General features: G+C 64.3%; 104 protein-coding genes, 1 tRNA gene and 2 pseudogenes (1 of these 107 running past the window's edge). 51 read left to right on the top strand and 56 right to left on the bottom strand.

Annotated features, from left to right (window positions below; translation table 11 throughout):
* Window positions 1-2,388: the 5' portion of an alpha/beta hydrolase gene (locus OWC48_RS06090; protein WP_282519149.1), read on the bottom strand. It extends 120 nt beyond the left edge of the window; only the first 2,388 of its 2,508 coding nucleotides appear in the window; the start codon lies at window positions 2,386-2,388; its stop codon lies off the left edge, out of view.
* A gap of 132 nt (window positions 2,389-2,520) precedes the next feature.
* On the opposite strand from OWC48_RS06090, the gene OWC48_RS06085 reads away from it, so the two are divergent.
* From OWC48_RS06085 to OWC48_RS06065, 5 genes are all read left to right on the top strand, one after another.
* Window positions 2,521-3,447, top strand: coding sequence for an alpha/beta fold hydrolase (locus OWC48_RS06085; protein ID WP_282519148.1), 927 nt, complete (start codon window positions 2,521-2,523; stop codon window positions 3,445-3,447).
* Entirely contained in the window at window positions 3,444-4,040 is a 597-nt protein-coding gene (locus tag OWC48_RS06080; RefSeq protein WP_282519147.1) for a hypothetical protein, read from the top strand. The genes OWC48_RS06085 and OWC48_RS06080 overlap by 4 nt, the downstream gene beginning before the upstream one ends.
* 93 nt (window positions 4,041-4,133) lie before the next feature.
* On the top strand, window positions 4,134-4,781 hold the full coding sequence (locus OWC48_RS06075; RefSeq protein WP_282519146.1) for a CoA transferase subunit A: 648 nt from the start codon (window positions 4,134-4,136) through the stop codon (window positions 4,779-4,781).
* 4 nt (window positions 4,782-4,785) lie between these two features.
* A complete protein-coding gene (locus OWC48_RS06070) occupies window positions 4,786-5,436 on the top strand; it encodes a 3-oxoacid CoA-transferase subunit B (RefSeq protein WP_282519145.1) in 651 nt (216 codons plus the stop codon).
* A 13-nt stretch (window positions 5,437-5,449) separates the two neighbouring features.
* Window positions 5,450-5,908, top strand: a complete 459-nt coding sequence (locus OWC48_RS06065) for a MaoC family dehydratase (RefSeq protein WP_282519144.1) — start codon at window positions 5,450-5,452, stop codon at window positions 5,906-5,908.
* 6 nt (window positions 5,909-5,914) lie between these two features.
* Here the strand turns inward: OWC48_RS06065 and fabI are convergent, their stop codons facing one another.
* The 4 genes from fabI to OWC48_RS06045 are packed head-to-tail and all read right to left on the bottom strand — an operon-like array spanning window position 5,915 to window position 11,134.
* Window positions 5,915-6,703, bottom strand: a complete 789-nt coding sequence (gene fabI, locus OWC48_RS06060; RefSeq protein ID WP_282519143.1) for an enoyl-ACP reductase FabI — start codon at window positions 6,701-6,703, stop codon at window positions 5,915-5,917.
* The gene (locus tag OWC48_RS06055) at window positions 6,700-7,914 is read right to left on the bottom strand and encodes an acetate/propionate family kinase (RefSeq protein ID WP_282519142.1); all 1,215 of its coding nucleotides are present in this window, start codon (window positions 7,912-7,914) and stop codon (window positions 6,700-6,702) included. Before OWC48_RS06055 ends, fabI begins: the two co-directional genes overlap by 4 nt.
* 5 nt (window positions 7,915-7,919) lie before the next feature.
* Window positions 7,920-8,882: a phosphate acetyltransferase gene (locus OWC48_RS06050; protein WP_282519141.1), complete on the bottom strand. Its 963-nt coding sequence runs from the start codon at window positions 8,880-8,882 to the stop codon at window positions 7,920-7,922.
* Window positions 8,883-8,911: 29 nt separating this feature from the next.
* Window positions 8,912-11,134, bottom strand: coding sequence for a DUF3141 domain-containing protein (locus OWC48_RS06045; RefSeq protein ID WP_282519580.1), 2,223 nt, complete (start codon window positions 11,132-11,134; stop codon window positions 8,912-8,914).
* Between the two features lie 172 nt (window positions 11,135-11,306).
* On the opposite strand from OWC48_RS06045, the gene OWC48_RS06040 reads away from it, so the two are divergent.
* Window positions 11,307-11,828 carry a GNAT family N-acetyltransferase gene (locus OWC48_RS06040; RefSeq protein ID WP_282519140.1) on the top strand — a complete coding sequence of 174 codons (522 nt, stop codon included), beginning with the start codon at window positions 11,307-11,309 and terminating at the stop codon, window positions 11,826-11,828.
* A 351-nt stretch (window positions 11,829-12,179) separates the two neighbouring features.
* On the opposite strand, the gene OWC48_RS06035 is transcribed toward OWC48_RS06040, so the two are convergent.
* From OWC48_RS06035 to OWC48_RS06025, 3 genes are all read right to left on the bottom strand, one after another.
* Window positions 12,180-12,503 carry a hypothetical protein gene (locus tag OWC48_RS06035; protein WP_014495230.1) on the bottom strand — a complete coding sequence of 108 codons (324 nt, stop codon included), beginning with the start codon at window positions 12,501-12,503 and terminating at the stop codon, window positions 12,180-12,182.
* Between the two features lie 221 nt (window positions 12,504-12,724).
* Window positions 12,725-14,575 carry a dihydroxy-acid dehydratase gene (gene ilvD, locus OWC48_RS06030; RefSeq protein WP_282519139.1) on the bottom strand — a complete coding sequence of 617 codons (1,851 nt, stop codon included), beginning with the start codon at window positions 14,573-14,575 and terminating at the stop codon, window positions 12,725-12,727.
* Between the two features lie 201 nt (window positions 14,576-14,776).
* On the bottom strand, window positions 14,777-15,646 hold the full coding sequence (locus tag OWC48_RS06025; RefSeq protein ID WP_282519138.1) for a VOC family protein: 870 nt from the start codon (window positions 15,644-15,646) through the stop codon (window positions 14,777-14,779).
* A gap of 889 nt (window positions 15,647-16,535) precedes the next feature.
* Between OWC48_RS06025 and OWC48_RS06020 the strand changes: the two genes are divergently transcribed.
* Together OWC48_RS06020 and OWC48_RS06015 are read left to right on the top strand one after the other, a co-directional pair.
* Window positions 16,536-18,782 carry a TOMM precursor leader peptide-binding protein gene (locus OWC48_RS06020; RefSeq protein WP_282519137.1) on the top strand — a complete coding sequence of 749 codons (2,247 nt, stop codon included), beginning with the start codon at window positions 16,536-16,538 and terminating at the stop codon, window positions 18,780-18,782.
* Between the two features lie 14 nt (window positions 18,783-18,796).
* On the top strand, window positions 18,797-20,254 hold the full coding sequence (locus tag OWC48_RS06015) for a SagB family peptide dehydrogenase (protein ID WP_282519136.1): 1,458 nt from the start codon (window positions 18,797-18,799) through the stop codon (window positions 20,252-20,254).
* A 46-nt stretch (window positions 20,255-20,300) separates the two neighbouring features.
* Here OWC48_RS06015 and OWC48_RS06010 read toward each other — a convergent pair whose 3' ends face one another.
* The 9 genes and pseudogenes from OWC48_RS06010 to pncA all read right to left on the bottom strand — a co-directional run bounded on the left by OWC48_RS06010 (window position 20,301) and on the right by pncA (window position 30,967).
* Window positions 20,301-21,161, bottom strand: a complete 861-nt coding sequence (locus tag OWC48_RS06010) for an ABC transporter permease (RefSeq protein WP_282519135.1) — start codon at window positions 21,159-21,161, stop codon at window positions 20,301-20,303.
* Complete coding sequence (locus OWC48_RS06005; RefSeq protein WP_282519134.1) at window positions 21,158-22,087, bottom strand: ABC transporter permease; 930 nt, start codon at window positions 22,085-22,087, stop codon at window positions 21,158-21,160. The genes OWC48_RS06010 and OWC48_RS06005 overlap by 4 nt, the downstream gene beginning before the upstream one ends.
* Complete coding sequence (locus OWC48_RS06000; protein ID WP_282519133.1) at window positions 22,087-23,079, bottom strand: ABC transporter ATP-binding protein; 993 nt, start codon at window positions 23,077-23,079, stop codon at window positions 22,087-22,089. The genes OWC48_RS06005 and OWC48_RS06000 overlap by 1 nt, the downstream gene beginning before the upstream one ends.
* Window positions 23,076-24,062, bottom strand: coding sequence for an ABC transporter ATP-binding protein (locus OWC48_RS05995; protein ID WP_282519132.1), 987 nt, complete (start codon window positions 24,060-24,062; stop codon window positions 23,076-23,078). Before OWC48_RS05995 ends, OWC48_RS06000 begins: the two co-directional genes overlap by 4 nt.
* Window positions 24,063-25,701, bottom strand: a pseudogene (locus OWC48_RS05990) (ABC transporter substrate-binding protein).
* A 30-nt stretch (window positions 25,702-25,731) separates the two neighbouring features.
* Window positions 25,732-26,547, bottom strand: a complete 816-nt coding sequence (locus OWC48_RS05985) for a sugar phosphate isomerase/epimerase (RefSeq protein ID WP_282519131.1) — start codon at window positions 26,545-26,547, stop codon at window positions 25,732-25,734.
* A 476-nt stretch (window positions 26,548-27,023) separates the two neighbouring features.
* On the bottom strand, window positions 27,024-29,057 hold the full coding sequence (locus tag OWC48_RS05980) for an NAD(+) synthase (protein ID WP_282519130.1): 2,034 nt from the start codon (window positions 29,055-29,057) through the stop codon (window positions 27,024-27,026).
* A 151-nt stretch (window positions 29,058-29,208) separates the two neighbouring features.
* Window positions 29,209-30,324: an alpha/beta fold hydrolase gene (locus OWC48_RS05975; protein WP_282519129.1), complete on the bottom strand. Its 1,116-nt coding sequence runs from the start codon at window positions 30,322-30,324 to the stop codon at window positions 29,209-29,211.
* A gap of 16 nt (window positions 30,325-30,340) precedes the next feature.
* The gene (gene pncA, locus OWC48_RS05970) at window positions 30,341-30,967 is read right to left on the bottom strand and encodes a bifunctional nicotinamidase/pyrazinamidase (protein ID WP_282519579.1); all 627 of its coding nucleotides are present in this window, start codon (window positions 30,965-30,967) and stop codon (window positions 30,341-30,343) included.
* Window positions 30,968-31,224: 257 nt separating this feature from the next.
* Here pncA and glk point away from each other — a divergent pair, with 257 nt between their 5' ends.
* From glk to OWC48_RS05955, 3 genes are all read left to right on the top strand, one after another.
* A complete protein-coding gene (glk, locus tag OWC48_RS05965; protein ID WP_282519128.1) occupies window positions 31,225-32,211 on the top strand; it encodes a glucokinase in 987 nt (328 codons plus the stop codon).
* Window positions 32,212-32,363: 152 nt separating this feature from the next.
* Window positions 32,364-32,567, top strand: a complete 204-nt coding sequence (locus tag OWC48_RS05960) for a hypothetical protein (RefSeq protein ID WP_254119546.1) — start codon at window positions 32,364-32,366, stop codon at window positions 32,565-32,567.
* A gap of 146 nt (window positions 32,568-32,713) precedes the next feature.
* Complete coding sequence (locus OWC48_RS05955) at window positions 32,714-32,869, top strand: hypothetical protein (protein WP_282519127.1); 156 nt, start codon at window positions 32,714-32,716, stop codon at window positions 32,867-32,869.
* A 111-nt stretch (window positions 32,870-32,980) separates the two neighbouring features.
* Here the strand turns inward: OWC48_RS05955 and OWC48_RS05950 are convergent, their stop codons facing one another.
* Together OWC48_RS05950 and OWC48_RS05945 are read right to left on the bottom strand one after the other, a co-directional pair.
* Window positions 32,981-33,358, bottom strand: coding sequence for a response regulator (locus OWC48_RS05950; protein ID WP_014495213.1), 378 nt, complete (start codon window positions 33,356-33,358; stop codon window positions 32,981-32,983).
* Between the two features lie 111 nt (window positions 33,359-33,469).
* Window positions 33,470-34,276: a Spy/CpxP family protein refolding chaperone gene (locus tag OWC48_RS05945; protein WP_282519126.1), complete on the bottom strand. Its 807-nt coding sequence runs from the start codon at window positions 34,274-34,276 to the stop codon at window positions 33,470-33,472.
* A gap of 484 nt (window positions 34,277-34,760) precedes the next feature.
* Between OWC48_RS05945 and OWC48_RS05940 the strand changes: the two genes are divergently transcribed.
* The 6 genes from OWC48_RS05940 to OWC48_RS05915 all read left to right on the top strand — a co-directional run bounded on the left by OWC48_RS05940 (window position 34,761) and on the right by OWC48_RS05915 (window position 40,891).
* Complete coding sequence (locus OWC48_RS05940) at window positions 34,761-36,101, top strand: ABC transporter substrate-binding protein (protein WP_282519125.1); 1,341 nt, start codon at window positions 34,761-34,763, stop codon at window positions 36,099-36,101.
* 149 nt (window positions 36,102-36,250) lie between these two features.
* Window positions 36,251-37,189 (top strand): carbohydrate ABC transporter permease, encoded by a 939-nt coding sequence (locus tag OWC48_RS05935; RefSeq protein ID WP_282519124.1) that lies wholly within the window; start codon window positions 36,251-36,253, stop codon window positions 37,187-37,189.
* Window positions 37,189-38,100 carry a carbohydrate ABC transporter permease gene (locus tag OWC48_RS05930; protein ID WP_282519123.1) on the top strand — a complete coding sequence of 304 codons (912 nt, stop codon included), beginning with the start codon at window positions 37,189-37,191 and terminating at the stop codon, window positions 38,098-38,100. The genes OWC48_RS05935 and OWC48_RS05930 overlap by 1 nt, the downstream gene beginning before the upstream one ends.
* Window positions 38,101-38,120: 20 nt before the next feature.
* Complete coding sequence (locus OWC48_RS05925; protein WP_282519122.1) at window positions 38,121-39,221, top strand: ABC transporter ATP-binding protein; 1,101 nt, start codon at window positions 38,121-38,123, stop codon at window positions 39,219-39,221.
* A gap of 34 nt (window positions 39,222-39,255) precedes the next feature.
* Window positions 39,256-40,245, top strand: a complete 990-nt coding sequence (locus OWC48_RS05920) for a hydroxyacid dehydrogenase (protein ID WP_282519121.1) — start codon at window positions 39,256-39,258, stop codon at window positions 40,243-40,245.
* A 169-nt stretch (window positions 40,246-40,414) separates the two neighbouring features.
* Complete coding sequence (locus OWC48_RS05915) at window positions 40,415-40,891, top strand: hypothetical protein (RefSeq protein WP_282519120.1); 477 nt, start codon at window positions 40,415-40,417, stop codon at window positions 40,889-40,891.
* Here the strand turns inward: OWC48_RS05915 and OWC48_RS05910 are convergent.
* Complete coding sequence (locus tag OWC48_RS05910; protein WP_282519578.1) at window positions 40,888-41,391, bottom strand: DUF1993 family protein; 504 nt, start codon at window positions 41,389-41,391, stop codon at window positions 40,888-40,890. The genes OWC48_RS05915 and OWC48_RS05910 overlap by 4 nt on opposite strands.
* Window positions 41,392-41,504: 113 nt before the next feature.
* Here OWC48_RS05910 and OWC48_RS05905 point away from each other — a divergent pair, with 113 nt between their 5' ends.
* The 3 genes and pseudogenes from OWC48_RS05905 to OWC48_RS05895 form a co-directional block, all read left to right on the top strand.
* Window positions 41,505-42,287 (top strand): transporter substrate-binding domain-containing protein, encoded by a 783-nt coding sequence (locus tag OWC48_RS05905; protein WP_282519119.1) that lies wholly within the window; start codon window positions 41,505-41,507, stop codon window positions 42,285-42,287.
* A 264-nt stretch (window positions 42,288-42,551) separates the two neighbouring features.
* Window positions 42,552-43,445 carry a DUF2147 domain-containing protein gene (locus tag OWC48_RS05900; protein WP_282519118.1) on the top strand — a complete coding sequence of 298 codons (894 nt, stop codon included), beginning with the start codon at window positions 42,552-42,554 and terminating at the stop codon, window positions 43,443-43,445.
* 109 nt (window positions 43,446-43,554) lie between these two features.
* Window positions 43,555-43,737: pseudogene (locus OWC48_RS05895) on the top strand (hypothetical protein); the annotation flags it as partial.
* A 142-nt stretch (window positions 43,738-43,879) separates the two neighbouring features.
* On the opposite strand, the gene OWC48_RS05890 reads toward OWC48_RS05895, so the two are convergent.
* Window positions 43,880-44,284: a cupin domain-containing protein gene (locus OWC48_RS05890; protein ID WP_282519116.1), complete on the bottom strand. Its 405-nt coding sequence runs from the start codon at window positions 44,282-44,284 to the stop codon at window positions 43,880-43,882.
* A gap of 18 nt (window positions 44,285-44,302) precedes the next feature.
* Window positions 44,303-45,001, bottom strand: a complete 699-nt coding sequence (locus tag OWC48_RS05885; protein ID WP_282519115.1) for a ribonuclease activity regulator RraA — start codon at window positions 44,999-45,001, stop codon at window positions 44,303-44,305.
* Between the two features lie 258 nt (window positions 45,002-45,259).
* On the opposite strand from OWC48_RS05885, the gene pxpB reads away from it, so the two are divergent.
* Genes pxpB through OWC48_RS05870 form a run of 3 tightly spaced genes read left to right on the top strand, consistent with a single transcriptional unit; the run spans window position 45,260 to window position 47,827 of the window.
* Window positions 45,260-45,991, top strand: coding sequence for a 5-oxoprolinase subunit PxpB (pxpB, locus tag OWC48_RS05880; protein ID WP_282519114.1), 732 nt, complete (start codon window positions 45,260-45,262; stop codon window positions 45,989-45,991).
* The gene (locus OWC48_RS05875) at window positions 45,988-47,025 is read left to right on the top strand and encodes a biotin-dependent carboxyltransferase family protein (RefSeq protein ID WP_282519113.1); all 1,038 of its coding nucleotides are present in this window, start codon (window positions 45,988-45,990) and stop codon (window positions 47,023-47,025) included. Before pxpB ends, OWC48_RS05875 begins: the two co-directional genes overlap by 4 nt.
* A 31-nt stretch (window positions 47,026-47,056) precedes the next feature.
* Window positions 47,057-47,827: a LamB/YcsF family protein gene (locus OWC48_RS05870; protein WP_282519112.1), complete on the top strand. Its 771-nt coding sequence runs from the start codon at window positions 47,057-47,059 to the stop codon at window positions 47,825-47,827.
* Here OWC48_RS05870 and OWC48_RS05865 read toward each other — a convergent pair whose 3' ends face one another.
* The 6 genes from OWC48_RS05865 to OWC48_RS05840 form a co-directional block, all read right to left on the bottom strand.
* On the bottom strand, window positions 47,828-47,980 hold the full coding sequence (locus tag OWC48_RS05865) for a hypothetical protein (RefSeq protein WP_014495196.1): 153 nt from the start codon (window positions 47,978-47,980) through the stop codon (window positions 47,828-47,830).
* A gap of 331 nt (window positions 47,981-48,311) precedes the next feature.
* Window positions 48,312-49,931 (bottom strand): sulfite reductase subunit alpha, encoded by a 1,620-nt coding sequence (locus OWC48_RS05860; RefSeq protein WP_282519111.1) that lies wholly within the window; start codon window positions 49,929-49,931, stop codon window positions 48,312-48,314.
* Window positions 49,928-51,709 carry a NirA family protein gene (locus OWC48_RS05855; RefSeq protein ID WP_282519110.1) on the bottom strand — a complete coding sequence of 594 codons (1,782 nt, stop codon included), beginning with the start codon at window positions 51,707-51,709 and terminating at the stop codon, window positions 49,928-49,930. Before OWC48_RS05855 ends, OWC48_RS05860 begins: the two co-directional genes overlap by 4 nt.
* Window positions 51,710-52,043: 334 nt before the next feature.
* Window positions 52,044-53,207 carry a CmpA/NrtA family ABC transporter substrate-binding protein gene (locus OWC48_RS05850; protein ID WP_282519109.1) on the bottom strand — a complete coding sequence of 388 codons (1,164 nt, stop codon included), beginning with the start codon at window positions 53,205-53,207 and terminating at the stop codon, window positions 52,044-52,046.
* Window positions 53,204-53,794 (bottom strand): ANTAR domain-containing response regulator, encoded by a 591-nt coding sequence (locus OWC48_RS05845; protein ID WP_027559205.1) that lies wholly within the window; start codon window positions 53,792-53,794, stop codon window positions 53,204-53,206. The genes OWC48_RS05850 and OWC48_RS05845 overlap by 4 nt, the downstream gene beginning before the upstream one ends.
* Before the next feature lie 628 nt (window positions 53,795-54,422).
* Window positions 54,423-54,767 carry a hypothetical protein gene (locus OWC48_RS05840; RefSeq protein WP_282519108.1) on the bottom strand — a complete coding sequence of 115 codons (345 nt, stop codon included), beginning with the start codon at window positions 54,765-54,767 and terminating at the stop codon, window positions 54,423-54,425.
* A 1,073-nt stretch (window positions 54,768-55,840) separates the two neighbouring features.
* On the opposite strand from OWC48_RS05840, the gene rimO reads away from it, so the two are divergent.
* Complete coding sequence (rimO, locus tag OWC48_RS05835) at window positions 55,841-57,160, top strand: 30S ribosomal protein S12 methylthiotransferase RimO (RefSeq protein WP_282519107.1); 1,320 nt, start codon at window positions 55,841-55,843, stop codon at window positions 57,158-57,160.
* Window positions 57,161-57,486: 326 nt separating this feature from the next.
* On the opposite strand, the gene OWC48_RS05830 is transcribed toward rimO, so the two are convergent.
* From OWC48_RS05830 to OWC48_RS05820, 3 genes are all read right to left on the bottom strand, one after another.
* A complete protein-coding gene (locus OWC48_RS05830) occupies window positions 57,487-57,885 on the bottom strand; it encodes a carboxymuconolactone decarboxylase family protein (RefSeq protein WP_282519106.1) in 399 nt (132 codons plus the stop codon).
* On the bottom strand, window positions 57,818-58,249 hold the full coding sequence (locus tag OWC48_RS05825; RefSeq protein ID WP_282519105.1) for a MerR family transcriptional regulator: 432 nt from the start codon (window positions 58,247-58,249) through the stop codon (window positions 57,818-57,820). The genes OWC48_RS05830 and OWC48_RS05825 overlap by 68 nt, the downstream gene beginning before the upstream one ends.
* Window positions 58,250-58,542: 293 nt before the next feature.
* A complete protein-coding gene (locus OWC48_RS05820) occupies window positions 58,543-59,484 on the bottom strand; it encodes a hypothetical protein (protein ID WP_282519104.1) in 942 nt (313 codons plus the stop codon).
* A 355-nt stretch (window positions 59,485-59,839) separates the two neighbouring features.
* On the opposite strand from OWC48_RS05820, the gene OWC48_RS05815 reads away from it, so the two are divergent.
* The 4 genes from OWC48_RS05815 (at window position 59,840) to OWC48_RS05800 (ending at window position 63,602) form a co-directional block, all read left to right on the top strand.
* Complete coding sequence (locus OWC48_RS05815; RefSeq protein WP_248877631.1) at window positions 59,840-60,004, top strand: hypothetical protein; 165 nt, start codon at window positions 59,840-59,842, stop codon at window positions 60,002-60,004.
* A 1-nt stretch (window position 60,005) separates the two neighbouring features.
* Window positions 60,006-61,061 (top strand): hypothetical protein, encoded by a 1,056-nt coding sequence (locus tag OWC48_RS05810; protein ID WP_282519103.1) that lies wholly within the window; start codon window positions 60,006-60,008, stop codon window positions 61,059-61,061.
* Entirely contained in the window at window positions 61,058-62,161 is a 1,104-nt protein-coding gene (locus OWC48_RS05805; RefSeq protein ID WP_282519102.1) for an acyltransferase, read from the top strand. Before OWC48_RS05810 ends, OWC48_RS05805 begins: the two co-directional genes overlap by 4 nt.
* A 250-nt stretch (window positions 62,162-62,411) precedes the next feature.
* Window positions 62,412-63,602 carry an acetylornithine transaminase gene (locus tag OWC48_RS05800; RefSeq protein WP_282519101.1) on the top strand — a complete coding sequence of 397 codons (1,191 nt, stop codon included), beginning with the start codon at window positions 62,412-62,414 and terminating at the stop codon, window positions 63,600-63,602.
* A gap of 121 nt (window positions 63,603-63,723) precedes the next feature.
* Here OWC48_RS05800 and OWC48_RS05795 read toward each other — a convergent pair whose 3' ends face one another.
* From OWC48_RS05795 to pcsA, 3 genes are all read right to left on the bottom strand, one after another.
* On the bottom strand, window positions 63,724-64,698 hold the full coding sequence (locus OWC48_RS05795; protein WP_282519100.1) for a quinone oxidoreductase: 975 nt from the start codon (window positions 64,696-64,698) through the stop codon (window positions 63,724-63,726).
* Window positions 64,699-64,779: 81 nt separating this feature from the next.
* Window positions 64,780-65,514: a TerC family protein gene (locus OWC48_RS05790; protein ID WP_282519099.1), complete on the bottom strand. Its 735-nt coding sequence runs from the start codon at window positions 65,512-65,514 to the stop codon at window positions 64,780-64,782.
* A complete protein-coding gene (gene pcsA / locus OWC48_RS05785; RefSeq protein WP_282519098.1) occupies window positions 65,511-66,278 on the bottom strand; it encodes a phosphatidylcholine synthase in 768 nt (255 codons plus the stop codon). The genes OWC48_RS05790 and pcsA overlap by 4 nt, the downstream gene beginning before the upstream one ends.
* Before the next feature lie 87 nt (window positions 66,279-66,365).
* Between pcsA and OWC48_RS05780 the strand changes: the two genes are divergently transcribed.
* Complete coding sequence (locus tag OWC48_RS05780; RefSeq protein WP_282519097.1) at window positions 66,366-67,550, top strand: UbiH/UbiF family hydroxylase; 1,185 nt, start codon at window positions 66,366-66,368, stop codon at window positions 67,548-67,550.
* A 6-nt stretch (window positions 67,551-67,556) separates the two neighbouring features.
* On the opposite strand, the gene OWC48_RS05775 is transcribed toward OWC48_RS05780, so the two are convergent.
* Window positions 67,557-68,510 carry an AEC family transporter gene (locus OWC48_RS05775; protein ID WP_282519096.1) on the bottom strand — a complete coding sequence of 318 codons (954 nt, stop codon included), beginning with the start codon at window positions 68,508-68,510 and terminating at the stop codon, window positions 67,557-67,559.
* Window positions 68,511-68,616: 106 nt separating this feature from the next.
* Here OWC48_RS05775 and hspQ point away from each other — a divergent pair, with 106 nt between their 5' ends.
* Window positions 68,617-68,949, top strand: a complete 333-nt coding sequence (hspQ, locus tag OWC48_RS05770) for a heat shock protein HspQ (RefSeq protein WP_014495177.1) — start codon at window positions 68,617-68,619, stop codon at window positions 68,947-68,949.
* A 97-nt stretch (window positions 68,950-69,046) separates the two neighbouring features.
* Here hspQ and OWC48_RS05765 read toward each other — a convergent pair whose 3' ends face one another.
* Window positions 69,047-69,880: an invasion associated locus B family protein gene (locus OWC48_RS05765; protein ID WP_282519095.1), complete on the bottom strand. Its 834-nt coding sequence runs from the start codon at window positions 69,878-69,880 to the stop codon at window positions 69,047-69,049.
* A gap of 270 nt (window positions 69,881-70,150) precedes the next feature.
* On the opposite strand from OWC48_RS05765, the gene OWC48_RS05760 reads away from it, so the two are divergent.
* The 3 genes from OWC48_RS05760 (at window position 70,151) to OWC48_RS05750 (ending at window position 74,813) form a co-directional block, all read left to right on the top strand.
* The gene (locus OWC48_RS05760) at window positions 70,151-71,998 is read left to right on the top strand and encodes an extracellular solute-binding protein (RefSeq protein WP_282519094.1); all 1,848 of its coding nucleotides are present in this window, start codon (window positions 70,151-70,153) and stop codon (window positions 71,996-71,998) included.
* 4 nt (window positions 71,999-72,002) lie between these two features.
* Complete coding sequence (locus OWC48_RS05755; protein ID WP_282519093.1) at window positions 72,003-73,505, top strand: class I adenylate-forming enzyme family protein; 1,503 nt, start codon at window positions 72,003-72,005, stop codon at window positions 73,503-73,505.
* An 84-nt stretch (window positions 73,506-73,589) separates the two neighbouring features.
* Entirely contained in the window at window positions 73,590-74,813 is a 1,224-nt protein-coding gene (locus tag OWC48_RS05750; RefSeq protein WP_282519092.1) for a GGDEF domain-containing protein, read from the top strand.
* A gap of 145 nt (window positions 74,814-74,958) precedes the next feature.
* Here OWC48_RS05750 and OWC48_RS05745 read toward each other — a convergent pair whose 3' ends face one another.
* From OWC48_RS05745 to OWC48_RS05735, 3 genes are all read right to left on the bottom strand, one after another.
* Window positions 74,959-76,095, bottom strand: a complete 1,137-nt coding sequence (locus OWC48_RS05745; protein ID WP_282519577.1) for an acyl-CoA desaturase — start codon at window positions 76,093-76,095, stop codon at window positions 74,959-74,961.
* Between the two features lie 296 nt (window positions 76,096-76,391).
* Window positions 76,392-79,910, bottom strand: coding sequence for a transcription-repair coupling factor (mfd, locus tag OWC48_RS05740; RefSeq protein WP_282519091.1), 3,519 nt, complete (start codon window positions 79,908-79,910; stop codon window positions 76,392-76,394).
* The gene (locus tag OWC48_RS05735; RefSeq protein ID WP_248877644.1) at window positions 79,907-80,197 is read right to left on the bottom strand and encodes a succinate dehydrogenase assembly factor 2; all 291 of its coding nucleotides are present in this window, start codon (window positions 80,195-80,197) and stop codon (window positions 79,907-79,909) included. The genes mfd and OWC48_RS05735 overlap by 4 nt, the downstream gene beginning before the upstream one ends.
* A 186-nt stretch (window positions 80,198-80,383) precedes the next feature.
* Between OWC48_RS05735 and recG the strand changes: the two genes are divergently transcribed.
* Window positions 80,384-82,492 carry an ATP-dependent DNA helicase RecG gene (recG, locus tag OWC48_RS05730; RefSeq protein WP_282519090.1) on the top strand — a complete coding sequence of 703 codons (2,109 nt, stop codon included), beginning with the start codon at window positions 80,384-80,386 and terminating at the stop codon, window positions 82,490-82,492.
* Here recG and panE read toward each other — a convergent pair.
* The 3 genes from panE to OWC48_RS05715 form a co-directional block, all read right to left on the bottom strand.
* Entirely contained in the window at window positions 82,489-83,418 is a 930-nt protein-coding gene (gene panE, locus OWC48_RS05725) for a 2-dehydropantoate 2-reductase (protein ID WP_282519089.1), read from the bottom strand. The genes recG and panE overlap by 4 nt on opposite strands.
* Window positions 83,419-83,618: 200 nt before the next feature.
* A complete protein-coding gene (locus tag OWC48_RS05720) occupies window positions 83,619-84,449 on the bottom strand; it encodes a helix-turn-helix domain-containing protein (RefSeq protein ID WP_282519088.1) in 831 nt (276 codons plus the stop codon).
* A 96-nt stretch (window positions 84,450-84,545) separates the two neighbouring features.
* Complete coding sequence (locus tag OWC48_RS05715) at window positions 84,546-84,935, bottom strand: nuclear transport factor 2 family protein (RefSeq protein WP_282519087.1); 390 nt, start codon at window positions 84,933-84,935, stop codon at window positions 84,546-84,548.
* Window positions 84,936-85,109: 174 nt separating this feature from the next.
* Here OWC48_RS05715 and OWC48_RS05710 point away from each other — a divergent pair, with 174 nt between their 5' ends.
* Window positions 85,110-85,631: an AAA family ATPase gene (locus OWC48_RS05710; protein WP_282519086.1), complete on the top strand. Its 522-nt coding sequence runs from the start codon at window positions 85,110-85,112 to the stop codon at window positions 85,629-85,631.
* A 28-nt stretch (window positions 85,632-85,659) separates the two neighbouring features.
* Here OWC48_RS05710 and OWC48_RS05705 read toward each other — a convergent pair whose 3' ends face one another.
* The 3 genes from OWC48_RS05705 to glmS form a co-directional block, all read right to left on the bottom strand.
* On the bottom strand, window positions 85,660-86,517 hold the full coding sequence (locus OWC48_RS05705) for an NAD(P)-dependent oxidoreductase (protein WP_282519085.1): 858 nt from the start codon (window positions 86,515-86,517) through the stop codon (window positions 85,660-85,662).
* 105 nt (window positions 86,518-86,622) lie between these two features.
* Window positions 86,623-87,393: a DUF502 domain-containing protein gene (locus OWC48_RS05700; RefSeq protein ID WP_282519084.1), complete on the bottom strand. Its 771-nt coding sequence runs from the start codon at window positions 87,391-87,393 to the stop codon at window positions 86,623-86,625.
* An 89-nt stretch (window positions 87,394-87,482) separates the two neighbouring features.
* Window positions 87,483-89,309 carry a glutamine--fructose-6-phosphate transaminase (isomerizing) gene (glmS, locus tag OWC48_RS05695; protein WP_248877650.1) on the bottom strand — a complete coding sequence of 609 codons (1,827 nt, stop codon included), beginning with the start codon at window positions 89,307-89,309 and terminating at the stop codon, window positions 87,483-87,485.
* Between the two features lie 219 nt (window positions 89,310-89,528).
* Here glmS and OWC48_RS05690 point away from each other — a divergent pair, with 219 nt between their 5' ends.
* The gene (locus tag OWC48_RS05690; RefSeq protein WP_282519083.1) at window positions 89,529-89,747 is read left to right on the top strand and encodes a hypothetical protein; all 219 of its coding nucleotides are present in this window, start codon (window positions 89,529-89,531) and stop codon (window positions 89,745-89,747) included.
* A gap of 9 nt (window positions 89,748-89,756) precedes the next feature.
* Here the strand turns inward: OWC48_RS05690 and OWC48_RS05685 are convergent, their stop codons facing one another.
* The gene (locus OWC48_RS05685; RefSeq protein ID WP_282519082.1) at window positions 89,757-89,942 is read right to left on the bottom strand and encodes a hypothetical protein; all 186 of its coding nucleotides are present in this window, start codon (window positions 89,940-89,942) and stop codon (window positions 89,757-89,759) included.
* Between the two features lie 12 nt (window positions 89,943-89,954).
* Entirely contained in the window at window positions 89,955-91,322 is a 1,368-nt protein-coding gene (gene glmU, locus OWC48_RS05680) for a bifunctional UDP-N-acetylglucosamine diphosphorylase/glucosamine-1-phosphate N-acetyltransferase GlmU (RefSeq protein ID WP_282519081.1), read from the bottom strand.
* A gap of 171 nt (window positions 91,323-91,493) precedes the next feature.
* Here glmU and OWC48_RS05675 point away from each other — a divergent pair, with 171 nt between their 5' ends.
* Together OWC48_RS05675 and OWC48_RS05670 are read left to right on the top strand one after the other, a co-directional pair.
* Window positions 91,494-92,864, top strand: a complete 1,371-nt coding sequence (locus OWC48_RS05675) for a hypothetical protein (RefSeq protein ID WP_282519080.1) — start codon at window positions 91,494-91,496, stop codon at window positions 92,862-92,864.
* 198 nt (window positions 92,865-93,062) lie between these two features.
* On the top strand, window positions 93,063-93,443 hold the full coding sequence (locus tag OWC48_RS05670) for a hypothetical protein (RefSeq protein ID WP_282519079.1): 381 nt from the start codon (window positions 93,063-93,065) through the stop codon (window positions 93,441-93,443).
* On the opposite strand, the gene OWC48_RS05665 is transcribed toward OWC48_RS05670, so the two are convergent.
* Window positions 93,403-95,067, bottom strand: coding sequence for a beta-(1-6) glucans synthase (locus OWC48_RS05665; RefSeq protein ID WP_282519078.1), 1,665 nt, complete (start codon window positions 95,065-95,067; stop codon window positions 93,403-93,405). The genes OWC48_RS05670 and OWC48_RS05665 overlap by 41 nt on opposite strands.
* A 222-nt stretch (window positions 95,068-95,289) precedes the next feature.
* Between OWC48_RS05665 and OWC48_RS05660 the strand changes: the two genes are divergently transcribed.
* From OWC48_RS05660 to OWC48_RS05650, 3 genes are all read left to right on the top strand, one after another.
* Window positions 95,290-95,886 carry a beta-1-3, beta-1-6-glucan biosynthesis protein gene (locus OWC48_RS05660; protein WP_282519077.1) on the top strand — a complete coding sequence of 199 codons (597 nt, stop codon included), beginning with the start codon at window positions 95,290-95,292 and terminating at the stop codon, window positions 95,884-95,886.
* A 214-nt stretch (window positions 95,887-96,100) separates the two neighbouring features.
* On the top strand, window positions 96,101-98,770 hold the full coding sequence (locus OWC48_RS05655) for a glycosyltransferase (protein WP_282519076.1): 2,670 nt from the start codon (window positions 96,101-96,103) through the stop codon (window positions 98,768-98,770).
* A gap of 329 nt (window positions 98,771-99,099) precedes the next feature.
* Window positions 99,100-99,175: transfer RNA gene (locus tag OWC48_RS05650), tRNA-Lys, on the top strand.
* Between the two features lie 160 nt (window positions 99,176-99,335).
* Here the strand turns inward: OWC48_RS05650 and OWC48_RS05645 are convergent.
* Window positions 99,336-99,572, bottom strand: a complete 237-nt coding sequence (locus OWC48_RS05645; protein WP_404979721.1) for a hypothetical protein — start codon at window positions 99,570-99,572, stop codon at window positions 99,336-99,338.
* A 435-nt stretch (window positions 99,573-100,007) separates the two neighbouring features.
* On the opposite strand from OWC48_RS05645, the gene OWC48_RS05640 reads away from it, so the two are divergent.
* Complete coding sequence (locus OWC48_RS05640; RefSeq protein ID WP_282519074.1) at window positions 100,008-100,280, top strand: hypothetical protein; 273 nt, start codon at window positions 100,008-100,010, stop codon at window positions 100,278-100,280.
* Between the two features lie 185 nt (window positions 100,281-100,465).
* A complete protein-coding gene (locus OWC48_RS05635) occupies window positions 100,466-100,753 on the top strand; it encodes a hypothetical protein (RefSeq protein ID WP_282519073.1) in 288 nt (95 codons plus the stop codon).
* A gap of 352 nt (window positions 100,754-101,105) precedes the next feature.
* Here the strand turns inward: OWC48_RS05635 and OWC48_RS05630 are convergent, their stop codons facing one another.
* Together OWC48_RS05630 and OWC48_RS05625 are read right to left on the bottom strand one after the other, a co-directional pair.
* Entirely contained in the window at window positions 101,106-101,291 is a 186-nt protein-coding gene (locus OWC48_RS05630) for a hypothetical protein (protein WP_282519072.1), read from the bottom strand.
* A 464-nt stretch (window positions 101,292-101,755) separates the two neighbouring features.
* The gene (locus OWC48_RS05625; RefSeq protein WP_282519071.1) at window positions 101,756-102,424 is read right to left on the bottom strand and encodes a hypothetical protein; all 669 of its coding nucleotides are present in this window, start codon (window positions 102,422-102,424) and stop codon (window positions 101,756-101,758) included.
* Between the two features lie 274 nt (window positions 102,425-102,698).
* Here OWC48_RS05625 and OWC48_RS05620 point away from each other — a divergent pair, with 274 nt between their 5' ends.
* On the top strand, window positions 102,699-102,869 hold the full coding sequence (locus OWC48_RS05620) for a hypothetical protein (RefSeq protein ID WP_166096634.1): 171 nt from the start codon (window positions 102,699-102,701) through the stop codon (window positions 102,867-102,869).
* A gap of 87 nt (window positions 102,870-102,956) precedes the next feature.
* On the opposite strand, the gene OWC48_RS05615 is transcribed toward OWC48_RS05620, so the two are convergent.
* Window positions 102,957-103,325: a hypothetical protein gene (locus OWC48_RS05615; RefSeq protein ID WP_282519070.1), complete on the bottom strand. Its 369-nt coding sequence runs from the start codon at window positions 103,323-103,325 to the stop codon at window positions 102,957-102,959.
* Between the two features lie 218 nt (window positions 103,326-103,543).
* On the opposite strand from OWC48_RS05615, the gene OWC48_RS05610 reads away from it, so the two are divergent.
* From OWC48_RS05610 to OWC48_RS05600, 3 genes are all read left to right on the top strand, one after another.
* Window positions 103,544-103,714, top strand: coding sequence for a hypothetical protein (locus OWC48_RS05610; protein WP_167541702.1), 171 nt, complete (start codon window positions 103,544-103,546; stop codon window positions 103,712-103,714).
* A gap of 672 nt (window positions 103,715-104,386) precedes the next feature.
* The gene (locus OWC48_RS05605) at window positions 104,387-104,629 is read left to right on the top strand and encodes a hypothetical protein (RefSeq protein ID WP_028152129.1); all 243 of its coding nucleotides are present in this window, start codon (window positions 104,387-104,389) and stop codon (window positions 104,627-104,629) included.
* Between the two features lie 166 nt (window positions 104,630-104,795).
* Window positions 104,796-105,038, top strand: coding sequence for a hypothetical protein (locus tag OWC48_RS05600; RefSeq protein ID WP_282519069.1), 243 nt, complete (start codon window positions 104,796-104,798; stop codon window positions 105,036-105,038).
* Window positions 105,039-105,178: 140 nt separating this feature from the next.
* On the opposite strand, the gene OWC48_RS05595 is transcribed toward OWC48_RS05600, so the two are convergent.
* The gene (locus OWC48_RS05595) at window positions 105,179-105,571 is read right to left on the bottom strand and encodes an NUDIX hydrolase (RefSeq protein WP_028152127.1); all 393 of its coding nucleotides are present in this window, start codon (window positions 105,569-105,571) and stop codon (window positions 105,179-105,181) included.
* A 97-nt stretch (window positions 105,572-105,668) separates the two neighbouring features.
* A complete protein-coding gene (locus OWC48_RS05590) occupies window positions 105,669-106,754 on the bottom strand; it encodes an AI-2E family transporter (protein WP_085404720.1) in 1,086 nt (361 codons plus the stop codon).
* A 393-nt stretch (window positions 106,755-107,147) separates the two neighbouring features.
* Here OWC48_RS05590 and OWC48_RS05585 point away from each other — a divergent pair, with 393 nt between their 5' ends.
* The 3 genes from OWC48_RS05585 to OWC48_RS05575 all read left to right on the top strand — a co-directional run bounded on the left by OWC48_RS05585 (window position 107,148) and on the right by OWC48_RS05575 (window position 110,562).
* Window positions 107,148-107,375: a hypothetical protein gene (locus OWC48_RS05585; protein ID WP_282519068.1), complete on the top strand. Its 228-nt coding sequence runs from the start codon at window positions 107,148-107,150 to the stop codon at window positions 107,373-107,375.
* Window positions 107,376-107,788: 413 nt separating this feature from the next.
* Entirely contained in the window at window positions 107,789-109,834 is a 2,046-nt protein-coding gene (locus tag OWC48_RS05580; RefSeq protein ID WP_282519067.1) for an acetoacetate--CoA ligase, read from the top strand.
* A gap of 425 nt (window positions 109,835-110,259) precedes the next feature.
* Window positions 110,260-110,562, top strand: a complete 303-nt coding sequence (locus tag OWC48_RS05575; RefSeq protein WP_282519066.1) for a hypothetical protein — start codon at window positions 110,260-110,262, stop codon at window positions 110,560-110,562.
* Here OWC48_RS05575 and OWC48_RS05570 read toward each other — a convergent pair.
* Both OWC48_RS05570 and OWC48_RS05565 read right to left on the bottom strand, forming a co-directional pair.
* A complete protein-coding gene (locus tag OWC48_RS05570) occupies window positions 110,537-110,800 on the bottom strand; it encodes a hypothetical protein (RefSeq protein ID WP_282519065.1) in 264 nt (87 codons plus the stop codon). The genes OWC48_RS05575 and OWC48_RS05570 overlap by 26 nt on opposite strands.
* Window positions 110,801-111,135: 335 nt before the next feature.
* Window positions 111,136-111,420 (bottom strand): hypothetical protein, encoded by a 285-nt coding sequence (locus OWC48_RS05565; RefSeq protein ID WP_282519064.1) that lies wholly within the window; start codon window positions 111,418-111,420, stop codon window positions 111,136-111,138.
* Window positions 111,421-111,609: 189 nt separating this feature from the next.
* Here OWC48_RS05565 and OWC48_RS05560 point away from each other — a divergent pair, with 189 nt between their 5' ends.
* Window positions 111,610-112,197, top strand: coding sequence for a formyltransferase family protein (locus OWC48_RS05560; RefSeq protein WP_282519063.1), 588 nt, complete (start codon window positions 111,610-111,612; stop codon window positions 112,195-112,197).
* The last annotated feature ends 41 nt before the right edge of the window (window positions 112,198-112,238 follow it).

The following is a 112,238-nucleotide window of genomic DNA, read 5'->3' as shown; positions in this document are numbered from 1 at the left end:
TCCCTTGGTCACGAAGTCGACGACGTCTGCTGAATATTCCACCGGATTATCGGTATGGATGAAGTGCCCGGTCTCCGGATAGATTTTCAGCATCGGCCGGTTGCCCGCATTGGTCATGCGCGTCATGAACGGCGTGATGACGTCGCGTCCGAGATCGGTCAGCCCGTTGAAAGCGGGCGTCGGGATGAACGGCTCCTTGTCACCGAAAGCGAGGAAGATCGGCGCCTTGATCTGGGCGACCCGCTCGTAAAGGTTCTTCGGATCATCCTGCTGGAGCTCGGCCCCGATCGTGTAGATGTCGAAGATGAAGACGTTGCACCACTGTTCGAGCTCCTTGGGGTTGCCCTTGGTAAGCCCGACCCGCTGCTCGGTATGGAAGCGCGCATATTCGCTGTCGCTGAAGAAGTAGCCGCTCTTCGCCGCCGACACCACGCCGGTGTCGGGGTCGCGCTTCCTGAAGTAGAAGAAGTCACGAATGCTCTGCTCGTCGCGGGCCTTCTCCGCCGCCAGGATGCCGGTCTGGTCCCAGATCTGCTTCCACTTGTCGAAGTCGCGACCGAGTCCCGGTTGGAACAGAGGTGCCTTCTTGTCTTTCGCGATCGTAATGTCGCGCGGGTATTCCTCGAGTCCGGATGGTGCTTCGAGCGCAAGGCCCTGCACCGCATCCGGCCAGGTCAGGGCATACCCCGTGACGAACTGACCGCCCAGCGAGTGGCCGAGATAATAGGCTTTCTTGACGCCAAGCTGATTTACGACGAGGTCGTAGATGACCTCGCGCATATCCTGCATGGTGCGCGCCGGGCTCCTATCGAGATTACCGGGCCCGGACATGCCGTAGTTCGGCAAGTCCGGCACGATCACACGCAAGCCGCTCCGCAGCGCATATTGCATGATGTTGCCGTAGTGCCCGCCGAATGCGCCCTTGCCGTGGATGATGACGAGGACCTTGGGATCCTTGTCGGTGCCGGCATACTCATCCATGTAACCAATCTGCCAGGTGTTGCCGATCTTGTCCTTGGTGTTGGCGTATTTGACCGGATAGGGATAGGTCACGAAGTCCTTCCAGAAGGACTTTCCCGGATCGATGTTTTCGGCGACGCCCGGTACGCGATAATTCTTGTCGACGAACATCCCCGCGCGATCGAGAGCCGCGACGTCATCCATGAAAGCGACGAACTTCGGATCGTTCTTTCGCTGGTTGATGATCGGGAACACGCCGTAATGGGCGACCGGGCTCTCTTGCGCGATCAGGTCCGCGCCTGGCACGCGATCGACGGCCTTCTGGGCCAGCTTGAAGTTCAGCCAGAGATCGTTGGTGATGTGCATCACCAGTGTGCGCGCCTGGATGCGGCCGAGATAGGGATTGACGTTATGGGTCTCGCCGACCCGGTTGCGCCAGACGAGGTCGACTGCGTCATAGAGCTTGGCACGGTTGGTGACGCTCAGACCGGCCTTCTCGTTCGGCGGATCCCAGTAGAATATCTCGGGCTGGACCGCGGCCCAGTTCTGGGTCGTGCGGAAGCCGAAGTCGTAGCCCGTCATGCCCAGGATCGACCAGCCGAACGCCACACCCGGCATAGGGTGCTTCTCCTTGGGCAGATTGTAGTAGTCACCCTTGGTCGCCTGCCAAACCGGATCGCCCTCGATCGCGGCCGTCATCATCTGGAAGGTCCAGTTGCCGACGGGGTCTTCACCGTCCGACTGCGTGGTGCCGCCGATCGGCATCAGGGCGCCGATATATTCGGGATGCATGACCCCCCACACGTAGGTCTGGGTGCCGCCCATGGAGACGCCCGTGACAAGCGCGACGCGCGCCACCTTCAACTCGTCGCGCAGCAGGCGGTAGTTCGCCTGCACCATGTCGTAGTAGCTGTACTGCGGAAACTTGATGCCGAGGCCGTCGGACGGTTTGCTTGCGCCCCACGTGCCCAGCGGGTCGACCATGATGACGTAGTAGCGGTCGGTGTCGATCGGCCGTCCGGGGCCGATGATCGGGACGCCGCCCGACAGGGCCGCGCCCTTGACCCACTGTTCGTACATATCGGTGGAATCGCCGGAATAATAGGAATTGATCACGACCGCGTTGGTGATCTCACCGACGGCATTGCGCCGCGCGTTGCCGACCGCGATGTATCCGGTACGCAGCTTGCCTGCCCCGAGCGATTCCAGCGTCACGCCGCCCTCGCCGCCATTCTCCCATTTGGAGGGATTGGCCAGGTCGTACTTGCCGCCAAGCCGGAAGTTCGCGATCTCATAGGTCTTTTTGAGCCCGTCATGCTGCATCTGCGACGAGCGTCGCGTGAACGGCTGGGCGACCGCGAGCGCGGTGCCGACCAGCAACAGGATCAGGCTGACGAAGCAACGCTTGAGTGCGCTTCTCCCGTTCATGACGAACTCCCTCCTGGCGGTATTTTGCGCGAACGCTAGGCTGGACCTCCTCCTGAGGTTTGATTTAGCTCAATGGAATCCTCAGGCCTGCGTTGAGGATCGTAGTCATCGTCACGCTGGCCGGTCCCCGCAATGCCTTTCCTCAGTCATGGCTCATATCGTATCCGCTATGAGCTCGACGGACCGGCGAATGCGCCTGCCTATGTGCTCGTCAACGGTCTCACGCAGTATTCCGAGCTTTGGGGCACGTATCGCGACACGCTGATCGCACGTCGGTTCCGGGTCGCTACGTTCGACCTGCTCGGCCAGGGCGTCTCCGATAAGCCCGCGCTGTTCATCGATCAGGACGACCACATCGCGGTGCTGCATCGCCTGATCGGCGAACTTGGAGACGGTCCGGTCTTCCTCAGTGGCATCAGTTTCGGTGGCTTGATCGCGCTGCGCTATGCCATCGAGCATGGCGCGCGGCTGTCGGGCCTTGTGCCGATGAGCTGCTTTTCCGAGCTTTCGCCACAACTGCTATTGATCGGCAACGCCTTGCGCACCGGCCTCATTCTGGGTGGCACCGGCTATCTCCAGGATCTGTTGCTGCCGATGAACTTGTCCGACCAGTGGCTGAAGCCGCTGCTGGACAAACTCGACAGCGTCAAGCGGCAGGGTTGGCTGGTCAACGACGTCTACGCCCTTCAGAACCTGATGGAGTCCTTCCTCGACTTCAAGCCGCTGACGCCGCAGCTCTCCTCGATATCCGTCCCGACCATGATCCTGAACGGCGAGTTCGACTTCCTCACGCCGCGGGCGCTGCACGAGACGTTGCGTGTGGAAATTCCCGACAGTGCGCTCGTCATCATCCCGAGGGCCTATCACGCCTTCACGCTCGAAAAGGCTGCATTAACAGCCGACCTGCTGGCGCGCTTCGCCGAGGACGTGTTGGCTGGCCGCTGGCAGGGCAACAAGCAGGTCCTGATCGCGCCGGAAGATGCTGGCGGAGACTTTTCGCCGTTTCCCGCCGGCTATGACCATCTGCGCGCGATCCCGGTGCAGAGGCCAGCAACATGAGCGCGTTCTTCGGACCGCTGCAAGCCGACGGGCGCGTGCCGCCGCGCCAGCAGACGCGGGTCGCCGCGTTCCTGGTTTCTGCGCATGGTGCGCTGGCACGGCAATTCGCGGTCGCCCTGCCCGCGAGATTCGATGCCGCCTGGCAGACCGAATTGAACGCGCAGTTCTATCGCGAGAGCGAGATCGTCTCGCTTCTCGTGCGCGCGACCGCCTGGGTCCCGGACCTCGCGCTGGGCCCCATGGCGGCATCCTGGGAGATGGCCTGGCTCCCCGCCCCGATCGAAGGCATCGCGGATCACGCCCGCGCGCAGACCATTCACCTCGCGACGCTCGCGCATGCAGTTCATGCCGGGATCCGGCCGGCGGCCCTGCTGCCGACGGAAGCGAACGCGAACGATCCCTTCGTGATGGCGCTGCGCCGCATCGAGTTCGAAAGCGGCCGGCTGTTGCAGGCGCAGATCCTGTTCCTGAAGGGCCCGGACCTCTTACCTTTCCGGGATGCCATCAGCGCGACGCTCGAACGGCGGCACGCCGAGGTACGCAGGCTCTGGCACGAGACCCTTGCAGGCGTCGGCGTTGGCCTGCGCGAATGACCCGGCAACCTTGACGCAGATCAAAGCCGAGAGTCTGCCCGCCCCCAACATCGATCCAGTATTCACCTGCGCCTGCCGACCGGAGTTCCGCCCATGAAGGCCGTTTCCGTCGAAGAAGCCGTTGCGATGATCCCGGCCGGTGCGAGCGTCATGGTCGGCGGCTTCATGGGCGTCGGATCCCCGGAGCGCCTGCTTGACGAACTCGTGCGGCAGAACAAGACCGGCCTGTCTCTGATCTGCAATGACGCAGCCACCCCCGGCAAAGGCGTCGGCAAGCTGTTCGACGCAACGCTGGTCTCAAGGCTGACGGCAACGCATATCGGCCTCAATCCGAAAGCGCAGCAGCAGATGCTCGCGAACCAGATCGCCGTCGATCTCGTGCCGCAAGGCACCTTCGTCGAACGCATCCGCGCAGGCGGATGCGGCCTCGGCGGCGTGCTGACGCCGACGGGCGTCGGAACGCTGGTTGCCGAGGGCAAGCGTCAGATCGAGGTGGATGGCAAGCCGTTCCTGCTGGAGACGGCATTGCGGGCGCAGTACGCGCTGGTTCACGCGTTTCTCGCCGACTATTTCGGCAATCTCGCTTACGCACTGACCTCCCGCAACTTCAACCCGGTCATGGCGATGGCCGCCGACACGGTCATCGTCACTGCAGAGAACATCGTGCCCGTTGGTGTCATCGCGCCCGATCACGTCGTGACCCCGGCGCCGCTCGTCGATTACCTCATTACCAACGGGTGAGATCATGGACCCGCAGATCATCATCGCCCGACGCGTCGCCAGGGAGTTGAAGAGCGGAAACCTCGTCAATCTCGGCATCGGCATTCCAACCTTGGTCGCGAATTACGTTCCGGCCGATTTGAAAGTCTTCTTTCAGTCGGAGAACGGACTGATCGGCACCGGGCCGATTCCCGAACAAGGCCTGGCGCATCCGACACTGACAGACGCCGGCGGCCGCCCTATCAGCGCGCTGCCGGGGGCGGCGACCTTCGACAGCGCGATGTCGTTCGGACTGATCCGCGGCGGCCATGTCGACGTCACCGTGCTCGGCGGCCTCCAGGTCGATGCGCATGGGCTTCTCGCCAACTGGATGATCCCGGGCAAGATGGTCCCCGGCATGGGCGGAGCGATGGACCTCGTCAGCGGCGCCAAACGGGTCATCGTCGCCATGCAACATGCCGCGAAGGGCAAGTCGAAGATCGTCAAGACATGCAACTTGCCTCTGACCTCGGCGCGCCCGGTACATCTGGTCGTGACCGACATGGCGGTTATCGGTTTTGCGGACGGCAAGGCGACGCTGCTCGAGACCGCTCCAGGTGTCAGCGTTGGCGAGGTTATGGCGGTGACAGAGGCCGAATTGGACGTTCCTGACAACATCCCTGAAATGGCGATCTGACGAGGTCACGACCATGTGGATATTCAGTGACTTCAACGAGATCAAATCCGCGGTCGGCACCGAGATCGGCGCGAGCGACTGGATCGAAGTGACCCAGGATCGGATCAATAAATTCGCCGAAGCAACCTGTGACGAGCAATGGATCCATGTCGACCAGGACCGCGCCAGGAAGGAAGCGCCCGGCGGCACCACCATCGCTCACGGCCTGCTGTCGCTCTCGCTTGCTCCACTGTTCATTCGATCGGTGATGGGCTTGAAAGGGCTGCGCAACACGCTGAATTATGGCGCGGATCGCATCCGGTATCTGGCGCCGGTGCCGGCGGGCTCAAAGCTCCGCGGTAGGGTCACGGTCGCTGAGACCGAGGACGTGCCGCCAGACGGCTTGCGCGTCAACTATCATCTCGTGATCGAGATCGAGGGCGGCAAGAAGCCCGCTTGCGTCGCCGAGCTGATCGCCCTGCACTATCGCTGAGTGCGCTCAGTCGATGATGTGATACCCGCCATCGATATAGAGAACGCCCCCGGTGATCAGCTTGGCGCCATCGAGCGCCAGGAACGCGGTGGCATTGCCGACGTCGTCGATGCTGACCAGGCTGCGCGCCGGCGCTTTTGACTGCGCCTTGTCCATGAGCTCGTCGAACTCCGGGATACCCGACGCCGCGCGCGTGGCGAGCGGGCCGGGCGAGATCGCGTGCACGCGGATCCCCCTTGGGCCAAGTTCGGCGGCCGCGTAGCGGACGGCCGCTTCAAGCGCCGCTTTCGCCACGCCCATGATATTGTAGTTCTCCACCACCATCTGGCTTCCATAATAGGTCATGGTGAACATCGTGCCGCCGTTCTTCATCAGCGGCTCGGCGAGATGCGCCATGCGCAGGAATGACCAGCAAGAGACGTCCATCGTCTTGAGGAAGCCATCGCGGCCGACGTCTACCACGCGGCCATGGAGCGCCTCCTTCGGCGAGAAGGCGATCGAATGCAGCAGGAAATCGAGCTGTCCCCATTCCTTCGTAATCCGCTCGAACACCGCCTCGGTCTGCCCCTCCGTCATCACGTCCAGCGGCATGAAGATCGGCGCTTCCAGCGCCTGCGCGAGCGGCTCGACGTGTTTCTTGGCGCGATCGTTGAGGTAGGTGACGGCCAGATCGGCCCCAAGCGCACGAAATGCCCTCGCGCACCCCCAGGCGATGGACTGGTCGTTCGCGATGCCGACGACGAGGCCCTTCTTGCCCTTCAGGGCAACCTTTGCATCCGGGAACACGGGGATCATGACACCCTCTCTTGCCTTGGATTAGTCGATTGTCCGTTCATCAACAGCGACAGCGTATGCTGTGCGATCATCAGTTCTTCGTCGGTTGGCACGACGTAGACGGGGATGCGGCTGTCGGAACGCGAGATCAGCCTGGAATTGCGCGCGTTCTCGACGGGATCGAGCGTGCCGCCGAGCCATCCGAGCTGCTCGACCACGCGCGCGCGAATGTTCGCCGAATTCTCGCCGATCCCGGCCGTGAAGACGAAGGCGTCGAGGCCCTGCAAGGCGGCCGCGAGCATGCCGGCGCTGAGACCGATCCGGTAGACGAAATAGTCGACCGCGAGCTTCGCCTTGGGGTCGGCGCTTGCCTCCAACTCGCGCATGTCATTGCTGACGCCGGAGAGCCCCTTCAATCCGCAGTCGCGATAAAGGAAGTTCTGCACATTTGAGGCCGACATCCCTTTCTCGGAGATAAGGTAGATCACGACCCCGGGATCAATCTGCCCTGGACGCGTTCCCATCGGCAGACCATCGAGCGCTGTGAAACCCATGGTGCTCTCGACGCTGCGCCCGTCCTTGAGCGCGCACATCGACGCGCCGCTGCCGAGATGGGCAACGATCACCCGCCGCTTCGCGATATCGGGCGCCAGGCGCGGCAGCGTCCGGGCGATATATTCGTAGGACAGCCCATGAAAGCCATAGCGCCTGACACCCTCGGCATGAAGTTGATGCGGAATAGCATAGTGGTCGGCAACGGCATCATGCGTGCGGTGAAATGCGGTGTCGAAGCAGGCAACCTGTGGCAGCGTCGGGAAGTTCGCCAGCAGCGAACGGATCGGCGCCAGATTGTGGGGCTGGTGCAACGGCGCCAGGGTCACAAATCGTTCGAGACGGGACACGACGCCGTGGTCGATCAGTACCGGCCGCGAATAGTCCGGCCCACCATGCACGACCCGGTGACCGACCGCGATCGGGGTGACGCGAAGTTCGTCCCGCAGCCAGTCGCCGGCAACGGCCATCGCCGCCGGAACATCAGGCACAGCCTCGATCGGATAGGCCCGATCGGCCATCGGATCGCCGCTCGGGCCACTTGCCCGCAGACGCGGTCGGCTGCCGATACCGTCCATCTGTCCCTTGATCTGACGACGAAGCGCACCGTCGCCTTCGATCGCATAGACCTGAAACTTCACACTGGACGAGCCGGCATTGACGACGAGGATCGTATCCATGGCGATCACGCGGCAACCGTCGGCGCCTTCTGGCGCCGGGCATGAGCATAGAGCGCGGCGACCGCACAGGACGCCATCCGCGAACGTGGCGAATCCGCGCGCGAGGTCAGCACGACGGGCACGCGCGCACCGAGCACGATGCCGGCGCCATCGGCCTTGGCGAAATAGGCGAGGTTCTTGGCGAGCATGTTGCCGGACTCGAGGTCCGGAACCATTAGGATCTGGGCGCGGCCGGCGACCTCGGATGTGATGCCCTTGATCCGCGCAGCTTCCAGATCGATGGCATTGTCGAAAGCCAGCGGGCCGTCGAGGATGCCGCCGGTGATCTGGCCGCGATCGGCCATCTTGCATAGGGCCGCGGCTTCGATGGTCGAGGGGATTTTCGAGGTCACGGTCTCGACGGCAGACAGAATCGCCACCCGCGGCTTCTTGCCGAACCCTGCCTGGTTGTAGAGGTCGATCGCGTTCTGAATGATGTCGCGTTTGGCGTCGAGATCGGGGAAGATGTTGATCGCCGCATCCGTCACGAAGATGGTCTCTGCATAGGCAGGCACATCCATCACGAAGACATGGCTGATACGTCGGTCGGTGCGTAAGCCACCGGTCTTGGCCGTGACGGCGCGCATCAATTCGTCGGTGTGCAGACTGCCCTTCATCAACAGCTCGCCTTTGGCGGCATGGATGAGCTCGACGCCCTTGGCCGCAGATTCGTCGCTGTGCGCGGCATCAACGATCTCGAAACCGGACACATCGAGATCGCACCGGGCGGCAGTATCCCTGATCTTCCGCTCGGGCCCGACGAGCACTGGCCGGATAATGCCAGCGCTTGCGCTATCGACGGCGCCGCGCAGCGAGGTCTCGTCGCAAGGATGCACCACGATGGTCGGCGTTGGCGGCGCACCCTTCGCCGCCGCGATTAAGCGGTCGTACTTGCTACCGGGCTGGGTTTGCGTCGTGTCGGCCGACATGATGTCACTCCCGATCCTGCCAATCCGCGTTACGACGCCCGTGCCTTGGGATCGAATGGGGCGACGTTCGATGTCAACTCCCCCTCTCCGTCCAGACCAAAAAGCGCGGCGACGCGCTTCAGGCGATTGGCCCGCTCGCCGGTGATGTCCGCACTCGCCGACAGCACCTCGCACATCGCCGAGAAGGCCGCACGCCGCTGGTTGGTGTCGTCGGGCAACAATTTCGGGATCGCGGCGAGAGCACCTTCGCGATCAAGAAGCAGTATGAAGAACTGCTCACGCACCAGCTTCTTGAATTCCGACAGCGTCATGCGGGCGCCGGTATGGTCACGCCGAACCTGCCGCAACGCCTCGATGCTGCGCTCATCCACCATGCCGCGTGCGGAGCCAACATAGAGCAGCGCGCGGAGGGCCGCTTCGCGGAGCCCGCCCTCACCGATGTGCGATTTAAGCTCGGCGATCCGCGCCGCGAGCATGGCGCGATGCTCCGGCGACATCTCCCGGCGGCGCGAGGGCACCGAATTGGGGTCGACGCCGACCGCGGCCTGGAGCAACGGCGAGCCGTAGAGGTTGAGGAAGACGATCTCGCTCACCGCCTCCTGCGTGTCGCGCCAGCTATCCAGCGCGTGGACGATCTGCTTCGACATCTGTTCCTGAAATGCCAGGAATGGATTGTCCTTTGAAACCGGCTTGCGGTTCGTCTCGACACGATCGGCCGCCGACTTGACCGTGGACATCCAAGGGTTCTGGCTGCTGAACGCCTCGTATTGCAGCCGCAGCGGATGCATGTTGCGGGCCCATTCCGCGAGTTGGGGCGTCACCATGCCCTTCACCCACGGCCGCATGAATTTCCGATAAGCAGCGAGATTGAGCTCCGAGACACGCTTGGCCGCAGCAAAGCGCCGCTCGTCCTCGGGCGAATTTCCGCCCATCGCGCGGATATCATCCAGCGTGCGGGCCTCGCACCGCATCACCCACTGGCCTGCCGCAAGATCCGCATTGAGCGTTTCGTTGCCACGGGCCTCGAACGTGGCCTCGTAGAGTCCTGGCGGCAGCACGTCGATCAGGTCGATGTTGCTGGAGAACTCAGCATGCTCCTTCTTCGCCACACCCCCGGATACGAAGATGCCGAGATGACCGATACTCTCGTGAACGGTATAGACAATGGTCTGGCCATAGGCTCTGATCTCGTCGACGTCGGCGTAGCAGTCGAGGATCCAGTCCAACGCCTGCTGCGGCGGGGTGACATTGTCGCCCTTGGAGCAGAACACCACGATCGGCGAGCGAATGTTGCGCAAGTCGACCTTGCCGCCGTCGGACATCTCGATCTTGCCGGCTGCGAGATTGTTGCCGATGAAGAGCTCGTCGACGATGAACTGGATTTCCTCGGCATTGAGATTGACGTGTCCGCCCCACCAGCGCTCGAAATCGAGATAGCGTTCCGCCTCGCTATCGACCTTGGAGTAGACGTTGTACTGCTTGGTCCAGAGCGTATTCGACGGGTTCTGGTTCTCGAAATTCTGCACCAGCCAGGCGCCGTCGAACTTGCCGGCGCCGAGATCGCTCGTGAGCGCCGTGAGCCAGCTTCCGCCCAGCAGACCGCCGGAATAACGCATTGGGTATTTGCCATGCACGCCTGCCCAGTAGGCCAGCGGCGCACCGGCGATGATCAGCGGCCCGAATAATTCCGGCCGCAGCGACGCCAGGATCATGACGGCCCAACCGGCCTGACAATTGCCGATCACGCAGGGCTTTCCGTCGGCGTCCGGATGACGGCTGATGACTGTCTCGATAAAGATGGCTTCCGCGCGCGCAATGCGTTCGATGGTCTGCCCGGGCATCGGCTCCGGAAGGAAGCCGATGAAGTAGCAGGGATGCCCCGCCTTCATGGCGACGCCGATCTCGCTATCGGCCTTGAAGCCGCCGATGCCGGGTCCATGGCCGGCGCGCGGATCGACCACGACGAACGGACGCCGGCTCATGTCGATCTCAACATCCTTCGGCGGAATGATGCGCACCAGCGCGTAGTTGACGGGCTCGTCCAGCTTCCGGCCGTCCGTGATTAATTCAGCGGCATATTGCAGGACATGCGGAGCGGTCTGGGCGACGTGCTCGCGATACTGGTCGCCGCGCTGGCGCATGATGTCGAGGAACAGGACGCTGCGCTGTCCCGCATCGACCATGTATTCCACGGCCGAGGCGACCAGCCCCGACATCGGGCCATCAGGCAGCTTTAAGTCTTTGATCGCCATGTTCAAGTCTTTGATCGCCATGTTCGACCTCGTCATCGCGCGAGGTCATTCAAAATGGTCGGCGGTGGCTGACGTTGATTTAGGTCAACGGTTAGCAACGGTGTTCGCGTCAATCGGGATCGACCAACTGCCCCGCTGGGGCGCGCCGCAATCGGGCCGCGGGAGAACTTAAGTGCCGGATGCCGCAAATTATAGCCGCCAGGAGAGACTACGCGACGGACGATTGGTCGATATCCGGGCGCTTCGTCCCGAGGACGAGTCCGACATGCTCGCCGCGCTCGAGGAGACAAGCGCTCAATCGCTCCAACGCCGGTTCTTTGTGCCGAAACGCCACTTTTCCGAACGGGAGCGCGCTTTCTTCATGGAACCCGATTTTAGGAACCATGTGGCGCTCGTCGCGTGTACGAAAGACGAAGGCCGCAGCACGATCATCGGCGGTGGCCGCTATATCATGTTCGAGCCTGGACGGGCCGAGACGGCTTTCGTCGTGATCGATGCCTGGCAGGGACGTGGCGTTGGCGGGCTGCTCACGCGCCATCTGATCGCTATCGCCCGTGAGGCCGGATTGACGGAGCTGATCGCCGAAGTACTACCGGAGAACGCAGCGATGCTCCGCGTCTTCAACAAGTTCGGCTTCAAGCCCACAACGATCCGCGAACCCGGTGTAGTTCACATGGCATTGAATCTGACCTAATACGCGGCCGGCACGAGAGCTCCAGCATCGAGAGAAATGGCGGCGGCGCGTCGCGCCACCGTCCGTTGGTACAGGCACCTGCAGGCGCTCGCCCTCAGCCCAGGCCTGAATTTTCCGCCGCACGCGATCTGTCAGGCGAGCGTCAGCCTGTTCCTCTAGCTTCGCAACATGTCGGCTGCCGACACACGCAGCCTTCTCAGCAATCCCGGACACTGGCGACACCTCCCAGGGCGTCGCTGGTTGCGAGGCCCGGTTGGATTCGCCTCCATTTCCGGGCCTCGTTTGCTGCCACAAAAGAAAACGGCGCCCCCAAAGGGAGCGCCGCGCGAGACTCTTTGTAGCTGCGTTGGCTCAGTAGCCGCAGGACGCGCAGCCCATCTGCACTGGCGCGTAATAGGAATACCCGGGCGAAACCATCTCGACGCGCTGGCGCGTGGCGTATTGCGGCGGGATGCGTTCGTACTGGACGCTCGGCGGCGCAACCATCACGGTCTGCGGCACCATCACGGTGCGGTACTGCGCCGGCGTGCGGTGCGCGACGGTCGCGCCGGGAGAAACCATCACGGTCTCGTCGACGGTGCGGTATTGCGGCTGCACGTATTGCTGCTGGTAGCAGGTCTGGCACGGCGGCGGCGCGTAGCAATTGTAGCAGCCGGCGGAGGCCGCGCTCGTCATGGAAATCGCGGCGACGACCGTTGAGAAAACGACAGCGAGAGTACGAGACATTGTGGTGGAGCCCCAGTTGCCCAAAATGGATTTGCGAAGGTCGCGAGCAATATACGCTGCAACATGCCGAGCTGCCGAACTTCGTCGAGCATCCTTAATGCGAACGGCCGGCTTTCGCCGGCCGTTCAGAGCTTGTTGACCATGCGCGCGAGGCGCGGACGGTGCCGCGCTTACTTCGAGCGACGCTTCACCTCACGCACCGCGCCGCGCGCGGCGCTGGTGGTGAGCGCAGCGTAAGCTTGCAACGCGGTCGAGACGTTGCGCTTGCGGCCCGTCGCCTGCCAGGCGGCGTCGCCCTTCGCCTCTTCCGCGGCACGACGCTTGGCGAGCTCCTCGTCGGAGACCTCCAGCGTGATGCTGCGGTTCGGGATGTCGATGGCGATGCGGTCGCCGGTTCGCACGAGCCCGATGTTGCCGCCTTCGGCCGCTTCCGGCGACAAATGGCCGATCGACAGGCCAGACGAGCCGCCGGAGAAGCGGCCGTCAGTGACGAGCGCGCAGGCTTTGCCGAGGCCCATCGATTTCAGATAGCTCGTCGGATACAGCATCTCCTGCATGCCGGGGCCGCCGCGCGGACCTTCGTAGATGATGACCACGATCTCGCCGGCGACGACCTTGCCGCCCAGGATGCCTTCCACTGCGGCGTCCTGGCTCTCGAACACGCGCGCGGGGCCGGAGAACTTCAGGATCGAGGCATCGACGCCGGCGGTCTTCACGATGCAGCCGTCCTGCGCGAGGTTGCCGTAGAGCACGGCGAGACCGCCATCCTTGCTGAAGGCATGCTCGAGGCTGCGGACCACACCCTTCTCGCGATCGCTATCGAGCTCGTCGTAACGGCGCTCCTGGCTGAAGGCGACCTGGGTCGGAATGCCGCCGGGCGAAGCGCGGAAGAACGTGCGGACAGACTCGCTCTTGGAGCGCTTGATGTCCCAGCGCTCCAGCGCGTCGTTCATGGTCGGCGCATGCACGGTCGACACCGAGGTGTCGATCAGGCCGGCGCGATCGAGCTCACCCAGAATGCCCATGATGCCGCCGGCGCGATGCACGTCCTCGACATGGACGTCGGCGACCGACGGCGCGACCTTGCAGAGCACGGGCACGCGGCGCGACAGCCGGTCAATGTCCTGCATGGTGAACTCGACCTGCCCTTCATGGGCCGCCGCCAGCAGATGCAGCACGGTGTTGGTCGAGCCGCCCATGGCGATGTCCAGCGTCATCGCGTTCTCGAACGCCTTGAAGTTGGCGACGTTGCGCGGCAGCACGGAGGCATCGTCCTGCTCGTAATAGCGGCGGACGAGATCGACGATGGTGTGGCCGGCCTCGACGAACAGGCGCTTGCGGTCGGCATGGGTGGCGACCACGGTGCCGTTGCCGGGCAGCGCGAGGCCGAGCGCCTCGGTGAGGCAGTTCATCGAGTTCGCGGTAAACATGCCCGAGCAGGAGCCGCAGGTCGGGCACGCCGAGCGCTCGATCACCTTGACGTCTTCGTCGCTGACCTTGGAGTCGGCCGCGGCCACCATGGCGTCGATGAGGTCGATGGCCTTGGTCTTGCCCTGGAGCTTGACCTTGCCGGCCTCCATCGGTCCGCCCGAGACGAACACGGCGGGGATGTTGAGCCGCAGCGCGGCCATCAGCATCCCGGGCGTGATCTTGTCGCAATTGGAGATGCAGACGAGACCGTCGGCGCAATGGGCGTTGGCCATGTACTCGACGCTGTCGGCGATCAGCTCGCGCGACGGCAGGCTGTAGAGCATGCCGTCATGGCCCATGGCGATGCCGTCATCGACCGCGATGGTGTTGAATTCCTTGGCGACGCCGCCGGCCTGCTCGATCTCGCGGGCGACGAGCTGGCCGAGGTCCTTGAGGTGGACGTGGCCGGGCACGAACTGGGTGAAGGAGTTGACGACCGCGATGATCGGCTTGCCGAAATCGGCATCCTTCATGCCCGTCGCGCGCCAGAGGCCGCGGGCGCCCGCCATGTTGCGGCCGTGGGTGGTGGTGCGGGAGCGATAGGCTGGCATGGCGGTTTCCGTCCTCGGTTGGGTCAGCCGGGCGGAAAAATGGAAGCCGCCTCAGGCCTTTCCGGCCGGATAGCGCACGGGCTGGGCGCGCGCAACGGGAACTTGCCCCGAAACGGCCCGGATCGGCCCCGCGCAGGCCTCCCCTGCTCCCGGCGCGGGTTATTGCAGGGTCGCGCCAGCGCCGGAGGGACGCTGCAGTCGCTAGCGCTTCGGCTTGGGCAGCACAATTCTCCCCTGGGAGGCAATGCCGCCCCACTTGGCGGACCACCCGACTTCCGAGGCCGAGGATGGCTCGATGCCTGCATGACCCCGGGCACCCTGCAGTGCAAACAGGGCGCCTTGGGGATCCACACATCGTGCGATCCAGCAGCCATCAGGCAATTCGATCGGACCCTGGAGGATCCGGCCTCCACCCGCATTCACATGCTTCGTCGCAGCGCCGATGTCGTCGACATTGAAGTAATGCAGCCAACATGGCTGCGCTACGCTCGAGAATTTCGTCAGCATGCCGCCGACCGTTTGCCCCCCCGCCGAAAACAATTGATACCAGTCCGCTGGATCGGTTTGAGCGTCGGCCTTCTGCCAACCAAATAGTTCTCTGTAGAAATCGAAGATCACGGTCCGGTCGGCAGCCAATAGCTCATGCCAGCCTACGCGCCCCGGCTCGTCCAGCCGGCCCGGTTTCCATCGGCCATATGTCGGTTTCTCGATCAGCCCGAACGTCGCTTTCTGCGGATCGGCAGCGACTGCTATTCGGCCAATATTGGTGTCGGTCGGCGGCACAAAGATCGTGCCTTCGAGACGCCTGATCTGCGCGGCAGTCCCGTCCAGGTCGTCGACAGCGACGTAACCCATCCATCTCGGCGTTGCGCCTGATCTCCGCCCCTCTTCCGGGATATCCATAAGGCCGCCCAGCGGGGTGCCGCGGCTACGAAGCACCGTGTAAGGCAGTTCCGGAGTCGATTCATCCTTCACGCCCCAGCCGACGACCTTGCGATAGAATGCGCCCGCCGCCGCGACGTCCGTGGTCAGCAATTCGTACCAAGCGAAACGTCCGAGTTGATCCGCCATGCCGATCTCTCCGTTCAAACCTGGATGCGATTGCGGCACTGCACCAAGTCGCACTCGCTGCGCGCAAGGTCGGTGGATTGCCGATGCCCTGTGTCAACGGGGTGTGCCGATTCCGTTCATGAAGATGACTACATCCTGAACGTGCGCCATCATGTTTTTTGTGCGCGTCATTCTTGCTTGCCCAATTTCCCGGGCGTAGAATTACCGCGGCTGGGATACTTCTTGCAATGCTCGGAGGTTTGACCATGCGGCAGGCGAAGCAATCTTCTAAAAGGAAGAAGCGAGTTACCAAAGTCGCCGTACCGGCATTCGGAGCCGCAGGGTTGACGTTCTCGCTGGCGGGCGGCGCAGCGGCATCGGCCGTTCCGACACCCGACGTACAACACATGCCGAACTTTGTACCGGGTGACGCAATCACGCTCGGTGAAGAGGAAATGGCCGACGTCAGCCTCGCCACGTTCCATCTCTTCGACAAGGAAGATGCGGCTGGCCGTGTGCAGGTGGCCTGGCGCGGATGCGGCGGTTGCCGCGGATGCGGAGGCTGTCGGGGATGCCGAGGCTGCCGGTGTGGCGTCGGTTGCCGATGTGCGGGTTGTGCCGTTGGTGTTGTGGGATGCGCCGTATCATGCGCGGGTTGCTGCGCATCGTGGGGCCGCTGCCGCTGGTGCTAGCGTTCCGAATGGCGTGTCCACGAGCCGATATATCATTGGCCGGCTCTGAGAAGGGGGCCGGCCAAATGCTTGGTTTCGCTACGACGCGTGCATCGATGGCTTGCCGGCGACGGGCGAGTTTGTTCCAACTCTCTGGGAAAATACCAGCGTGCGGGCACGACGATCCGTCTTGCGCCGGCGATCTGACGTGACGGCAACAGGATCAGCGTGCTGACTCAATGAATGCCAATCGCAAGACCCGCGTTGCGCGGCAGACCCGCAAAAACCTCCTCCGATTCGCACCGAACTTCACCGCCTACGTACTGCCTCCCGATGCGGTTTGCCTCTATTCCGAGGATCGCAAGTTCTTCCTGCACGGCGAACTCTACTGCGCCCTCGCCACCGCGATCGGGCAACACGGCAAGGCCAGGCCGGAAATCATTCGCCAGCTTTCGAAGCGCTTCCCGGCCGACAAGATCGAGGAAGCAATCAAGCGGCTGCTTGATCGCCGATATGTCGTTGCGCGGACCCCGCCAGCATTCGACGAGGCCGTCGGCGGCTTTTGGGCAAGCCTCGGCTTGTCTCCAGAGGTCGCGGAACAAAATCTTCGCAATTGCCCCGTTCAGGTCGAGTCGATTGACGTCAAAGGCGCCAAGGAGCTGACCGCGGCCTTGAGTAAGCTCGGCGTTCAAATCGCCAAGCGCTCGCCGAAGCTCACGATCACGCTGGTGAACGATTATCTTGACCGGCGGCTCGCCGAACTGAACCAGGAACGCGTGGCCGGCCAGACGCCCTGGCTGCTGGTGCAGCCCTCCGGCGCCTTTCCGCTGGTCGGGCCCGTGTTCAAGCCGGGCGAGAGCGCCTGCTGGACCTGCCTGTTCGATCGCATGATCCGCAACCGGGAGATCAAGGGATTTCTTGACCGGGGACCGGCGCGCGCGGTCGCCGTATCGCCGCTCGTCGACGATCCCGTCGGAGAGACCGCAATCCATTTCACAGCCGTCGAGATCGCCAAGGCGATCGCCTCGGGCTTTCGCACCGATCTGCGCGATCACATCGCAAGCTTCGACCTGGCCGGCGCCGTCATCGCCAAGCACTACGTCGCGCGACGCCCGCAATGCCCAACCTGCGGCAGCAAGAAGCTGCACAATCCGCGCCGATCTCCGGCCCTGGTCGAGATCGCCGAAGGCAAGAAGCTCGTCATGACCAGCGGTGGATATCGCACTGTGACGTCGCGGTCGACGGTGTCGCGCTTCCGCAAGCATGTGAGCCCGCTGACCGGCGTGGTCTCCCGGCTTGAGCGGATCGACGTTGATCTGCCGATGAACACCAATTACTTCGCCCAGCACAATTTCTCCGCGCCGGCCCACAGCATCGACCAGCTCAGGTCCGGATTGAGTGGGGGCAGCTTTGGCAAGGGCTCGACGGCTGAACAGGGCGAGGCAAGCGCGCTGATGGAGTCGATCGAACGCTATTCGGGCATTTTCCAAGGCGATGAGATCAGGACGACGCGCCGCTTTGTCGATTTCGCGCCTGGCGACGCGCTTCTTCCCAACGACGTCCAGCTCTTCAGCGAAACGCAGTTCAAGAACAGGTTTCTGCAGCAGCCGGACGATCCCCATCCGGTGCCCGAGCCGTTCGATCCCTCGACGAGGACCGAGTGGTCGCCGGTCTCGTCGTTGCGCGACAAACGCTTCAAATATCTGCCGACCGGCCTCCTGTACTTCTTCTATGGCGGGTTTCATACGGATTCCAACGGCTGCGCGGCCGGCAACACACGCGACGAAGCCATCGTTCAGGGCTTCCTCGAACTGATCGAGCGCGATGCCTACGCGATCTGGTGGTATAACCGGCTGCAGCGCGCCGAGGTCGATCTCGGGCAATTCGACGATTTCTATGTCCGGGATCTCCAGGCTCAATTTGCGGAAGCCGGTCGCAAGCTATGGGTGCTCGACATCACCACGGACCTCGGCATTCCGACTTACGTGGCGATCATGCACTGGATGCAGAATGGACACGAGAATATCGAGTTCGGTTCCGGCGCGCATTTCGACCGCCATATAGCGCTGCTGCGATCCCTCACCGAACTGACCCAATTTATGTCCGTCGGCATGATGGGCGGCGCAAGCGGCGAGAAGCCGACCCTCGACGGTGTCACGCCGCTGCGCCTGGAAGACTACCCGTTCCTGGCACCGAGCGACCACCCGATCGTGCCTCCAGCGCCGAGCCTCAAGCTTCACGACAATACGCGTGACCAGGTCATTGCCTGCGTCGAGATCGCCGCCCGTGCAGGCTACGATTTCCTCGTCCTCGACCAGACACGCCCCGACGTCGAGGTTCCGGTCGTCAGAGTGCTCGTTCCCGGCCTGCGTCATTTCTATCGCCGTTTCGCACCGGGTCGCCTTTACGATGTGCCGGTGAAGCTCGGATTGTTGGACCGGCCGCGACCGGAAAGCGATCTGACTTCATTCCTTCCACACACCTGAAGGGCTGCTCTTTCGTGCGCGCTCCCCGGAAAAAGCCGACCAGGAAGATCGCGCCAGACATTGCCGCCCGGCTGGGCCATCATTTCTCCCTCCAGATCCAGCCGGACGGAAACATCGCCGCCATTCTGGGCGACTATTCCGTCAACCTCGGACAATTCAGCGCGGCCGCGATGGACTGCGCGCGACATCTGAGCACCGGCCTTCCGCTCGCGTCGTTTGCAGGCAAGAGCGCCCTCGCGAGAGACGTCGACGCCCTGGTGCATCGCTTGGCCCGGCAGGGGCTTCTGGAATACCGCCTCTCCTCTTCGCGTAATACGCAGGACTTCGTGGTCATCGAGCCGCAAGTCCCAGAATACTGGCCGCGGCGCGCGAAGCTGGGCAGTCGTGACACCATTGTGCTATCGCGCTTTGCCTTTCTGCGCCGACGCGGCAACGAGTTGGTGCTGGAATCGCCACGCGCTGGCGCGTTGTTCCGGATTGGCGATCCCGCCATCGCCGCCACCCTCGCTGCGCTGTCGCAGCCTCGGACGATCGGCAAGCTCGACCAGAAGACAGCTTCCTCCACCCTCCATCTGCTCGAACTGTTGCTGGACAGCCAGATCCTGCTCAAGCTCGATGCGAAAGACGGACAAGGCCTGCGGGTGAACGAGGGCGACGGCAACCTCGTACTCTGGGATTTCCACGATCTGGTGTTTCACACGCGGAGCACGGAGGGCCGGCAAGCCAATCCGGTCGGCGCCGCCTTCACCTATGCCGGCGTCGTTCCGCCGTCGCCGGCGGTGCGTCCGCCCTGGGCCGGCAGCAAGATCGACCTGCGCAAATTCTCCTCCCCGGAGCCGAACTCCGGCTTCCCGAAGCTGTTGCGCGAGCGCCATTCAACACGGGATTTCGACGACAAGAATCCGGTCACGCTCGGCGAACTCGCGCAGTTTCTCGACACCAGCGCGCGCGTGTTGTCCGAATGGAAGAGCGAGCCGTATTTCGAAGGCGGTCCCGACGTCACCTACAGCACAAGGCCTTATCCGTCGGCGGGCAGCGCGTACGAGCTGGAATTGTACCTTACCGTCGCGAACTGCGACGGGCTTGCGCGCGGGCTCTACCACTACGATGCAGGGAGCCACGCGCTCGTCGCGATCAACGCCTCCCCCCAGCAACTCCAGGCGCATTTGGCGGCTGCCCAGTTCGCCATGGACGCGCCGGGGCAGCCGCAAATCCTCATCACGATCGCGGCGCGTTTTGGGCGGGTCTCCTGGAAATACAGCTCAATCGCATATTCGCTGATCCTGAAGGATGTCGGCAGCCTGATTCAGACGCTTTACCTGTCGGCGACCGATATGGGCCTCGGCGGCTGCGCCATTGGCAGCACCAACATCGATCTGTTCGCGAAAATGACGGAGTTGGAATTCCATATCGAGGGCCCGGTCGGTCAATTCGCGCTCGGGCGCGGCAGGACGCCGGAGGTCCAAGGCTAGAAGCGGGCGTCCGACCGCAAATCGGCGCACGCGTCGGGCCGTCGCCCTATTGCAGGGTCGGATCGAGCCGGTCGCGCAGCCAGTCGCCGATCACGGAGACGGCCAGTGTGGTGATCACGATGGTGGTCGCCGGCGCCAGCATGATCCAGGGCGCCCGGGTCAGGTACTCGCGGCCATAGCCGACCATGTTGCCGAGGCTGGTCATCGGCGGCTGTACGCCCAGCCCAAGGAAGGACAGGCCGGATTCCATCAGGATCACCTCAGGGAAGACCAACGTGGTCGAGACGATCAGGGTCGAGGCGATGTTGGGCAGAATATGCCGAAGGTAAATTCGCGACGGCGTCGCACCGAGCTGGCGGACGGCCGCGGCATAGCCTTGCGCATTGGCGGAGATGGCGAGGCCGCGGGCGATACGGGCGTAGCGCTCCCAGCCGAACAGACCCATCAGGCCGATCAGCAGCGGCAGCGAATTGCCGAAGAAGGCGAGCACCGCGAGCGCCATGATCAGGAACGGCATGCTGGCCTGGAAGTCGGTCAGCATCAGCACGAACTGCTCGACGGCTCCGCGAAAGTGCGCGGCGAGAAAGCCGAGCGTTGTGCCGACGATCGCCGAGATCGCGGTCGCGCCGAAGGCGATCAACAGCGAGATACGGATCGAGACGAGGAGCCGCGACAGCACGTCGCGGCCGAGCTCGTCGGTGCCGAGCCAGTGCGCGACATTGCCGGGCGCAGCCAGCCGGTTGCGCAGGTCGAGCTGGGTGAAGCCGTAGGGCGCGATTTTCTCGGCAAACGCCGCGATCACCAGCATGGCGACGATCCAGCTGATCGCGAGCGCGACCGAGACCGGGATCGCGGGAAGGCTGATGCGGCGGCGGACAGCCGTGTCCTTCAACGTCGCATCGGTCATGCGTGCGCTCCCTTGGCGCGGAGGCGCGGATCGAGGAAGCCGTAGAGGAAGTCGACGATCAGATTGGACGTGACCATGGTCAGCGCGACCAGCAAGAGAATGCATTGCACGACAGCGAGGTCGCGATTGGCGACGGCGACGACCAGCAGGCGCCCTACTCCGGGCCAGGCAAATACGCTCTCGACCACGACCGCGCCCGCGATCAGCGTGCCCACCATGAAGCCGAGAATGGTGACGGTCGGGATCGCCGCGTTCGGCAGCGCATGCGACGTCACCACCTTGCGCCACGGCACGCCCTTGGCCGAGGCGGTGCGGATATAGGGCTGGCCCAGCACCTCCAGCATGGCGCTGCGGGTGAAGCGCGCCAGCACGGCGGCACCGCCGAGGCTGAGTGTCACGATTGGCAGGATGGCGTGACGCCAGCTGTCCTGCCCGCCCGACGGCAGCCAGCCGAGCTGCACGGCGAACACGAGCACGAGCAGCAGCGCAAGGACGAAACTCGGCACAGTGAAGCCCGCGACCGCCGTCATCATCACGGCGCGATCGATTCCCGAACCGCGGTGCAGCGCCGCGTAGATGCCGGCGGGAATGCCGAGGGCCACCTTGAAGAAGAAGGCCGGCAGCGTCAGTGCCAGCGTTGCCGGAATCCGCTCCAGCACGAGCTCGATTGCCGGTCGCCCGTCGCGCATGGAGCGGCCGAGCTCGCCCTTGGCGATGGCGCCGAAATAGTCGAGGTACTGGAACCAGATGGGATCATCGAGCCCCCAGGCCTTGCGGAACGCAGCTAGCACTTCCGGCGGCGCCTCCGGTCCCAGGATCATCAGCGCGGGATCGCCGGAGAGCCGCAGCACCACGAAGGCGAAGGTGACCACGAGCACGATCGTCAGCGCCGCGCGTCCGATCCGAATGGCAAGATAGCGTCCCATCAGGCCGCGTCCCGCGTCTCGGCCTGCGGCCCCGTCACGAGATGGCAGGCGACTTGCCTGTTGCCGCCGACGGCCGACAGCGCCGGCACCTCGCTCGCGCAGCGCGCGATAGCGCGCGGGCAGCGCGGATGGAAGGCACAGCCTTGCGGCCGCGCCGCCGGGTTCGGCGGATCTCCCGCCAGCACGATGCGGCCAGCGCTGCCGCGGCCCGGTGCCGGCGAGGCCGAGACCAGCGCCTGCGTATAGGGGTGTTCGGGACGCGCGAAGAGATCGTCGGCGCTGCCGATCTCGACGATGCGGCCGAGATACATCACGGCGACGACATTGCTGATCTGCCTGACGACGCGCAGATCGTGGCTGATGAACAGCAGCGTCAGCCCAAGCTGGGCCTGAAGATCGCAGAGCAGATTCACCACCTGCGCCTGGATCGAGACGTCGAGCGCGCTGACCGGCTCGTCGCAGACGAGGAAATCGGGCTTTGTCACCAGTGCCCGCGCCAGCACGATACGTTGACGCTGGCCGCCGGAGAGCGCGCCCGGATAGCGCGCGCCATGTGCCGGTGTCAGCTCGACGGCGCGCAGCAATTCGCGGACGCGTTCATCGCGTTCAGTCGGCGTGCCGAGACCGTGAATGTCCAGCGGCTCGCGGATTTGGGTCGCGACCGGCAACCGCCGGTCCAGCGCCCCCAGCGGATCCTGGAAGATCATCTGCATGCGCGCCCGCTGCGCGCGCCACGCCTTCGTCCCCGGCACGGCCATCGGCTTGCCGTCGAACCGCACCTCGCCACGATCCGGCGGCTCGAGACCGAGCACGATGCGACCGGTGGTCGACTTGCCCGAGCCGGACTCGCCGACGAGGCCGAGCGTCTCGCCCTTGCGGATCGCAAGTGACAAGCCGTCGACCGCGTGAACCGCCGTGCTGCGACCGAACATCCCGGATCGCATCGCGTAGCTGCGCGAGATCGAGGACACCTCGACGAGCGGCGCGCTCATTCGGCGGCGATCCCGAGCAACGCGCGGCGCGAAGCTTCAGCGCGGATGCAGGCAACCATGCGATCGTTTGCGATCGGCGCCAGGCTCGGCACGGCAAGTCCGCATGGCTCGGCCGCCACCGCGCAGCGCGGCGCGAAGGCACAGCCGCTTGGCATGTGCGCGGGATCGGGAACGGTCCCCGGAATGGCCGTGAGACGCCGACGCGGTCCGTCGAGCGGCGGCAGTGCGCCGATCAGGCCTTGCGCGTAGGGATGCACCGGATCGGCAAAGAGCTGGTTGGCGAGCGCCTGCTCGACGATGCGGCCGGCATACATCACGGCAACGCGGTCGCAGTTTTCCGCGACGACGCCAAGATCATGGCTGATCAGCACCATCGCCATGTTCATCTCGCGGCGGATGGTCGAGAGCAGCTCCAAAATCTGCGCCTGGATGGTGGCGTCGAGCGCCGTGGTCGGCTCGTCCGCGACGAGGAGATCGGGATTTCCGGCCAGCGCCATCGCGATCATGATGCGCTGGACCTGGCCGCCCGAGAATTCGTGCGGATAGGCTTCGAGCCGCCGCGCCGCATCGGGAATGCCGACGAGATCGAGCAGCCGCCGCGCTTCGGCCTTCACCGCCTCGCCTGAGAGATCGCGATGCAGTGCCAAAGTCTCGCAGAGCTGCTTGCGAATGGTCAGCACCGGATTGAGCGCGCTTGCGGGGTCCTGAAAAATCATGGCGACCCGTCCGCCCCGCACCCGGTCGAGCTCACCCGCGGGCGCGCCGAGGATTTCGCGTCCGTCGAGCCGCACGGAGCCGGAGACTCTTGCATGCCGCGGCAAGAGGCCGAGCGCCGCAAGCCACGTCACCGACTTGCCGGAGCCGGACTCGCCGACGAGGCCGAGGGCCTCGCCCTTCTGCAAAGCGAGATCGACGCCGCGCAGGACCGCTACACCGTTGAAGGCGACGCTGAGGCTCTGGATGCTGACCAGCGGCGTCGCCATTTACGCCTCGAAATTGCCGGCGCGGAAATCCATCGCGAATGCCGGCGACGCCTTCCACTTGATCGACTTCGGCTTCGCGGTGAAGGTCGCGTTCTGGTGCAGCACCGTATAGGCGGGATCCTCGCGCTCGGCGATTTCGAGCATGCGGTGGAACGCCTTCTTGCGGGCGGCCCGGTCGGTCGAGGTCTCCAGGAACTCCGAAAGCTTGTTCAGTTCGGCGTTGGTCCATTCGCCGATCTGCTGCTGCTGACCGTTCGGCCCGTGCTGGGCGACCAGCGACGAGACGGGATCGTTGAAGGCCGCCGAGTTCGACCAGTCGCGTACCGCGCGCGTCGGCGCGCGTTCCATGATCTGCGACCAGTTCTCCTTGGTCTCGATCTGGACGTTGAGGCCGACCGATTTCCACATCTCGACTAGCACCTGCGCGGTCGCGACCTGGTTGGTGTAGTAGTTGTTGAGCAGGCGATAGGGAATCGGGTCGCCCTTGTAGTTGGCCTGCTTCAACAGATCCTGCGCGAGCTTGGGATCATAGGCCGGCACGCTCCAGTCGGCGTTGAACATATCGCCATAGAATTCCCACTGCAGGCCCTTCGGCACGCGGGTACGGCCCGCCCACAGGCTGTCGACGATCGCCTGGCGGTCGATCGCGTGGGTGAAGGCGCGCCGCACCAGCGGATTGGCGAGCACGGCGTTGTTCTTGTCGAACACGGTCAGGCGATGATTGAGGATGGTGCCGCCCTGCACTTCGAACGCTGAGTTCTTCTCGATGCCGGCAATCTGGTCCGGCGGGATGTCGCAGGCGAACTGGTATTCGCCCGACAGCAGCCCGTTGATACGGCTCGCGACCTCGGGCACTTCGAGGAAACGGATACGCTTGAGCGGCGGCCGGCCGCCCCAATATTCGTCGTGGGCTTCCAGCGTCAGCGACACGTCGGGCTTGAGCTCGACGACCTTGTACGGGCCGGTCGTAACAGGCTTGCGCGCCCAGTCGAGATAGCTCGCGGACTGCTCCCAGGCGCGGCGGTTCATGATGTCGGAGCCGTAGCGCGACAGCCGGCCCTCGATCGTGACGTCGGGCGTCGCGTTGTAGAAGCGCACCGTGTACTTGTCGACGGCATCGACGCGCACGAGGTCCGGCCAGATGCGACGGGCGACGGCGGGCACATCCGGCGGCAGCTCCTTGCCCGGCCGCGGAGTCGGGATCTTCTCGAAGGCCTGGATGGTGGAGCGGCTCTTGGCCTCGGTCTCGCCGAACATGCGCTCGCGGCTGAAGGTGAAGACGACGGTCTTCAGCCGTCAGCTCGTCGCCATTGTGGAACTTCACGCCCTGGCGCAGCTTCACCTCGACGGTCTGGTCGTCGATGCGGCGCCACTCGGTGGCAAGACCCGGCACGGCCTCCAGGCTGCCGCGCCAATTCTTGGAGATCAGGCCCTCCCAGATCGAGGAGAAGAACACGCGCTCGCCGACGTTCGATTGCTCGCGCAGCACGTCGAGCACGTTCGAATTCGTCACCTTCTGCACGGCGATCGTCACCGACGGGCGGTTGTCGGCCTGCCCGATCGCGAAGCGCGGCAGGAGAAGCGTGCCCGCGGCAGCGCCGCCGGACTTCAGGATGGTGCGACGGGTGAGTTTGCTCATGACGAAAAGCCCTGCCCTTTGTGATGCCGGTTATTCAGCGAGACCGAGCGCGGCCAGATGGGCTGCGCCGGCGCGAACGTCGTCGTGATTGCGGAGTTCGAGGATCAGCCGCGGGTTGGAGGTCAGCCGGCCCAGCGCGCGGAACACGGCCACCCACGGGATGTTGCCTTCGCCCGGCGCCCAGTGCCGGTCGGCAAAGCCGTCGGTGTCCTGTAGGTGAACATGCGTCAGCATGTCGCCGGCGGTCTCGACGTAGTAATCGACCGGCGGTGCGCCCGTGGAGATGTGGGCATAGTTGGCGTGGCCGGTGTCGAGGGAGACGCGGACCTTGTTGCTTTCGAGCGCCTTGGCGAGACGGACGCGGTCGCGCGGGTCCTTGTCCTCGATATTCTCGATGACGATCTCGCAGCCGATCGTCTCGGCGCGCGCTATCACCTCGGCCAGCGTCGCCTTGACGCGCTCGACGATGTTGGCGCGGTTGTCAGGATAGAGATCGAGATTGTTGTGGTCCCAGGTCGTGAACGGTGAATGGATCACCATCTGCGTCGCGCCGAGGAATTCCGCGGCATCGAGGCCCTGAAGCAGGCGCTTCGTCACCGCCTTGCGGATCAGGGGATCATGACTGTCGATCTTGAAGCCCCAGAACGGGCCGTGAATGCCGAGCCGGCCGGTGTGGCCCGAGAGCATCTGCTTGATCTCGCTGGCCGCACTCCGCCAATCGCCGTCGAGCAAATCCGCGCGGAAAAAATCCTGGATCTCGAGATCGCGCTGCTGTTCCAGAAGCCAATCGCGGTGGGCGGGGATCGATTTGAGGGATAGTGCGGCGCCCAACACCGGCTTCGACATGGCTTGCTCCTTGACCGTCGGCGATGACGGGAGCAGCGCTAGACCAGTTAAGTGACAGGCCCGTGAAATGCAGGTGCCGCGGCGATGCGCCGATGTGGACATCCCCGCCGATCGCCTGCATCGAATTCAGGCAGCAGTGACCGCAGCAGATGCGGACGAATGCATCAGTGTGCCGCATCAAGCGCGTTCGTGTCCGTAGTGACACGGAATGGAATCCTAACCGTACTTCGCGTACATCGCGCACATCGATCGGCGGCCTTCCAGGGGCATCACCCTCTGATCGCGCACCACGGGGTTGGGGGACCACATGGGGCGGGGGGATCAAAGGCTGGGGCAAGGTGACGAGGTCCGGACTCCTAGGCACTCCGGACCTCGGAACTTTCTAGATTGAACGCAATTTCGCGCCGCCGGCCTTATGAGCCGCGCGGCGCGAAGTCGTTCTGGAGCGACCCTGCCCGATCAGCAGTCTTGCTCAATCACTTCGGAACGTTCCGCTCGAGATCCTCGAGCCATGCCGCCGCGCTTGAATCCGACGGCGCGCGCCAGTCGCCACGCGGCGACAACGAGCCGCCGGCCGAAACCTTCGGCCCGTTCGGCATCGCCGAGCGCTTGAACTGGCTGAAGGCGAAGAAGCGGCGCAGGAACACTTCCAGCCAGCGCCGGATCTCCGGCAGATCATAGGCCTTGCGCTTATCGGTCGGGAACGCCGGCGGCCATTCGCCCTTGGCGACATCATTCCAGGCGTGATGCGCCATGAACGCGATCTTGGACGGCCGCATGCCGAACCGCAGCGTGTAGAACAGGTTGAAATCCTGCAGCTCGTAGGGCCCGACGGAAGCTTCCGTGCTCTGCGGCTTCTCGCCGGGCTTGACCGGAACCAGCTCGGGCGAGATCTCGGCCGACAGGATCGACGCCAGCGTCCGGTTGACGTCGTCGCTGAACTGCTTTGAGGCGATCACCCAGCGGATCAGGTGCTGGATCAGAGTCTTCGGCACCCCGGCGTTGACATTATAGTGCGCCATCTGGTCGCCGACGCCGTAGGTGCACCAGCCGAGCGCGAGCTCGGAGAGATCGCCGGTTCCGATGACGATGCCACCATGATGGTTGGCGAGCCGGAACAAATAGTCCGTGCGCAGGCCCGCCTGCACGTTCTCGAACGTGATGTCGTAGACCTTCTCGCCCTTGCCGAAGGGATGGCCGATGTCTTTCAGCATTTGCGTCGCCGTGGGACGGATGTCGAGCTCCTGCCACTCCGTCTGCAACGCCTTCATCAGCGCCAGTGCATTGGTCTTGCTCTCGCTGCCGGTGGCAAAGCCCGGCATGGTGTAGGCCAGGATATTGCTGCGCGGCAGTCCGAGCAGGTCGACCGCCTTGGCGGCGACGATCAGGGCGTGGGTGGAATCGAGCCCACCCGAGACGCCGATCACCACGCGCTTGGTTCCGGTCGCGCGCATGCGCTGCACGAGGCCGGCGACCTGGATGTTGTAGGCCTCGTAGCAATCCTGCTCGAGCAGGGCTTCGTCGCTCGGCACGAACGGGAAGCGCTCGATCTTGCGCAGGAAGCCGATGTCGGTGGCCGGCGCCTTCAGGGCGAAGGTGATCCTGCGGAAAAAGGCCTCGCGTTGCCGGCGATTATCGTCGAACGTGCCCATCAGTGCGCGTTCCTGCCTGAGCAGATCGAGATCGACGTCGGCCAGCGTGATCTGGCCGTCCTGACGGAACCGCTCGCCCTCGGCCAGCAGCACGCCGTTCTCGTAAATCGAAGTCTGGCCGTCCCAGGCCAGATCCGTGGTCGATTCCCCTGCCCCCGCGGCGGAATAGACGTAGGCCGCAAGACAACGCGCCGACGTCGATTGGCACAGCAGTGCGCGCGAGCGCGCCCGGCCAATCGTGATCGGGCTGCCGGATAGATTGATCAGCACGCTGGCGCCGGCAAGCGCGAGTTCGGAAGCCGGCGTCACCGGAATCCACATGTCCTCGCAGATCTCGACGCCGATGATCAGGCCTGGAACATCCTCGGCCGCGAACAGGAGGTCAACGCCGAACGGTGCGTGTAGCCCGCCAAACGCGATCGTCTCTCCGGCCATGCCGGCGCCGGAGGCGAAATGCCGTCCCTCGTAGAATTCACGATAGGTCGGCAGATAAGACTTGGGCACGACGCCAAGGACGTTGCCGCGATGAATGACGACGGCGCAATTGTAGATGCGATGACCAAAGCGCAGCGGCGCGCCGACGATCAGGACGGTCATCAGGGCCGAGGAGGCCTCGACGATTGAGGCGAGCCCGCGCTCGACCGCATCGAGTAGCGGGTCCTGCTTGACGAGATCCTCGATCGCGTAGCCGGACAGGCACAGCTCCGGAAACACGGCGACCGCCACCGACTGTTCATGGCATGCCCCTGCCGCCGCCAGGATCGCCTTCGCATTGGCCGCGGGATCGGCCACATGGGAAGTGGTGACGCAGGCCGCCACGCGCGCAAATCCGTGGGCGTAGATCGAGTGGAAGCTCATCGAGCGCGGTACCCTTAATCTTGTCGCGGCCGCAGCCGCCAGTTCCAGATGATATGTAGCCCATCGACCGGGCCCCGTGCAGGCCATCCGCCGTCATGCATAACGGATTTGCGTGTTCGCCGGCCCGGCCGGGCCAAGGCACCTGACAAGGTCAGGCGCTGCGGGCCAGCACTCCGGAGAGCTCGTCGCGCAGCCACTCGGCGATCCGGGGCCAGGCATGGGCGTGGGTGCGCGCCCCCATGAACAGGCCGAGATGATTGCTGGGCTCGGAGGCCGCGGCGATGAAGGCCGGCGGGGTGCCGACCAGACCGGCGGTCGCGAGCGCCTGCGCAGCCGGCACGACCTCGTCATCGAGCCCGGCCAGCAGGTAGACCGGCGCCTTGACGTCCCTCAGATCAACCTCGCGGCCGAGCGCCGTGAAGTTGCCACCGGCAATCCGGTTCTCCCGGAAGATCCGGTTGACGATCTCCAGATAATAAGTGCCGGGCAGGTTGAGCGTCTCGGTATTCCAGCGATCGAAACGCGCGAGCAGTGCCGCGCCCTCCTCGTCCGAGAAATCCCTTTGCAATGCCGCCGCAATGTCGTCGCGGCTCGGCGCCTTCGTCCAGAAGCGCAGCATCTCGTCGCCGCTGACATTGCCGCCGCCGCGCGCCACGAGCTGGTCGTAGAGCGCCTCAGGCGCATTGCGAGCGAGCCGGGACAGCGCGGAATCGATCGAGAGATCGACGGGCGCCCCCACCAGCACCAGCCGCCGCACCTTGGCGGGAAAGCGCGCCGCATAGAGCAGCGACAGCCAGCCGCCCTGGCACAGGCCGATGAGATCGACCGGCGCGCCGATTTCGTCGACGGCGACGTTGAGATCGCCGAGATAGCTGTCGATCGAGAGATAGCGCATGTCCGGCGAGGCCGAGCGCCAGTCGGTGAGGTAGACCCGATCGACGCCGCCATTCTGCAGGGACTGCACCACGCTGTGGCCCGGTGCGAAGTCGGCGATCAGGGCCCGATGCAGCGCATAGGGCGCGCAGACCAGTGCCGGCTGGCCGGATTGCGTCCGCGTGCAATCGCGCAGGCGCATGGTCGCAAGCTCCAACGCGACCGTGTTGGGCGTCGTCCACGGCAGACTGCTCTCGTCCTGTTCCGTCGGATCGCGCTCCAGCCACCAAAAGTAGGCGTCCATCGCGAGCCGCGCCGCCGTCAACGGCCATAGCAGCGGATCATTCGGAGGACGATCCGATCCGCCCAGCGGTTTGCCGCCCTTCTCCACCATGACTATCTCAAGGTCCTCACAGCAAGGCCTCCAGGCTGACGATCGAAATACCGCGCTCGCGAAAACTCCGATGGGTCGCGGCCACAGAGCCGTCGAGATCGATGCCGCGGCATGCGTCCTCGATGACGGCGACCTCGAACCCCGCCTTGCGGGCATCTTCCGCCGAGAAGCGAACGCAGAAATCGAGCGCCAGACCGGCGACGAAGACGGTCTTCAGCTCGCGCTCGCGCAAATAGCCGAGCAGGCCCGTCGGCGTCCGGTGGTCGTTCTCGAACAGCGCCGAATAGGAATCGATGCCGCGACGAAAGCCTTTGCGCACCACGAGGTTTGCGCTGGTAACGTCGAGCTCCCCATGGAATTCGGCGCCCGCCGTGCCTTGCACGCAGTGCGTCGGCCACAGCACCTGGGTGCCGTAGTCGAGCTCGATGGTCTGGAACGGCTGCTTGCCCGCATGGTTCGGTGCGAACGAGACGTGGTCGCCTGGATGCCAGTCCTGGGTCAGCACCACATTGGTGAATTTTGCGGCAATTCGGTTGATGGCCGGGACAACCTTCTCGCCGCCGGGAACGGCGAGCGCTCCACCGGTGCAAAAGTCGTTCTGCACGTCGATCACCAGCAGCACGTCGCGGTCGGAAATCTGCATCGCAAGGCCCCGTTCCAGCCGTCCGGCGCGACGGGCGCCGAACGCTCCGTCCAATGTCGATCTTCCTGCGCGGCTTCGCAACCACCGACACATGCGGCGATATCGCGCCTGTCGTACCTGGGATGCAACGGTTTGGCGTTGTCCGAGTTGACTAGGCTCACCCAAGGACGGATTCTAAAGACGTTCGCAAATTGCGGATCGGATCGAGCGGAGGGAACGGTTCCCGCGAGCCTGCGCGGCGCGGCAGCCACAAGGTCATGAGTATCGGCAAGACAGGACAGATTCTTCTCGCCGATATCGGCGGCACCAATGCGCGCTTTGCGCTGAGCGAAAGCGCATCGGACGGCGGCGACCAGGCCGGGCCCATCGACTATGTGAAGGTCGCTGACTTCCCGACCGTCCGGGAAGCCATCGCCGACGTTCTTGCTCGCCGGTCCGGCGGCAAGCAGCCCAAACGAGCCGTGCTGGCCGTCGCGGGTCCCGTGACCAACAACCGCTGCGTCATGACCAACAGTCCGTGGGTCATCGACGGCAACGAGCTCCAGCCGGCCCTCGGCTTCGAGAGCGTGCATGTGCTCAATGATTTCGAGGTCGTGGCCTGGTCCCTGCCCGCCCTGAAGCCTGCCGATTTGATCCCGCTCGGGGGCCAGGACGGCCTCCCTGGAGAGCCGCTGCTGGTGGTTGGGCCTGGAACCGGCTTTGGCGTCTCCTGTCTGGTCGAACGTCACGGCGCCCGGCTGGCGGTTGTCACCGAGGCAGGCCACGCCACTTTGCCGGCGGAGACCGAGCGCGAGGAGCGCGTGATCGCGGCCATGCGCCGACGTTTCGGTCATGTCTCCATCGAGCGTGGCGCGCTTTCGGGCTCTGGCCTGCAAAACCTCTACGAGGCGCTGGCGGAGGTCGACGGCGCCCAGGTGCCGCACCGCGACGCCGCCGCCATCACCAAAGCCGCCCTGGAGGGCAGTTGCGAACTCAGCCGCGCGACGCTGGAGATGTTTTGCGCCATCCTCGGCTCGGTCGCGGGCAATCTCGCGGTGACCTTCGGCGCCCGCGGCGGTGTCTACATCGCCGGCGGGATCGTACCGCGCTTTCCGGAGTTCCTTGCCGCTTCCGCGTTCCGGGCGCGCTTCGAAGCGAAGGGACGCTTCCAGGACTATTTGCGCAACATCCCGACCAGGCTGGTGACGAAACCCGACGCAAGCTTCGTCGGCCTGAAGATGTTCGCCGACCACAATCCGGATTGATGAGGCTTCATCGGCTCGGACGCCGTCCAGTCCGTTAACTATACACAGCTGATTGCAGCCAACGCGCGGTTCCACGCAGGATCGTGCTTGCCCGACTATGTCCGATGGGAAACAATTCCCTGGAGTGTGTGGCGTAGTTGCGGGGGCGTGACATGCGTAAGCAGGACTTGGGTTTCGACTATCACCGCTATCACCGCCTGCTGACTGAGGCGGACGACGATGACAAGCGGCTGGCCCTGATCGAGCTCCTGATCGAGGAGAAGGCGCGCGACCGGCTGGCCGCGCAGCGCGCCTCTGATCGCGCCGCCATGACGGCCCATACCATCGCCACCGTGCTGAAGAACGGCCGCAACTGAGCCTTGCGGCACCGCTTGCTGCTCGCGCAAATACGCGAGCGATTGCGATTCCGTTAACGATCCCTCGCAAGCTCGCGTCAAACTTTTTGCTCTAAGAGCTTCCCCTACCTGATGCAATTCAGGGGTCAACAAAGGGGGGAATGAACATGAGCATGATTTCGCTTGCCGCGATCCCGGCCGCCGTCGAAACCCGTTTTGCCGATTCTTCGTTCAAGACGATCTTGCTGTTCTGCTGCATGGGCCTGGTCGCCTCGTTCGGCCTGATGGCGCGCGGCATCGACCTCAGCGCCGGCCTGATCTGAGACCACGACACATTCTTTCGCCAAATGGCCGCCCCTTACGGGCGGCCATTTTCGTTGGCGATCTCAGTACGGCGCCTTCTCAGTGAGGAGCCTTGTCAATGAGGAGCCTTCTCAGTGAGGAGTTTTGGCGACCGCGTCCGGAAACAGCGAATCGATCATCACCTTGAGCTGGTCGAGGGAAATCGGCTTGCGCAGGATCGGCCGCCGCCGGAGCAAGGACGGCAGCAGCTCCGGCCCGTAGCCGGTGGCGAACAGAAACGGCTTGCCGCGGCGCTCGATCAGGTCGGCGACAGGATCGACGTAGAGGCCCTTCAAATTGATGTCGAGGATGGCGAAATCGTATTGCGCGGTCATCGCAAAGGCGCTCGCGTCCCGGACATTGTCCGCTTCTGCGACGACATGGTGGCCGAGTTCCTCCACCATGTCGGCGATCATCATCCGGATCAACGCCTCGTCTTCGACCAGGAAAACGGAGAGTCCGTCCGCCATATCAACCCCGCAGTCAGCTTCCGAAGCTAACCATACCCGAAATGCGGAGAGGATTCACGAATTCGTGGCGGGCGCCGTTAATTCAGACGCCCGCAATCGGATTCAACTTGATTAATCCAGCCCGCGCTCGTGGCTGAGGCGCACCATCTCCTGGATGAAGACCTGCTTCTGCTTGTCGTCGAGGCTCGAATAAAGCGGCTCGGCGGCATCGGCGACGTTGCGCTGGTCGGAGGCGCGGTCGATCAGGAATTGCGATTCGTTGCGCATCTGCTCGATGATGTCGTCAGGCGGATCCCGCTTGGCGCGGGCGATCCGCAGGTTGAGCCGCTCCGCGCCATTATGCCCCAGATAGTGCATTGCGCTCGAGAAGCCGAACCAGTGCTTCTCTTGATCGGGCGTCAGGTTCAACTCGGTCTTGATCCGCTCGATATAGGAATCGCTGTTGGCGACGATCTGCTCGGCGCTCTGTTGCGGCGCGCCGGGCTGGGTGAGGACAGTGACGTCCTTATTGTCCTTGTTGTCCTGCGGCGCATTCCTGGCTTCCTTGCTCGCCTTGGCGCCCTTGCCCGCCTTGGCGGCCTCCTTGGCGCTCTTGGCATCCTTGTCCTTGCCGGCGCCCGGCTGCTTGGAATCCTTGCTTGCGTCCTTGTTCGCGTCCTTGGCAGCTGGAGCCGGCTGGTTGTTGTTATTGACGCCGAGCACGCCGGTGAAGACACCGACCACGCCGCCGATCGCACCGCCCAGCACGCCGCCAACGGGGCCGGCCGCCTTGTTGCCGGCCGCGGCCCCATCCTGAACGCCCTTGACCAGGCCTTGCGCCTGCGCCACCGCGGCGGCGCCGAGCAGCACCGCGAGCACGGAGCCCAGCGCGAACCATCGCCGCAGGTGAAGCCGCGCAGGCGGCGCCGGGTTGATCATTCTGGTCTCCATCGTCGATCCGATTGTCCTGTCCGGGTAGGGGCCACCCGCCGGTTGCAACTCTATCGTTTTCGCCGCTTCGCGGTCCAGCCGCAGCCAATTGCTGTCCACGCCCGAAAACTGTTTGCCGCGAAGCGGTTATGAAGGCTTATTCGAAACTGCGGCGTAATTGCGCACGAGATGTCCCGCGCTCCCTGCCCCGAAGTGTGCGTCGCAAAATGCGCCTCCGAGGTTCACCTCCGGCGCGCGTCGCGCGACGGCGCTGCAGCGTTCCCGGACGCAACGTTAGTTCTAGACGGCGAGCCGTTCGGCTTCCTCGACAGACGGGATCAATCATGATCTGATCGCGCTACCAATTTGCTGCACTTCGCGCGATTTCACGGCGAGGCGTAGCGCCAAGAAACGCGAACAAAAAATCAAAAACAAAACTCGGAATGCCAGAGGAAACGCGAGAACAATAAAACAATCCAGGTGAGGAAACGAGATGTCACGCAAGAAACTGACGCGACGTCAATTTGTAGCTGCCACTGCAATGTCCTCCGCAGCGCTGATCACAGCGCCCTATGTCCGGGGCGCTTACGCCGCCGGCAAACTCTCGATCGGCTTCTGGGACCACTGGGTGCCCGGTGCCAACGACGCCTCCACCGCCATGGTCAAGGAATGGGCTGAAAAGGAGAAGGTCGAGGTCTCCATCGATTACATCACCAGCAACAACAAGAAGATCGAGTTGACGGTCGCGGCCGAAGCGCAGGCCAAATCCGGTCACGACATTCTTCAGATGTACACCTGGTGGCCGCATGCATATGCCGAGCAGTTTGAACCGGTGAACGACGTGGTCGAGGAGGCGATCAAGCAGAATGGTGAGGTCAACGACACGGTCAAATATCTCGGCAAGGCCGACGGCAAATGGCTTGCGGTCCCGGCAACCCCGGGGAGCCAGATCAAGGGGCCCTGCTCGCGCATCGACCTCATGAAGAAGCATGCGGGGATCGACGTCCAGGAACTGTACCCCGTCGGCGCGCCGCCCAAGGCCGATAGCTGGAATATGGATACATTCCTGAAGGCGGCGGAAGCCTGCCAGAAGGCAGGTTTCCCATTCGGAATCGGTCTCGGCGAGACCACCGACAGCGTCGATACCGCGGGCGCCATCTTCCAGTCGTTCGGCGCCGAACTCGTCAACGCCAAGGGCGATGTCACGGTGAAGACCGATGAGGTTCGCCAGGCGCTCGAATACTACAAGAAGCTGATCGCCTTCCTGCCGCCGGACGCACCGTCCTGGGACGATGCGTCGAACAACAAATGGCTGATCTCCGGCCGCGGCGCCCTCATCATGAATCCGCCGAGCGCCTGGGCGGTCGCCAAGCGCGACGCGCCGCAGGTCGCCGAGCAATGCTGGACGCACGGCTTCCCCTCCGGTCCTAAAGGCAGGTATGCACCGTTCCTGCCCTATTTCTGGGGGCTCTGGAATTTCTCCAAGAACAAGGCATCGGCCAAGAGCCTTCTGGCTTTTCTGTCACAGCCGTCATCGATCGAAAAGTTCGTCGCGGCGAGCGGCGGCTACGATTTGCCGGCCTATGCGAAGATGACGACGCTGAAGACCTGGGCCGAGGTAGGCCCGCCGAAGGGCACGCTCTACCACTATCCAAATCCCTACAATCATCAGACGCTGTCGATTGCGGCCTCTCCGGCGCCGCCGAAGATCGCCCAGCAGATCTACGCGCAGGCCACGCTGACCAAGATGGCGCTGCGGTTTGCGCAGGGAGAAAAGTTGGAGACCGCGCTCGCCTGGGGCGAAGGCGAGTGTGAAGGCTTCATGCGAACCTAAGCCGGGGTGTGCCACGGGCGGTTCACGCATCCCAGCGTGAGCCGCCAGGGTACCTCACCGTTCGATGGAATGAGCAGATCGAGCCGACACGCAGGTGCCGGCTTCGCCGTTGGACATTCCGCAAGGAAGCTTGACCCAAGGACACTGACATGGCCGATGTCGTCGTTGAGCACGGTCGCGTCGCCCGCACGGCGAGCGCGCACAAGCGGACGGGCTTGCACAATGCGTTGAAGCGGAAATCGACCGTGGCGTTCTTCCTGACGCTGCCGCTGATCCTGCTGATCGCGCTGTTCGTGCTTTACCCTGCCCTGTTCTCGATCCACCTCGCGACGCTGAACAAGTCGATGCAGAAATTCGTCGGCTTCGGCAACTTCACCTTTCTGTTCAAGCGCGAGACTTTCTGGATGGTGGTGAAGCAATCCTGCATCTTTGCGGTTACGGCCGTGTTCTTCAAGGCGCTGATCGGCTTCATCGTCGCGCATTTCGTGCACAACATACCGGCCAAGGGCCAGCGCAAATGGCGCGGCATGCTGCTGGTGCCCTGGGTGATCCCGCCGGCGATGAGCACGCTCGCCTGGCTATGGCTGTTCGACCCATCCTACAGCGCGTTCAATTATACGCTCTCATTTTTCGGCATCGGTCCCATCAACTGGCTCGGCGATGCCGCCTGGGCGCGCTTTTCCGTCATCCTCGTCAACGTCTGGTACGGCGCGCCGTTCTTCCTGATTATGTATCTGGCGGCACTGAAATCGGTGCCGGACCAGCTCTACGAGGCCGCCGCAATCGACGGCGCCAATTGGTGGCAGAAGATCTGGTACGTGACGCTGCCTATGATGCGCAACATCATCGCCATCACGACGCTGTTCTCGCTGATCGTCACCTTTGCCAATTTCGACATCGTCCGCATCCTGACCTCAGGCGGGCCTCTCGACCAGACCCAGATCTTTGCCACCTATGCGTTCCGGGTCGGCATCGAGAGCAACGACATTCCGCTCGGCGCCAGCGTCTCGCTGTTTATGGTCCCAATCCTCGCCGTCGCAGCGATATTCATCCTGCGCGACGTCAACAAGCGCGGGAACGAATCCTGATGAGCACAATGGCGATCGACAAGGCGGGCCCCCGGCGCAAGGTCAAATATGGCAGCATGAGCCGCGACCGTGCCTGGGCGCTGCGCTGGTCCTATTTCTTCCTTGTGCTGTTTGCGATCTTTTTTCTGACGCCGCCGCTCTACATGGTGATCACCTCGCTCAAGAGCAGCGCGGAGATCTCGGCTGCGACTAATCCGTGGTGGGTGTTCCACCCGACGCTGGCAAACTATGTCGAACTACTGACGTCGAACCAATTCCTCCGGTTCTTCTGGAATTCGACCATCGTGTCGCTGGTGGTTGTGATAGTCACCATGCTGATCAGCATCCCTGCGGCCTTCGCGCTCGCGCGGATGAAGTTCTGGGGCTCGACAACGCTCGCGACCGGCGTGTTCCTGACCTACCTGGTCCCGGACAGCCTCCTCTTCATCCCGCTGTTCAAGATGCTGGCGCTGGTTCAGGACCTCACCGGCATCACGTTGCTCAACCGATGGTATGTGCTGCTGTTCGTGTATCCGACGCTGACGGTGCCGTTTTGCACCTGGATCATGATCGGCTACTTCGCGTCGATCCCGAAGGAACTCGACGAAGCCGCGATCATCGACGGCGCATCCTGGCTCCAAACGCTGACGCGGATCTTCATTCCCGTGGCGCTGCCCGGGCTGATCGCGGCAACCATCTTCGCCTTCACGGTATCCTGGGCGCAGTTCCTCTATCCCCTGGTGTTCACGACGTCCATCGACCAGCTCGTGCTGCCCGTCGGCATCACTACCACGCTGATCAAGGGCGACGTCTTCAACTGGGGGCAGATCATGACCGGGGCGCTGCTCGGCGCAGCTCCGCCGCTGATCATCTACGCCTTCCTGATGGACTACTACATCGCCGGCCTGACCGCCGGCGCGACGAAGGGTTGATATCGAGGGGTTCAAGTTCAATGGCCGACGTTTCCCTGCGCAAGGTGATCAAGCGTTACGACGATGTCGAAGCTGTGCGCGGCATCGATCTCGATATCTCCGACCACGAGTTCATCGTGCTCGTCGGCCCCTCCGGGTGCGGCAAGTCGACGACGTTGCGCATGATCGCGGGACTGGAGGACATCACCGACGGCGACATCATGATCGGCGGCGACGTCGTCAACGACGTGCCGCCCAAGGACCGCGACATCGCGATGGTGTTCCAGAACTACGCGCTGTACCCGCACATGACGGTCGCGGAGAACATGTCGTTCGGGCTGCGCCTGAAGCACTATCCCAAGGCCGAGATCAAGGCGCGGGTGACGGAAGCCGCCCGCCTCCTCGACATCACCGACCTGATCGACCGCAAGCCGAAGCAGCTCTCCGGCGGTCAGCGCCAGCGCGTCGCGATGGGCCGCGCCATCGTGCGCAATCCGAAAGTGTTCCTGTTCGACGAGCCGCTGTCCAATCTCGACGCCAAGCTGCGCGTGCAGATGCGGATCGAGATAAAGAAGGTGCACCAGAAGGTGCGCACCACCACGGTCTACGTCACCCACGACCAGGTCGAGGCGATGACGTTGGCTGACCGCGTCGTTGTGATGAACAAGGGCCGCATCGAGCAGATCGGCACGCCCAACGAGCTCTACCACAAGCCGGCGACGCGCTTCGTCGCCGGCTTCATCGGCTCGCCCGCGATGAATTTCATCCCGTGCCGGCTGGAGGATGTCGGTGGCGCGCTCCAGATCCGCCTCACCGACCGCATCGCCTTTGCCCTGCCACCGGCTCGCGCCACGCGCTACAACGCGTTGCCGCGCACCGACAAGCTCCTGCTCGGCCTCCGGCCCGAGCACCTCACCGAGTCGCATGCGCATCTGGGGCCGGGCGTCGAGACCTTCGATACCGTGCTCGACGTCACCGAGCCGATGGGGATGGAGACCCTGGTCTATTTCGGCCTCGACGGCACGCCGGTCTGCGGCCGCGTCGATCCCAACGCCGGCGCCAAGGACGGGGCACCCATGCGTTTGGCGATGGACCTCAACAATATGCACCTGCTAAACGAAGACACCGGCGTCGTGTTGTGACGCAGGTCCAAGAAATGCAAGCAGGCAGGGAGCGATGGCGACCAACAAGAAGAAGATTTTCGTTACACAAACTTTGTCGCAAGGGGCCCGCGCCCTCCTCACCCAGCGAGACGATATCGAGCTCGTCGAATTTCCAAACCTGATCTCGGCGAAGGATTTTGAGGCGCTGTTGAAGAGCCACGCGCCGGTCCATGGCGTGGCGCTCGGCGCCACCGCCTTCGGCGAGACCGAGCTCGAGGCATCCCGCGACATGAAGGTGGTGACCCGCATCGGCGTCGGCTATGACGCCGTCGACGTACCCGCCCTCTCCCGCCGCAAGGTGCCGCTGATGGTCGCGGGCAGCGCCAACTCGCCCTCGGTCGCCGAGCAGGCGCTGTTCATGATGCTGACGCTGGCCAAGCGCGCGCAGGAAATGCATTCCTGCGTCAAGGACGGCAAATGGGCCGACCGGCTCGGCATGCTGCCGTTCGATCTCTACGGCAAGACCGTGCTCGTCATCGGCTTCGGCCGCATCGGCACACGCACCGCCAAGCGCTGCCTGGCGATGGACATGAAGGTGCAGGTCTACGATCCCTACAAGCCTGCCGCCGAGATCAAGGCCGCGGGCTGCGAGCCCGTCGCCGATCTCGACGCAGCGCTGCCCAACGCCGACTTCGTCACCATCCACTGCCCGAAGACGCCGGAAACCGTCGGCCTCTTCGATACGGCGCGGATCGGCCGGATGAAGCCGAAATCCTACCTCATCAACACTGCACGCGGCGGCATCGTGAAGGAGGCCGCGCTATACGACGCCCTGGTCTCCGGCAGGATTGCCGGTGCCGGTATCGACGTGTTCGAGGTTGAGCCGCCGCCGGTCAGCAACGCCCTGTTCGCGCTGCCCAACGTCATCATGGCCCCGCACGTCGCCGGCGTCACCGTCGAGGCGGTGAGCCGCATGAGCGAGCAGACCGCTCGCAACATCCTCAGTGTGCTGGACGGCGATCCCATCCGGCAGAACATCATCAACCAGGACGTGCTCGGCTGAGCCGACCTCCGGGCGGGCGGTTATCCGCCCGCCTCCGGAACGCCAGAATGCGTCCCATTTTTGGTGCAGATCGAGCCCAAACTCAGCCTTAATCAAATCCGCGTAATAAGGCCGGCCGCGGCGGCAGTGGGACAGACTTGCCGGCCGCGTCGAGCTGGAGGATGAACCCTTGTCAGAGATCGACCCGACCGACCACGCGCTGGCGACCATCGCGAGCATTTTGGAGCACCCCGAGCGCGAGACCGAGACCGAAATGGTGGTCGCCGGTGAGCAGGTCGTCACCGACGAGCATCCGATCGCCGACGAGCATGCGGTCGCTGAAGAGCACGAGCATCCCGTGGTCGAGGAGCAACCGCTGGTGCCGGAGCACACCGATGCGGACGGCTACAGCAAAGTCGGTCCGGGGCCGATGGTGGCGATCCGTCTGAAATGGACGGTCCATCGCGGCGATGACGGCCAGTTCTACGTCCACGAGACCATCGGCGAGCAGTCCGCGCCCGTGATCAGCGGCCCGATGACGAGCGAAGCCGCGGTGCATTTCGTCGACGCGCACGAGGACGAGGCACATCGGCGCTTCGAGGAGCTGCGCAGCGAGATCGCCGGCCGCAGCTCGCTCGCCGATTACGAGCGCAGGGGCGAAGCCTAGCGCTCGCGGGGGCCGAGAAAATCCCGCTTCACGAGCTCGACGCCGGCATGCCGGAGCAAGTCGTAGGATGTCGTGACGTGAAAGAAGAATTGCGGGACGCTGAACGTCAGCAGCAGCGTCCGCCCGGTGAAGGGCAGCTCGGTCCCGTTTTTCAGCCTGAAGAAGACATTCCGTTCCGCCGCACTATCGATCTCGGCGCGCGACAGGCTTTCGATGAACTCGATTGACGTCGCAATGCGCGCCTGAAGCCCGGCGATGTCGTGCTCCAGCGCCGGCAGCGCCACCGGCTCTTGCTCGGCCAGCAAGGCCGGCGCGACCGTGGCATGGCGGCACGCCTCCCCTATCTGCTGCGCCAGATCGTACATGTTCGGCGCCATGCGCATGCCGAGCAGGACGGCCGGATTGAACTTCCGGCTTTCGGCATAGGCGACGCCCTTGTCCAGCAGTGCCGACAGGTTGCGCAGATACGGCACGAACACGCCGACCGAGGCGTCATACATCGAGATCGTCACCCTAAATTCCCTTCAATTCCGCCTCGCCAGCGACGGGCATCTGGTCTAAATCCAAGTTTCAAGAGCTGCACAATGACAGCTCGGGCATGGGTGGAAAAGAGATGATCGTTCGAATCGTGGCGGCTTTGGCCGCCGTCCTGCTGGCGAACTTTTCGGCATATGCACAGCAGCCGGCGCCGTCGCGCCTCGATGAGATCGTCAAGCGCGGCACTCTGCGCGTCGGCATGACCGGCGACTACAAGCCTTTCACCTACCTGGACAAGGCGACACAGCAGTTCAGCGGCTTCGACGTCGACATGGCGGAGGCACTCGGCAAGGCGCTCGGCGTCAAAGTCGAATTCGTGCCGACGGCCTGGCCGAAGCTCATGAAGGACTTCGAGGCCGACCAGTTCGACATCGCCATGGGCGGCGTCTCGGTCACGCTCGACCGGCAGAAGAAGGGCTTCTTCTCGATGCCGATCATGCGTGAAGGCAAGACGCCGATCGCACGCTGCGCCGACGTCGGCAAGTACCAGACCATCTCCGACATCGACAAGAAGGGCACCCGCGTCATCGTCAATCCCGGCGGCACCAACGAGCGGTTCGCGCGCGCCAACATCAAGGACGCCGAGATCAACGTCTTCTCCGACAACACCGTGATCTTCGACGAGATCGCCAAGGGCAACGCCGATTTGATGATGACGGACGCCTCCGAGACCCGCTACCAGCAGAAGCAGCATTCCGGCGTGCTCTGCGCGGTGCATCCCGACAAGCCGTTCGACTTCTCGGAGAAGGCCTACTGGCTCCAGCGCGACATGGCGCTGAAGGCTTTCGTCGACCAGTGGCTGCACATTTCGATGGAGGACGGCAGCTACAGGAAGATCTACGCCGCCTGGTTCGACTAGATCGTTTTCGAGCGAAGTGGGGTACCGGCTCGCGTAAAGACGCGTCCATACTAGAATCTAGGGCCTCATTCCAATTTCATCGGAACGGGCTCGGGGCCGCGTCCTCCTGTCGCTTGCTTCGCCCGAATTGTGGACGGGTTCCGGGCGTATTGAACCCGGCACCGCCGGACCACGACTCATACGGTGACAGTGATCTAGATCACTTTTTGCGATCGAGCCGGCGCGTAAGCGTTGGTACCGGGACCAGCTGTTCAGGAGACGGAAATGAGGAAGCTGTTGGCCACGGCCGCATTCCTTTTGGCGAGCACCGCTGCGCAGGCGCAGTACACTTTCGAATATGGCGGGCGCACCATCCGCATCGATCCGGACCGCGGCACGGTGCAGATCCCCGGCGTCTACGACAACACCGGCCAGGGCAAGGCGAAGAAAGCCAAGAAGAACGAGACGAGCCCGGGTCAGCAGGCGCCTCAACAGGCCAAGGTTGATCCGCAACCTCAGGCCGCTCCGGCACCAGCTCCCGCCCCTGCCGTGGCGCCGCCCGCAACCGAACAGGCGCCGGCCGCTGCAGCGCTGCCGCCGGTTCCGCCCCCGCCCGCTCCGCCTCCATCCGCAACCGCCAGCAACGCGCCAGCCGAAACGGCCGTGTTGCCGCCGCCCGCAACGCCTCCGGCGCCCGCTCCGGTCGGGCAGCAGGCAGCGCCCGCCGTGGCGCCGCCGCCGGCTCCGACCGTGGCTGCCGCGCCCCCGGCGCCGCCTCCAGCCCCCGCTCCAGCGCCGACCCCCGCACCTGTTCAGGCCGCCGCCGTCGCGCCCCCGGCTCCCGCAGCCGCGCCCGCGCGCGATCTCAATTCACCGCTCGGCATCTGGCTCACCGAGGAGAAGGAAGGCAAGGTCCGCATCGAGCAATGCGGCAGCAACCTCTGCGGCTATTCGGTCGACAGCAAATCGAACCAGAACGGCGAGCAGGTCCTGATCAACATGAAGCCCGGCAAGGACCAGAACAAGGATCAGAAATGGTCCGGCCGCATCCTCGATCCCAACTCCGGCTCGACCTACGATTCCACGATCGCGATGAAGGGCACCGACCGCCTGCGCGTGCAAGGCTGCGCCTTCGGCGGCATGTTCTGCGGCGGCCAGACCTGGACGCGCGTGAACTGAGTCCGGCTTCGACGTTCGAACCGAGACAAGGGGCCCGCAATCCGGGCCCCTTTGCTTCTGTCCGCGATCTCTTTGCGGAGTGCGCCACCTCACAGAGCCCCGCGCGCCGATCGCATCGAGCAGCGCTGCGGTGTCGGCATCCGGCCGCGTGGCCGATGCCGGCAGCATCAACATCACCTTGAGCACCGGGATCAAACTCGCCGTCGGCTTCGGCCGGCTCAGCGGCACCTCAGGCTCCGGCACATGGCGCGGCACCCTGTGCACGGGCACGTGGACGGCGGAACGGATGTGATTTGCCATGTTCCGGACGCGCTGCAACGCAAAGCGTTGCTGCGCAGAGCCGGGACCCAAGGGCTCTTGCTTTGAGGAAACTCGTGGGCCCCGGATCGGCAACGCAGCGCTTACGCGCTGCATTGCATCCGGGGCACGAGAGATTAGCCCAGCGCCGCGCCATACTCCGCGTCGGTCACCGGCTCCAGCCAGGTCGAATAGACGCCGTCGAGCGCTTCCTGCATGGCGATGTGGCACATGCTGTTGTTGGGCGAGGCGCCGTGCCAGTGCAGTTCACCCGGCGGAATCCAGACGGTGTCACCGGGACGGATCTCCTGAACCGGACCGCCCTCGGTCTGAACACGGCCGACGCCCGAAATCACGTAGAGCGTCTGCCCGAGCGGATGGTGGTGCCAGTTGGTACGCGCGCCCGGCTCAAAGGTGACGCGCGAGCAGTTCAGCCGCGCCGGCGCCGGGGCCATGATCACGGGGTCCTGCAACACGGTGCCCGTAAAATTTTCCTTAGGCGCGCGGCGGGTCGGCCGCGTGCCTGCGACGGTGATTTCCATGGGATACCTCGTTTCCTGTTACTTCTTGCTGGCGGCGTAGCGCGCCTTGGTTTCGGCGTTCATGGGATAGAGGCCCGGCAGCACCGCGCCGTCGTTCACCTCGTTGACGATCCAGGCTTCCATCCGCTCCTGCTCGACACCCTCATTGAGCACGTGATCGAGCATCGCCTGCGGGATCAGCACGCAGCCGTCCTGGTCGGCGACCACGATGTCGTTCGGGAACACGGCGACGCCACCGCAGCCGATCGGCTCGCCCCAGCCGACGAAGGTGAGGCCCGCAACCGACGGCGGCGCGGCATAGCCGTCGCACCACACCGGAAGATTGGTGCCGAGCACGCCCTCGACGTCACGCACCACGCCGTCGGTGACCAGCGCAGTGACGCCGCGCTTCATCATGCGCGCGCAGAGGATGTCGCCGAAAATGCCGGCATCGGTGATGCCCATGGCATCGACCACGGCAATGCAGCCGTCCGGCATCGCCTCGATCGCGGTGCGGGTCGAGATCGGCGACGACCAGGATTCCGGCGTCGCCAGATCCTCGCGCGCCGGCACGAAGCGCAGCGTGAAGGCGGGCCCGACCAGCCGCGGCAGGCCCGGGCGCAGCGGACGCGCGCCGCGCATCCACACGTTGCGCAGGCCCTTCTTCAGCAGGACCGTGGTGATGGTGGCAGTGGTGATGCCGGCGAGGGTCTTGCGGGCTTCGGGGGACAGCGACATGGACGAGAACGAGCTCCGGATGGGCGGGAAAGAACGCGCGCATCTTGCGAGCCGCAGCCCTTGCGTCAAGGGCCAAAGAGCCAGCAAGAACGCAGGGCCGCTGGGCTGTTATGCGACGCGATAACAACGCTTTATCGTTTCCCCTTGCATTAATTTATTGGACTTGCGGGCGCATTTACGCGAAGCAAGGACAAGCGGAACTCAAGGCTGAGCCCGCATTTCCTGAGAAGCCCGATTTCGACAGCCCTTCGACAGCTCATGGCCGCGACGCTTCCCCCGCCCCGCCTTCTGCCCAGTGGCGACAGCGCCGTCACGGTCGAATTCAGCCGCACCATCGATGACGCCGCCAACGAGCGCGTGCTCGCGCTCGACAAGGCGCTCGCAGCAAGCCCCATCGACGGCATCACCGAGACCGTTCCGACCTATCGCTCGCTGCTGGTGCATTACGATCCCGGCAAGATCGGCTTCGACGCGCTCGGCGAAAAGCTGCTCGCGCTGGCCAGCCAGCCGCTGCCGCCGGCCGCGAGGGCGCGGCGCTGGCGCATTCCGGTCGCCTATGGCGGCGAGCACGGCATCGACCTCGAGGATGTCGCCAAGGCGCTGAACACCACGCCCGACGACATCGTCGCCCGTCACGTCGCCGGCGACTACCGTGTCGCCATGATCGGTTTCACCCCGGGCTGGTCCTATCTCAGCGGCCTCGACAAATCCCTGCACATGTCGCGGCGCCAGAGCCCGCGGCTGTTCACGCCCGCCGGCACGATCTCGATCGGCGGCATCCAGGCCGGAATCCAGTGCCTGGCGGCTCCGAGCGGCTGGCACTTGCTCGGCCGCACACCTGTCAGAACCTATCAACTCCACCGGAATCCGACCTTTCTCACCGAACCCGGTGATCGCGTGACGTTTTTCGCCATCGACCACAAGACCTTCGAGGAACAGGATCGCGCCGCCGAGGCCGGCGAGATCATCGCCGAGCAGGTGATCGCATGAGCCGGCTCGTGATCGCCAGCATCGGTCCCGCAAGCTCCGTTCAGGACGGCGGCCGCCACGGCGCGCAGCGCTACGGCCTGACGGTCAGCGGCGCGATGGACCGTCTGTCGCTGGCGGCAGCGAACACGCTGGTCGGCAACGAGCCGTTCGCGGCCGTGGTCGAGATCGGCCCCTTCGGCGCCACGTTCACCGCCAAAGACGGCGCCGTACGCGTCGCGATCGCCGGCGCGCCGCGCAATGCCGACGTCGCCGGTAAGCCAGTGGCGATGGACACGTCGGTGACGCTGAAGGACGGCGAGGCGCTGACGCTGGGCTTTGCCCGCGGCGGGGCGTTCACTTATCTGGCGATCGAAGGCGGGATCAAGGGCGAGCCGGTGTTCGGCAGTCTCGCGGTGAACGCCCGCGCGGGCCTCGGCAGCCCCTACCCACGCCCGCTCCAGGCCGGCGATGAATTCACAGTCGATGCCGCAAGCGGCGCGCCCGAGCTGCGCATCGAGCTGCCGAAGCCTGCGAGCGGTCCGATCCGTGTCCTGCTGGGCCCGCAGGACGACGAGTTCGACGACGCCAACAAGGCGCTGTTCCTCGATAGCGAGTGGAAGATCTCGGCCACCTCCGACCGCATGGGCTACCGGCTCGAGGGCCCGGCGATCAAGCATCTGCATGGCCACAACATCGTTTCCGACGGCACCGTCAACGGCAGCATCCAGGTGCCCGGCAACGGCGCGCCGATCGCGCTGATGATGGATCGCGGCACGTCCGGCGGCTATCCGAAGATCGCAACCGTGATCACGGCCGATGTCGGCCGCCTCGCGCAGACCTCGGCGGGAACCGCGTTCCGCTTCCTCGAGGTCACCATGGCCGAGGCGCAGGAGGAGGCGCGCAAGTTCGCGCAACTCATCCGCAACCTGCCCGATCGCCTGCGCTCTTCCGACACCGTCGAGCTGAACATCGAGGCGCTCAGCGATGCTAATGTCGCGGGCTATGCGGTGAGCGCCGTGGATGCCGGGACCTGGCAGGTCACGGCGGAGCCATAAGCGACAAGACGACCAGAGGCGGAGAGCAACCATGAAGACGATCGATCTCAATTGCGACCTCGGCGAAGGTTTTGGCGCGTGGGAGATGGGCAACGACGCCGCGATGATCGACCTTGCCAGCTCGGTCAATGTCGCCTGCGGCTTCCATGCCGGCGACCCCGACATCATGCGCCGGACGGTCGAGTTGGCGAAGGCGCGCGGCGTTTCGGTCGGCGCCCATCCGGGCTACCGCGACCTGCACGGTTTCGGCCGCCATCCAATCGCGGGCCTGAAGGCCTCCGAGATCGAGAATCTCGTCGCCTACCAGATCGGCGCGTTGCAGGCGATCGCGACCGCGGCCGGGCACAAGGTCACGCATGTGAAGGCGCATGGCGCGCTTTCCAACGTCGCCTGCGAGGACGACATGACGGCCAAGGCGATCGCCGCCGGCATCAGGGCGGTCGACCCGAGCCTGATCTTTGTTGTGCTCGCCAATTCGAAGCTGGTGAAGGCCGGCGAAGAGGCCAATCTGCCGATGGTGCACGAGGTGTTCGCTGACCGCGCCTATGAGGACGACGGCAACCTCGTCTCGCGCAAGAAGCCCGGCGCGGTGCTGCACGATGCCAAGGCGATCGCCGATCGCGTGGTGCGCATGGTGCAGGACGGCGCGGTGGTGTCGGTGACGGGCAAGGTGATCAAGATGCGTACGGACACGGTGTGCATCCACGGTGACACGCACGGCGCGGTCGACATCGCGCGCGGCCTGCGTCAGGCGTTGAAGGATGCGGGCATCGAGGTCGCGCCGTTCAAGCGCGGGGCGTGATCAGAACGGATGCACCGAGAGCGTGCCGAACACGATGGCGGCGATGACGGCAAAGGCGCTGTAGAGCCCAACGTGATGCATGCTCGCCCCGGTCCGACGCGAGAGCGAGCGCGCGTAGAAGTGCAGCCTGGCTTCCGCCGATAGTTCGCGCATGGTCGATCTCCAACGCCCCATTTGTGGGAGTATGAAGGATCAACCCTGGCGGGAGGCAAGGTGGCGGCGAAAATAGCGATGGAGGTTCTCTGAAGGCGCCCCGTCGCAGGTGCAAATTCTCTTCACCTGGGGGTTCCGAGAATCTTATTCGTTAAGATCCGAGCCAGCTGGAACCGGCCCGGATGACGGTGGGATGACAGTCGGGCGGAGGCATTCAGACCCCCTCCAAACAAAATTGTCGAAAACAACCCCATGCACAGTAGAAACGGCCCAGCGGCGCGACGCCTGATGTTTGCGCCGCCGGGACGATTTGCGCTGATCGGCTCACGCCTTAGTACACGTCAGCCTGGAAGCGGCCCGTCTTCTTGAGCTCGGCGACAAAACTGACGGCCTCATCCGTCGAACGTGCCCCGAACTGCGCGACGATATCGACCAGTGCGCGTTCGACGTCCTTGGCCATGCGCTTGGCATCGCCGCAGATGTAGAGATGCGCGCCGTCGGCGAGCCAGGTCCACAATTCGCGGCCGACCTCGCGCATGCGGTCCTGCACGTAAAACTTCTTCTCGCCGTCGCGCGACCAGGCCAGCGACAGCCGCGTCAATTGACCCGACGTCTTCATCGCATTGAGCTCTTCCTGGTAGAAGAAGTCGCAATCGCTGCGTTGATGACCGAAGAACAGCCAGTTCTTGCCCGGCGCGCCGGTCGCCTTGCGATCGAGCAGAAAGGCGCGGAACGGCGCAATGCCGGTACCGGGGCCGATCATGATGACGGGCGTCTTCGGATCCAGCGGCAGGCCGAAACCATGCGCCTTCTGCACATAGACCTTGAGCTTCTCGCCCTCGGCGATGCGTTCGCCGAGGAAGGTCGAGGCCACGCCGATCCGCTTGCGCTTGCCGATGACGTAACGCACGGAGTCCACCGTCAGCGATAGTTTTCCCGGCGTCGCATTGTGCGAGGACGAGATTGAATAGAGCCGCGGCTGGAGCGGCTCCAGCGCCTCGACGAAGGCCTCCGGATGCGGCCGCGTGCCCGAAAACTTCTGGAGCGCCGCCATGACGTCGAGCGTGGCGGCGTCGCCATCGGGATCCTCGCCCTGCGCCAGCGCTCGCGCCTTTTCGCGTTGTGCGCCGCCGGTGATGAAGGAGATCAGCTCGAACAGCGTGTCGGGCGCCGGCGACAGCGAGACGTCGTCGATCAGCACCTCGCGCAGCGTCTTGCCGTTGACCTTGGTGGTGTGGGAGGCGCCGAGCAGCGCGATGATCTGATCGACGAGGCCGACCTCGTTGCGCGCGAACACGCCGAAGCTATCGCCGACGACATAGTCGAGCTTGCTCTCGGCGAGATCGAACTCGACGTGATAGGTCTCCTTCTCCGACTTCCCCTTGTTGAGCAGGCGCCGCGACAGGAACGTCGCCGCGACCGGATTGTCGCGCGAGCGGCCGGGCTCGGCGATCGTCACCGTCACGGCCGGCGCCGCCACCGCATCCACCTTGTCGGCCGCCTTGTCACCTGCCTTGGCCGCCGGCGCCTTGTCCAGCTCCTCGTACAGCGACTTCAGCATCCGCGCGGTTTCCTTGCCGCCGGGGACGCAGAGATTGAGCCGTGCTTCGCTACGGGTGGCGATCGCCTCCGAATAGTCGTGGCAATTATAGCCGCACTGGCCGCAATCCTGCTGCGCCATCGCGGCCATCATCTTGCGGCGCACGGGACGGCCTTCGGCGAGCTTCATCCGGTCCGCGATCGGCATGGTCTGATCGTGCCATGGCGCTTCACCGTCGTCGCCGTCACCGGCTTGCATGACGGCGGCGCCCTGCTCCGCCGACAAGGGCGTCGCCACATCAGGCGACAACAGCCCGGCGAAGAAGCCGTTGAGCCAGGAGCGCTGTGCGTCGGAGAACGGGGCGCTGGCGGGAATGATGTCGAGCTTCGGCGGAGGGGTGATCTGGTTCATGCGGACACCTGTGCATCGGCAAGCTTGCGCAGCGTTTCGCCGTCATGGCGGCGCGCAAAGGACAGGAAGGTCTCGTCGGGCGACGAGCGGTGGGCGATATAGGCCTTGAGCAGTCCCTCGACCGTCTTCGGCGCGTCTTCGGCCTTGAGGTCGTGATAGACCTCCTGCCCGACGTCGGCGTCAGGGCCGAACCCGCCGCCAGTGAAGAGGTGATAGCCCTCCACCGTGTCTTCGTCGTTGATCGGCACGCGTGCTCCGATCAGGCCGATGTCGCTGATGTAATGCTGCGCGCAGGAATGATGGCAGCCGGTGACGTGGATGTTGACCGGCTTGTCCATGGCGACGCGCGGCTCGCACCAGTCACCGATCTCGGCAGCATTGCGCTTGGTATTGGAAGCCGCGAAACGGCAGCCTGCACTGCCGGTGCAGGCGATCAGGCCGGCGCGGATGTGCGAGGCCTCGACCGCGAGCCCGATCTGCTTGATCGCAGCGATGGCGAGCTCGACATTCTCGTTGCGCACGCCCGATATCAGCAGGTTCTGCCAGACGGTCAGGCGGATCTCGCCATCGCCGAGGTCCCGCGCCACTTTGGCCAGACCCCGCATCTGATCGCAGCTGACCTTGCCGAGCGTCAGCGAGACGCCGATCCAGTTCAAGCCGTCCTGCTTCTGCTTGTGCACGCCGATATGCGCCATGCGGTCCGCGGCTGGCCGCGGAAGAAACGCCTCTTCCGGCACGCGCGTAAACGGCGTCTTCAGCCGCTCCTCGACGAGTTTAAGGAAACCGTCATGGCCCATGGCATCGAGCACGTATTTCAAACGCGCCTTGTTGCGGTTGGTGCGGTCACCGTGATCCATGAACACGCGCACGATGGCGTCGGCGACGGCGGTGGCCTGCTCCGGCTTGACGATGATGTTGGAGTATTTTGCAAAGTCCTTGTGGCCGGTGATGCCGCCGAGGCCGAGGCGGAACCAGATTCCGGGCTCGACGCCAAATCCATCCTTCACCTCGAACGCGGTGAACGCGATGTCGTTGGTTTCCTCCAGGACCGCGATCCTGCCGGCGCCGTCGAAGGCGACGTTGAACTTGCGCGGCAGGCCGTAGAGCGAGCGATCGTTGAGGATGTGGTGGTGCCACTCCCGCGCAAAGGGACGCGTGTCGATCAGCTCCTGCGGATCGATTCCGGCCGTCGGCGTCCCCGTCACGTTGCGGATGTTGTCGGCGCCGGAGCCGCGTGAGCACAGGCCGAGGTCCTGGATGCCCTCGATCAGCTTGATTGCGTTCTTCGGCGGGATCTCGCGGAGCTGGAGATTGGCGCGCGTCGTGACGTGGCTGTACGGGCCGCAGAGATCGTCGGCGAGATCGGCAAGGCCGGACAGCTGCCAGTGCTTCATGATGCCGTTCGGGATGCGCAGCCGGCACATGTAGGAGTCCTGCGTCGGCGCGACGTAGAAGATGCCGTAATAGCGCCAGCGGAAATTGTCCGCCGGGCTCGGCGGCGCGTTGTCGAGCGCCTGCTGCCGCAATCGCGGATAGGCATCGAAGGGATGCTCGTCGCGCTTGAACTTCTCCTGGTCGGCGAGCTTCTTGCCGGCGGCGATGACCTTGTCCTGCGCCTTGATGTGGACGGCGTCGGGGCCGGTGGGCTCGGCATTGGCCTTGCCGGCGCTGCCGCCGAGACCGCGACCGACCCGGCTGATCTGCAAACCGGTCGTGAAGCCTTCGAGATAGCGTTTCTGCTCGTCGGAAAAGTCGACTGAGAGCGTATCGATTTTCATGGTCGGTAACGAAGCTCCTGCGGCCACCGGGTGGCATCGACGGAAAATTGCGCGACCCGCGAGGAACTCGGCTGGCTCAAGAAGCCGGCTGCGCACCCAACGGTCCGGTCAGCTTCGTTGCTGCGGGACTTGGCTCAGCAGGCGTCTGTGACAAGCTGGCCGCACTGCAACATACAAGTTGCGTGCCAGCTTCGATGAAATGAAAATTGCTTTGATTTCAGTTGGTTGCAGACACACTCGGCAAATCCCGGTCCGGAACTCTTATGAAATTCGAGCAGGCGGCTCAAAATTTAGCCGATGGTCTCTTCCGCCCAAAAACGATGCAGAGGCCGAATCAGGCCTTCCAGCGTCCGACCTCGAAGGCCTCCAGATGCCCCCGGATGTTGCCGGGATCGAAGGCCGGGCCCGCAAATGCCCCGAACGCCGCGGGAGCTTCAGCGGGCGATTGCTGACCGAGGGCTGCGTCGTAGAGGTCCGGCCTGAACACGGCCATCGCGGTCTTGACGCCGTCAGGCGTCAACGCCGTTTGCCCCCAGCGCACCATCTGCGCATAGAGCCAGGCCGCCTGGACCGGATCGGGGCGCCCTGCCCCTTCGCGTCCGACCAGGAGATAGCGGCCGCTCTCGCGGAGGGTGCCGTCGGGAGAAATCTTCAGGCGCCCGGTGAGGGTTCGCTGGATGACTTCGGCATCGACGCCGATCCGTTCCGGCTGCGCCAGGATCCGCGCCGCCTCAGATAGGTTCGCGGGGTCCTCGATGAACGCGGCGCCCTTCACGGCCGCGCGCACCAGCGCTGCCACCACATCCGGATGCTTGTCGGCCCAGACCTGGCGAACCGCCAGCACCTTCTCTGCCGCGCGCACGAGAATGTCGGAGACGAAATGCAGGATGTGGCCGATGCCGAGATCGACTGCGACCGAATTCCAGGGCGCGCCGACACAGAACGCATCGACATGGCCATTGGCGAGGCTATCGACCATGTAGGGCGGCGGCAGCACCACGAGGCGCACATCCTCGTCCGGATCGACGCCGGCCGCCGCCATCCAGAACCGCAGCTGGTAATTGTGGGTCGAGAACGGGAAGGTCATGCCGAAGGTCAGCGGATCGGCACCTAGCTTGCGCCGTTTCGCGACGACCTTCGCCAGCGCTTTCGCCGTGACAAGCGGATCGAAGCGGTCACCGTCGATCTCCTCCATCAGCGCGGCATGCAGCGCCGGCGAGACCGTGATCGCGTTGCCGTTGATACCGAGGTTGAAGGGCGCCGCGATCGGCACCTTGACGTGGCCGAGCCCGAGCGAGGACGCGATCGCCACCGGCGCCAGCAGATGCGCGGCGTCGAACAGGCCGATATTGAGCTTGTCACGGACGTTGGACCAGGAGACCTCGCGCACCAGTTCGACCTCGAGCCCTTCGGCGGCGGCAAAGCCCTTGTCGACGGCGACGATCAGGGCGGCGGCGTCGACCAGCGGGATGAACCCGATGCGGAGGGGAGCGGTCATTTCAGCATCTCCGACGCGGTGATGATCGACTGCGCGATCTCGCCGATTTTCTTCTTCTCGCGCATCGCCGTGGAGCGCAGCAGCACGTAGGCCTCGTCCTCGGTGAGGCCCTTGACCTTCATCAAAATTCCCTTGGCCTTTTCGATGATCTTGCGGTCCTCGAGCTGCGACTTGGTGCGTTCCAGCTCCTCCTGGAGTTTGGCGAAGGCGTTGAAGCGGGACACGCAGAGGTCGAGGATCGGCTTGATGCGCTCCTTCTTCAACCCGTCGACGATGTAGGCGGATACGCCCGCCTCCACGGACGCCTGGATCGAGGCTGAATCGCTCTGGTCCACGAACATCGCGATCGGCCGCTTCACGGCGCGGCTGACCTGGAACATCGCCTCAAGCACGTCGCGGCTGGGGTTTTCCAGATCGATCAGGATGATATCAGGGTCCACCGCATAAATACGGGCGAGCAGGCTCTGCATCTCGCGGATATGGACCACCTGCGTGAATCCGGCCTCCCGCAACCCCTCCTCGAGGATCGCGGCCCGGATCGGGCTCTCGTCGACAATCACGATTTTAGGCGACTGTTCGGCGCTCATAGCTCACTCACCACCCGGCGATTCATCCATAGCATGCCGGAGGGCGATGCAAAGGGTTGTAATTATGGGCAATTGGGACTAGCTCAGGCCTGTCAATCAGGCAGATTTGGATATGGATCAGACGGCTGCGCCCAAGGTCAGCTTCGTGTCGCTCGGGTGCGCCTGAGACAAGGAATGTAAACTTTGGGGCCGCCCACTCCCAAAGAAAATGCCGCCCGAAGGCGGCTGTCATCCGAACCATCAACGTGTACTCACTAACGCGAGGTATCGGCTTTTGGATTGTCATTCATAGAATGCTCCAGCGACCATAATCATTGCCGCGCGACGCCAAGCATCAGATACGTCTGGCCCAGAGTTAGCGGCGGGCGACGCGGCCTCGGCCCAAGCTGCTGCGGACTCCAAGAATTGTCCAATCGAGCCGCTTTCCCAGCCGTTTGCTCCGGCTGAGTATGGTGACGATGGCTTCACCAACTCCCTTTGCCGCTGATCTTCCCAGTCCAGCGCCATCAGTTGCAAGAGCCGAATGAATGCTCGCTCGTCAGCGACTCTCTCGGCCGCGGCGATCAGATCGTGGACCACTATTACCTCCAGATCATTGTAGCGCGACTGTTTTGGCTACCACTGCCGGTCAGTGGTGTCTTTCAAGTACAATCAGCGAAAGCTTGTCAGCAAGTCGCCATTTCGAAGCGAAATAGCAATACTCCCCGGGGAAACGCTTAAGGAAAACGGGTTCATCGGATTCTGCAAGTCGAGGCTTCACCTCAGTTTTCCAGAACTCAAAGCGATTTGCTGGATCTATCCAGCGCGGCGGCAGCCCAACGTCAGCAACGACGAAAGTCGCTCCTGCCTTTATCATTTCTGTTACGTCCGCTGCATTCAGCCCCGTTGCGACACATTCTGCGTTCAGATTGCCTTTTTCGTTCCACAGCTCCTCCAGCGGGAGTCTTGTGATTACCTTCTTGGCAATATCCATTTTCTGCTCGCAGCTCGCTCAGCTGACAGAGCGGTACCACATGCTTAGTTAAAATGTCCGCCTTTGGCCGACGGCGTTGGCTGGCAGATATCCGCTCTTGTGTCGCTTACGGGTGTTAAGCACCCACCCAATCAGGATCAGTCCCTAGGCACTGGTGCATTCGACTCGCCGCACACGCTCGCCAATTAGGGCATGTACTCATTAAAGCGAGAGTCGGCTTTCGGACACGAAGCAGAACTCACGTGCTCAATCCGAGCCGCTAACGCGATGAATCCATCCACAATCGCTGTAGCGTTTCAAATGCGACATGTGGAAACTGGTCACCTCTCTTTTGATAACTTGGCTCTTCGTAGAGCCATCGCACTTTCTCAAATTGGCGGTATACCAAACCCACGAATTGCCGAACTTTGACGTCCGCGCTCAAAATCGACGTTCCGCATGGAGGGGAATCATCCCAGCTTCGGCAGGACCAAAATTCAATGTGAGCTATGTGCTTTTGAGCTGGATAAATGGATGCCGCAAGTATGGTTGCGCCGGGCTCGTCAAGCAGTCGGGCCATGCACTGAGGCTCCCCTCGTAAGAGCCTGCAACATAGTTCGGACAGTTCTGCTATCGGGTCTGACGCGACGTGCGTGATGCCTACAGCGATCTGAGTGTTGCGGGCCACAACGTACAAGTCACTCCATCCAGCCACGCCACGGGTGTAGAGCAGATCGAACTCATCCGTGGGATTTGGCTGATCGTCGGAGCGCATTCGTTGATTTAACTTGGTTGGCGACTGATGCACCTACAACTTCTCGACGCTCACCGCAACGTCCGGATGTGGCCCATCGCGTTGGCTGGCGGATGTCCGCTCCTGTACCGTTTGTGGGTATTAAGCAGGCCTCCAACCAGCACGGCCGGTAGAGCGCATCCTTCATCGCTTCGGTGAGCTCGATCGGAACCAGCTTTCAGCCGATCAAAAAAACGTTCAATCGGTCCATATCTTCCTGCGTGACGGTTGAATTTTCCCATCGGATCAATTAGTTGGATCGCATATCCGAACAATTCAGATGCAGGGTCCAGGCGATTACATGGATAGAGCGCCGCGTATATCTTTCACATCACTTGGTTGTCCCAAGGCATTGGTGGATTCCGAGCGCATCATCACGCGCCTGCGCGCGGAAGGTTACGAGCTCGCCCGCAAGCATGACGGGGCCGACATCGTCATCGTCAATACGTGCGGCTTCCTCGACAGCGCCAAGCAGGAATCGCTTTCGGCGATCGGCGAGGCCATGGCCGAGAACGGCAGGGTGATCGTAACAGGTTGCATGGGCGCGGAACCCGAGCAGATCGAGCAGGCCTATCCCGGCGTGCTCTCCATCACCGGCCCGCAGCAATATGAGAGCGTGCTGGACGCCGTGCACCGCGCGCTGCCGCCCGCCCACAATCCGCATCTCGATTTGGTGCCGCCGCAGGGCATCAAGCTGACGCCGCGCCACTACGCCTATCTGAAGATCTCCGAGGGCTGCAACAACCGCTGCACTTTCTGCATCATCCCGAAGCTGCGCGGTGATCTCGTCTCGCGTCCGGCCAATGACGTGTTGCGCGAGGCCGAGCGCCTCGTCGGCGCCGGCGTCAAGGAATTGCTGGTGATCTCGCAGGACACCTCGGCCTACGGCGTCGATCTCAAATACGCCGAGAGCCCGTGGAAGGATCGCCAGGTCCGCGCCAAATTCCTCGACCTCGCGCGCGAGCTCGGCGAACTCGGCGCCTGGGTCCGGTTGCAATATGTCTACCCCTACCCGCATGTCGACGAAGTCATCGCGCTGATGAACGAGGGCAAGGTGCTGCCCTATCTCGACATCCCGTTCCAGCATGCGAGCCCCGAGGTGCTGAAGGCGATGAAGCGCCCCGCAGCACAGGACAAGACGCTGGCGCGGATCAAGCGCTGGCGCGAGGAATGTCCCGATCTCGCTTTGCGTTCGACCTTCATCGTCGGCTTCCCCGGCGAGACCGATGCCGATTTCGCCTATCTGCTCGACTGGCTGGATGAGGCCGAGATCGATCGCCTCGGCTGCTTCAAATACGAGCCGGTTGCCGGTGCGACGTCGAATGCGATCGAGAACCCCGTGCCCGAAGAGATCAAGCAGGAGCGCTACAACGCGCTGATGGCCCGCCAGCAGAAGATCTCCGCGCGCCGGCTGAAGCGCAAGGTCGGCACGCGCCAGCAGATCATCATCGACGAGGTCGGCCCGACGGTTTCAAAAGGCCGCTCCAAGGCCGACGCGCCGGAGATCGACGGCGCGGTCTATCTCTCCAGCCGCCGCCCGTTGCGCGTCGGCGAGATCGTCACCGCGAAGATCGAGCGCGCGGATCAGTACGATCTGCACGGTAGTGTCGCTGGGTTCTGAGGCGCTCCGTCATTGCGAGCGTAGCGAAGCAATCCAGACCATCAACGTGGAAAGATTCTGGATTGCTCCGCTCACGGCAACCAAGCCACACAGCGATTATCGTTCCATCACCGTCATCCTGAGGCGCTCGCTCTGCGGCGCAAGCGCGCCGTAGAGCGAGCCTCGAAGGATGACGGGTCCGCTATCGCCTTTGCCGCGCTCGCGATGATGACGTGGATGCCGTCACGCCAACCATTTCGGCACCCAGCGCTCCGGCCTGGATGCACGGGCGAGATCGGCGCGCTTCGCGTCGTGGAGCAAATTCGTCAGGTCGCTTCTCCCGACGCCTACCGTCCGTCATGCGCGGAAAACACCTCCTTGGCTGCGAACAGCCCGTTCACCGCCGCCGGGAAGCCCGCATAGACGGCCATCTGCATGATGATCTCCACGATCTCGTCGCGAGACAGCCCGACGTTCAGACCCGCCTCGATATGCACTTTGAGCTGAGGCGCGGCATTTCCGAGCGCCGTCAGCGCGGCGACCGTCGCGATCTCTCGATCGCGCAGGCCGAGGTCCGGGCGGCTGTAAATGTCGCCGAAGGGAAACTCGATCACGTATCGTGCGAAATCCGGAGCGATGTCGGCCAGTGAGGCGACGACCTTTTCGCCGGCTCTGCCGTCAATGCGTGACAGGGCCCGCTGGCCGCGATCGAAGCGGCTTTCGGCTTGTGGTTGGACGTGCGTCATTTTCCTTCGTCCTCTGTTCGTCGCCGGCATAGCCGGCGATCTTGGTATCAAGGACGAGCAGGCATTCCTGGAGTTCGGCAATCTGCGTGCGAACCTGTTCCCGGTGGATTTCCAGCATCTGCCGCCGGGCTGGCCCGGTGGCTTCGCCTTCATCACGAAGCGCCGCATAACGCAACATGTCCCGGATCGGCATTCCCGTGGTCTTGAGCCGACCGAGGAATGCGATCCATGTGAGGATCGATGCGTCAAAGTCACGCTGGCCGGAACGATCCCGGTCTGCGTATGGCAGCAGCCCGACGCGCTCATAATAACGCAACGTGTGAGCCGACAAGCCGGTTCGTTTTGCGAGGTCGCCGATCTTCATGTGTGCCCGTTCTCGTACTGACGCACGTACAGATACCCCTTCGAGCGCACTCTAAGTCAAGGGGGATCGAAGGTGCCGTTCCCGCGTCATGGCTGCGTGTGAGGCGGTCCAGACCTCCTCCGCGGGAACAGTCTGGATTGCTTCGTCGGAAGGGCTCCTCGCGATGACGGTGGAGAGGTCGCACACCGCCGCCGCATTCTCCGTCATTGCGAGCGTAGCGAAGCAATCCAGACTGCCTCTGCGGAAAGATTCTGGATTGCTTCGCTAGGCTCGCAATGACGTTGTGGATGCAGTCAGGCCAGCCATTTCGGCACCCAGCGCTCCGGCCTTGGTGCGCGCGCGAGATCGGCCTTTGCTTCGGAGAGCTGCGCCGGCTCGCCGTCGATGATCGGGCGCACATCGTATTCGAAGTTCGGCATGACGCGGCCGTCGGCATAGAGACCGAATTTCATCGCGTGCCACAGCCCGAGCTCGGGCTGTGCCTTGCGCATCTCCTCGCGCAGATCGCGCAGCAGGGATTCGATCGAGGCCGCCTCCTCGAACGGTTGCGGCCCGCGCGAAAGGACGCGCGCTTCATATTGCTTGCCAACGATCGCGACCTCGAAATGCGTCTTGTCCCAGGGCTTCTTGCCCTTGGGCAGATGCGCGGCGAGCCGCCAACCGAGCTCGGCCATCAAGCGATGATTGGCCCAATAGTCTTCGCGATCCCGGCTCCATTTTTCCACGAAACCGCGGAAGTCGGGAAGCTCCGCTGCGCCGTCGTCACACGCCGCCTTGTCGCCGACCGGCTGTCCGGCAAGCCATTTCGCGAGCTCGTCCGTCTGGCACTCGACCTCGTCATGCGGCTTGAGATCGCTCCAGGCCTTGTCGAATTGCTGCGACGTCAGCTTCGCCAGCAAGCCGTCGAGGCTCGACGCGAGCAGTTCGTAATCGCCCTCGGAGCCCAACCCCACGATCGGCGGATTGTCGCGATCAAGGCCCGCGCCATACCAGCCGCCGACGGCCGAGCCATCCGGCAGCCGCATGAACAGCGAAAACCTGTCGCGCAAGGGACTGCCGTCGAAGATCGGCGCCTGATCGGAGAACTGGCCTTGCAGGGAGAAACGGCCGACGCTGCCCCAGGGGCGCCCGTTCAGCCAATCGGCAAAGTCGACCAGCAGGGACGGCGCCTCGATGCCCGGCGGAAAGGCGCCGCGAATGCTGTCGAGGTCGATCGGATAAGGCGTATCGGACAAGGTGTTTGAACTATCTGGTTGGTCCCGCCTTCTTGGTCTGATCCGTGATGGATTCGGTTCGAACCAAGTCGCGTCCTTCGATCACAAACGCGCTAGAGGCGCAATGGTTTCTGTACGGCAATCAAATGACATTCAATCTATTGCGGAGTGCAGATTGGCGCGATCAACATGCTGAGTGAGCCACGCTCGGCGAAGCGACCCGGAGCGGGCGGTTGCCGATCGCAACCGCGCCATCGATTCCGCGGGATACGGCAGCCTAAGACCGCCGAAAATGGCCCGACCGCAACTATCGCAGTGATTGAACTTTACGCTGAGTCGCGGTAACACCGACCAATATCTCCGCTCGGACGGCATCATGATCGACGATCAAGCCCCTCCAGGCGCCCCGTCAGGGGTTGCGAAACGCCTGTTGAAAAATCGCGCCCTGCTGGCCCTCGCCGTGCTTGCCCTTGTGCTTGGCGCGCTGCTTCTGCTCTCGGACGAGGCCGTTACGTCGCGTTTCCACTACAAGTATTTCTAAGATGGCTCCGATCGTCCGGCGCGCCATCGGACTCGCGCTGTTTGTGGCCATCGCCGACATCTTCGGCTTCGGGCTCGCCTCGATCGCGCGCGGCAATCCATATCTGCTCTACAAGCCATGGCGGCTCGATGCCGAGATCGCCGCGATGCTGCCCCATGAGCGCGAGGGCTCGTTCACCGGCTGGCCCCGGCAGGGCGAACTTCCGACACTGCCCGTGCCGAAGGCCGGCGCCGCAACTTGCGGCTCCGCATGGGGCGGGTCATTCACCCAGAGCCCGGATGTCGCCGCCGCAGAAACCTGGCCATATCTGGTCTCGCAAGCCCTGGGCTGCGGAATCGATAATCACGGCATCGGCGGCTTCAGTATCGACCAGACATTGCTGCTGTATCGCGAGCATTCACGTTCGGATTCGATCGTCATTCTCGGGCTCATCGAACTCATGCTCGTCGGCGCCGGGGCCTCGTCCCCGGCCTTCTACTCGCTGTCGGATGATCATTCTCCGCGGGCTAGCCTGACCAAGCCGAGATTCGTGCTTGAGAAAGACCGCCTCGTGCTGATCCCCCGCCCCGCAGCCGATGTCGCCGCGATCCGCGCTGCCATCACCAGCGACATGCCCGCCGCCGAGTGGACTCCGCTCGCCTTTCCCTTCTCGTTCCACGTGGCGACCGCGATCTATCGCAAGTTCACCCGCACCGAGCAATTCAATGCCGCAAGCCTCGCTTCGCCGCGGGAAGACATGGCCGCCTTGCGGCGTCTTGGCGTGTCGCTGATCCAAACATTTGCCCGTGAAGCGGCCGTCCGCAACAATCGCTTTGTGCTCCTGCTCATTCCGTCACCCGACATTCAGGGCGAGCTCGGACACAGCCTGACGATGATGATGGAGGCCGTCGGCAGCCAGCCCGGCATCTGCATCGTCGATCCCTCGCCCGAACTGAAGGACGCGTATTCACGCACGGGAATCCTGCGCACGGACAGCGGTCATTTCAGCGCCGCCGGCAACAAGGCGCTCGCGGATGCAACCTTGCGCGGCCTCAAGGCCTGCGGGATTGCAACGTGACGGGTCGGATCGCTTCGCTCGATCTCTTGCGCGGCATCGCCGCCTTCTCCGTCGCGATCCCGCATTTTTTCATGACCAGTTCCGCCAGTGCGCCGGCTGCGGAAACCATCTCGATTCTCGGCGTCGAAATCTTCTTCGTGCTGTCCGGCTACGTCCTGGCCCCGCAGATCCTGATGGTGGCCGCAAGCTCCTTTCGCCTGCGCAATCTCGGCGTCTTCCTCGTGCGGCGATGGATGCGCACTGTGCCGCCCTACCTGATCGCGCTCGTTCTCGTCTCGATCACGGCGCACCAAACGTTCAGCGCGGATTTCGTTCGTTACGCCTTCTATGTGCAGAACCTGGTCGGGCAAGCCAACGATCACGATTATTTCGCGATCGCCTGGAGCTTGTCAGTCGAGGAATGGTTCTATGTGACCTTTCCCGTTCTCTTGCTGGTTGCGTCGGCGTTTGTCCCCGGTCGCCGGCGGACGGCGCTTCTAGCCGCGATGATCTATATCGGAGTGGTCACGATTGTCCGCTTCGCCTTCGGGGATTGGGCCGACTGGGGTCCGGAGGTGCGCCGCGTTGTCGTGTTCCGCGTCGATGCCATTGCCTGGGGCTTTGTCCTGTATCTTGCCGTCTCGGACGGCCGCCTGCTGCGCGCGGTCACCCCAGTGCGCGCGGGGATGACGCTCCTCGTCGTCGGCAGCGCCGCCTTCGCGCTCACGCTTCGGCTTGCCGGCCAGCCGTCGCTCGCGCTCGAGGCGCTGTTCCACCTCTACGCATCCGCGTTCGGCGCCGCCGCGATCGTAGCCGCGCTTGCATTCGCGCCGCGTCTTGCGAGCCGGCCATTCCTTGTCAGCGCAAGCCTCTTCCTCGGCCGCATCTCCTACTCGGTCTATCTGTTCCACCTGCTCGTGCTGGCAGCGCTGGACCGCCTCGGCGCAGCAGAGAGCCCCGCGGGTTTGATCCTGTACGTCGCCCTGACGATCATCGTCACGACACTGATGGCCGTCGGGGTGGAGGCGCCGATCCTCGAGGCGAGACCATCCTACAGTGCCGGCCAGCGACCATCGCTCGATGCTCGTGAACGCGACGCTCGCGCGGTCGTAGAAGGTTGAACGCTGCCCGAGCATGGGCTTGACAAGCCCTGCCCTTCGGCTGTAGGGACCCGCCCCATGATCAACGCTCGGACCCATCAGCGCACCGAAATGCTCCGCCGTCGCTCCCGCGACGACGAGAGGGTGCGCCATGTCCGACGACGCCGCTGAACCACTGAATTCAGCCGAGTTTTCGAGAAGGCCGCACCCGCAAGGTGCGGCCTTTCTGCTTTTTGCGCCCCATTTCCACCCGCCTCCAGAGGAGTTCGACATGACCACGCATCCGTTTGACGCGCTGATGGACATCACCGCACGGCCCAAGGCCGTGTTCGTCCGCGGCGCGGGCTCCTACCTCTGGGACGACAGCCGCAAGCGCTATCTCGATTTCGTGCAGGGCTGGGCCGTGAACTGCCTCGGTCACTCTCCGCCCGCAATCGCCGATGCGCTGTCCGCGCAGGCCAAGCGGCTGCTGACGCCGAGCCCGGCGTTCTACAACGAGCCGAGCCTGAAACTTGCCCAGCGGCTTGTCGCAAACAGCGCGTTCGACCAGGTGTTCTTTGCCAATTCGGGTGCGGAAGCCAACGAGGGCGCGATCAAGCTCGCGCGCAAATACGGCAGCCTGCACAGGAACGGCGCGTTCGAGATCATCAGCTTCGCAGGCGGCTTCCACGGCCGGACGCTGGCGACGATGTCGGCCTCGGGCAAGAAGGCGTTCGAACCGCTGTTCGAGCCGAAGGTCGCGGGCTTCAAGAAGGCGAAGCTCAACGACATCGCCTCGGTCGAGAAGCTGATCAACGACAACACCGTCGCGGTGATGCTGGAGCCGATCCAGGGTGAATCCGGCGTATGGCCCGCGACCGATCAGTTCCTGCAGGAGCTGCGCACGCTCACCGAGGCACATGGCTTGCTGCTCATTTTCGACGAGATCCAGACCGGCATAGGCCGGACCGGAAAACTCTTCCACTACGAGCACACCGGCATCGCGCCCGACATCATGACGCTCGGCAAGGGCATCGGCGGCGGCGTGCCGCTCGCGGCCCTGCTGGCAACCGAACGGGCATCCTGCTTCGAGCACGGCGATCAAGGCGGGACCTTCAACGGCAACCCGATCATGTGCGCGGCGGGGCTCGCGGTGCTGGAGGAGATCGGCAAGCCCGACTTCCTGAAGGCGGTCACCGAGACCGGTCTGCTGCTCGAAAGCGAGTTGCAGAAGGTCTCGGCCCGGCACGGCCTCGGGGGCGTGCGGGGACGTGGCCTCTTGCTCGCGCTCGACCTCAAGCTGCCGATCGCACCGGGCATCGTCGCGCAGGCGTTCGAGGCCGGCGTGCTCCTGAACGCGCCGCAGCTCGACACGCTGCGCTTCATGCCGGCGCTGAACGTCACGAAGGGAGAGATCGCCGAGATGATCGATTGTCTCGACGGGATCTTGACCAGGGCCGGCGCGGCAAGACGCGTGGCGTAGAGACGGTCTCGTAGGGTGGGCAAAGCGAAGCGTGCCCACCATTCGTAGTCATCGTTGAGAGATGGTGGGCACGGCGCTCTGCGCCTTTGCCCACCCTACGAAACCGTCGATGCCGGCAGACCTACGGCTTCAAAATCGACGCGCCGGTGGTCTTGCGGCTTTCGAGATCGATATGGGCCTTGGCGGCGTCCTTGAGCGCGTAGGCGTGGTTGATCGGCACGTGCAGCTTGCCGTTGATGACGGCGGCGAACAGTGTGTCGGCGCCTTCCAGCAGCTCCTTGCGCGTGCCGACGTAGTCGTTGAGCTTCGGCCGCGTCGCAAACAGGGAGCCGTGATTGTTGAGCTCGGCGATCGAGAACGGCGGCACGGGCCCCGAGGCATTGCCGAACGAGACGAACATGCCGCGCGGCTTCAGGCAGGACAGCGAGCCCGGGAAGGTCGCCTTGCCGACGCCGTCATAAACGACGTCGCAGCCCTCGTTGCGGCTGATCTGCTTCACGCGCGCGACGAAATCCTCTTCGTTGTAGAGGATGACGTGGTCGCAGCCATTGGCCTCCGCAAGCTCCGCCTTCTCGCGCGAGCCGACAGTACCGATGACATGGGCCCCGAGCGCCCTCGCCCATTGGCAGGCGAGCAAGCCGATGCCGCCGGCCGCGGCATGGATCAGCACGCGATGATGCGGCTCGACCTTGAAGGTCTTGTGCAGGAGATACCAGACCGTCAGCCCCTTCAGCATCAGCACGGCGCCCTGCTCGTGCGTGATGTGGTCGGGCAGCTTGACCAGCTTCTCCCAGGGGATGTTGCGCTCGCCGGTATAGGCGCCGAGATTGTGGTAGTAGGCGACGCGGTCGCCGGGATGGAAATGCGTCACGCCGGGCCCGACGGCGATGACCTCGCCCGACGCCTCGTTGCCGGCGATGAAGGGCAGCCCCGGCGCCTTGTAGAGGCCGGTGCGATAGTAGACGTCGATGAAGTTCAGCCCGACCGCATGCTGGCGGATGCGCACCTCGCCGGTAGCCGGCGCCGGGACCTCGACGCTCTCATAGACCAGGGCTTCGGGGCCTCCGACCTTGTGCACACGGACGGCTTTGGTCATCACCTGACCTCCTCTCGGTCTTCTCGCCGCTGAGCGAAAGACATCGCGCCCGCCTTGTCAACTCGACCCAGATTGGAACGGCTAAACGGACGACTTGCGGACTTTCCTGCGGTTGCGCTTCGCCAGCACGTTGAAGAATTCCACCGCCGCCGAGAACGCAATTGCGAAGTAGATGTAGCCGCGCGGAATGTGGAATTGGAATCCGTCCGCGACCAGCGCGACGCCGATCAGCACCAGGAACGCCAGCGCCAGCATCTTGGTGGTCGGATGCTCCGCGACGAATCGCGACACCGGCCCCGACGAAATGTACATGACCAGGCAGGCGATCACGACCGCCGCGATCATGATCTCGATATCCTGCGCCATGCCGATCGCGGTGATGATCGAGTCCAGCGAGAACACGATGTCGATGATGATGATCTGGACGATCACCCAGAAGAAGGCGTTGCCACCGGATTCGCGGTCGCCCTCGCCGTCATCGGCTTCGACCTCGGCGTGGATCTCGTGCGTCGCCTTGGCGATCAGGAACAGGCCGCCGCCGATCAGGATGAGATCGCGCCAAGAGAAGCCGTAACCTGAAAACGAAAACACCGGCGCGGTCAGGCCGATCAGCCAGACCAGCAGGCTGAGCAAGATGATGCGGAAGATCAGCGCCAGAGCGAGCCCGATCTGGCGGGCGCGGTGGGCCTGCTTCTCGGGGATGCGCGAGACGATCACCGACAGGAAGATGACGTTGTCGATGCCGAGCACGATCTCGAGCGCGGTCAAGGTGAGTAGCGCGGCCCAGGCTTCAGGGCTCGTGAGGAGGTGCATCATGCGAAGGATCTTGCCAGGCGGATCAATGCGTCGCTGAAGCTGATCCAGAGCGCGATGGCGCAGAGCACGATGGTCACGCCGGTGCCGACGCGAAAATCCATCTCCAGCACATAGAGGCCGAGCACGGCCCAGATCGCGATCAGCGACATCGTCAGCCAGCGCAGCCGCACGACCCGGACCGGATGCAGCACGTGGAACGGCACGAAGGTCAGCACGACAAGCGCCGCGACCAGCAGCGTCGATACCAGCGGCGGCCAGTGCAGCAGGAACAGATAGAACGCCGCCGCATTCCACAGCGCCGGAAAGCCGCGAAAATGATTGTCGTCCGCCTTCATGCGCAGATCGGCGAAATATAGTGCGCTGGTGACGATGATGGCGATGCCGAGCAGCGGCGCGGCCACCGGCAGCAACAGCCCGCTCGCCACGATCGCATAGGCCGGCACGAACACATAGGTGACGAAGTCGACCACGAGATCGAGCACGTCTCCCGACCAGTTCGGCTGCACGTCCTTGACCTTCAGCAGGCGGGCGATCGGCCCGTCGATCGCATCGATGATCAGGGCGACGCCCAGCCACTGAAACATCGCCGCCCAATGCTCGCGCACGGCCTCCAGCATCGCCAGCAGCGCGATGGCCGCGCCGAATGCGGTGAAGATGTGCACCGAAAAAGCCGCGGCGCGGATCGCCGGTTTCGGCTTCAGGGAATCCTCTTGGGTATCCATGGCTTCTGCTATCAGAATGAGACCGCTTTGCACATCCGCCATTGCGGCGCTCGGTCGCACAATTCGCCACAAAATCAAGGAAATATAGCCGGGCTTGAATTTGCCGCGCAGCATGTCAATTGTCGTTCCATGACAGATGCATCGACACTCCATGACGCGGCCGTGATCGGCGGCGGACCGGCTGGACTGGCGGCCGCCATCGCACTGGCGCAGGCCGGCGCGCGGACCGCGCTGGTGGCGCGGCGCGTGCCCTATGCCGACAACCGCACCACCGCCCTGCTCGGCGCCTCCGTCGATCTCCTGGAGGGCCTCGACGTCTGGCCGCGCTGCAAGGGCAAGGCGGCCGCGCTTGAAATCATGCGCCTCGTCGACGACACCGGCCGGCTGTTCCGGGCGCCGGAGGTCCGGTTCTCCTGCCACGAAATCGCGCTCGACGCCTTCGGCTACAACATCGACAACCGCTCGCTGATGCTGGCAATGGAAGAACGCGCGGCCGAGTTGCCCAACCTCGTCCGTTGCGATGACGAGGCCGAAAGCGTCGTCATCGAAGCCGACGACGTCGCGGTCCGCACGGCGTCCGCTCAATTCCTCTCGGCCCGGCTCGTGGTCGGCGCCGACGGCCGGCACTCGCTGTGCCGGGAAGCCGCCGGCATCGCCGTGACGCGGCGCGACCTGACGCAGACCGCGCTGACCTTCAACGTCGGCCACGCGCGCCCGCATCGCAACGTCTCGACCGAGTTCCACACGCCGCATGGCCCTTGCGTGTTCGTGCCCCTGCCCGGCGACCGCTCCAGCATCGTCTGGGTCTCGGCCCCCGCCGAGGCCGAGCGGCTTCGCGGCTTGAGCGACGCGGAGCTGTCCGCCGCGATCGAGAAGCAGTCGCATTCCATTTTGGGACGCATGACGGTCGAGCCGGGCCGCAACCTGTTTCCGCTGGCGATCGAACGTCCAAAATCCTTCGGCCGCGATCGCATCGCGCTGGTCGGCGAAGCCGCCCATGTGGTCCCGCCGATCGGAGCCCAGGGCCTCAACCTTGGTCTGCGCGATGCCGCTGACATCGCCAGGCTTGCGGGCGAAGCCATCGCTGCGGGCCAGGATCCCGGCGCGCCCGACGTGCTCAAGCGCTACGACCGGGCGCGGCGCCCGGATATTTTGAGCCGAACGTTTGCGATCGACATCGCCAACCGCTCCCTGCTCAACGATTTCCTGCCGCTCCAGCCGGTCCGCGCGGTCGGCATGCACCTGCTCGGCGCCATCGGCCCGCTGCGGCGCTTCGCCATGCGCGAGGGCCTGACCCCGACGTGGCGGCGGTAGGCTCGCTTACGGAAACGCCAGCCGGCCGGTCTGGATCGCCCACATCACGCTGGTCAGCGTGACCACGGACGCGAAGGTCCCGAGCAGCACCGCGACGGAGGCGGATTCGATCCAGGCGTCGTTCTGCCGGGCGATCACGAACACGTTCAGCGCCGGCGGCAGCGAGGCCATCAGCACGGCGGTCGCGGCCCAGGGCTGCGCGAACGGTCCGAACGCCAGCATCAGGCCGAACGCGGCCAGCGGGTGGATCAATAGCTTCACCGCGATCACACCCGGCACCTCCCACGGCACCCGGTTGAACGGGCGGAGCGCCACGGTCACACCGAGCACGAACAGCGCGGTCGGTGCGGCTGCGTTCTGAAGGAACGTGATGGTGCGGTCGAGTGCGACCGGCATCTCGATATGAAGCGCCGCCACGGCCGCGCCAAAGCAGGCTGACATGATCAGCGGGTTGAGCACGATCTGCTTCAGCACGACGCCGAAGGCATGGACCAACGAGGGATGGTCGCGGTCGGAGAGCTCGATCAGCAGCGGCACGATCGTGAACAGGAAGATGCTGTCGCAGCAGAAGATCAGCGCGGTCGGCGCCGAGGCCTTCGGCCCAAGCACGGCGAGCGCCAGCCCCGGCCCCATATAGCCGATATTGCCATAGCCTCCGGAGAGGCCCGCAAGCGTCGCCTCGCGCAGCGTCAGCCGTCCCAAAACCTTGCCGACGATCAGCGCCAGGGTGAATGCCACAACGGTGGACAGCGTGGTCGCGACCAGGAACGGCGGGTTGTTCAATTCCGCAAACGGCGTCTTCGACATGATCGCAAACAGCAGCGCCGGCAGCGACACGTAGAGCAGGAAAAAGTTCATCCAGGCGAGGCCCGATTCCGGCAGCGATTTGACTTTGCCGCAGGCGAATCCGACAAAGATCAAGCCGAAATAAGGTAGCGCCAGATTGAGGATATCGATCATTGATAAAGTGTTTTCTGAAGATTTGGGGGTTATCCACCCCTTAGTCGAAGGTCAATTCCAGATCAGGGCACTAGCATCGGCCACAATCCTGGTCTATCGACGGGGAATGATTAAAGCGAGGACCGCCAAATTCCAGATCGGACAGGTCGTGCGCCACCGGATCTTCTCGTTCCGGGGGGTGATCTTCGACATCGATCCGGAATTCAACAACACCGAGGAATGGTGGCTGTCGATTCCCGAAGAGGTGCGGCCTCACAAGGACCAGCCGTTCTATCACCTGCTCGCGGAGAACGCTGAGTCGGAATACGTCGCCTACGTCTCCGAGCAGAACCTGGTGCCGGACGATTCCGGCGAGCCGATCCGCCATTCCCAGGTTGCCGAGATCTTCATCAAGGACAAAACCGGCGGCTATCGCCCGCGCAATCCGTCGCTGAACTGACCGGCCGCCGCTTGAATTGAGTTTTGCCGCCATCAAGCGGCCAGCAAAAAAGGCGCTCGAACCGAGCGCCTTTTTCATGTCCGGGATTTGAGCCCGCTTACTTCTGACCAGCCGGAGCCGCGCCGGGCGCGCCACCGTTCTGCTCGAGCTTCTTGCGCTGCTCGTCGGCCTTCTTCTGAAGCTCTTCCTGGAGCTTCTTCTGGGTTTCCTCGAACACCTTCGGATCCGTCGGCGGACCGTCATAGGCCTTCTGGAATTCTCCGGCGAGCGGCAGCGGCAGCGTCAGGGGCGCGCCGTTGGCATTGATCGCCTGGACAACGAGGTTCTGGCCCTTCTTCATGTTGCCGATGAGCTCGGGCGTGGCCTCGTAGTCGGACATGCAGCCGTTCTGGAAGCAGATCACATAGGGGCTCTGCAACGGCGCGTTGTTGTCCACGATGATGCGGGTGCCGTGCACGAGCTGCATGCCGAGCGGCAGCGTCACGCGCAGGATCTTCTTGGGCTCGCCTTCCGGCTCGATGATCACGGCCGCGATGACAGGCTGGCCCGATTCGATGCGGCCGTCCTTGCCGGTGAAGCAGACCTGCTTGGCGTTGGCGTCCTGACCCTTGAGGCAGAACTTGGTCCAGGGGGCATAGATCAGCTGGATCTGCTGATCAGCCGGCTGGGCGGCCGCGCCCTGCTGCGCCGGAGCGCCCGGCGCGGGAGCCGGCTGGGCGGGAGCCTGGGCGGCCGGCGCGGGAGCCTTCGGAGCCGCCTTGGGAGCGGCTTTCGGGGCGGCCGGGGCCGCCTTGGGCGCGGCAGGCGCGCCGGGGGCCGGCGCGGGAGCCTGGGCCTCAGCAGCAAACGGGACGACCAACGCCGTCGCCGTCAACAGGGCGAAAAGTCGCCCGCGCGGCCGGACGGACGCGGCCAAGTAACGGAAATTCATTGCGGAAAACCCTTTCTGAACGGGAAGTGCCCGAACCGCTCCGAAGCACCGAACCGAGCCGCCTGGCGCGGCTCTCTCCCCGTCAATTGAGGCGGATAAGTGACGGGCTCGGCGCTCGTGCGCGATTGCGTGCCTTCTTAACGTGGCCGACGGAAAGATCAATGCCGACAAGCGTCTTTGACAACGCCTTGAACCGCTCCCGGGCCTGCGATCCGTGAAATTCCTTGTGATAGGATTCAGGCCCGCAGGTCCTCGAATCAACGTGTGCCGATGTCCATGTTCCAGCGCCTTCTCGAGGGCCTTCTTGAGGGCCTTGGCACCCGCCTCAGTCTTCTCGCCTTGGTCCTCGCCTCCGCGCTCTCCGCAAGCGGCGTACGGGCTGAGGAAGCCCATGCGATCGCGATGCACGGCAGGCCGGCGATGCCGGCCGATTTCACCCACATGCCCTACGCCAACCCCGATGCCCCCAAGGGCGGCCGGCTGACCTGGGGCATTCTCGGTACCTTCGACAGCCTCAATCCCTTCATCGTCAAGGGACTGGCCGTGCAGCCGGTGCGGAACTACGTGATCGAGAGCCTGCTCGCGCGCGGCAATGACGAGCCGTTCACGCTCTACGGCCTTATCGCCAGATCGGTCGAGACCGATGACGCGCGGAGCTTTGTCACGTTCCGCCTAGATCCCCGCGCCCGCTTCTCCGACGGCAAGCCGGTCCTGGCGGAGGATGTGCTGTTCTCCTGGCAGCTGCTGCGCGATCACGGCCGCCCCAACCATCGGCAATATTACTCTAAGGTTGCCAAGGCCGAGGCGCCCGACCCTCTCACCGTCCGCTTCGACCTGGCCGGCGCCAACGACCGGGAATTGCCGCTGATCCTCGGCCTGATGCCGATCCTGCCGAAGCATGCAGTGGACGTCGCGACCTTCGAGGAGACGACGCTGACCGGCCCGATCGGCTCGGGCCCGTATCGGATCATGGCGGTGAAGCCCGGTGCCAGCGTGAGCTTGACCCGCAATCCCGACTATTGGGGCCGCGACCTGCCCATCAATCGCGGGCTCTACAATTTCGACGAGATCAGGCTCGACTATTTTCGCGAGGCCAACGGCCAGTTCGAAGCCTTCAAGCGCGGCCTCTATGATTTCCGCGTCGAGCACGAGCCGCTGCGCTGGCACGACGGTTACGACTTTCCAGCCGCCAGAAGCGGCGAAGTGATCCGCGACACCATCAAACCCGGCGTGCCGCAGCCTTCCGAATTCCTGGTGTTCAACACGCGCCGTCCGATCTTCGCCGACATCCGCGTGCGCCAGGCACTGACGCTGCTGTTCGATTTCGAGCTGGTCAACCGCAACTATTTCTTCGGACTCTATTCGCGCGTTGCCGGCTATTTCGCCGGCTCCGACCTCTCGGCCTATGGCCGGCCTGCCGATGCGCGCGAACGCGAACTGCTGAAGCCCTTCGCCGCGCAGATCCCGCCCGACATCATGGACGGCAGCTACCACCTGCCCGTCACCGACGGCTCGGGGCGCGACCGGACGACGCTGCGCGCGGCACTCAAGCTGCTGTCGGACGCCGGCTACGATCTCGACGGCACCGTCCTGCGTAACCGCGTGACAAAAGCCCCCTTCACCTTCGAGATGCTGGTGACGACCCGCGACCAGGAGCGCATCGCGCTCGCGTTCCAGCGCGACCTCAAGCGCGCCGGCATCGAGCCGAGCGTTCGCGCGGTCGATCCCGTGCAGTTCGACCAGCGCCGGCTCGGCTACGAGTTCGACATGATCCAGAACCGCTGGGACCAGTCGCTGTCGCCCGGCAACGAGCAGTATTTCTATTGGGGCAGCGCGGCCGCCGACAATCCGGGCACCCGCAACTACATGGGCGCCAAAGATCCCGCCGTCGATGCCATGATCGACGCTCTCCTCGAGGCCCGTGATCACACGGCCTTCGTCTCGGCGGTGCGCGCGCTCGACCGCGCCTTGATCTCCGGTTTCTATACAATCCCCCTGTTTAACGTATCCGAGCAATGGATCGCGCGCTGGAATCGGATAGAACGGCCAAAGGCCACCGCGCTGTCCGGCTACCTGCCGGAGACCTGGTGGTCGAAGGGGCAGCCGCAAGCGAAGTGACGCCGTGAATCAGCCAGCCGTATCGCCGACGCTCGACACGCTGTTTCAGCGCACGCTGATGCGGCAACCGCACGCGCCCGCTCTGCTCGATCCCCTCAACAAGGCCCGCGTGACCGGCCACCAGCCGCGGCGGATGACCTACGCCGAGGCCGACACCGCCATCGAGGCCCTGTCGGCGCATTTCGTCGAATCGGGCCTGCCGGCCAATTCCGTCATCGCGATCCAGCTGCCTGCCACGGTCGAGTTCGTGCTGACGGTGCTCGCCGCGCATCGCGCCGGGCTCGTCGTCGCCGTGCTGCCGCTGCTCTGGCGCCATGCGGAACTGACCGCCGCACTGAACCGCACCGCGGCGCGCGCCATCGTCACCATGAGCAAGGTCGACGGCGTCAGCTATTCCGACCTCGCGATGCACGCCGCCGCAGAGGCCTTCTCGATCCGTTACGTCTGCGGTTTCGGCGCCGACCTGCCCGAGGGCATGGCCTCGCTCGACGACGTGCTGGCCCGCCCGCCGGGCACCACGCGCGCGGTGATCCAGGACGGCCGCAAGGCGGCGATGATCTCCTTCGACGTCACCGCGGAAGGCTTTCGCCCGGTGCCGCGGCCGCATTTCAGCCTGATCGCCGGCGGGCTCGCGATGTCGCTGGAAGCCGACATCAAGCAGGGCGCGACCGTGATGGCGGCGTTCACGCCGATGTCGTTCGCGGGCCTCGCCTCCTCGCTCGCGGTGTGGCTGCTCTGCGGCGGCACGCTGGCGCTGCATCATCCCTTCGAGAACGACGTGCTGGAACAGCAGATCAACGAGCACGAATGCGAGGTGCTGATCGCCCCCGCGCAGCTCGTGCTGCGGCTCGGCGATTCCGATCTCGCGGCGCGAATGCCGAGCTTGCGCAACGTCATCGGCCTCTGGCGCGCGCCCGAGCAGGTGGCGGCGAGCGATGCCTGGATCGCGCCGCATGCACCGCTGACCGACGTCTATCTGTTCGGCGAGGCCGGGCTGTTCGGCGCCCGCCGCGGCGAGGACGGCATGCCTGTTGCGGTGATGCCCGGGCCGCACGGCGCCCCGCGCGAGCAGTCCGGCTCCTCCATCGCCGGCGAGATCCTGCTGACGCCCAGGGGCACGCTCGGCCTGCGCGGAGCGATGGTGCCGATCGCGGCCTACGCGCCGCCGCAGCCGGTCGGCGACACGCTGACGGCGCAGCCGCCGCGCGATTATGTCGACACCGGCTATGCCGCGCGGCTCGACCGTCCAAGCGGCGCGATCTGCATCACCGCGCCGCCCTCCGGCATCATGGCCGTCGGCGGCTACCGCTTCCTGTCCAACGACCTCCAGGAATGGGCGCGCCGGCTCGGCCAGGGCGCCCTGCTCACCGCGCTGCCCGACCGGCTCTCGGGTCACCGGCTCGCAGGACGGGCGCAAGACAATGCCCGCGCCCGCGAAGCGCTCAATGAGCTCGGGCTTAACCCCCTGATGGTCGAGGCTTTTCGCGACCGCACGGGGCCGGTTTAAGCGCAGTTTCGGCCCTTCCATTGACGCTGCATTAAGGCAACCGGACTAGATTGCGCAGCATCTGTTGCGTGATCAGAGTTTGCGATGTCCCAGGCGGGCCCGATCCTGTTTGTGTCCAACACCCAGCGGCCGCCTTTCATTGCGGCACTGGACGAGGCCCGTCTGTTTCCCGTCGTGGACGCTGACTGGGCCAGCGCGGCGCGCGCGGTCGAGCAGGTGCAGCCGGCCGCGGTTCTCGCCGCGATGCATGCCGGGCACGAGCCCTATCTTGCGCCGCTCGCCAGGAAGATCGCGGACCAATCGCCCTACCTGCCGTTCGTGGCACTCGATGCTGCGGGCACGCTGCCGCAGAACGCCCTGCCCTTCTCCTCGCGCGGCGGCAATTCCGACCGCCTCGTCGCGCGGCTCCGCGCCGCGCTGCGCGTGCGTACTCTCCATGCAACGGTTCTGCGCCGGCTGCCGGACGCGAAGGTCGGGTTGCCGGAGGGGGATCCGGCACGCGATGCAACGGTGCTCCTGATCGGCCGCGGCGCAGCCTACCCTGCGCTCTCCGTTGCGTTCGGCGAACGCGTCGGGGTCGTCGGCGCGCTCTCGATCGAGGCTGCGGCCAAGCATCTCAACACCCGCGATATCGATGGCGTCGTGCTCGCCGAAGGTTTTACCGCGCGCGTCACCGACGCCTTCCTCACGGTGCTCGCCGAAGACACCCGATTCCGCAGCCTGCCCGTGGTCGTCACCGCGCACCAGCTCGCGCAGACGTACGACCTGCCCAATCTCGAGCTGATCCCGGGCGAGCCGGCGAAGGTCGCCGCCAACGCGCTGCCGCTGATCCGCCAGCACGCGATGGAAGCGCAACTGAGCCGCACGCTGCGCTCGATCGATGCCGGCGGCTGGCTTGATCCGCGCAGCGGCCTGCTCACGGTAGAAGCTTTTGCCCGCGATTTCGCCAAGGCGGTCGAGCAGGCCCTTGCCCGCGGCGGCGGCCTCTCCGTGGCACGCTTCGCCTTCGAGCCCGGCAATTCCCGTGCCCAGCTCGACGCCGCGCGGATCCTGAGCCGCCTGATGCGGCAGATGGATTTTGGCGTGGCGCAGAAAGACGGTTCCGTCATCGTCGTGTTCGCGGAGACCGACTTCCGCACCGCCCACATGATCGCCCGCCGCCTGTCGGCGGTGATGCGACACACCTCAAATGGCAAGCACGAGATGCGCAGCGATCCCGTCGTCAGCGTGGACTCGCTGTCGCCCTCGGATACGGCGCGGTCACTGCTCGGGCGTCTCTCGGCCGACGCGTCAAGGGCCGCGTCGTAGCTACGATCTCCAGGCCGTAGGGTGGGCAAAGCGAAGCGTGCCCACCACTTTCAGCGGTCTTGGAAGGATGGTCGGCACGGGCGCAAGCGCGCCTTTGCCCACCCTACGACAATCCTGCCGAAATCATTCGATCCGCGTCATCGCCCTAAGCGCCGCCATTCGTCCCAGGTTGCGCGTTGGTTGCGAGAGCAGGCGCAGGCGTGGCCAGGGGAAAGCCAACAGTCTCGTTCAGGAGCTCGTGGGCCCGGTCGACGATGTCGTCCAGGGACATCGTCTTCGCGAACATGCGCTGCGCTTCAGCCAGCAACTGGTCGCGAGTCGGCATGCTGGCCAGACGCAGATCGGCTCTGTGCTGCAACAGGTGAATCGCGTCCCGGACCGACAATTCGGTCTCATGGATCGACGTCCTGATCGCCAGGGCGATGTGTTCGGGATTGAAGCGAGCGGCGAGCTGCTCGGCCGCTTGCTTGATCACGCGAGATCCCAGCCGATGCTCATTGCGCAGGACCTGCTTGGGCGGCATCTTCAGATCCCGGACAATCCCGAGCCAGGACAGGACCACCAGGATATAATAGGTGAGATCGATCTCGTACCAGTGGAAGCCCTGTCGAGCACTGGCCTGGTAGGCGTGGTGATTGTTGTGCCACCCCTCACCCATCGTGACGAGAGCGAGCAGCCAGTTGTTGCGGGAATCGTCACCGGTCACATACCGCCTGCGGCCGTGAACATGTGCGAGGGAGTTGATGCAGAACGTGCCGTGATACACCAGCACGGTGCTCCAGAGGAACCCGACCACGAGTCCCGACCACCCCGCAATGAGGAAGCAGAGGCCCGCGAGCACGAATGCCGGCAGAAGCTCCAGCCTGTGCAGCCACATCAACTCCGGATACGACGCCAGATCCGATACTTTCACCAGGTCGGTTGCATCGTGCTGCCGGTAGAAGATCCAGCCGACATGACTGTAGAGGAAGCCCTTGTGCCGGGGCGAATGCACATCCTTCGCCGTATCCGAGTGAAGATGATGATGGCGATGTTTGGCAGCCCACCAGAGGACGCTTTTCTGAGCGCTGCTCTGGGCCAGGAAGGCCAGGATGAACTGAAACACCCGGCTGGTCGCGTAAGCCCGATGCGAGAAATACCGGTGATACCCGGCGGTGATCGCAAACATGCGCAACCAGTACAGGACCGCGCAGATGGCAACGGCTTGCCACGAGACGCCCGACCAGATCGCCGCGAAGCATCCCGCGTGGACCAATATGAACGGCAGGACCTGCGGATACATGACGTCGTCGTGTTCGTCACCGGATTCCTGGCCTGAATCGATATTGATAGACACGCTCGCGACCTCAGAGGTTTCAATGGGCGGGGAAGGCCCGTTTTGCGGTACAAAAAACCCGCGGCCGGTAAACCAGTCGCGGGTCACACGAATCAGGTCATCAGTCGGGCACGCAATCAGCGGCGAGGCCAAATCGTCGGCCGAACTCGACGAATCGAACATGGCTGTCGTTCGATCATTCCGCAAGTGGCCATATGCCGCTGTCTTGTATCCAAGTACCGCTCCGGTGGCGCTCGGAACAATTACGCCGCCTTCTTGCTCTGCGCCAGCTGCGCAAGCTGTCGCATGATCTCGGTGGTGCCGGCGAGACGCTCTTCCGGCGTCTCCCAGTCCTGCAGGAACACCACCTTCATGTCGGGCCGCACCTTGGCGGCCTGGCCGTAGCTGCGGATGAACGACACCAGGCGGTCGGGATGGGCGAACGAATTATCGCGGAAGGCGATGACCGCGCCCTTCGGGCCGGCATCGATCTTCCCGACATTGGCCGTGCGGCAGAACGCCTTGATCGCGGCGACCTTGAACAGGTAGCGCACCTCGTCCGGCAGCACGCCGAAGCGGTCGCGCATCTCGGCGCCAAAGTTCTCGATCTCCTCCTCGGTGTCGAGATCGGCCAGCCGCCGGTACAGCGACAGCCGCACCGAGAGATCGCCGACATAGTCTTCCGGAATGAGCACGGGCATGCCGATGGTGATCGAGGGCGACCAGCGGTCGGCAGCAGGCTCGGACACGCCGGCCTTGAGGTTGACGATCGCCTCCTCCAGCATCGACTGATAGAGCTCGAAGCCCACCTCCTTGATGTGGCCGGACTGCTCCTCGCCGAGCAGGTTGCCGGCGCCGCGGATGTCGAGGTCGTGCGAGGCGAGCTGGAAGCCCGCGCCCAGCGTCTCCAGCGATTGCAGCACGGTGAGCCGGCGCTCGGCCTGCGCCGTGATCTTCTGCTGCGCCGGCAGCGTGAACAGCGCATAGGCCCGCAGCTTGGAGCGGCCGACGCGGCCGCGGAGCTGATACAGCTGCGCCAGGCCGAACATGTCGGCGCGGTGCACGATCAGGGTGTTGGCGTTGGGAATGTCCAGGCCGGATTCCACGATCGTCGTGGACAGCAGGATGTCGAACTTGCCGTCGTAGAAGGCGGTCATGATGTCCTCGATCACCGCGGGCGGCATCTGGCCGTGCGCGACCGCGACCTTCATCTCCGGCACGTTCTTGTCGAGGAAGTCCTTGACCTCGGCGAGGTCGTCGATGCGCGGCACCACGTAGAACGCCTGGCCGCCGCGATAGCGCTCGCGCAGCAGCGCCTCGCGGATCATCAGCGGATCGTGCGGGGCGACGAAGGTGCGCACCGCGAGGCGGTCGACCGGGGGCGATGCGATGATCGAGAGCTCGCGGACGCCGGTCAATGCCAGTTGCAGCGTGCGCGGGATCGGCGTCGCCGACAGCGTCAGCACGTGCACCTCGGAGCGAAGCGCCTTCAGCCGCTCCTTGTGAGTGACGCCAAAATGCTGCTCCTCGTCGACGATGACGAGGCCGAGATCGCGGAACTTGATCGCCTTGCCGAGCAGTGCGTGGGTGCCGACGACGATGTCGACCGAACCGTCAGCGATGCCCTTCTTGACCAGGTTCAGCTCCTTGGTCGGGACCAGGCGCGAGGCCTGCGCCACGTTCACCGGGAAGCCCTTGAAGCGCTCGGTGAAGGTCCTGTGATGCTGACGGGCCAGCAGCGTGGTCGGCACCACGACCGCGACCTGCTTGCCTTCGAGCGCGACGGCAAAGGCCGCGCGCAGCGCAACCTCGGTCTTGCCGAAGCCGACGTCGCCGCAGATCAGGCGGTCCATCGGACGGCCGAGCTCGAGGTCCTTCAGGGTGGATTCGATGGCGCCGAGCTGGTCTTCGGTCTCGTCATAGGGGAAGCGCGCGCAGAACTCGTCGTAGAGGCCCGACTGCACCGGCAGCTTTGGCGCCTCGTGCAAATGGCGCGCGGCAGCGATCTTGATCAATTCGCCCGCGATCTCGCGGATGCGGTTCTTGAGTTTTGCCTTGCGGGTCTGCCAGCCGCTTCCGCCCAGACGATCCAGCTCGACCGTGGTCTGGTCGGAGCCGTAGCGCGACAGCAACTCGATGTTCTCAACGGGGAGGAACAGCTTTGTCTCGGCGGCATAATGCAGCTCGAGGCAGTCGTGGGGCGCGCCCGCGACGTCGAGAGTCTGGAGGCCGATGAAGCGGCCGATGCCGTGATCGACGTGGACGACGATGTCGCCCGCGGCAAGGCTGGTCACCTCCGAGATGAAATTGTCGAGCTTGCGGCTCGCCTTGCGGGGCCGGACCAGGCGGTCGCCAAGGATATCCTGCTCGCTGATCAGCGCGATCTCGTCGGTCTCGAAACCGCTTTCCAGGCCGAGCACGGCGAGCATGGTCTCGTTGCGCGGGGTCGCCTGCACCGTCCGCCAGCTGTTGACGCTGGTGGTATGGGTCAGCTTGTGGTCGCGCAGCATCGAGGTCATGCGGTCGCGCGATCCCTCGCTCCAGAGCGCGATCACGACCTTCTTGCGCTGGGCATGCAGCGCCATCACGTGGCTGACGACGGACTCGAACACGTTGACGGTGGCGTCATTGCGTTCGGGTGCGAAGTCGCGGCCCTTGCGCGCGCCGGCATCGACGATCGTCGCCCCATCGGCCGGAACCGAAAACTGCGTCAGCCGCACCAGCGACATCTCGTTTTCGCGCCTGGTCCATTCCTCGTCGGTGAGATAGAGCCTGTCGGGCGGCAGCGGCTTGTAGATCGCGCCGCCGCCGGGATGCTCCATCGCATCGCGGCGGGCTTCGTAGTAATCCTGGATCTGCTTGAAACGCTCGCGGACGGCGTCCTCGGCCTGCGGCTCGATCGCGATGGCTGCGCCTTGCAGATAGTCGAACAGCGTGTCCATCCGGTCCTGGAACAGCGGCAGCCAGTGCTCCATGCCGGGATGGCGGCGGCCCTCGCTGACGGCCTCGTACAGCGCGTCGTCGCGCTCGGGCGCGCCGAACTCGGCGACATAGCCCATGCGGAAGCGGCGGATGGTGTCGGTGACGAGTTGGAATTCCGAGATCGGCACGAGGTCGAGCGAGCGCATGTCGAGCATCGTGCGCTGGGTCTCGGCGTCGAACGAGCGGATCGATTCCAGGCTGTCGCCGAAGAAGTCGAAGCGGACCGGCTGGTCGAGGCCGGCCGGAAACAGATCCAGGATACCGCCGCGCACGGCATATTCGCCGGGCTCGCGCACGGTCGAGGAGCGGTTGTAGCCGTTGTGCTCGAGCCAGGCGACGATGGTGTCCATCGGCACCACGTTGCCCGGCGCAACCGACAGCGCCTGCGCGGCAACGAGTTCGCGCGCAGGGACGCGCTGCAGGATCGCGTTCACCGTGGTGAGCACGATCAGCGGCTTGTCGCTACCGGTCAGCGGCGCAAGCCGCGCCAGCGTGGTCAGGCGCTGCGCGAGGATGCCGCCATGCGGCGAGACGCGGTCATAGGGCTGGCAGTCCCAGGCCGGAAAGGTCAGCACCGGCAAATCGGGCGCGAAGAACTGCAGCGCGCGCTCGAGCTGCTGCATTCGCCCACCGTCGCGGCAGACCACGGCGAGGCTGACGGCCGCCTTCTTCGGCCGCGCGGCGATGGCGCGGGCGAGATCGGAGATGACGAGGCCCTCGGCGCCCTCGGCAACATTGGCAAGCGTCAGCGCGCGGCCGGGCGTGAGCAGCTCGGCCGGCGACTTCATCCCCTGTTTCATAAATCGCCGTCCGTAATCGGGAACGCCTTGATGCGGGCAAACAGCGCGCCGGTGACTTCAGCTGGCAGCACCTTGTCACCGGTGATGGCGGCATAGAGATCGGGATCGGACTCGTCGAGCAGGGTCTCGAGCTCGGACAGCTCCGCGTCGGTCAGATTGCCGATCTCCGCATCCGCGAAGCGGCCGAGGATCAGGTCCATCTCGCGCGTGCCGCGGTGCCAGCAGCGGAACAGAAGCCGCTTGCGGCGATCGTCCAGCCCGTTGCTCGATCGTGTCGTTCCCGTCATGTCTCGGATCCAGTCAAACGCAGAAAGCCCGGACGTGCCGGGCCGGGGTGATATAGCCACTCGGACCGCCCCTGTCAGCCCTCGATTTGGCATGGCCCGCTACCCGCGCGAGCGCCGCGAAAAAAGCCGTGGATGCCCGCCATAAAGCCGGGCATGACGGGCCGAAACGATCCTAGATTCGCTCTCATGCGCCCCAGCCTGCTCAATCCGCTGTTTGCTCCCGTGACCAGCCTGCCCGGCGTCGGTCCGAAGCAGGACAAGCTGCTGCAGTACCTGCTCAGCCGCAATGAGACGCCGCGCCTGGTAGACCTGCTGCTGCATTTGCCGAGCCAGGTCATCGACCGCCGTGCGCGGCCAAAGATCCGCGACGCCGTCCAGGGAACCATGGTGACGCTGGAGGTCACCGTCGATCGCCACCGCCCGCCTCCGCCGCGCAACGCCCGCGCGCCCTATCTCGTCTACGCCAGCGACGACACCGGCGACGTCGTGCTGACCTTCTTCCGCGCCAAGCCCGGCTATGTCGAAAAGCTGCTGCCTGTCGGCGAGAAGCGCTACGTCTCGGGCACACTGCAGATGTATGACGGCATCCCGCAGATCGTACATCCCGACCGCGTGCTCGACGAAGAGGCGATCGCAAAACTCTCCGGCATCGACCCGGTCTATCCGTTGACCACCGGCCTGGCGCTCGGCTCGCTGCGACGCGCGGTCGCGCAAGCGCTGCAGAAGCTGCCCGCCCTGCCGGAATGGATCAGCCCGGAGGTGATGCGCCGCTGCAGTTTTCCGACGGTCACCGAGGCGCTCAGCCGCGTGCATCAGCCGGTCGAGCTCACGGACATCCTGCCCGAAAAGCCCTACTGGTCGCGCCTCGCCTTCGACGAGCTTTTGGCCGGCCAGCTCGCGCTGGCCCTGATCCGCGCCCAATTGCGCCGCCCCGCCGGCGTCCGCAACGCCGGCGACGGTCACTTGCGCAACAAGATCATCGACGCCCTGCCCTATGCCCTGACCCCGTCCCAGCGCAACGCCGCGGCCGCCATCGCCGAGGATCTGAAACAGCCCGTGCGCATGCTTCGCCTGCTTCAGGGCGATGTCGGCTCGGGCAAGACCGTGGTGGCGCTGCTGGCGGCGGCCGCCGTCGCCGAGGTCGGCAAGCAGGCCGCGCTGATGGCCCCGACGGAAATTTTGGCGCGGCAGCACATCAAGACCATCGCCCCGCTCGCGGAGCACGCAGGGCTGCGCGTGGCCATTCTCACCGGCCGCGAGAAAGGCAAGGAGCGGCGCGAGCTGTTGGCGCAACTCGAAGCCGGCGAGATCAATCTCCTCGTCGGCACCCATGCGCTGATCCAGGACGACGTGATCTTCAGCGATCTCGCCCTGGCCGTCGTCGACGAGCAACATCGTTTCGGGGTGCGCGAACGCCTCGCGCTGACCTCGAAGGGCGAGTCCGTCGACGTGCTGGTGCTGAGTGCGACGCCGATCCCGCGCACGCTGGTGCTGACCTATTTCGGCGACATGGACATCTCCGAGTTGCGCGAGAAGCCCGCCGGCCGCCAGCCGATCGAGACCCGCACCATATCGATGAGCCGCCTCAATGAGGTCACGGACAGCATCGGCCGGGCCTTGGAGGCCGGCAAGCTGGTCTACTGGATCTGCCCGCTGGTCGAGGAATCCGAGGCCGAGGGCACCGAGCACCTGACCAATGCGACCAAACGCTTCGAGAGCTTGCAAAAACGTTTCGGCGACCGCGTCGGCCTCGTCCACGGCCAGATGAAGGGCACCGAGAAGGACCGCGTGATGGGCCAGTTCGCCGCCCATGAGATCGGCCTTCTGGTTGCGACCACCGTGGTCGAGGTCGGCGTCGACGTGCCGGCCGCGACCATCATGGTGATCGAGAACGCCGAACGGTTTGGCCTGGCCCAGTTGCACCAGCTGCGCGGCCGTATCGGGCGCGGCTCGGAAGCCTCGACCTGCCTCCTTCTCTACTCGGAGCCGCTCGGCGAGATGTCGAAGGCACGCCTGAAGGTGATCCGCGAGACCACCGACGGCTTTCGCATCGCCGAGGAAGATTTGAAGCTGCGCGGCGAAGGCGACGTGCTGGGCGTGCGCCAGAGCGGCCTGCCCGGCTACCGCATCGCGCGGTCGGAGGTGCACGGCCAGCTCATCACCCAGGCTAGAGACGAGGCGCTGCGGATCCTGAAGGACGATCCGAAGCTGAAGGGCGAGCGTGGCGAGGCGCTACGGTGCCTGCTGTACCTCTATGAGCGGGACGAGGCGATCCCGCTGATCGGGGCGGGTTAGCCTGCTGCTCTTCGGCGCCCGACCTCGTAAGCCGCCACATGCGCCACGGCCAGATCCAGCAGCGGCGTGTCGATGCCGAGCGTACGGGCCCGATTGGCCATGTCGCCCAGGATGTGCTCCGCCTCGGTGACCGAGCCGCGCTCGATATCGCGCAGCATCGAGGCCTTGAGCGGCGAGTCCAGGGTCGTGAAGAGTTTCCGGTCGAACTCGATGAACGGCGCGCGAGGTTCAAAGCCTGACGCCGTCGCAACGGCACAGCATTCCGCAAACAGGCGGAAGATCGACTGCTCGCCGTTCGGCACGGCCAGGATGTCGCCGACACTCGCGCGCATCAGGCAGGTGATGCCGGCGAGCGTGCTCAGCTGGACGAACTTCTCCCACATGTCTTGCATGATCGCTTCGCTGGCGCGTACGTCGATACCAGGGACATGGAGCAGTGTTTCCAGTGCGAGCGCGCGCTCGCTCAACGCTCCCTTGGTCTCGCCGAAGACGATCGTTTGATTGGCCATGAACTGAACGACACGACCATCCGCGTCGAGCCCGGCACTGACGTTCGCGAGCCCGCCAAGGACGCGCGCGGCACCGAACCGCGCGGTCAGGGCGTCGATATGTTTCAATCCGTTGAGGATCGGCAGAATCATCGTATCGCCGCCAACGGCAGGAGCAAACTGGCTCATGGCATCGTCGAGCGAGTAGGATTTTACGCCGACGAGCACGACGTCGAACGGCTCCTTGAGATCGTTAGCGAGGACGATCTTCGGCTGCACGGCAAAGTCGCCATGCGGGCTGACGACCTGCAATCCTGTCCGGCGCAGTTGCTCGGCCCGCTTCTCGCGCACCAGAAAGGTCACGTCGCGCCCGGCGCGGACCATGCGAGCTCCGTAATAGCCGCCAAGCGCGCCCGCGCCGATCACCAGCACTCTCATTCGAGCTCCGATTGCATCCATCTGCTTCCGCAAGACAGTAACAGATGGATCCCGCGCCGTCTCCTCCTCGTCATTGCGAGCGTAGCGAAGCAATCCAGACTGTCTCCGCGGAAAGATCCTGGATTGCTTCGCTGCGCTCGCAGTGACGATGTGGGTGGAGCTCGGCACACGTCGGACGGGTTGAGATGCGGCGGAGGCCCTCACCCCGCATGCGCACGCAAGAACCTGCCGTGCTCGGCTTCGGTCGCATCGTTGGCGGGGAACATGCATTCGAGCCGCAGCTCTTCGGCCGTCACCGTCTGCGGCGTTCCGACGGTCGTGATCAGCGAGAAATAGTCGAGCGTCACGCCGTCCTTGACGAAGCTGAGCGGGATCATCGGCATCGCATCGGAGGCCGAGGGTGCGCGCCATTCCGGCTTCACGCCCGGGTATCGCGATAGCTCTTCCAGCAGCGCCTTGGTCCTGACATCGATGACATGCCCGACCGCCTCGCGATGGACACGGGCCAGCAGGCCGCGGGCGGTCTGCGGCCAGTTCGCGATGAAGGGACGCATGCCGGCCGGATCGAACATCAGGTGTAAGAGATTGCGGGGAGCCGGTCGCGCGGACATGTCGATGAAGCAATTGAAGAGCTGCGGCGCGGCGTCATTGGTCATCAGCACGTTCCAGTACCGGTCCATGACGATGGCCGGAAACGGTTCGTGCTGACGCAGCATGCGCCGCAGGGCGCGATTGATGCTCGTCATGGCCGGTGTATCGAGCGCCGGATCGGAATAGGACGGCGCGTAGCCCGCGGCGAGCAGCAGCTCGTTTCGTTCGCGCAAGGGGACGTCGAGGGCCTGCGCGAGATCGAGCAGCATCTGCCGGCTTGGGATGCTGCGGCCGCTCTCGACGAAGCTGATGTGCTTCTGCGTAACGCCCGCATCGAAGGACAGATCGAGCTGCGTCTTGCCGCGAATGTCCCGCCATTGACGCAGCAGAGCGCCCGCGGATCTGACGGCTATCTTGATGTCGCTGGCCACAGCTTTCATGCGATCGATCCTTCCGGTCGATATCGTCGACGCGCATCGGCGGCGGCGCCGGTTTACCCGAGGCGCCGCCGCCAATGGCAGGCTTATTCCAGGCGATCAACCGAAGGTGACCGGCCCCACGGCGCCGACCCAGTGCCGCACCTTGGTGTCGTCCGTCTCGTCCATGTAGAAAAAGTGCGTCATGGTCGGATGCACCGTCGTCATCGAGGGATCGTCGGGTGTCATGTCGACGACACCGCGAAACACCTTCAGGGAACCGGCGTCCCAATATTCGGTGACGTGATGCAGCGCGGTGAATCCGGTGTCGATGAAAGCCTTCAGATTGGTGCGGATTGCTTCCCGCCCCTTCCAATCGGCGACGCCGAGATTGCAGACGGCATCCTCCGCAAAACACTCGAAACCTTGCCCGAAGGTCTTGTCGTCGATCTCCTTCCACATATCGAGCAGCCATTGTGGCGGCGCCTTCTTCGTAAACACGACTTCCATCTCACTCTCCTCATGCGGTGACACGCGCGCTCGACGGAGGCTTGAAAGCTCCCCGCGGGTGGACGATCAGCAAAGTAGACGGGCTGCGAATTGGCTCAATTACATGCGAGGTAATAAAGCGCGCCCGGAAGGCACGCTCTTTCCCCGCGACCGACTTTATGGAACCTTGCGCTCATGCGCCGGGTCATCGTTGTCGGTTCTCAGGGAAGCGGAAAGACCAGCCTCTCCCGAAATCTCGGGCGGAAGCTTGGACTGCCCGTGGTGCATCTCGACGTGCTCTACTGGCGGCCGGGATGGAAGCCATCTGACAAGGCCAGCTTCCGTCTACGCGTCGCGGAGGCGATCGCGGGCGACGCATGGGTCATCGACGGCAGCTTCTCGGGGCTGGCCTTCGATCTCACGCTTGCGCGTGCCGACACCATGGTCGTCATCGACCGCCCGCGCTGGCTCTGCCAGTGGCGCATTCTCTGGCGCTCCGCGTTCGATCGCGACACGACGCGCCCCGATCTTCCCGAGGGATGTCCGGAACAGTTCGACTGGAAACTGATGAAGGAGGCGTGGCGCTACGACACGGAGCGCTTGCCTGTCATCGAGGCCGAGCGCCTTCAATATGGCCCCGATGTCCCGGTCGTGCGCCTGAGACGCGACCGGGACATCCAGGGTTTTCTGGAGTCGGTTTCAGTGCACGGCGAGTGATCCATTGCCGTGACTTCGGACTGGACGGTCAGGCCTTCTTCTGCGCGACACGCGCTGCGAACGCCTTCAGCAGTGCCGCATCCACCGCTTCGCCATTCGCATCCGCGGCGAGGTGCTCGAGCCAGCGTGCAAAGCCTTCGTAGATCTGGCTCGCCGGATGGTCGGGCCCGAGGAAACCCGAGATCTCCCGCATCTCCGCGACCCAGCGATAGGCCTTCGGGATCATGTCCGGCAGCGCGACTTCGAGCCGGGCCAGGACCGCGGGCTGGCTCAGCGCGAGCTCGTCGCGCAGCGCGTCAGCCGCGCCCGCTTTCGTGGCCGCGACCACCATGGCCGAGCCGATGCCGGCGAGGCCCTTGACGATGCCGGCATAGGACATCTTCAGCGCGGAGGCCGCGCCGATGGGGCCCTCGACGATCCGCACGTCGAGGCCGAGATCCTTCAGAACTGCGAGGTCCTTGGCGTATTCGCCGGACAGGTAGAAAGCCGGGCTCTTGCCGCCGGGCTGCGGCGGGAAACCGATGATACCGCCATCCACGAACGGCGCCTGTGCCGAGCCGATGATCTCCTCGATCCGCTGCACGGTATCGACATTGACCGCGTTGCAGTCGACCACGACCGGCTTCTTTTCGCGCCGGACGATCAGCGCGGCCAGGCGTTCGGCCAAAGCCACGGCTTCGCCCGGCGGCACGATCGAAAGGATGATGTCGGCCTCCGCGATCGCGTCGTCCTCGGCGCCGATCATGCCGGCATCCGCGGCGCGCTTTTGCGTCGCCTCGCTGCGCCCCTTCAACGACGTCAGCACGCGCGCACCGTTTTCGCCGAGGCGGCGGGCCACGGCGCTGCCCATGGCGCCGGGCGCGAGGATCGCAATGGTCTTCGTCATCATGCACTCCAGGTCGAATTCCGAGCGAGGCGCTCAATTCAACCGGAAGACTAGCAGAGGACGAAAGTGCTTGCGCGAATGCGGCCATCCGAAACCGGAATGGCCCTACTCCACCTTCGCAGGCTGGGGCTGGAGCGCCGAGGCATTGGCGATGCGCGCGGCGTTCGCCATGCCCGCAAGCGCGGCGGCCTTCTTCGGGTCGGGGGCCGCGCCCGGCTGCACCACGCCGGCCGACATGATCAGCGTTGCGGCGTCCTCGGTGCTCATGTCGACCTCGACGATCTTGCTCTTGGGCACGTAGAAGAAGAAGCCCGTGGTCGGGTTCGGCGAGCACGGCAGGAACACGGAGACGTGCTCCTCCTGCCCCGGCAGGCTGCGCGCGACCTCTTCATTCGGCGACTGCGAGATCAGCACGATCGACCACATGCCCGGCGACGGAAACTCGACCAGGCCGACCTTCCGGAAGCTCGAGCCCTTGCCCGAGAACAGCGTCTCGAACACCTGCTTCAGGCCGCGATAGATGGCGCGCACCGCCGGGATGCGGCCGAGGAAGGTCTCGCCGATATCGACCAGCGTTCGGCCGATCAGATTGGCGGCGAGGAAGCCGACCAGCGTCAGCGTGAAGAATGCGACAATCAGTCCCCAACCTGGAACGACATACGGCAGATAGGTTTCAGGCCGGTAGGCCAACGGCACAAACGGCCGCACCACGCCGTCAACCCAGGTGACGAACCACCAGACCAGATACAGCGTGATGGCAATTGGCCCCGTCACGACGAGGCCGGTGAGGAAATAATTGCGGAAGCGGCCCATCAGGCCGGTATGCGGTTCCGGGATGGGATCAAGCGGCGCAGGCGCGTCGTCGCGGGGGGTCATTCGGGTTCCAGGTCGGTCGCTGCACTCAAACTAGGGTCTTCTAGCAGGTTTTGGAAGACTACCTAGCGTCCCGGCCTGATCCCTTCTGCCTATTCCACGGTCACCGATTTCGCGAGGTTGCGCGGCTGGTCGACGTCGGTGCCCATGATGACCGCCGTATGATAGGCGAGCAGCTGCACGGGGACGGCATAGACCATCGGCGTGAACGCGGCCGCCATGTCGGGCATGACGATGGTGACGAGGGACTCGACGGTCGCCTCCTCCGCGCCCTTTGCGTCCGTCATCAGGATGATCCTGCCGCCGCGGGCGGCAACCTCCTGCATGTTGGAGACGGTCTTTTCGAACACGCGGTCATAGGGCGCGATGACGACGACCGGCATGGTCTCGTCGATCAGCGCGATCGGCCCGTGCTTCAGCTCGCCGGCGGCATAGCCCTCGGCATGGATATAGGAGATCTCCTTCAGCTTGAGCGCGCCTTCGAGCGCGAGCGGGAAGCTGGTGCCGCGGCCGAGATAGAGCACGTCGCGCGATTTGGCGATCTCACGCGCGAGCTTCTCGATCTGGAGCTCGGTGGTGAGCGCGTCCGACATCAGGCGCGGGATCTCGACGAGGCCGTGAACGAGCTTGGTCTCGTCCTCGTCGGACAATTCGCCGCGGGCCTTGCCGGCAGCGATCGCAAGATTTGCCAGCACCATGAGCTGGCAGGTGAAGGCCTTGGTCGAGGCGACGCCGATCTCGGGACCGGCCAGCGTCTGCAGCACGGTCTCGCTCTCGCGCGCGATCGTCGAGGTCGGCACGTTGACAACGGCCACCGTGTGCACGCCCTCGGCCTTGGCATAACGCAGCGCGGCCAGCGTGTCGGCGGTCTCGCCCGATTGCGAGATGAAGATGGCGAGATCGCCCTTGCGCAAGGGCGCCTCGCGGTAGCGGAATTCGGAGGCGACATCGACCTCGACCGGCACGCGCGCAAAGCGTTCAAACCAGTATTTCGCGACGAAGCCGGCGTAGCTCGCGGTGCCGCAGGCGGTGATGTTGATGCGCTGGATGCTCTTGAAGTCGAACGGCAGCTTGACCGGCAGCGAGACGCGCTCGGTCGCCATGTCGACATAGCGCGCCAGCGTGTGGCCGACGACTTCCGGCTGCTCGTGGATTTCCTTCGCCATGAAGTGGCGGTAATTGGCCTTGTCGACCAGCGAGGTCGAGGCGGCGTGCTTGATCTTCTCGCGCTGGACGGCGTGGCCGTCCTTGTCGAAGACCGTGGCGCCCTTGCGCGTCAGCACGACCCAGTCGCCATCTTCGAGATAGCTGATCGTATCGGTGAACGGGCCGAGCGCGATGGCGTCGGAGCCGAGATACATCTCGCCGTCGCCATATCCGATCGCGAGCGGCGGGCCGTTGCGGGCGCCGATCATGAGGTCGTCGTCACCGGCGAAGATGAAGCCGAGCGCGAAGGCGCCGCGCAGCCGGGCCAGCGTCAGCTTCACCGCTTCCACGGGCTTGTTGCCGCGCGTGAGCAGATCGTCCACGAGATGCAGCACGATCTCGGTGTCGGTCTCGGTGTGGAACACCGTGCCCTTTTTCTCGAGCTCTTCGCGCAGCTCGCGGAAATTCTCGATGATGCCGTTGTGGACCACGGCAACGCGTTCGGTCGCGTGCGGATGGGCGTTGTTGACGGTCGGCTTGCCGTGGGTGGCCCAGCGAGTGTGACCGATGCCGGTCGTGCCTTTGAGCGGCTCGGCCTCGAGACGCTTCTCCAGGTTCTTCAGCTTGCCCTCGGCGCGGCGGCGCGCGAGATGCTTGCCTTCGAGCGTGGCGACGCCCGCGGAGTCGTAGCCGCGATATTCAAGACGTTTGAGCGAATCCACCAATTGCTCTGCAACCGGCGAGCGCCCGAGAATGCCGACAATCCCGCACATGCGGATCAATATCCCCCAAATCGTCGAAAAATCGCCTAAACGACCCGCTCGGTCTTTAGCGAAGTTCCTAAGGAACCAGATACTCAATAATTATTGCTGATTGAGACAGCGCCGGTTCGCTTCCGATTTCGACTGCGTCGAATTGGCCGGCCTTAAACCGCGCGAATTAACTTGTTGTCAATGAGTTTGACCAACGATTCCCGGCCATGGAGTAAGGTCATGAAAAGCCCGTCCGGCCGCAAAGGCCTGTCATCGATGTATGCCCACGCCAGCGAGACCACTGGCACGCACCTTGCGCATTGGCCGCCGCCCCAGCGCGGCAAGGAAAGCAAGCCCGTCTTCGTCAAGCACGCAGCCGGAGAACCTGCAAAACGCGCCAAGCCGCGCGGCTGGCGCCTGACGCGCGCGATCTTCTCGGAATTCTCCGACGACGAATAGCGGCGCGCCTTACCACCCCAGCATCACGGCCCAGACGAGGAAAATGAGGAGCGCCCAGAACGCCAGCCCGATGACGAGGGCCACAATCTCGGGCGGATCGTACTCGTTCATCTCCCACAGCAGCCGTCGCCCCATCCCCGTGACGCATGTCTCGATCAGAAAACTGAAGAGATCGCGAACAAAGCGAGAGGACACGGCAGTTGGCGCTCAGTTCTCCGGCTTCTTTTCGACTTTCTTGCCGCCCGTCTTCATCTCGCGATAGCGCGCCGCGCCGCCTTCCCTGATGGTCTGCTGGTTGCGCTCCAGCGCCATGGCGTCGTCGGGCACATCGCGCGTGATCACCGAGCCCGAGCCGATATAGGCGCCGTTGCCGATCTTCACGGGCGCGACGAGAGAGGAGTTGGTGCCCACGAAGGCACCCTGCCCTATGATCGTCTTGTGCTTCTTGAAGCCGTCGTAGTTGCAGGTGATGGTGCCGGCGCCGATGTTGGAATTGGCACCGACGGTGGCGTCTCCGATGTACGAGAGATGGTTGACCTTGACGCCGGCCTCCAGCGTCGCGGCCTTGGTCTCGACGAAATTGCCGATGCGCGCGCCATCGCCGAGCGAGGTGCCGGGTCGCAGCCGCGCATAGGGGCCGATCGAGACGTTCTTGCCGAGCGTGGTCTGCACGATATGCGAGAAGGAATGGATCACCGTGCCGTCGGCGATCGACACGCCCGGACCGATCACCACGAACGGCTCGATGGTGACGTCATTGCCGAACACGGTGTCGGCGGACAGATAAACGGTCTCGGGCGCGATCAGCGTGACGCCTGCTTCCATCGCCGCTTTGCGCAAGCGCGCCTGCATCACGCTTTCGGCCTCCGCGAGCTGCGCCTTGGTGTTGATGCCGCGCACCTCGTCCTCGCTGGTCTCGATCACGACGGCCTCCCATCCCTGTTCACGAACGACGCCGACCGCGTCGGTCAGATAATATTCGCCCTTCGAATTCGCATTGCCGATCCTGTCGAGGATCGCGAGTGCACGGTGCCCGTCGATCGCCATCAGGCCGGCATTGCACAGATCGATCTTGCGCTCTTCCGCGCTGGCATCGGCATGCTCGCGGATCGCGACCAGACGGTCGCCCTCGACGATGAAGCGGCCATAGCCGGTGGGATCGGCGGCGCGAAAGCCGAGTGCGGCGATTGCTGCGCCCTTCGCGAGCGGCGCGCGCAGCCGCTCAAAGGTCTCGGCCGAGATCAGCGACGTGTCGCCGAAGGCAATCAGCAGATCGTCCGCGCCCCGCGCAATCGCCTCGCGCGCCGCCAGCACCGCATGCGCGGTGCCGATCCGTTCTGCCTGCACGAAGGTGAGCGCATCGGGACGGATGCGCTTCGCCTCGTCCGCGACCGCCTGATGGTCGGGGCCGATCACGACGGCGAGCGAGGTGCCGGTTCCCTTCGGTGTGGCGGCGAGCACGTGCGCGAGCAGGCTCTGGTGGGCGACCGGATGCAGCACTTTCGGCAGGTTCGATCGCATGCGCGTGCCTTCGCCGGCGGCGAGCACGATCGTGAGGCTGGAACGGGCGGTCATCGAAATCCTGTCAAATGCGGCCGAATCAATGGGCGGCGGCAGGCCGATGCCGTCTTGAGCTGTCGCCTTGCTACCCCCGCGAACGCCCGGAATTCAAGTGCGACGGGGTTTTCCTGTTAATGTTCCTTGATTGATTCGGGGAAGCTGTTCGGGGCTGGGCACTTAACGTTCATGGCAAAGGATTCCGACCCACTGGCGGATGCCTTCGGGACCAAGGAGACCGGCGGGCTGTTCTCCGGACTTCTGGCCGAGGAAAGCGCGGTCGACCGCAGCATGATGTGGCGGCTGGGCTCGTGGGGCGTGGCCGCCGTCGGCGCTGTCGTGCTGGCCGTGCTGGCCAATCAGGCCCAGCTCGGCTGGCGCCGTGACCAGGTTGCGTCGGCCGATCTGTCGCGCCAGGCCGACCGGCTCCAGATGCTGACCAAGGAGAGCCAGAATGAGGGCCGCCGCCTCGCCTCCGCCATCGAGACGCTGAACACCGATCGTGACCGGCTCTATTCGCGCGTCACCGTGCTCGAGCAAGGGATGGATTCCGTCACCGGCGCCATCGCCAAGCAGAGCGCGAAGCCGCAGGACGCGCCAACGCCCGACGTCCAGCCCGCGGCGCCGAGCGTCGCGCCGGTCGCCTCGACGCCGGCTCCCTCAAGTGACAAGCCGCGCGCGGCGGCCGCGAAGGACCAGGCGAAGGAGCCTGCAAAAGACGCCCTGAAGGAGGCAGCAAAGGACCAGTTGATCCCGCCGCCGCAGAACGCCGCCATGGCCTCGCTGGTGTCGCAGTCACCGCTGACGACGTCGGCACTTCCCATGCTTCCGCTGGTGCCATCCAAGTCGATCATGGCGCCACCCGATCCCGCCGCATCGAAGCTGACGCAGCCCGAGACGACGGAGAAGGCCGCCGAGAAGAAGCCCGAACAGACGCCCGCCCCGACCGAGGTTGCCGCGGCGCCAGCCAAGCCGCCGGAGACGGCCGAGAGCGAGGCCCCTGCAATCGCGGTCCAGCAGACGCGCTTCGCCATCGAGCTGGGCGGCGCCAACTCGCTCGACGGCCTGCGCGCGCTCTGGCGCGGCCTGAGCAAATCCAATCCCGAGATCGCGGCGCTGCGGCCGATCATCATGATCAAGGAAGGCAATGCCGGCCTCGGCATGCAGCTCCGTCTCGGCGCCGGCCCGCTGATCAATGCCGCGGCCGCCGCAAAGCTCTGCGCCGGCCTTGCCGAGAACGACCGCCATTGCGAGACCACCGTGTTCGACGGCCAGCGCCTGTCGATGCGCGGCGGATCGGAGAAGGGACAAGAGAAGACTCAGGACCGGGTTCAGGAGAAGAACTCCGAGAAGAACCAGGACGCGGCGCCGCAAGCCGAGACTGCGCCGGCGCCCGCTCCTGCCGCCAAACCGGAGAAGCGCCGCCGCAGCTACTCATCAAAGCGCTCGTCGAAGCGCGAGGAGCCCGCGCCTGCCCCCGCGCCTCAGCCGCCGGCCGCACCGGCGAAGCCGGAGACGGCCTCGGCGGGATCGACGCTGTCGTCGTTCTTCAGGCGGTAGGAACGCGCACGAGTTAAATCATTACCCGCGGATCTTCGTTGCGCACCCTCTTGTTGCGCGGCCCATGAGCTCACTGCGGCCTCTCATCAAATTGGGGCGTCAATGGCCGTCGAGCAATGACTCGCCGAACGGCGCAAGCGATCAGAAATATCCACCTCCCCTGTTGCCCCCTCCCCTCATCCCGACCATATTGCGCCCATGACAAAAAAGCCCTTCCGCCTCACACCCTACCAGGTGCAGTTCCTGATCGTCGTCGGCTTCTTGTCCGTCGGCTATGCGATCTATTTGCGCTATCTCGGCATCGAGAACTCGACCGTCGGGCTCGCCTGTGACGCTGGCTTGCAGACGCTGATCTGCAAGGCGCGCACGGTATCGACGGTGCTGTTCAAGAATTCGGTGTTCGGCATCGTCGCGCTGGTGGCTGCGACGCTGAACCTGATGCGGCCGTCGATCGTGCTGCTGACCGTCGGCATCGTCGCCGCCGGCCTCGGCATCGTGCTCTACAATGTCGTGCTGTCGGGCCTTGCGATCGGCCTGTTCATTCTTGGATTTGCTCGGCCCGCGCCCGCCACAGCGTGAACGCGAACAGCAGATAGATCGCGCAGGTCCACAGCGACTGCCAGTTCTCGCGGCCCTCGTTGAACAGCACATAGGCGGCCGCCAGCGTGAGCAGGCCCGCGAACACCGATTCCGCGATCGGACGCTGGCCGATCTGCGGCCGGTTCAGCATCAGCACCGCGAACGGCACCACCGCCATCGTCAGCGCGGCGTAGGGAAAGTCGTGGTAGCGCGGGTCGAACACGAAGGCGAGCGCGGTCTGCGCCGCGATCACCGCGGTCACCGCCAGCGTCAGGCCAAGCACGGCGGTGAGCTTCGACCATTTGCGGCCCTCGCGTGGACCGAGCAGATCGAGGAAGGTCGGAAGGCTGCGGCCGATCACCATTGCCTGCGCGCAGAAGATCGGCGACAGGATGCCGGCCAGAAGCAGCGCGCCCCAGTGCAGCCAGCCGCCGATGCCGTAGCTCTCATAATACATCTTGTCGGCGCCGATCCCGAGCAGGATGCCCGCTGACGTCGCCGAGATCGCGACGCCGAGCCAGGCCGAGAAGCGCGGCGTCCACGGCCGCCTGCGCAGCGTGAGGCCGGCGACCGCGAACACCAGCACGCAGAGGCCCATGCCGGCGCCCATGTACCATTTCCAGTACGGGAAATTGCTGATCGGCTGGCCCGGCGGATATTTCAGGTTCCGGCGCACCGAGTCATACAGGCCCCAATAGCCGCCGACGGTGCCTTCCAGCTTGCGCTTCCAAGGCTGGTCATAGGACTCGATCAGATTGACGCGAAACTTGTTCGATTTCGCCAGGCCCAGGATTTCCGAGACGACGCGCGCCTGGTTGGCGCGCGACGGCAGCGCGCCCTCGCGCATGCGCCCTTCGCTGGGCCAGCCGGTTTCGCCGATCAGGATCTCCTTGCCGGGGAACGCGACCGCCATGCGCTCGCGGATCGCCTCGACATGGCTCGCTGCGAACTTCGCCTTCACCGGAACATCCTCCCAATAAGGCAGGATGTGGATCGTGACGAAGTCGACGGCCTCATAGACCTCGCGATTCCTGAGCCAGAACTCCCAGACGTCGGCATAGGTGACGGGCACGCTGACCTGCGCCTTCACCGAGCGGATGATGGAGACGAGGTCCGCCGTCGTCATCTCGCCGCGCAGCAGCACCTCGTTGCCGACGATGACGCTGGTGATGATTCCGGGAAATTCCTTGGAAAGGCGGACGGCGAGCGCGGCCTGCTCAAAATTCTTGGCGCGGTTGCTGGAGAGCCAGATGCCCTGGAGCACCTTCAGCCCGCCGACCTTGGCGGCGATCGCCGGCACCTGGTCGAGCCCGTTCTCCATCGAATAGGTGCGGACGCAGTCGGTGATCTCCTTGAGCTGGCGCAAATCCTGCTCGATCTGGTCGGCCTCGATATGGGTCCACGCGTTCAGCGGCGACTGTTCCCCGCGGAACGGCGCATAGGAGACGCATTGGACCTTGTCGGCCGGGTCGATCGGGGCGCGCGCGAGCGTGATTGGCGTGGCCAGCCACCACCACACGGCAGCAATCGCACCCAGTGAAACGAGCAGAAGCGCCAGTGGCGTACGAAGAGAAATCGGTTCCGTCCTCCGCGAGGTGCCGTCGATTACCTGCTCACGCGCCATCTGCCAAGGGGTGTGTCCGTGATGGATCCTTCCCTCCCCCGAGGAATTTACCTGCGGCCGTTCGACAGGGGCCTAGGATCGTGACTTTGCTGGACAAAATTTCAAATTCAGGTCATGGACTCGGCAGGACTTTGCCGCCGCATTGGGGACCCATTTGGACGCCATCACCGGCGAGTCCGCGAGGTCCTGGCGCGGGCGGTCAGCTGATATATTGGGGAATTCATGCGGCAACGGGTGTTCGAGTTACGAAATGCGGTCCTGCGGCAGTTCGCCGCCACCTTGGCCGTCTCCTCCCTGGTCGTGTTGGTCGGCCTCGGTGGCGCCTCCGCCCAGAGCGGCACGCCCGCCCCGGACCAGGGCAAGGCAGCCGCCCAGCCCGCCGATGCCGCCGCCAGGGACGCCGCCCAGAACCAGCGCCGCACCGACGAGTTCGCCGAAGCAGCCCAGGTCATCAACGGCCCGGCCGGCAACCCCGAATGCGTCTGGCTCGGCCGGCGCGTGGTGCGGCTGATGTGGCGCGACGACCTCGATACCGCGTTCCGCCATCTCGACCTCTACGACCGCTTCGGCTGCCCCGGCGGCCACATCCAGGCCGCCTTCCGCTGCCTGACCCGCTTTGGCGGCCAGATCGATCCCAAGGTCGCCGAGACCCTGGACAGCCGCGTGCACGCCTGCTGGATCAACCCGGCATCCCAGCCGCAGCAGGCGTCAGCCAGCGCGTCCCAGCCGGCGGCGCCAACCACGGGCAATTCGCAGGCCCCTCAGCCGGCCGCGAGCCCCGCGCCTGCGGCAAGCCCGACACCGGCGCCCCAGAAATAGCCGCGATCGTTTCAGCCGCCGTTCAGGAACGATCGGCAATAGAAGCGGTTGGCACTGCCGCACATTCCGAAACTGTCATGCCCTCATACGGTCATGAGGCCGTGACAGTTGTGAAACCGCGCGGCAGAGGTATGCTCCATTTGCCGCGGACTCGGTCGGATCTCGGGGTCGGATCCGCTTCCCTGCCACCTCAGCCCCTTTTGGTTTAGCCGCGATGCGCGTTGTCGCCGCCGTTCTGTTGCTTGTGTCCGTGCTTCACGCCGGCATCTGGGGAGTCATGCGGGACAAGGAACCCGCGCCCGACTTCAAGGGCCTCTTGCCCAGCGTCTCCTACGCCCCGTTCGAAGGCGCGGCCCACCCCGACATCGACAACATCCCCACCGTCGAGAAAATCCGCGCCGACCTGAAGACGCTGTCGACGATGACGCGCGCGATCCGTCTCTATTCGTCGACCGGCGGCGTCGAGCTGGTGCCGCCGATCGCGGCCGAGTTCGGCCTCAAGGTCACCGTCGGCGCCTGGATCGACAAGGACAAGGATCGCAACGAGCGCGAGATCAAGGCCGCCATCGAGCTCGCCCGCAAGAACAGCAACGTCGTCGGCGTCGTGGTCGGCAACGAGGTGATCTACCGCGGCGAGCAGAAGGTCGAAGACCTCATCGACATGATCAAGAAGGTCAAGGGCTCGGTCCGCGTGCCCGTCACGACCGGCGAGATCTGGAACATCTGGCGCGACAATCCCGACCTTGCCTCCAACGTCGACTTCATCGCCGCCCACGTGCTGCCCTACTGGGAAAACTTCCGCTCGGACCAGGCGGTCGACCAGGCCGTCGACCGCTACAATTTGCTGCGCAACCTGTTCCCCGGCAAGCGCATCGTGATCGCCGAATTCGGCTGGCCGAGCCAGGGCTACAATCTGCGCAACGCCGACCCCGGCCCGTTCCAGCAGGCGCTGACCCTGCGCAACTTCGTCAGCCGCGCCGAAGCCATCGGCATGGAATACAACATCGTCGAAGCCATCGATCAGCCTTGGAAGTTCTTCGAAGGCGGCGTCGGCCCGTACTGGGGCATCCTCAACGCCAGCCGCGAGCCGAAATTCGCCTGGACCGGCCCGGTCGAGAATCCCGACTACTGGAAGCTGATGGGAATTGCGCTGCTGGTCGGCATCCTCCTGTCGCTGCCGATCCTGCGGCTGGAGCAGCCGACCGCCAGGCAGGCGTTCCTGCTGTCGGCGACCGCCAACGGCGTCGGTGCCTGGGCCGCGACCGTGTTCGCATTCTGGAACGGGCACTATTTCATCTTCGGGTCGGCCTTCGCGCTCACGCTCGGCATGATCCTGCTTGTTCCCCTTGTCCTCATCGCGATGGCGCGCGTCGACGAGATCGCGGCGGTGGCCTTGGGCCGGCCGCCGCAGCGGCTGCTCTCCAAGGGCAAGCCGGTCGAGAACGTTCCCGAGAATTACTACCCGAAGGTCTCGATCCACATCCCGGCCTATTTCGAGCCGGTCGAGATGCTGAAGCAGACGCTCGATGCGCTGTCGCGGCTGAACTATCCGAACTACGAATGCGTCGTCATCATCAACAACACGCCCGATCCCGCGTTCTGGCAGCCGATCCAGGACCATTGCCGCGCCCTCGGTGAACGCTTCAAGTTCATCAACGCCGAGAAGGTGCAGGGCTTCAAGGCCGGCGCCCTGCGGATCGCGATGGACCGCACCGCCGTCGATGCCGAGATCATCGGCATCCTCGATGCCGACTATGTCGTCGATCCCGACTGGCTGAAGGACCTCGTGCCTGCTTTCGCCGACCCGCGCGTCGGCCTCGTGCAGGCGCCGCAGGAGCATCGCGACGGCGACCTGTCGATCATGCACTACATCATGAACGGCGAATATGCCGGCTTCTTCGACATCGGCATGGTCCAGCGCAACGAGGCCAACGCCATCATCGTGCACGGCACGATGTGCCTGATCCGCCGCGCCGCGATGGACATGGCCGGCGGCTGGTCATCCGACACGATCTGCGAGGACTCAGATCTCGGCCTTGCGATCCAGCAGCTCGGCTGGACCACCCACTACACCAATCACCGCTACGGCCAGGGCCTGCTCCCCGACACCTACGAGGCCTTCAAGAAGCAGCGTCACCGCTGGGCCTATGGCGGCCTCCAGATCGTGAAGAAGCACTGGCGGCACTTCCTGCCCGGCCGCAGCCGGCTGACGCCCGACCAGAAGCGCGAATATGGCTTGGGCTGGCTGAACTGGCTCGGCGCCGAGAGCCTCGGCGTGGTGGTGGCGCTGCTCAACCTCGTCTGGGTCCCGATCGTCGCCTTCGCCGACATCGCCATCCCCGACAAGATCCTGACCCTGCCGATCATCGGCGCCTTCATCGTCTCGCTCGCGCACTTCCTGTCGATGTACCGCGCGCGCGTCGCGATCAAACCCGGCCAGATGATGGGCGCGATGATCGCGGCGATGAGCGTGCAATGGACGGTGTCGCGCGCGGTCGCGCAGGGGTTGATCACCGAGCACATCGCGTTCGCGCGCACCTCCAAGGGCGGCCTGTCCAGGATGTCGATCGAGTTCCAGGCATTCTGGGAGGCTGTGATTGGCACGCTGCTGGTGATCGGCGCCGGGGTGCTGATCGCCTCCAACAGCTATCGCCAGATCACCGAGATCTACATCTTCGCCGGCGTCTTGGTGCTGCAAAGCCTGCCGTTCCTGGCCGCGGTCGCGATCGCGATCCTCGAGCTCAGCCGCATCAACTCGTTCCAGTTCTGGCGCGACAGCGCGATCCGCACCGCCGAGCTGATCGGCCTGCGCCCGGTTGCGTTGCCGACCCCCGCCGGCACGCCGCAACCGGTGCCGAGCGAGGTACGCCGGGAGGCGAACTGACGGGACGAACGGCCTCGCGGCGCGGGTGAAACCTCCGCGCCGGCAAGCCACCAGCGCTGTTCGGCGTGGATAGCGGGCCGCCAATCGGGTTGAAAATTCCGGCCTAAGCGGCGGAAACCGCGAGCGAATCCCAGCCTCTGCCAGGAGTTTCGGCCGCCACCCGCGCTATTGACCTCCGCAGCCACTCCCCCTACACAGCGCGGGCCGAAAGCATGATCCGGAAACAGCCGGTTTTTCCCCGCGACGCCAGTTGAGGCAGCGGCAAGACATGCTTCTCGAATGTCCGAAGACGATGGCGATCGATTCTCGAAAGCCATCAGCGGCCATGGGAGCGCGTAGCTCAGCCGGTAGAGCACGTGACTTTTAATCACGGGGTCCTGGGTTCGAGCCCCAGCGCGCTCACCATCAAACTCAAAGACTTAACGAGAATATAGACCCGGCTTAAAAAGCCTTGTGTGGGCACTGTGTTGGCAACGGTGGGCGCCGCGGAACGATGGTTTGAGGAGAACGACCGGGAGGGCGTCGCCTTCGAATACGATGTGATCGAGTGATGTGGAGCGGATAATCAGCGCCACATCGTTGGTGGGTTCAAGGCCTCGCGACCTGCCGCTTTCAACGCGTCGGTTGAGAGCTGCCCATGTGCCGCGGCATCGAGCAGCTTCGAAGCAACGTACGCTCTGGCGCCCGTCTCGCTTACAGGAATATTTTCGCAAACTTCATCGAGCACCGCCCTGAGCAGCGCAGTCATTTCAGCATCAAACACGCCGAACTCCCGAAATTGAGAGGATACTGAACGCTGCACAAGCGGAATATATTCGCTTGGCAGCGTTCGCCGCGTATTCCGGTCTGGGCTCTGAAATCCCAGCGCCTTCCAAATTGGCACCTGTACGTCAAAGTAATGTGACAGCTTCCTCGACCACATCAACAGGAGTTTGCAGGGCCTGCCAAGGCCCGCCAGCGTGAACCGGCAGCCTGAAACCTTCCCAGGTTTCGCGCGTAAAATCTGTATCCGAGGTTTTTGTTAGTTCCCATCTCGGGGCTGGAAATGAACACCGCCGCCGGGACAATGTATTAGAGCCCGGCGGCGTATTTGTTGGTGCCGGAACCGGCGCGCGCCTCGAGCGGCGGCTTCCACCTGAATTTGTAGGGCAGGTTTTTTTCTAACCTGAGTTAGTTTTTTCTATGCCCAGCGTCGACTACCCCAATTTTTCTGCGCGTAGAGCAAGGGGTCGACCGGGTGGTTCAACAACTGGGACTGGAGGATTGGGCCTGGCAAATCGCCGCCGACGTGTATCGCTTGAATCTGTATAGCCGACTCACCGGACGAGCGGCCCCGGGAGACGCCGTTTCGGACGAACAGCTTGCCAGAGCAATCCGCGAAAGCTTCACTCAAACGAACGACGCCGCTTATCGAGAAATGGTTGAGTTAGCGACCGATGCCGCTTTATCGGTCTACGATCGTGTCGTCTCACGCAATGTCAAACAGGCGCGCGCTCAACTAGCGAACTAACGGCTCGTCGGCGGATGATGACTAGCCTGCCCCGCGGAGATCCCCCGACCTTGTGAGCCGGCGGGCTTATCTCTACCGCTTCAACCGGCGGCGATGCGTCATAAGCCGCTGCCGGACGACACTCCGATGCATTGATGCCGCAATCGGCGCGATGTTATGCTAGTCGCAGAACCGGGAGTTTCTCGATGCGCAAAATCGCCGCCGCTGTCATGTTTGCCCTGATCGCACAGACCGCATTGGCAGAGGACCATGTTCCAATGTACGGCGAGTCCAAGGACAAGACGGAGGCCGAGAAGGCGGACGACATTCGGGCCGAGCGCGCCTATCAACGCTCCCTCGGCAATGTTCCCAACCAGAAGGCAGTCGATCCGTGGGGAACTGCCCGCGGCGACGAAGCGAAGAAGCCGGCCACGCCGGCCAAACCGGTAGTGAAACATTCGTCCAAGGCCAAGAGCGGCAGCCCCCCCAACTAGCGAATTCTAAAGGGGAGCCGCCAGCGTGAGCCGGCGGGTCAGCGCTTCGCTGCGTTGCCAGCTAATTCCATCGCGAGATCTAGGGCTGCGATTCCAATTTGGTCGGTCGGACGGGATCTACAGCGCTGTAAAGTCACCGCCTCCAACAATCGCCTCTATCATAGAGCGACGGCCGCGAGGCTGCCATCGAGCATCCAGCCAAAGCTTATGCCGTGGCGACGGCAATAGCCGGCCAATTCTTGTGAAGCGCAGAAGCCTGGTGCGTGCGGAGCCGGCTCCTGAGTCGCGGCGGCTCAGAGGCTAGGGAGTGTTCGTCCCCCGGTTTGCAACCTTGGGGAAAACGCACCCTAGGTCAGTCGGACTGCATTTTCCGAATCAACCAGATGTGCGCGCCTTCGCGCGTGATCTTGCCGGGGGTGTGCGTGAGCCAGTTTCTGTCGGTGCTGCTATTGCTGACGACGTTGACGCTGACGGTGTGTTTCGGCGTGGCTGCCTGGCGCCAGTCCGCCGGCAGAGACGTCGATATCACCGCCACCATTTCACATCGGGAAACCGGCTGGAGGTCGGAACGGAGCAACTGAGACCTTGCGCTCGCTCTTGCGAGAGAGTTTTGAAGTCACCGTTGGCGCGCGCCAGTTCGATTGCGATGCCCCCCGGGCTTGATCTCGAAAATGCATCGGGGCGCAGCAGCCCCTGTTGCGGCGTCTAAGTCGAGCGGCCCTTCACGGATAACGCCTCGGTGAATGAAACCGTTCACCGCATTACGCGAAGCACTCAGGAAACAATCCGGGTCCAGTGTGCCCTCACCCACGAGGGGATATCGAAATGATTATTCTCAAGGTTTTTGCTGTTGTTCTTGGCGCTGGCGTCCTTTTCACGATGTACTCAGGGGACCTGGGCGCCGACGTCGTGCTTGCCATCGTGTCCTGCCTGGCGTGACAAGACGACCGGCCAGCGTGAGCTCGAGAGCCAGTAGTGTCAGGTGATTCACCTGACCTGTCTTCAGCTTTCCGGAGCCGCCACTGCAGCCGGCACACTCAGCGGCGCTCCTCCAACTGAAACCGGCCCTACGGATTTCGACTGCCGAACCATCCGCTTCCGCATCGCTGCCGACAGTCCATAGCGCGCATTCGCTTTTCGGATCGAGGACGTGACGTCCGACATCATCGCATTTTGCAGCGTATCGACTTTCGCGATGAGCGTGGACAGCTGCGAAGATATCTTCCTCACATCGACCCGTTCGTCCGTGATGCTTTGGCGCAGCGACAACAGCACCATTGAATCCTGCTGCAGCAGAGCTGCATTTTGCTGCAAGGCGTGGTTGCTCTCCTGCAGCGAAGCCGTGTGTTGCTGCTGGGCCGACTGAATGTCCTTCAAGGCGGCGACAACCGGATCCGATTTTGGCGCGGAGGCTTCCCGGCGCGGAAGCAGTTCAGCCAGACTGCTGAGATTCGGCGATGGAAAATCAGCCGGCCATGTATAGATCGCCGCCGCGCCGTTGATGGCCAAGGCACACACCGACAGTGCCAGGACCGATTTCCGGCTGGACCGCTTGGTCGGTGCTGGAGCTTCCGGGGCTGCGGGTTCGAGTGCTGCGACTGCGAGCGCGAGCGCCGCGGGGTCGAGTTGTTCGACGAGGCCTTGCGCCTCGGATGTCGTGGTCATGTCCATTGACCTCAAATGAGCGAGCAAAAGGAAGCCGACGCCGGAACGTCCTCGCGACGGCTCCTCTACGCAGCACCCACCTACAACTGCCTAAAATTGTGGGCATTTTGGATTAATTCCAGGTTAGCGACGTGGCCGCCTGGCAGGCCCCAGCCACCCCGGCCGAATACGGGGGGCGAAGCGACGGAATAAGTCACGCGGCAGCCTGCTTCGCAGCACGACAAAGCCGAGAGACAAGGCCCCCGAAAGGTGTAAGATTCACGAGAACCGGAGGAACGGCATGTTTGAAATCAGCGGTTTCGACACGGCAGGCGTCGTCAGCCTCAAGCGGCTGTCACTCGCGGCCGCCCTCAAGAAGGCCAGAGAGCTTGTCGAAGACGGGTGCTGGGACGTTCAGATCGTCGATCCAACGGGACGCGTACACACCTCGTTTGAGGAGCAGGCTGCCTAGTCGTGGTGCTGGGCCGGCTCCGCGGCTAGCTCATCAAGAGCACGCCGATCGAGAGCAAACTTGGCCTCGCGCCTGACGGCCCGTCTCTCAGTACCGCCGATAGTAATTCTCTGGCCGGTCCTGGAATTGTAGTGGAACCGTGCCGTTGGGGTAGCAGGCACCGTCGCGGATATCGACGTCAGCGCCGTGGCCGCATGGCACCGGACGCCGGCGCATTCCATAGTAAGGCCGCGGGCCCTGATAGTACCCCTGCAGCGCCGCCTGGTCTTCCGGACGGAGATAGCCGTTGGGATAGCACATCCCGTCGCGGGCGCTCTGATCCCAGTGATCGCCGCACGGCGGCGGATGCCTCGGCACGCCGCGATACTGCACCTCGAGCGGGCGTTCGACAGCTGCGGCAGGCGCCGTCGCACCGCCGTGAAGGGCAAGGATTGTCGCAATAGTGGTGATCAACATCGAAGCGGTCCTCCAAGGCAGCAAGATAGACAGTCCCTCTGAATGACGCCTGAACGAGGCGGGAGCGCTAACGACCATCAGGGTCGGCCGATGGCACGATGGCGGCCACCGCGCTGCAGTGGACACTGCAGCTGCCTGCAGTTCCAAGGGCCTTGCCACAAAAGCCGGGAGACAACGCCCTCGAAAGGTGTAAGACTCAGGAAAACCGGAGGAACGGCATGTTTGAAATCAGCGGTTTCGACACGGCAGGCGTCGTCAGCCTCAAGCGGCTGTCACTCGCGGCCGCCCTCAAGAAGGCCAGAGAGCTCGTCGAAGACGGGTGCTGGGACGTTCAGATCGTCGATCCGGCTGGGCAGGTCTACACCTCGTTTGAGGAGCAAGCCGCTTAGTCGCGCCCGCCCCTCGGCACTTTTCAGAAATCATCCGCCCGGTCCGATCACGCTTCGCGAGCAGTGGCCGTGATCGAAATGAAAACCCCAGCGCCTGGTAGGGAGCGCTGGGGCGTTTTCAAAATATCAATCGGTAAAAGCAATGAGGGCTTCATAGCACCGGTCTCGAAGCGCGAGTGTGAACTGGTTCACACGGCTCCGCCGATCTTCGCGTACCGCGTCCGGGTATAGCTATCCGCCTCGGCCGACGTTGGACGAGGCATTATTGAGCCAGCGCGCCGTTGCTTCATCGCTCCAGCCGGGGACCGCGAAGCGCACGCGAGGATTCACTTCCGTGCCGAAACGATCGACCGGAGGATGGCGTGTCGCAGGATTGTGCGCACGCGCGTGGTGCGCGGCGTCTGCAGACGTGCACAAGACGATCAAGAGGCCCAGGGCCAAAACAAGACGCATCGTATCGGCTCCAATTGAGTCCGCTTCCGCTCATGTAGTACGCCGACCGTCCCACCGCGATCTGACGCGGCTTCACAGCTAGGAGAGCGAAGCGCGAACGCGACGCTCTCGCGATGAAGCGAACCGCCGCTCAACTCCCGCGCGCCGCACCGTTGCCAACCAATTCGTTTGGGAGCACGCTCTCTCCAGGCGCTCAAGACGCCGCACGGGGAGAACCACATGAAGGAACCGGGCCTGGACGGCCGCCATCGGGACAAGGATGGCGCGATCAGCAAGAAGCATGGCAACACGCTGGTCGGTACGTTGCGGAAGATCTACGGAAAGGCATTTGCGGCCGGTTATCCCGATGCGACGCCGCTCAGCGAGGTCTTGCATCAATTAAACGAGACCTCGCTGAGCCAATTGCGTCGCGATCACGACACCGGGCATCTCGGGCACAAGATCGACCACGCGTCGAAGTGAATGGACTTCACTTGGCCGACTTCGCTTGGCCGACTTCAGGTCGCTGAAAAACCGACTCCACCGACAGCCTCTCGGACGCAGGCTGCGCTATCGGTCGTCCCACCGCACTTGCCGTTTGAGCCCCCGCTACCCTCGCGCTAGCATGAGCCCTTTTACGGAGGCTCATTTGAAGCAGTACATTATCATCATCGCCGCCATCGCGCTCGCCGTGACCGCTCCCGCCGGCTCGCAGGCGCTGGTCGATCCCAACAAGGTTGCCCCCGAATATCGCGAGGCGGCCGAGAAGCGCCGGGCCGAGCAGATGCGGCAACGCGAATGCGCGCTGAAGGCGGATCTCGACAAGGTGCTGCCCAGGGATCGTACCGTCTATCTCAACCATTGCCTGGACACGCTGGCGGTCAAGCAATAGCAGCCGGCTGGGGCCGTCTCGATCAGACCACGACGCGGTAGGCCGACCTGACCGCACGATGATCTGTCGATTTCGGGCTCGTGTTGTGGACCAGCGGGCGATTTGTCGCACAGGCGCCGCGAAGACGCGGCCCCCCCTCCTCACTGGCGCCGCGGCTTGCTCGGAAACAGCCGATCGCGGATGTAGCGCGAGGTCGGCGTCAGGCGGATGCCCCGCGGCTTCTGCCAGGCGGCGCGGTCGATCTCCTTCTTGTCGCCGATCTCGAGCCTGCCCTTGGCACCCTTGGCGATGAAGATCGCGTCGCTCATCTTGCGACCGGAGCGCTTATTCCTGGCCGTCACTTCCTTCCACAGGCTGATCCGGCCGAGCTTCAGCTTGGGCAGCTCCTCCTTGATCTCCCGCCGCAGGCAGTCCTTGTCGGACTCGCGCGAACGCTTGCGGCCGCCCGGGAACATCCACAGGCCGTCCGACCGCCGTCTGACCAACAATACCTTGCCGCGTTTTGCGGCAACCAGCTTGGAAGACTTCGCCATTACTGCCGTAGATCGAAAACAGAATCGCCCTATCGTAACTTGTCTAGTTGAATAGACAAGTTCGCGGGGCGCTTTGACCACAGCCCGTGCGAGCAGCTCAGCTTTCGCTCGCCGCCGCCCGGTCCTCGGTCCTGATCCAGGCCATCATCAACTCCCAGGCCACCGACAGGATGATCGGCCCGATGAACAGGCCGACGATGCCGTGGGCGAGCGTGCCGCCGATCACGCCGACGAAGATCACGATGGTCGGCGTGGTGAGGCCGCGCCCCATCACCAGCGGCTTCAACATGGTGTCGATGAAGCCGACGAGGACGAGAAACACGGTGAGCAGCAGCGCCGTGGTGACGTCCTTGGCGGTCCAGATCCAGATGATCACCGGCAGGATCACCAGGAACGCGCCGATCTGCACGATCGACAGCAATAGCACGATGAAGGCGAGCAGGCCGGCGCTCGGCACGGCGGCCATCTTGAAGCCGATGCCGGCGAGCAGCGCCTGCACGATGGCGACGCCGATCACGCCTTGCGCCACGGCGCGGATGGTGGCGCCCCCAAGCTCGAGAAAATGCTCGCTCTGCTCGGGCACGATGCGAAACAGGAAGCCGCGCCCGGCCGCAACCAGCCGCGGCCCGTGCGGAAACAGGAAACCGGCGACGAACACCGAGACCAGAAACTGCAGCGTGCCGAGGCTCGCATCGCCCGCAAGCGACAACAAGGGTCCCGCCAGCGGCTGGAGATAGGGCGCGACCTCGCGCAGCACCGCACGGATGTTGTTGTAGGCCTGATCCCAGAGATCAAAGAGCCAAGGGCCGACCACCGGCCACGACTTGAGCTGCTCCGGCGCCGACTGCAGCGCGAGATCGCCGGTGCCGAGCTGCTTCGCCAGTTCGCGCGCACCGTCCACCGCGCTGAGGCCGAGCCAGGTCGCCGGGCCAATGACGATGCCGAGCGTGATCAGGGTGAGGATCGCGGCCGCGGTCTTCGGGCGGCCGCCGAGGATCTTGGCGACCCAGCTGAAGGCCGGATAGAACGCGACCGCGAGCACGGCGCTCCAGGCCAGGATCGGTACGAACGGGCGGATGATCAGGAAGGTCCAGATGATCAGCAGGCCAAGCAGGCCGACCCGGATCAGGAGCTGGATGATGTCCTCTCCCGTCAGGAGCTGACGGAGACTTTTCACGGGCACGCCTTTCCTTGCGGCATTGACGCGGGGTTCCGGCACTTGCGCGGCAAAGCGTTATTGCCAGCCGCGCATCCGGCGTCAAGACGACCGGGCCCGCGACGGCCCCCGGATCAGCGAACGTTTCGGCCCGATGCGCATTTGGAAGCGATGGCGCACCGCCGCAAAGAGCCCGATCGCCGCACCGGCATTCATCGCGGCATACACTACGCGCCCGAGCCAAACGTAGCGCCCGGCTTTCGGCGCTACACTTGCGCGATCCACGACAAGGACCGGTCCGACCGGCTGCACGCAGGGGTTGGCTAACGACAATTAACCGGATTTCCGCGCGCCGGTTTACGCGGCTGCAAAGGCACGCACCTACGCTTCCCACAACGCATCCAAGAACACTGACGTGCAATGGCCAACAGCATCTGGACGACCGAAGAATTCACCTGCGCGGGTTGCAGCATGAACTACACCGCGACACGGGAAGAGCACAGCGAAGCCCACACCGGCAGCTTCAAGTGCAGCATCTGCAGCGGCGTGGTGCACACCTGGTCGGGGAAGCATCACTTCTTCGGCTGGTCGGCGGTGAAGACCAAGCCGCCGGTGTTCGGCAGACGATGGGCGGGAGTGGGTTGGTAGGCCAGTGGAGCTCAACAAACGAAAAATAAGTTGGCTTGGAAGATGTCCGACGCGGGCCGAGACGATGGGAATCTTGTTCGCGCTCGCCCTGATTTGCATTTCCGCTGTCGTGCTTGTGTGGTTCCCATCCGCCAATCAAGCCACAGGCTTCGGCTCAAATTGGAAATGCAAGAGCATCCCCAATAGTGAGCCGGTTTGCATGAAGACGATCAACCCGTAGCTGCCGTCGGGCAAAACACCGGTCACCTCTACTGCGCCCTTGCTTCGACGAGGGCAAAAGGACGACGCATGACTCGGGCGAAATGCGCCGCGAGAAGGCGACGTCATGCCTGCCATCCGGCCATCGAGAGCGGCTTCTGCTACGCCGCGACACCGGATAAACTCGCTCTCCCCGCATCAGAAGCCGACGCGCAATGACCGCACCCTTCGTTCCCCAGATCGCCCTCTACCGCAACTGGCTCGCCGAGCAGCGTGGCCTCTCCTTTGCGAATTACGAGGAGATGCGGCAGTGGTCGGTGCGCGATCTCGACGGCTTCTGGCGCAGCATCTGGGACTATTACGATCTGCAATCGCCGACGCCGTTTGCGGCGGTGATCACCGAGCGCAAGATGCCGGGCGCGGTGTGGTTTCCCGGCGCGCGGGTCAACTATGCGCGGCAGGTGTTCCGGCATGTCGAGGCCGCCGACGCCGCCGGCCTGCCCGCGATCGTCAGTAGCGGCGAGGACGGCAAGCTCGACGAAACGAGCTGGCCGGAGCTGCGGCGCAAGGCGGCGGCGCTCGCACTGCATCTCAAGGACTGGGGTATCAAGCCTGGCGACCGGATCGCGGCCTACCTGCCCAACATCCCCGAAACCATCATCGCGTTTCTGGCGAGCGCCAGCATCGGCGCGGTCTGGAGCGTCTGCGCGCCCGACATGGCTGCACCCGCCGTGATCGACCGCTTCAAGCAGATCGAGCCGAAGGTGCTGATCGCCTGCGACGCCGTCACCTATGCCGGCCGCCGGCATGATCGCAAGGACGTCGTCGCCGAGCTGCGGCGGTCGCTGCCGACGGTCGAGCACGTCATCCTGCACAGCGAGGCCGCGCCCGCAGCGCCGGACGCCCTGCTCGCCGACATCGTCGCAAGGACAGGCGCCGCGATCGACGCGTTCGAGCCGGCCTGGCTGCCGTTCGATCATCCGCTCTGGATTGTCTATTCCAGCGGCACCACCGGCCTGCCGAAACCGATCGTGCATGGCCATGGCGGCATCGTCATCGTGGTGCTGGCGCTGCTGGGCCTGCACAACGACCTCGGCTGCTCCTACCACGAGAACTCGTTCGGCGAGCGCTATCACTGGTACTCTTCGACCGGCTGGATCATGTGGAATTCGCAGGTCGGCGGCCTGCTCAGCGGCACCACCTGCTGCATCTTCGACGGCAGCCCGGGCGGCACCAAGGACAAGCCGGACTGGACCACGCTGTGGCGGTTCGTGGCACAGTCGAAAGCGACCTTCTTCGGCGCCGGCGCGGCATTCTTCGCCAACTGCGCCAAGGCCGAGATCGATCTCACAGCGGCCGGCGATCTGTCGCGGCTGCGCTGCCTCGGCTCGACCGGCTCGCCGCTCGGCGCCGATACGCAAGCCTGGTTCAACGATCGCTTCGCGGCGTTGTCGAAAATCAACGGCAGCAAGGCGCAGGCCGACATCTGGTGGGCGAACATCTCCGGCGGCACCGATTTTGCCGGCGCCTTCATCGGCGGCAACCGCGAACTGCCGCAGACACCGGGCGCGATGCAATGCCGCCTGCTCGGCGCGGCGGTCGAAGCCTTCAGCGAGCAGGGCCGCGCCGTCATCGACGAGGTCGGCGAGCTCGTCTGTACCGAGCCGATGCCCTCGATGCCGCTCCGTTTCTGGAACGACCAGGGCGATGCGCGCTATCGCGCCAGCTATTTCGAGACCTATCCGGACAATTTCGACGGCAGCGGCCGCGGGCCGGTGTGGCGGCACGGTGACTGGCTCAAGGTCAATCCGGACGGCTCCTGCATCATCTATGGCCGCAGCGATGCGACCATCAACCGGCACGGCCTGCGCATGGGCACGAGCGAGCTCTATTCCGCGATCGAAGCGCTGCCGGAGGTGCTGGATAGCCTCGTCGTCGATCTCGAATATCTCGGCCGCGACAGCTACATGCCGCTGTTCGTGGTGCTGCGCGAGGGCACAGCCTTCGACGCTGCGATGCAGGCCAGGATCAACAAGGCGATCGAGGCCGGCCTGTCCCGGCGATTCCTGCCGAACGAGATCTTTGCCGTCGCCGAGATCCCGCGCACGCTCTCGGGCAAGAAGCAGGAGCTGCCGATCAAGAAGCTGCTGCTCGGCCAGCCCGTCGAAAAAATCATCAACAAGGAGGCGATGGCCAATCCCGCCTGCCTCGACTGGTATCTCGCCTTCGCCCGCGACTATCTCGCCCGAACCGCGCCTTAGCTTCGATCAACCCCCGCCGAAATTGGAGGGATCGAGATTCCTGTTCTCCGACGGCGGGATCGGGGGATACCCGGGAAATTTGTACCAGCCGGGCGGGACCGGCGCGTCCTGGGGCAGATGGACGACGACGTGATGGCGCGGGCGGGCATGATGCGCCGGTCCGGCAGCCGCCGACGCGCATGTTGAAATCAGGAGGACCAAAGCCAGGATAGACCGCATCATACGCGCTCCAGACGTCCACCCGGGCCCAATGTGGTGCGGGAACCACGCTGGGACGACGCATCGCAACGTCACGATGTCTCACATCGGCGGCATCGCTGCTGCCCGGAGACGCCGGAGATCAACCCAATTGCGCCAATGGCGTTTGGATTCCGTTCACCGATCGCCGCTAGATCAGGATGGATCCTCCGCGACGAACAGCAGCTATGGCCGATCTCAACGCCGTCCTCACCAGGCTCAACGACCGCCTGCTCCGCCTCGAAGGCGAGCTGTTCGTGCTGCGCTCGCTGGCGCGCGCGACGCTGACGGCGGGCGACGACCATGCGGCGCGCATGCGCAAGCTGGTCGAGGCCGCAAAGGTCGCGCTCGACGACGAGGCCAAACGCGAGCTCGACAAACCGACGCGCAAATATGTCGATGCGGCAGCCGCGCTGGTGGAGGAACTTCTGGTCGAGCCGACCCAGGCACGGCCGCTGTTCACCGTCATCGACGGTGGCCGGCGCGACTGAGCGCGTCAGATCGGACGTATCCGCGGGGATCCGGAGACTGAGCCTTCAGCCGGCTGAGCCCCTCCTCGATGATCGCGATCTCCTCATCGATCTTGCCGATCGGCAGGCTGAAATCATAGCCGGACCTGCTCTTCAGATCGACCGCGAGCCGCTGCCTGTGCATCATCAGCTCGTCGAGCCCACGGCGGTTCTTCAGCCGCACATAGGCGTCCACGATCTGCTCAATTGCGCTCGGCATGAAATCGGTCCCGGCAAAAAAGCCCACGCGGCGCACCCACGCCGGCGAGACATTTTTGGTGTCGCGGTACGCAATACAAATCCGCGACGGATTCGTCGATACGACAGGCAGGTTGAGAACGCGTTACCGTTTGATGAATTCGTGATGGCCGGCATGAAAAGCCGCTGGCGATTGCTCGCCAGCGGCCAAAGCCGGGTTCGAAAACGGATTCGGAATCAAATTTGGCCAGCCCCGGTTGGTGCATTGTAGCGGGACACGGGGGCTGCTTATGTTAGAAATGAAACAGAGGAACCGACGGATAGATCATTTGCTGTCGATGTGGCCGCCCGGCAACGCTAGTCCGTGACGCAAAAATACTTCCGCGGCAGCCTGCGGTAGGCGCTGTAGCGGTAGTACGGCCTGTAGGCGTAGCCGCGATAGAGTGCGGGCGGCTCCTCGCCGTAATAGGCGTCGTGGTAGAAATTATAGACCGGCCCTTCGGCGCAACGATAGGCATCCCATGTCGGACCGATGAAGGGCGCCACCCCGACCTCGGGCGGGACCGCCGGGTACGGCCCGCCGGCGCGCGCGGGCGTGGCCACGCTCAGTGCCGCGAGAAGGAAAAACCACGCACTCCGCATGCGCTCGCTCCTGATACGGTGCAATACGCGCATGGAAGCACCGGGACGGCCGGCCGCGCAATCGCGGAGTCCGTCGCGCCCCGCGCCCGGTGCATTGTTGATAACCGGCACAAACCTCCCGCGGCTGGTGACAGGACGCACCGACGTGTTATCGGGGGATGACGCAGTTGCGAGACGGATCGGACACCCATGCGCATTACCCTCGTCGGCTCCCGCCATTTCGGCGTGACCACCCTGAACATGCTCCGGGAGCACGGCGTCTCGATCGTGCGGGTCGTCGTGGCCGACGCCGAGGATCGCCTCGCCGCGAGCGCCAAGGCGGCCGGCATCGATGTGGCGGTCCAGGCCAATCCGAAGCTGGTGGTCGCCTCCGAAATCGGCCCCGACACCGACCTGATCATCACCGCCCACAGCCACGCCCGGATCGGCAAGGACGCCCTGGCCGCCGCGAAGTTCGGCGGGATCGGCTATCATCCCTCGCTGCTGCCGCGTCATCGGGGCAAAGCCGCCGTGGAATGGACCATCAAGGAAGGCGATCCGGTCGCCGGCGGCACGATCTATCATCTTGCCGACCGCATGGACGCCGGTGCCATCGCCGCCCAGGACTGGTGCTTCGTCAGGAAGGGCGAGACGGCTCGCGAGCTCTGGGAGCGCGCGCTCGCTCCGCTCGGCCTCAAGCTGCTGGCCGACGTGATCGACTACGTGAAGGTCCACAAGGCGCTGCCCTCCAAGGTTCAGGACGAGCAGTTCGCGACCTTGGCGCCAAGTCTTTCGTGAGTCCTTTCCTGAGTCCGTCCCCTTGAGTCGTCTCCTGACGT

This window comes from Bradyrhizobium sp. Arg816 (assembly GCF_029989365.1).
GTDB lineage: Bacteria > Pseudomonadota > Alphaproteobacteria > Rhizobiales > Xanthobacteraceae > Bradyrhizobium.
The sequence above is the reverse complement of the archived record's forward strand: the minus strand, read 5'-3'. Positions and strand labels throughout refer to the sequence as shown.

Coding starts and splice junctions, on each gene's coding strand:
- OWC48_RS06085 (WP_282519148.1), top strand. CDS start 2,521: ATGCCTTTCCTCAGTCATGGCTCATATCGTATCCGCTATGAGCTCGAC.
- OWC48_RS06080 (WP_282519147.1), top strand. CDS start 3,444: ATGAGCGCGTTCTTCGGACCGCTGCAAGCCGACGGGCGCGTGCCGCCG.
- OWC48_RS06075 (WP_282519146.1), top strand. CDS start 4,134: ATGAAGGCCGTTTCCGTCGAAGAAGCCGTTGCGATGATCCCGGCCGGT.
- OWC48_RS06070 (WP_282519145.1), top strand. CDS start 4,786: ATGGACCCGCAGATCATCATCGCCCGACGCGTCGCCAGGGAGTTGAAG.
- OWC48_RS06065 (WP_282519144.1), top strand. CDS start 5,450: ATGTGGATATTCAGTGACTTCAACGAGATCAAATCCGCGGTCGGCACC.
- fabI (WP_282519143.1), bottom strand. CDS start 6,703: ATGATCCCCGTGTTCCCGGATGCAAAGGTTGCCCTGAAGGGCAAGAAG.
- OWC48_RS06055 (WP_282519142.1), bottom strand. CDS start 7,914: ATGGATACGATCCTCGTCGTCAATGCCGGCTCGTCCAGTGTGAAGTTT.
- OWC48_RS06050 (WP_282519141.1), bottom strand. CDS start 8,882: ATGTCGGCCGACACGACGCAAACCCAGCCCGGTAGCAAGTACGACCGC.
- OWC48_RS06045 (WP_282519580.1), bottom strand. CDS start 11,134: ATGGCGATCAAAGACTTAAAGCTGCCTGATGGCCCGATGTCGGGGCTG.
- OWC48_RS06035 (WP_014495230.1), bottom strand. CDS start 12,503: ATGACGAGCGCGGCCTCCGCCGGCTGCTACAATTGCTACGCGCCGCCG.
- ilvD (WP_282519139.1), bottom strand. CDS start 14,575: ATGCCAGCCTATCGCTCCCGCACCACCACCCACGGCCGCAACATGGCG.
- OWC48_RS06025 (WP_282519138.1), bottom strand. CDS start 15,646: ATGGCGGATCAACTCGGACGTTTCGCTTGGTACGAATTGCTGACCACG.
- OWC48_RS06020 (WP_282519137.1), top strand. CDS start 16,536: ATGAATGCCAATCGCAAGACCCGCGTTGCGCGGCAGACCCGCAAAAAC.
- OWC48_RS06010 (WP_282519135.1), bottom strand. CDS start 21,161: ATGACCGATGCGACGTTGAAGGACACGGCTGTCCGCCGCCGCATCAGC.
- OWC48_RS06005 (WP_282519134.1), bottom strand. CDS start 22,087: ATGGGACGCTATCTTGCCATTCGGATCGGACGCGCGGCGCTGACGATC.
- OWC48_RS06000 (WP_282519133.1), bottom strand. CDS start 23,079: ATGAGCGCGCCGCTCGTCGAGGTGTCCTCGATCTCGCGCAGCTACGCG.
- OWC48_RS05995 (WP_282519132.1), bottom strand. CDS start 24,062: ATGGCGACGCCGCTGGTCAGCATCCAGAGCCTCAGCGTCGCCTTCAAC.
- OWC48_RS05985 (WP_282519131.1), bottom strand. CDS start 26,547: ATGTCGAAGCCGGTGTTGGGCGCCGCACTATCCCTCAAATCGATCCCC.
- OWC48_RS05980 (WP_282519130.1), bottom strand. CDS start 29,057: ATGAGCTTCCACTCGATCTACGCCCACGGATTTGCGCGCGTGGCGGCC.
- OWC48_RS05975 (WP_282519129.1), bottom strand. CDS start 30,324: ATGGTGGAGAAGGGCGGCAAACCGCTGGGCGGATCGGATCGTCCTCCG.
- pncA (WP_282519579.1), bottom strand. CDS start 30,967: ATGCAGATTTCCGACCGCGACGTGCTGCTGGTGATCGACGTGCAGAAC.
- glk (WP_282519128.1), top strand. CDS start 31,225: ATGAGTATCGGCAAGACAGGACAGATTCTTCTCGCCGATATCGGCGGC.
- OWC48_RS05960 (WP_254119546.1), top strand. CDS start 32,364: ATGCGTAAGCAGGACTTGGGTTTCGACTATCACCGCTATCACCGCCTG.
- OWC48_RS05955 (WP_282519127.1), top strand. CDS start 32,714: ATGAGCATGATTTCGCTTGCCGCGATCCCGGCCGCCGTCGAAACCCGT.
- OWC48_RS05950 (WP_014495213.1), bottom strand. CDS start 33,358: ATGGCGGACGGACTCTCCGTTTTCCTGGTCGAAGACGAGGCGTTGATC.
- OWC48_RS05945 (WP_282519126.1), bottom strand. CDS start 34,276: ATGATCAACCCGGCGCCGCCTGCGCGGCTTCACCTGCGGCGATGGTTC.
- OWC48_RS05940 (WP_282519125.1), top strand. CDS start 34,761: ATGTCACGCAAGAAACTGACGCGACGTCAATTTGTAGCTGCCACTGCA.
- OWC48_RS05935 (WP_282519124.1), top strand. CDS start 36,251: ATGGCCGATGTCGTCGTTGAGCACGGTCGCGTCGCCCGCACGGCGAGC.
- OWC48_RS05930 (WP_282519123.1), top strand. CDS start 37,189: ATGAGCACAATGGCGATCGACAAGGCGGGCCCCCGGCGCAAGGTCAAA.
- OWC48_RS05925 (WP_282519122.1), top strand. CDS start 38,121: ATGGCCGACGTTTCCCTGCGCAAGGTGATCAAGCGTTACGACGATGTC.
- OWC48_RS05920 (WP_282519121.1), top strand. CDS start 39,256: ATGGCGACCAACAAGAAGAAGATTTTCGTTACACAAACTTTGTCGCAA.
- OWC48_RS05910 (WP_282519578.1), bottom strand. CDS start 41,391: ATGTATGACGCCTCGGTCGGCGTGTTCGTGCCGTATCTGCGCAACCTG.
- OWC48_RS05905 (WP_282519119.1), top strand. CDS start 41,505: ATGATCGTTCGAATCGTGGCGGCTTTGGCCGCCGTCCTGCTGGCGAAC.
- OWC48_RS05900 (WP_282519118.1), top strand. CDS start 42,552: ATGAGGAAGCTGTTGGCCACGGCCGCATTCCTTTTGGCGAGCACCGCT.
- OWC48_RS05890 (WP_282519116.1), bottom strand. CDS start 44,284: ATGGAAATCACCGTCGCAGGCACGCGGCCGACCCGCCGCGCGCCTAAG.
- OWC48_RS05885 (WP_282519115.1), bottom strand. CDS start 45,001: ATGTCGCTGTCCCCCGAAGCCCGCAAGACCCTCGCCGGCATCACCACT.
- pxpB (WP_282519114.1), top strand. CDS start 45,260: ATGGCCGCGACGCTTCCCCCGCCCCGCCTTCTGCCCAGTGGCGACAGC.
- OWC48_RS05875 (WP_282519113.1), top strand. CDS start 45,988: ATGAGCCGGCTCGTGATCGCCAGCATCGGTCCCGCAAGCTCCGTTCAG.
- OWC48_RS05870 (WP_282519112.1), top strand. CDS start 47,057: ATGAAGACGATCGATCTCAATTGCGACCTCGGCGAAGGTTTTGGCGCG.
- OWC48_RS05865 (WP_014495196.1), bottom strand. CDS start 47,980: ATGCGCGAACTATCGGCGGAAGCCAGGCTGCACTTCTACGCGCGCTCG.
- OWC48_RS05860 (WP_282519111.1), bottom strand. CDS start 49,931: ATGAACCAGATCACCCCTCCGCCGAAGCTCGACATCATTCCCGCCAGC.
- OWC48_RS05855 (WP_282519110.1), bottom strand. CDS start 51,709: ATGAAAATCGATACGCTCTCAGTCGACTTTTCCGACGAGCAGAAACGC.
- OWC48_RS05850 (WP_282519109.1), bottom strand. CDS start 53,207: ATGACCGCTCCCCTCCGCATCGGGTTCATCCCGCTGGTCGACGCCGCC.
- OWC48_RS05845 (WP_027559205.1), bottom strand. CDS start 53,794: ATGAGCGCCGAACAGTCGCCTAAAATCGTGATTGTCGACGAGAGCCCG.
- OWC48_RS05840 (WP_282519108.1), bottom strand. CDS start 54,767: ATGGATATTGCCAAGAAGGTAATCACAAGACTCCCGCTGGAGGAGCTG.
- rimO (WP_282519107.1), top strand. CDS start 55,841: ATGGATAGAGCGCCGCGTATATCTTTCACATCACTTGGTTGTCCCAAG.
- OWC48_RS05830 (WP_282519106.1), bottom strand. CDS start 57,885: ATGACGCACGTCCAACCACAAGCCGAAAGCCGCTTCGATCGCGGCCAG.
- OWC48_RS05825 (WP_282519105.1), bottom strand. CDS start 58,249: ATGAAGATCGGCGACCTCGCAAAACGAACCGGCTTGTCGGCTCACACG.
- OWC48_RS05815 (WP_248877631.1), top strand. CDS start 59,840: ATGATCGACGATCAAGCCCCTCCAGGCGCCCCGTCAGGGGTTGCGAAA.
- OWC48_RS05810 (WP_282519103.1), top strand. CDS start 60,006: ATGGCTCCGATCGTCCGGCGCGCCATCGGACTCGCGCTGTTTGTGGCC.
- OWC48_RS05800 (WP_282519101.1), top strand. CDS start 62,412: ATGACCACGCATCCGTTTGACGCGCTGATGGACATCACCGCACGGCCC.
- OWC48_RS05795 (WP_282519100.1), bottom strand. CDS start 64,698: ATGACCAAAGCCGTCCGTGTGCACAAGGTCGGAGGCCCCGAAGCCCTG.
- OWC48_RS05790 (WP_282519099.1), bottom strand. CDS start 65,514: ATGATGCACCTCCTCACGAGCCCTGAAGCCTGGGCCGCGCTACTCACC.
- pcsA (WP_282519098.1), bottom strand. CDS start 66,278: ATGGCGGATGTGCAAAGCGGTCTCATTCTGATAGCAGAAGCCATGGAT.
- OWC48_RS05780 (WP_282519097.1), top strand. CDS start 66,366: ATGACAGATGCATCGACACTCCATGACGCGGCCGTGATCGGCGGCGGA.
- OWC48_RS05775 (WP_282519096.1), bottom strand. CDS start 68,510: ATGATCGATATCCTCAATCTGGCGCTACCTTATTTCGGCTTGATCTTT.
- hspQ (WP_014495177.1), top strand. CDS start 68,617: ATGATTAAAGCGAGGACCGCCAAATTCCAGATCGGACAGGTCGTGCGC.
- OWC48_RS05765 (WP_282519095.1), bottom strand. CDS start 69,880: ATGAATTTCCGTTACTTGGCCGCGTCCGTCCGGCCGCGCGGGCGACTT.
- OWC48_RS05760 (WP_282519094.1), top strand. CDS start 70,151: ATGTCCATGTTCCAGCGCCTTCTCGAGGGCCTTCTTGAGGGCCTTGGC.
- OWC48_RS05750 (WP_282519092.1), top strand. CDS start 73,590: ATGTCCCAGGCGGGCCCGATCCTGTTTGTGTCCAACACCCAGCGGCCG.
- OWC48_RS05745 (WP_282519577.1), bottom strand. CDS start 76,095: ATGTATCCGCAGGTCCTGCCGTTCATATTGGTCCACGCGGGATGCTTC.
- mfd (WP_282519091.1), bottom strand. CDS start 79,910: ATGAAACAGGGGATGAAGTCGCCGGCCGAGCTGCTCACGCCCGGCCGC.
- OWC48_RS05735 (WP_248877644.1), bottom strand. CDS start 80,197: ATGACGGGAACGACACGATCGAGCAACGGGCTGGACGATCGCCGCAAG.
- recG (WP_282519090.1), top strand. CDS start 80,384: ATGCGCCCCAGCCTGCTCAATCCGCTGTTTGCTCCCGTGACCAGCCTG.
- panE (WP_282519089.1), bottom strand. CDS start 83,418: ATGAGAGTGCTGGTGATCGGCGCGGGCGCGCTTGGCGGCTATTACGGA.
- OWC48_RS05720 (WP_282519088.1), bottom strand. CDS start 84,449: ATGAAAGCTGTGGCCAGCGACATCAAGATAGCCGTCAGATCCGCGGGC.
- OWC48_RS05715 (WP_282519087.1), bottom strand. CDS start 84,935: ATGGAAGTCGTGTTTACGAAGAAGGCGCCGCCACAATGGCTGCTCGAT.
- OWC48_RS05710 (WP_282519086.1), top strand. CDS start 85,110: ATGCGCCGGGTCATCGTTGTCGGTTCTCAGGGAAGCGGAAAGACCAGC.
- OWC48_RS05705 (WP_282519085.1), bottom strand. CDS start 86,517: ATGACGAAGACCATTGCGATCCTCGCGCCCGGCGCCATGGGCAGCGCC.
- OWC48_RS05700 (WP_282519084.1), bottom strand. CDS start 87,393: ATGACCCCCCGCGACGACGCGCCTGCGCCGCTTGATCCCATCCCGGAA.
- glmS (WP_248877650.1), bottom strand. CDS start 89,309: ATGTGCGGGATTGTCGGCATTCTCGGGCGCTCGCCGGTTGCAGAGCAA.
- OWC48_RS05690 (WP_282519083.1), top strand. CDS start 89,529: ATGAAAAGCCCGTCCGGCCGCAAAGGCCTGTCATCGATGTATGCCCAC.
- glmU (WP_282519081.1), bottom strand. CDS start 91,322: ATGACCGCCCGTTCCAGCCTCACGATCGTGCTCGCCGCCGGCGAAGGC.
- OWC48_RS05675 (WP_282519080.1), top strand. CDS start 91,494: ATGGCAAAGGATTCCGACCCACTGGCGGATGCCTTCGGGACCAAGGAG.
- OWC48_RS05670 (WP_282519079.1), top strand. CDS start 93,063: ATGACAAAAAAGCCCTTCCGCCTCACACCCTACCAGGTGCAGTTCCTG.
- OWC48_RS05665 (WP_282519078.1), bottom strand. CDS start 95,067: ATGGCGCGTGAGCAGGTAATCGACGGCACCTCGCGGAGGACGGAACCG.
- OWC48_RS05660 (WP_282519077.1), top strand. CDS start 95,290: ATGCGGCAACGGGTGTTCGAGTTACGAAATGCGGTCCTGCGGCAGTTC.
- OWC48_RS05655 (WP_282519076.1), top strand. CDS start 96,101: ATGCGCGTTGTCGCCGCCGTTCTGTTGCTTGTGTCCGTGCTTCACGCC.
- OWC48_RS05635 (WP_282519073.1), top strand. CDS start 100,466: ATGCGCAAAATCGCCGCCGCTGTCATGTTTGCCCTGATCGCACAGACC.
- OWC48_RS05630 (WP_282519072.1), bottom strand. CDS start 101,291: ATGGTGGCGGTGATATCGACGTCTCTGCCGGCGGACTGGCGCCAGGCA.
- OWC48_RS05625 (WP_282519071.1), bottom strand. CDS start 102,424: ATGGACATGACCACGACATCCGAGGCGCAAGGCCTCGTCGAACAACTC.
- OWC48_RS05620 (WP_166096634.1), top strand. CDS start 102,699: ATGTTTGAAATCAGCGGTTTCGACACGGCAGGCGTCGTCAGCCTCAAG.
- OWC48_RS05615 (WP_282519070.1), bottom strand. CDS start 103,325: ATGTTGATCACCACTATTGCGACAATCCTTGCCCTTCACGGCGGTGCG.
- OWC48_RS05610 (WP_167541702.1), top strand. CDS start 103,544: ATGTTTGAAATCAGCGGTTTCGACACGGCAGGCGTCGTCAGCCTCAAG.
- OWC48_RS05605 (WP_028152129.1), top strand. CDS start 104,387: ATGAAGGAACCGGGCCTGGACGGCCGCCATCGGGACAAGGATGGCGCG.
- OWC48_RS05595 (WP_028152127.1), bottom strand. CDS start 105,571: ATGGCGAAGTCTTCCAAGCTGGTTGCCGCAAAACGCGGCAAGGTATTG.
- OWC48_RS05585 (WP_282519068.1), top strand. CDS start 107,148: ATGGCCAACAGCATCTGGACGACCGAAGAATTCACCTGCGCGGGTTGC.
- OWC48_RS05580 (WP_282519067.1), top strand. CDS start 107,789: ATGACCGCACCCTTCGTTCCCCAGATCGCCCTCTACCGCAACTGGCTC.
- OWC48_RS05575 (WP_282519066.1), top strand. CDS start 110,260: ATGGCCGATCTCAACGCCGTCCTCACCAGGCTCAACGACCGCCTGCTC.
- OWC48_RS05570 (WP_282519065.1), bottom strand. CDS start 110,800: ATGCCGAGCGCAATTGAGCAGATCGTGGACGCCTATGTGCGGCTGAAG.
- OWC48_RS05565 (WP_282519064.1), bottom strand. CDS start 111,420: ATGCGGAGTGCGTGGTTTTTCCTTCTCGCGGCACTGAGCGTGGCCACG.
- OWC48_RS05560 (WP_282519063.1), top strand. CDS start 111,610: ATGCGCATTACCCTCGTCGGCTCCCGCCATTTCGGCGTGACCACCCTG.